The organism is Brevundimonas sp. LF-1, from assembly GCF_037055305.1.
GTDB lineage: Bacteria > Pseudomonadota > Alphaproteobacteria > Caulobacterales > Caulobacteraceae > Brevundimonas > Brevundimonas sanguinis.
In genome coordinates this window covers 2,791,696-2,900,532 of the sequence record NZ_CP146349.1, presented here as the reverse complement: position 1 = coordinate 2,900,532, position 108,837 = coordinate 2,791,696, and the positions used below count along the sequence as shown (strand labels likewise).

Sequence of the window (108,837 nt, the reverse complement as noted above, 5' to 3'; positions counted from 1 at the left end):
GCGCGGTCGTCGTGGGTGAAGTATTCGTCGCCCAGCGTCGAGACCGGCACCAGGCCGTCGGCGCCCGTCTCGTCCAGCCGGATGAACAGGCCGAAGCGGGTGACGCCGGTGATCCGGCCGCTGAAGGTCGCGCCGACGTGCTCTTCCAGGAAGGCGGCGATGTAGCGGTCCATCGCGTCGCGCTCGGCCGCCATCGAGCGGCGTTCGGTCTCGGTGACGTGCTCGGCGATGCCGCCCAGTTCGGCGATGTCGCGGTCCGTCAGGCCGTCCGACCCCAGCTTCAGCCCCCGGATCAGCCCGCGATGGACGATCAGGTCGGAATAGCGCCGGATCGGCGAGGTGAAGTGGGCGTAGCGGTCCAGGTGCAGGCCAAAGTGGCCGACGTTCTCAGGGCTGTAGATGGCCTGCATCTGGGTGCGCAGGACGACTTCGTTGACCACCTCGGCGTGCGGGGTGTCGCGGGTTTCCTCCAGCAGCTTGTTGAAGCGCTTGGTGTTCGGCGCCTCGCCCTTGTTCCAGGGCTTTCCAATGGTGTGCAGGAAGTCGGCCAGGTTGAAGATCTTTTCCTGACTGGGCGTGTCGTGGACGCGATAGATCAGCGGCGTGTGCGTTTTCTCCAGCGTCTCGGCGGCGCAGACGTTGGCCTGGATCATCATCTCTTCGATCAGGCGGTGGGCTTCCAGCGACTTGCGCGGCTCGATGCCGGCGATGCCGCCGTCGGGTGACATGATGATGCGGCGCTCGGGGCTTTCGATGGCCAGGGGGCTGCGGCGCTCGCGGCCCTTCAACATGGTGCGATAGGCGTTCCACAGCGGGTAGAGGATGGCCTCCATGATCGGCCCGGTGGCGTCATCCAGCAGGCCGTCGATGGCGGATTGCGCCTGTTCGTAGGACAGCTTGGCGTGGCTGCGCATCAGCCCGCGCGTGAACTTGTGCCCGGTTTTCCTGCCGTCCTTGTCGAAGACCATGCGCACGGCCATGCAGGCGCGGTTCTCACCCTGCTTCAAGCTGCACAGGCCGTTGGACAGGACCTCGGGCAGCATCGGCTCGACCCGGTCAGGGAAGTAGGTCGAGTTGCCCTTGGCCCGCGCCTCGCGGTCCAAGGCCGTGTTCGGGCGCACATAGGCGGCGACGTCGGCGATCGCGACCCAGACGATCCAGCCGCCCGCATTGGCCGGGTCTTCGTCGCGCTCGGCATAGACGGCGTCGTCATGGTCGCGCGCGTCGGCAGGGTCGATGGTGATGAAGGGGACGTGACGCAGGTCCTCGCGACCCTTCAGCGTGGGCACGTCCTGATCCTCGGCCTCGCGCTCCACGGCCTCAGAGAAGCCGGTCGGTACGCCGTGGGCGTGGATGGCGATGATGGAGGCGGCGCGCGGGTCGTCCTCGCGCCCGATGTTCTCAAGGATCTTGCCGCGTTTGGGACCGTAGCGATGCTCGCCCTTTTCGATGGCGGCCAGCACCAGATCGCCGTCGCGCAGATCGGCGGCCTGTGCCTGCGGAACGATCAGCACGTCCTTGGAGCGTTTGTCGACCGGCTCGACCCGCGTCTCGCGCCCGCCCTTGCGGATGACGCCCAGAACCCGGTTTCCGCCGGTGTCCAGCCGTTTGACCAGACGCGCCTCCCAGCCGTCGACGCCCTGGCTGAACTTGACCAGCAGGCGGTCGCCCATGCCGGGCGCCGGGCCGCGCCCTTCGCGGTCGGGCATCAGGATCGCGCGCGGCGCGTCCTCGCCGCCCTTGACCAGTTGAACGTAAAGCTCGCCGTCGGCGTCACGATCCACCACGTCGGCGACGCCGACCGGGGCAGGGCGCCGACCTCGGAAAAGCCCTTGCGGCCGCGTTTGCTGAGCCGGCCCTCGGCCTCCAACTCCTTCAGCATTTCGCGCATCTGGCGCCGCTCGGCGCCTTTCAGGCCGAAGGCGCGCGCGATGTCGGCCTTTTCGGCTTCTCCGGCCTCACGCAGGAAGGCGATCAGGGATTCTTTGTCGGGCAGGCCCGCAGCGGGGCGTTTCGGGTCTTGACCATTGCGCCCTTTCTAACGCGCTTCGCGCCGAAAGGGTGAAAACTTGCAGGAGTTGACCGCAGAGGGGCGGACGCCCAGCTTCACAAGTCACCCGTGCAACGGAGCCTGCTCTCATGTCGATGACCGACGCCCCTGTTCTCAGCCGTCCGGCCAAGTCCCTGCTGGACCTGATCGGCAAGACGCCGATGGTGGAGGTGACGCGGATCGACACCGGGCCATGCCGCCTGTTCCTGAAGCTGGAGAGCCAGAACCCCGGCGGCTCCATCAAGGACCGCATCGCGCTGTCGATGATCGAGGCGGCTGAGAAGGCGGGCTGGCTGAAGCCCGGCGGCACCATTGTCGAGGCCACGGCGGGCAATACCGGCCTGGCCCTGACCCTGGTCGGCAAGCAGAAGGGCTATAAGGTCCTGCTGGTCATCCCCGACAAGATGTCGAAGGAGAAGATCCAGCACCTGCGAGCCATGGGCGCCGACGTGCGCCTGACCCGCTCGGACGTGCCGCATGGCCACCCCGAATACTACACCGACATGGCCGAGCGCCTGGCCCAGCAGATTCCGGGCGGCTATTTCGTCAACCAGTTCGCCAACGACGCCAACTCCGAGGCCCACTTCAAGACGACCGGCCCCGAGATCTTCGAGCAGATGGAGGGTCAGGTCGACGCCTTCGTCGCCGGTATCGGCTCGGGCGGCACCATCACGGGCATCGCCCGCTATCTGAAGGCGCAGGGCTCGGACGCCAAGATCATCCTGGCTGACCCGGTCGGCTCGGCGCTGGCGGGCCTGATCAACGAAGGCGTGCCGGGGCCGGACGGCAGCTATACCGTCGAAGGCATCGGTCAGAATTTCATGCCCGAGACGACCGATCCCCACCTGATCGACGTCGCCTATTCCATCCCCGACGCCGAGGCGATCGCCACGGTGCGCGAGCTGTTGTTGAAGGAAGGTATTCTGGCGGGGTCTTCGTCCGGCACCCTGATCGCCACGGCCCTGCGCTGGTGCCGCGAGCAGACCGAGCCGAAGCGCGTCGTGACCTTCGTCTGCGACACCGGCGCCAAATATCTGTCCAAGGTCTACAACGACGCCTGGCTGGCTGATCAGGGTCTGGCCGAACGCGAACTGCACGGCGACCTGTCGGACCTCATCAACCGCAAATACGCCGCCGGCGACGTGGTGGTGATCGGGCCTGACGACACCTTGGACACGGCCTTCAAGCGGATGCGCGGCGACGGCCTGTCGCAACTGCCGGTCATTCAGGATGGTCGTCTAGTCGGCATTCTGGACGAGAGCGACATCGTCCACATCATGAACACCGACGACATCACCCGTCAGGAGCGCTTCGCCAAGCCGGTCGCTTCGGCCATGACGCGCGATCTGGACACGCTTCAGGTGACGGAATCGCTGGACGCCTTGATCCCGGTCTTTGACCGAGACCGCGTGGCCATTGTGCTGGACGGCGAGGCCTTCGTCGGCCTGATCACCCGCACCGACCTGATCAACCACCTCAGCCTGAACCGGTAAGCCCATGTCTGAACTGAAGAACCGCCAGGGCTTCTCGACCCGCGCCATCCATGCGGGTCAACGGCCGGACCCGACGACGGGCGCGGTGATGACGCCGATCTACGCCACCTCGACCTATGCGCAGGAAAGCCCAGGCGTGAACAAGGGCTATGAATACGCCCGCGGCAAGAACCCGACGCGTGAGGCCTTTGAGGCCTGCATCGCCGATCTGGAAGGCGGGGTTCAGGCCTTCGGGTTCGGCTCGGGCATGGCGGCGACCTCGACGGCGCTGGAGTTGCTGGACGCCGGGTCGCACATCATTACCGGCGACGACCTTTATGGCGGATCGTGGCGGCTGTTCGAGCGGGTGCGGCGCCGGTCGATGGGGCTGGACTTCAGCTACATCGACCTGACCGATCTGGCGGCGGTCGAGGCGGCGATCACCGACAAGACCCGGATGCTGTGGGTCGAGACGCCGACCAACCCGCTGATGAAGCTGGCCGACATCGAGGCCCTGTCGCGGATCGCCAAGGCGCACAAGCTGATCCTGGTGGTCGACAACACCTTCGCCACGCCGTGGAGCCAGCAGCCGCTGGCGCTGGGCGCCGATGTGGTCATGCACTCGGCGACCAAATATCTGAACGGCCACTCTGACATCGTCGGCGGGGTGCTGGTGGCCAAGGACGCGGAGATGGCGGCCCAGTTGAAGTTCCTGCAGAACTCCATCGGCGGCGTCATGGGGCCGTTCGACGCCTTCCTGGCCAATCGGGGGCTGAAGACGCTGGGCCTGCGCATGAAGGCGCACAATGAGAACGCCCTGGCCGTGGCCCGCTGGCTGGAAGACCGGGCCGATCAGAAGAATGGCGGCGTCGCCAAGGTGCTCTACCCAGGCCTGATCAGCCACCCGCAGCACGAACTGGCCGCGCGCCAGATGAACGGCCGCTTCGGGGGCATGGTCACCCTGCTGATCGACGGCGACCTGGAGCGCACGAAGCGGGTGCTGGAGCGGGTGCAGGTCTTCACCCTGGCGGAGTCGCTGGGCGGCGTCGAAAGCCTGGTGAACCACCCGGCCATCATGACCCACGCCAGCGTACCGAAAGAGGTGCGCGAGGCCGGCGGCGTCACTGACAACCTGATCCGCCTGTCGGTCGGGGTCGAGGACATCGACGACCTGATCGCCGATCTGGATCAGGCCATCGGCTGAGACTGATTGAGGCGCCGGGGTTCAAATCTCCGGCCAGCCTGCCTAGGCTGGGGACATGTTTAATTTTGACGCCATGCGCGAGCGCCTGGCGGAGTTCCCGACGGCGGAGATGCTGATCGGGCTCTGTCTTCTTGTCCTTGTCGCCCTTATTGCGGACTTTGTCGTCCGCCGAGTCCTGACCCGACTGATCCTGAAGGTCGTCGGGCGGGCGGCGCAGGATCTCGATGTCCTGCTGCAGCCGGTGGTGCGCAGCTTCACCCGCGTCGTTCCAGCCATCATCATCTACCGGGGCATCGGCGGCGTGCCCCATCTCTCGCCCGGCGTCGTCACCCTGGTCCAGAATGTGGCTGGGGCCTTTATGATCGTGGCGGTGGCTGTCGGCATCGGCGCCGCGCTGGACATGGCCAACGCCATCTACGCCCGCTCGCCACGCGCGCATCGACGCAGCATCAAGGGCTATCTTCAGGTCCTGAAGATCGTCATCTACGCCGTCGCCACCATCCTGGTGATCGCGGCGCTGATCGACCGCTCGCCGTTGCTGCTTCTGTCGGGTCTGGGGGCGCTGGCGGCGGTGCTGATGCTGGTGTTCAAGGACACGATCCTGTCGCTGGTGGCGTCGGTTCAGTTGAACTCCAACGACATGCTGCGCGTCGGCGACTGGATCGAGATGCCTCAGGTCAACGCCGACGGGGACGTCATCGACATCGCCCTGCATACGGTGAAGGTTCAGAACTGGGACAAGACCGTCACCACCATCCCCACATGGCGGATGATCAATGAGTCCTACAAGAACTGGCGCGGGATGCAGGAAAGCGGCGGGCGCCGGATCAAGCGCGCCCTGCTGATCGACCAGACCAGCGCGCGCTTCCTGACCGAGGCCGAGCGCGATCGGATGCGGCGCTTCCTCCTGATCGACGACTACTTGGCCGACAAGGCCGTCGAGATGGCCGACTGGAACGCCAAGCTGGTCGCGGCGGGGCGGGATCCCGTCAATATGCGCCGCTCGACCAACATCGGCGCGTTCCGGGCCTATGTGCAGAACTATCTGGAGAACCATCCCCGCATCCGCCAGGACATGACCCTGCTGGTGCGCCAGCTGCAGCCGACGGAGACGGGCCTGCCGCTGGAGATCTACGCCTTCACCGCCACGGTCGCCTGGGCAGAGTATGAGGCGATCCAGGGCGATATCTTCGATCACCTGCTGGCGATCCTGCCCGAATTCGGTCTGCGCCTGTTCCAGTCGCCCAGCGGCGCCGACTTCAGCCAGTTGAAACCCGCATAAGAAAAGCGCGCAGAGGGCGACCTCTGCGCGCTTCAATCCTTGTCGCCTACGCCCGTCGTTGCCGACGGGGAGGGGACGGCTGGATCAGCCTTCGGTCTTCAGTTGACCGGCCGATTCCTTGCCCGAGCGACGGTCGCGCTCGATTTCGTACGAAACCTTTTGGTTTTCGTCCAGGCCGCGCAGGCCGGCTTGCTCGACGGCCGAGATGTGGACGAAAACGTCCTTGCCGCCGTCATCCGGCTGGATGAAGCCGTAGCCCTTGGTGGAGTTGAACCATTTAACAGTGCCGGTAGCCATTTTCAGGACCTCCGCTAGAAGTTGGCCTCAGAGAACGTCCCTGATGGCCTGTCGGGTCTGTATGGATCGGCTTAGACCTCGGTGCGCGGGGCAGAAGGCAGAGCGTTACGCAGTGAGATCGACCCCGATAAAGTGGACCGTTCCTCGTCCTAATGCAAGGGGCGCGGTTCAGGGCTCGGCGGTTTCGGGGGCGAAACCCAGTTCTCCTGACATAATTTACGCAGGGCCGAGGTGATGGTCGAGCCATACAGGGCATCCTGGATCCGCTCATACCCCTCGGTCTTCAGGGCCTGTTTCACATCGCCTACCGTCCGGCAGGCGCCGCTTTGGGCCAGTTGGTACGCACGTTCCAAAGTCGTCGGTCGAAAAGTCATGGCGTCAGCCTAAGCCTTTTCGCGGCAAAGATGAAACCGGCGCCTGAAACTCGGCGCGGCCGGTCAGAAATAGACGCTGATTCCGGCCACCACGGCGTCGGCGTATTGCTCGCCCGGAACCTTGGCGTTCGTGCCGTGCCAGCGCAGTTCGGCCTCCAGGTTGGACGTCAGGGCGTAGGTCGCGCCGATGTTGTAGCCGGTGTAGTCGACGCTCTCGTCCTGCTCGCGGCGGCCGATCTCGGCCGAGACGTTCAGCTTGTCGGTGAAGTCCCAGCCGCCGCGCAGGGCGACCCAGGTCCACGCCTTCACCGAACCGGCGCCGTCGGGCGAGTGCTGCAGCCGCAGGCGGGCGCTGGCGGGGCCGATCGAGCGCTTCATGTCGGCCGTGAATTCCCAGGCGTTGGCGTCATAGCCGGGGGCGGCGTCCACCCGCCACTTGTGCGCGGCGTTCAGGTCGAAGTCGAAGCCGGCCCATTGCGGACGCACCCCGCCGGTCAGCTCCAGCTCCAGCTCCGAGCCGCCGCTCTTGATCGTTTCGGCGGCGGGGCTGACGTAGAAGAGGCCGCTGTCGCTTTCCCATTCCGCGGCGCCCCAGACGAAGGGATCGCCGTCGGACTTGGAGGCGTCCTTGGAGCGGTTGTCGCTGGCGGCGCCCGCGCTGAAGCTCCAGCGGCCGGGCATGTCCTGGGCCTGGGCCGCCGAGGCCAGGATCAGGAGCGGGGCGGTCGCCAAAAGGGCGGTCGTCAGGATGCGCATGGTCGGCCTCGTCAGGGGAGTGTCGAGGCCGCTTCCTAGAGACGCTTCTTGTCGAATTTATCACAGGCTTGCGAAAACTCGTCCGTCAGCCGAGCGACAAGCTGGGCCGTGGTCGGCACGTCGTGGATGGCGCCCGAACCCTGGCCCGCCGACCAGACGGTCTTCCACGCCTTGGCCTCCTCGCCCATGTCCAGCTTGTGCTCGGGCAGGGACTTGGGGTCGATGTTGTTCTCGACCAGCGACGGGGTCAGGAAGTTGGCCGGGATGCCCGAAACGGCGGGAGTGTAGGTGATGTCGGCCGAGCCCGCCTGGACGATCATCTCCTTGTAGTGGGGCTGGGCCGCGCTCTCGGTCGTGGCGATGAAGCGAGTGCCCATATAGGCGAAGTCGGCGCCCATCATCAGCGCCGCCGCCACGTCCTGACCGGTCGAGATGGCGCCTGCCAGGATGATGGTCCCATCGTAGAAGCTGCGCACCTCGTTGATCAGGGCGAAGGGGTTGACCACGCCGGCGTGCCCGCCTGCGCCATTGGCGATCAGGATCAGGCCGTCGACGCCCGCCTCGGCGGCTTTGCGCGCATGACGCACATTGGCGATGTCGTGGAAGACCACGCCGCCATAGCCGTGCACCGCATCCACTACGTCGCGCACGGCCCAGCGAGGTGATGATCAGCGGCACCTTCTCCTCGACCGAGACCATCATGTCGGCCATCAGGCGCGGATTGGTCGGGTGGACGATGTGGTTGACGCCGAAGGCGGCGGCGCCGGGCTTCAGGCGCGCCTTGATCTCGTGCAGCCACTCCCGATAGCCCTCGGTCGTGCGCTGGTTCAGCGAGGGGAAGGTGCCGATCACGCCCGCATTACAGGCCTCCACCACCAGATCGGGCCCCGACACCAGGAACATGGGCGAGGCGATCACCGGCAGCTTCAGGCCGGACTGCAGGGAAGCGGGAATGGCCACGGGTCGTCTCTCCTGAGTTGCTTTTGGCTACGCTAACCGGCTGTCGTCAGGGAAGGCAATCAATGATCCTTCTCCCCTTGTGGGAGAAGGTGGCAGGCGGAGCCTGACGGATGAGGGGTGTGAGCGCCCCGGCGTCCGGCTATCGCACTGTTGAGGCGCAGAACAGCGAACCTTGCGCCGACACCCCTCATCCCAGCGCCTCCGGCGCCCACCTTCTCCCACAAGGGGAGAAGGAGAAAAAGAGAGTCCAATTCGTCTGAATCGTCTGAAATCGCCTCGTCCCCGCGCGGCCCGTCTCCCTCGGCCGGGGCGCAGTCTAGCACAGGTGAAGCGGGGGATGGCCGATTGCGGCGGGGGCGGCGTTTTCTTTGGCGGGGCGAAGGCCTAAATGGCGGGCATGACCCACTATACCGACAGCCTCAGCCAGCTCGGCGTCCAGACCGCCGCCCCGACGAACCCGCAAGAGGCGGTGCTGGAGCGCGTGCCCAATCCGCACGCCGACACGCTCTATGTGGCGCGCTTCACCGCGCCGGAGTTCACCAGCCTGTGCCCGGTGACGAACCAGCCCGACTTCGCCCACCTCGTCATCGACTATGTGCCGGGTGACTGGCTGGTCGAGAGCAAGAGCCTGAAGCTGTACCTGACCAGCTTCCGCAACCACGGCGCCTTCCACGAGGACTGCACCGTCGCCATCGGCAAGCGCCTGGCCGAGCTGCTGCAACCGAAATGGCTGCGCATCGGCGGCTATTGGTACCCGCGCGGCGGCATCCCCATCGACGTCTTCTGGCAGACCGGCGCGCCGCTGGAGGGCGTGTGGCTGCCGGATCAGGGCGTGGCGGCGTATCGCGGGCGGGGGTGAGAGAAAACAAGCCTCGCGGACAAAATTTGTATTCAAACAATACGATCGTGCTTCCTTGTTTCGTCGTAAACTCCCGTCTAGCTTCGATTTGAACTAGGGGGTGACATGACTAAACTGACTGAGGTTTTCGGGATCACTACGTCGGTTCCCACGTACACATATGTGGACCGTGCTGGATTGGACGGGCAGTTTGAGCATCTGCTCCATGCAGATCGCCACGTGGTGATCTACGGCGCATCGAAGCAGGGCAAGACGAGTCTCCGGCGGAAGCAACTCCCTGAGAAGGACTCCTTGTCGTCCCATGCAAGCCCGAGCACAGACTCGAAGATCTCTACAAGGAAATTCGCAGACAGCTTGGCGTTAAGGATCTCACCGCCACCAAGGCAAGCTCTGGTCTGTCGGGTAAGGTGGGGGCCGAGCTCAAGGGTGGCTTAAGTATTCCGCTCATAGCTAAGGCTGACGTCCAAGGCGCGGTTGAGGCTGAGCTTTCGGGTGCCGAGGAGAAGTCGTTTAATCACGTACCCGACGAAGGGTCTCTGGTCGCGCTGGCGGCGGAGATTAAGAAATCGAAGAAGCGGGTAATCGTTGAAGATTTTCACTATTTGTCAGACGAGGAGCGTAATAGGCTCGCGTTCGATCTGAAGGCCCTGTGGGATCTATCAGTTTTTGTCATTATTATTGGAGTATGGGCTGAGCAAAACTTGCTTACAGTATATAATAATGACCTGAATGGGCGTGTTGAAGAGATTGACGTTCGGTGGGAGGATGATGATCTTCATGAAGTTGTGAGCAAGGGTGAAGATGCGCTTAACGTTATCTTTGATGGGCCGATAAAGCAGGCGCTTGTCGTAGATGCGGCGGGAAATGTTGGCCTACTTCAGCGGCTCGCCGAAAAGCTATGCATGAACTCGGGCGTCACTTCTGGCGCAAAGGATGTTCGGATCGTCGATGATTTATCTATCGTCGAAAAGAGCCGCGACCAAGTGTGTGTTAGCCAACAGAATCGCTACCATACTTTTATTGATCTAGTGGGCGCAGGTTTCAAAGACCCGGAACGAACCAAGCTTCGCATGTATCATCATCTCGTCCGGGTTTGCTATGAGGCCGATGAAGCTGAGTTGCTGTCGGGCATCAGCCGTCAAGTTATTCTCGCTCGCATTCAGAAGTTTGAACCCGATGCGAACATGAGTGTGCTCTCTGCGGCGTTGAGCCGCCTCAACCGACTGCAGTCGGATCGCAAGATTTTTCCACCCGTACTGGCCTACAACAACATCGCGAAAACCGTCGCGCTCGTGGACCGAGAGTTCCTCTTCTTTCGTAAGCACACCAAGAAGCCTTGGCCGTGGCTGATAGAAGGATACGAGGAGGAATTAGCTGGCGCGGACTTGTTTGACCCGGAACCAGAGGTTCAAACGGCGCGTCTGTAGAGAGTTCGCTTACCGAACAAATCTCCAAGCGTCCTTGTGGGAAGGTGCCTTGTGTCTGCCGTTGATCCAGCTTCGTCTTTCTGTCCCGGTATTACGTTGGGTGAGCCTCATTTCCACCTAACTCCTAGCCTCCGCCCATGACCCCATCCTCCCGCCTCCCGCTCGAAGCCTGGGGCCGTCGCTTGATGACCCACGCTGAGGCGTGGGCCGACCGGTCGCGGCTGCGCCGTTACGCCTATGAATTCCTATGGTTCGGGCTGAAGCAGGGGTGGGCGTGTCTGTTCGGCGGGGCGATGCTGGCGCTGATCCTGGGGACGTTTCTGTTCTGGCCCGATCAGGCGCCGCTGGCGCGCTATGACTTTCTGGTGCTGGGGGCGCTGGGGATACAGGCGCTGATGCTGGCCTTCCGGCTGGAGAGCTGGGAGGAGGCGCGGGTCATCTTCCTGTTCCATGTCGCCGGGACGATCATGGAGCTGTTCAAGACCTATCACGGGTCGTGGATCTATCCGGAAGAGTCGGTGCTGAGGATCGGCGCCGTGCCGCTGTTCTCGGGCTTCATGTATGCGGCGGTGGGCAGCTACATCGCGCGGGTGCAGCGCATCTTCCATATCCGGGTGCGGAACTATCCGCCGCTGTGGACGACGTGGGCGCTGGCGGCGGCGATCTACGTCAACTTCTTTGCGCACCACTGGCTGCCGGACGTGCGGCTGGCGCTGTTCGCGGCGACGGGGCTGCTGTTCATGCGCGGGTGGTTCTACTTCACCGCCGACCGGACGCGGCGGTCGATGCCGCTGCTGCTGGGCTATGGGCTGGTGGCGCTGTTCATCTGGTTCGCGGAGAACCTGGGGACGTTCGCGCGGGCCTGGGTCTATCCGGGGCAGAGCGACGGGTGGGAGATGGTCAGCCTGAACAAGCTGGGGGCGTGGTTCCTGCTGATGATCATCTCGGTGGTGCTGGTGTCGATCGTGCACCGGCTGGAGGAGGAGCCGAGATAGGAAGGCCTTCTCCCCTTGTGGGAGAAGGTGGGCGCCGGAGGGGCTCGGATGAGGGGTGTCGGCGGGGCGTTTGCCGCCTGTGCTCGCCAGATGACGTAATCGGATGCCGGGGCGCTGACACCCCTCATCCGTCTCGCTGCGCGAGCCACCTTCTCCCACAGGGGGAGAAGGAGAGGATCACGGCCGCCGCGTCACCTTGTGCGCCAGGTTCGGGCGGGGGCGCTCCAGCGGGGGCTCGGTCAGGGAGCCGACGTGGATGAAGCCGGCGATGCTCTCGCCGTCCTCGACGCCGAACAGGGCGACGGCGGCGGGGTCGTAGGCATACCAGTCGGTGATCCAGCTGGCGCAATAGCCCAGGGCGTTGGCGGCGTGCTCAAGGTTCATGCAGACGGCGCCGGCGGACAGCTGCTGCTCCCACACCGGAACCTTGTGGCCTTCGATGGGGGTCGAGACGACCAGGATGGTCAGCGGCGGGTTGGCCAGCTTGGCCAGGGAGGCGATCTCCTTGCCGGTGCGGTTCTGGGTTTCGCCCAGCACGGCGAGGGCCTCGGACAGTTCGGCGCGGCTCTGGGGGCCCAGCACGACGAAGCGCCAGGGGAAAAGCTTGCCGTGGTCGGGCGTGCGGGCGCCCAGGAGCAGGATCTGCTCGACCTCGGCGTCCGAGGGGCCGGGCAGGGTCAGCAGCTGGGCCGAGGCCGAGCGGCGCACGGCCAGACGCGACAGCAGCTCTTGCGAACGGACGGGCAGGGGCAGGGGGCGGACAGGTCTGACGGGCTCATGGCCGCTTAGCTAGGATTTCCCGGCCTCCGGCGCCATAGCAGGGGCATGAGCAAGATCCGCGACATCAAGCCTCGCTGGGCCGAGGGCCTGCCTGACACGCCGCCGTGGCGCAGTCTGGGGACGAGCGTGATCGTCGATACGCCCTGGATGCAGATGACGCGCCATCCCGCCGTGGCGCCGACGGGGGCGGATGCGGACTATATGGTCATGCGGCCGAAGAATGTGGGGACGGGGGTGCTGCCGTTGCATGACGACGGGACGGTCAGCCTGGTCGGGCAGCACCGCTTCGCCCTGATGCGCTACTCCTGGGAGATGCCCGAGGGCGGGGCGCCGCAGGGGAGGACCCGTTCGAGGCCGTGAAGCGCGAACTGGCCGAGGAGGCGGGGCTGACGGCGCAGCACTGGCGCGCGGCGCTGGACGTGGACCTGTCCAACTCCATCACCGACGAGCGGGCGATGACCTGGGTGGCCTGGGGGCTTGAGACGACCGAGACGGCGCCGGACGCGACGGAGGTCTTTCTGTCGGCGCGCGTGCCCTTCGGCGAACTGATGGCCGAGATCGCGCGCGGCGCGGTGCGCGACAGCCTGACGGTGGCGACGGCCTATCGCGCCTACCATATGGCGCGGGAGGGCGAACTGCCCGCCGCGCTGGCGCGTTCCATGCTGGGCGCGTAAGATCGCCGCCGAACGCGAAGGATGCCGGATGGCCAAGCTGGAAGTCGTGCCGCAACAGCCGGACCTGTGGGCGCAGTTGCGCGCCGCAGCCCAGGACGCTGCGCGCGAGGAGCCTCGCCTGGCGTCGCAGCTGAACGCCGTGGTGCTGGCGCACGATGATTTCGCGGGGGCGCTGAGCTTCCAGATCGCGCGCAAGCTGGGCGATGCGGAACTGGGCGCCATGACGGTGCGCGAGGTGGCGCTGTCCGCCTTCGCCGCCGATCCGGGCATCGTGGCCGCCGCCGAGGCCGACCTGAAGGCGGTGCAGGAGCGCGATCCGGCGATCCGGTCGCTGTTGCAGCCCTTCATGTATTTCAAGGGGTTCCAGGCGTTGCAGGCCTGGCGCGTGGCGCACTGGCTGTGGACCCAGGACCGCGACACCCTGGCGTTTCACTTCCAGAGCCGGATCTCGGAGCTGTTCCAACTGGACATCCACCCGGCGGCGCGGATCGGCTCGGGCGTCTTCCTGGACCACGGCACGGGCATCGTCATCGGCGAGACGGCGGTGATCGGCGACGAAGTGTCGATGCTGCACGCCGTGACCCTGGGCGGGACCGGGGCCGAGCGCGGCGATCGCCATCCGAAGATCGGGCGCGGCGTCCTGCTGGGCGCCGGGGCCAAGGTGCTGGGCAACATCACGGTCGGCGACTACGCCAAGGTGGCGTCCGGCTCGGTGGTGCTCAAACCCGTCCCGGCGGGCTGCACCGTGGCGGGGGTGCCTGCGCGGCTGGTCAACTGCCCCACCGACGCCACGCCGGCGCGGACCATGGACCATACGCTGTCCGACATCGTCTATGACTTCGTGATCTGAGACTCTGCTGTGGGCTGATCCTGTCCGGGCTTCCAATCGGCAGACGGCTTCTCTACCCTTCGCGGCCAACGAGTTGAACGAGGCTACCCCGTGACCGAGAACGATCTGAAGCGCGTCGAGACGCACCTGAAGCGCACCTTCAACCACGGCGGCATCAAGGTGAAGGGCCGCAAGGTGGCCGATTCCGCCGAAGTCTATGTCGACGACGAGTTCATCGGCGTGGTGTTCGAGGATGAAGACGAAGCCGGTTCCTACATGTTCGAAATGGCGATCCTGGCGGAAGACCTGCCGCCGGCCTGAGGCCCGCCTGACGACGTGAATGAAAAAGGCCGGAGAGGGCGTCCTCTCCGGCCTTTTTCTTGGCGCTCAGCGCCGGATCACAAACCGAACAGACGGGCGAAGAAGCCCTTCTTCTTTTCGGGGGCGGGCGTGTCGACTGGCTTCACCGGCTCGACCGCCGCAGCGGCGGCGGCGGGCGCCGTGGCCTGAACGGGGGCTCGACCGGGGCGGCGAGGGCCGCGACGGCCGGCTCGGCCCTGGCCTCTGAAGCGGACGGCGCGGCTTTCACGGCGGGCTTGGCTGCGGGGGCCTTCTTCGGCGCTGCAGCCTTCTTGGGCGCGGCGTCCTTGGCGGCGGCCGTCTTCGCGGTCTTGGCGGCCGCCGGCTTCTTGGCGGTCGCGGCCTTGGCGGTCGTCGTCTTGGCTGCGGCGGGCTTGGCCTTGGGCTCAGCCTTGGGCGCGGCCGCCTTGGCGGGAGCCTTGGCCGCCGCGGCGGCCTTTACGGTCTTGGGCTTGGCGTCAGCTTTTGTCGCTGCGGCGCTCGACTTTGCCGCTGGTTTCGGCTTGGAAGCGACAGAAGCCGCTTTCGCGGCAGGTTTCGTCTCAGACGGTGCTTTGGCCATAAACTCCCCGACCCCTCGTTGGACGCGGGCGTGTGATCCAAGCCCGCACTGGCGATTCGTTATTATAACGGTGTTTGAAAAATGTCCGAATCCGCAGTTCAGGTGATCGCCCGCGGCGACCGCGCCCCGGCCGAAGCCGCCGCCGCCGCCATCGACGCCAACCCCCTGCTGGAAGGCGCCACCTACTCGATCCTGGAAGAGGATGAGGACAAGGAAATCTGGCGCATCGACGCCTTCCCGACCAGCGACGAGGAGGCCGAGGGCATCGCCGAGATCCTGCGCGCCACGCCGGGGCTGGAGGTGGTGGTCGAGAAGCTGGCCGACGCCGACTGGCTGGCCATGAGCCTGTCGGGCCTGCCGCCGGTCGAGGCGGGGCGCTTCTTCGTCTATGGCGCGCACGATCAGGGCAAGATTCCCGAGGGCCGGGTCAATCTGAAGATCGACGCCGGCGCCGCCTTCGGCACCGGCCACCACGGCACGACGGTCGGCTGTCTGGAGGCCTTCGACAACCTGCTGAAGAGCGAGACTTTCGAGAAGGTGCTGGACGTCGGCTGCGGCACGGGCGTGCTGGCCATCGCGGCGGCCAAGACCGGCTCGCCCATCGCCGTGGGCACCGACATCGACGAGCCCTCGGCCCGCATCGCCAATGAGAATGCGGCTATCAACGACGCCAAATGCGAGTTCTATTTCGCCGACGGCCTGAGCGACGCGCGCATCGCCCAGCACGCGCCCTATGATCTGGTGTTCGCCAACATTCTGGCCGCGCCGCTGGTGTTCCTGGCGCCCGAGATCGCCGGGGCGCTGAAGTCGGGCGGGGTGGCGATCCTGTCGGGCCTGCTGCGGACGCAGGAAGAGCGGATTCTGGAGGCCTATCTGCCGCTGGGCTTCGTGGTGGAGCAGACGATCCATCATGACGCGTGGAGCGCGCTGCAGCTGCGTAAGAATTAGAGGGAGATTCTCCTCCCCGTCCCGGGGAGGGTGGCAGCCGAAGGCTGACGGATGAGGGGTGAAACACCGTCGTTCGGTGTTAGGCTTCAGCTATGTTGAAGCCCTCGTTTCGCACTCAGGCCAACGCCCGTCGGTCTCGCCAAGACTTGACCATGGCCGAAGCCGCCCTGTGGAAGCTTCTGCGGGATCGTCGGCTGGCGGGCGTGAAGTTTCGCCGACAGGCGCCTATCGGGCGATACATTGCCGACTTCTGCTGCCCGGCGTTGCGGCGGATCATTGAGTTGGATGGCGGCGTTCATGTGCTGCGGGCTGAGTCTGATGCTGAGCGGGACGCGTGGCTGACGGCGCAGGGTTTCACGGTGTTGCGCTTCGGAAACGAGGCCGTCTTGAGCAATCCGTCCGTGGTGTTCGATGCTGTTCGGCAGGCGGTGGCGTAGCAGGCGAGGTGACGGTGTTTCACCCCTCATCCGGCCCTGACGGGCCACCTTCTCCCGCAAGGGGAGAAGGAGTAAGAGGCCCTCATGCGCCAGACATTCGACGAAACCACCGATCCGTCCTTCGGGGCCAAGCACCTGCCTCTGCTCCGCGCGGAGATGGCCAAGCAGGGCCTCGACGGCCTGTTGGTCCCGCACGAGGACGAGCATCAGAACGAATATCTGCCCGACGCCAATGAGCGGCTGGCCTGGGTCAGCGGCTTTACCGGCTCGGCCGGGGCGGGCGTGGTGCTGATGGACAAGGCGGCGGTCTTCGTCGACGGCCGCTATACGGTGCAGGCCAAGGCCCAAACGGACGAGGCCCTGTTCGAGCGGCAGCCGCTGAATGCGCTGGCCGACTGGCTGGCGGCTGTGCCGGCGGGGTCGGTAATCGGCTATGATCCGCGGCTGCACAGCCCCGATGCGCTGGCGACCCTGAAACGCGCGGTCGAGAAGGCCGGGGCGACGCTGAAGGCGGTCGAGGCCAACCCGATCGATCTGGCTTGGAGCGACGCTCGCCCGGCCCAGCCGCAGGCGCCGGTGGTCCCGCATGAGGAACGCTATTCCGGCGAAGACGCCGCGTCCAAGCGCGCCCGCATCGGCAAGGCCATCCGTGATGCCGGAGCCGACGTCGCCGTGCTGACGTCGCCATCGTCGCTGGCCTGGCTGTTCAACATTCGCGGCGGCGACGTGATCCGCACGCCCCTTCCGCTGGGGCAGGCGGTGGTGAAGGCGGACGGGACCGCCAGCGTCTTCCTCGATCCCGCCAAGGTGACCAACGAACTGCCCGGCTGGCTGGGCGACGCCGTGACGCTGGAGGCGCCCGAGGCGCTGCCGGGCGCGCTGGACGCCCTTTCGGGGCGCAAGGTGCTGATCGACCCGGCCGTGTCCTCGGCCTGGTATTTCGACCGGCTGGAAGCGGCGGGCGCGGACATCGTGCGCGGTATGGATCCCTGCGCCCTGCCGCGCGCCTGCAAGAACGCCGTCGAGATCGAGGGCGCCCGACAGGCGCACATCCGCGACGGCGCGGCCCTGACCCGCTTCCTGCATTGGGTCGATACGGTCGCGCAGAAGGAGCTGCCGGACGAGCGGGCGGTGGTCGAGGCGCTGGAAGGCTTCCGCGAGGCGACCGGCATGCTGAAGGACCTGTCGTTCGACACCATCGCCGGGGTCGGGCCGAACGGCGCCCTGCCGCACTACAAGCCGGTCGGGGCCAAGATCGGCCGATGGAGAAGGGCTCGCTGCTGCTGGTGGACGGCGGCGGCCAGTATCTGGACGGGACCACGGACGTGACCCGCACCATGGCCATCGGCGAGGGCGCGGCCGATCAGCGCCGGATGTTCACCCTGGTGCTGAAGGGCCATATCGCCATGGCGGTGATCCGCTTCCCCGCCGGGACCAGCGGGCGTCAGCTGGACGCCATCGCGCGCCAGCCGCTGTGGAATGCGGGCTTCGACTTCGATCACGGCACAGGGCACGGGGTGGGGTCGTATCTGGGCGTCCACGAAGGGCCGCAGCGCATCGCCGGCTGGGGCACCGACCAGCCGCTGCTGACCGGGATGATCCTGTCGAACGAGCCGGGCTATTACCGTGAGGGCAAGTGGGGCATCCGCATCGAGACGCTGCAGGTCGTCACGGAGCCGACGCAGGTTCCGGGCGGCGAGCGGCCGATGCACGGCTTCGAGCAGCTGACGCTGGCTCCGCTGGATCGCAAGCTGATCGACACAGCGCTGCTGACGGCGGACGAGCGGGCCTATGTCGACGCCTATCATGCCGAGGTTCTGGCCAAGGTCGGGCCTCTGCTGGCTGAGGGCGTGCAGAAGGACGAGGCGGCGCTGGAGTGGCTGAAGGCGCAGACGGCGCCGCTGTAAGGCGAGCGCGCAAGCGTGGATATGAAGTCGCCTCCCTCGCGATCGCGGGGGAGACGTTTTTCGTTGGCCTGTGCGCCTCGATTACTGGACGCGGGTCCAGGTCTGGGTCTTGCACAGCGGGGCGACGATGCAGCCGCGCAGGCGCAGCGTATTGTCGTTGGTCAGGGTGATGGTCCCGCGATAGGTCCCGCCGTCCTCGGGATTGTAGACGCTGCCGCCGCGCCATTCGGTCGGGCCGCCGGTGAAGCCCGACAGCATCCGCAGGCCGCGTAAGGTACGGTCGCGCAGGGAGGCGTCCTTGTTGCGAGCGTCGCGGGCGTTCGGATCGGCGCGGATGTGGCTGGAGGTGACGAGCGTGCCGCACAGGGCCTGGCCGCAGCGTTCGATGCGGACCTGGCCGCCGTTGGTCGGGGTCTGCCACAGGCCGGTCGGGTCGCTGGCGAGCGCGGGAGAAGCGAGGGCGGCGGCGGCGACGGCGAGCGCCGTCAGGACGGAGGTCTTCATCGGCGTTTTCCTTCTGACGGATCGTTGAGCCGATCCCTTAGGACGGAGGGTGATCCGGGTTTCGGACAGAAACAAGGCCGAAATCTTGAAGTTCGCCAAAGGATTACATGACCTCAGGTCAAGATTTCTTCGCGCGCGTTCTCCTCCCCATTTCATGGGGAGGTGGATCGGCGGCGTAGCCGTCGAGACGGAGGGGCTGCTTGGTTCCGCTGTCGCAAAGCCCCTCCACCGCTAGGCGGTCCCCCTCCCCATTCCATGGGGAGGAAAGCGTCAGCCGCCGATCAGCGCCAGCCACTCGTCCTCGGTCAGGACGGCGACGCCGTGTTTTTCGGCGTCCTTCAGCTTGGACCCGGCGCCGGGGCCGGCGACGACGTAGTCGGTTTTCTTGGACACCGAGCCCGAAACCTTCGCCCCGAGGCTTTCGGCGCGGGCCTTGGCCTCGTCGCGGGTGAAGCGTTCCAGCGAGCCGGTGAACACCACGGTCTTGCCCGCCACCGGGCTGTCGGTCGTGGGGGCGGCCACGTCCTCGACGCGCTCGAGCTCGGCCAGCAGGGCGTCGACGACCTGGAGGTTGTGCGGCTCGTGGAAGAAGTGGGCCAGGGCCTCGGCGGCGACCGGGCCGACGCCGGAGACGCCTGCGATCTGGTTCAGAATTTCGGACGGGCCTTCGTTGCGCGCGACGGCGGCCCAGCGTGTCAGGTCGCTCCAGCCGTCCGAGATTTCCGCCAGCGAGCGGCGGGCGGGGGCGGCCATGCCGGGGAAGGCGAGGGCGATCTTCTGATCCATCGGCGCTTCGGGCCAGGGATCGTCGGCGGCGGGGCGGGCGTCAGCCATCAGGCCCAGGACGCGGGGCGAAATGGCGTGGGTCGCGGCCAGCGTCTTCCAGTCGTCGCTGGCCAGGCCATCGGCGGCGGCCATGCAGGCGCCCTGGAAGGCGGTCCAGCTGCCGAAGGCGCGGGCCAGGACGAGCGAGGTCTGTTCGCCGATCTCTCGCACGCCCAGGCCGAAGATCAGGCGGTCCAGGCTGATGACGCGGCGCGCGTCGATGCCGGTGATCAGGTTGCCGACGCTGGTCTCGCCATAGCCGTCTTCGGCGCGCAGCAGGGCCAGCTTCTGCTCGTCGCGGGCGAGGCGGAAGATGTCGGCGGGCTCCTTGATCCAGCCGCGCGCGTGGAAGGCGATCAGCTGCTTTTCGCCGAGGCCCTCGATGTCGAAGGCGCGGCGGCTGACGAAGTGCTTGAGGCGCTCGACGATCTGGGCGTCGCAGATCAGGCCGCCGGTGCAGCGGCGCTTGACCTCGTCCCCTCGCGCACGGCTTCGGAGCCGCAGACGGGGCAGACGGTGGGGAAGACGTAAGGGACGGCGCCGTCGGGGCGCAGGGTTTCGACCACGCCGACGATCTGGGGGATGACGTCGCCGGCGCGTTGCAGGACGACGGTGTCGCCGATGCGCACGTCCTTGCGGGCGATCTCGTCCTCGTTGTGCAGGGTGGCGTTGCGGACCACGACGCCGCCGACAGTGACGGGATGCAGGCGGGCGACGGGGGTCAGGGAGCCGGTGCGGCCGACCTGAATGTCGATGCCTTCCAGAACGGTCGTCGCCTGTTGCGCCGGGAATTTGTGAGCGATGGCCCAGCGGGGACTGCGGGCGATGAAGCCGAGGCGCTGCTGCCAGTCCAGCCGGTCGACCTTATAGACCACGCCGTCGATGTCGTAACCGAGGCGGCTGCGGTCGGCCTCCAGCGCCTGATAGACGCCGATCAGGCCTTCGGCGCCCTCGACGCGGGCCGAGCGGTCGTTGACCTGAAAGCCCCAGCTGCGGAAGGCCTCCAGCGCGCCGTGTTGCGTCTCGGCGAAGGGTGCGGAGGTCTCGCCCCAGGCGTAGGCGAAGAAGGTCAGGGGGCGCAGGGCCGTGATCTTGGGGTCTTTCTGGCGCAGGGAGCCAGCGGCGAAGTTGCGCGGGTTGGCGTAGGTGCGCCTGCCTTCGGCCTCGGCCGCCGCGTTGAAGGCGTCGAAGGCGGCGTTGGGGGCGTAGACCTCGCCGCGGATCTCGATCACGTCGGGCCAGCCGGAGCCGGTCAGGGTTTGGGGAATGGCGGCGATGGTGCGCAGGTTGGCGGTCACGTCCTCGCCCGTCTTGCCGTCGCCGCGCGTGGCGCCCTGGACCAGAACGCCCTTTTCGTAGCGCAGGCTGGCCGAGAGGCCGTCGATCTTGGGCTCGGCGACGAAGGCGATCGGCTCGTCGCCCGGCAGCTTCAGGAAGCGGGCGATGCGGGCGACGAAGTCGCGCACCTCGCCGTCGTCGAAGGCGTTGTCCAGCGACAGCATGGGCACGCCGTGGCGGACCTCGGCGAACTGGGTCGAGACAGGGGCGCCGACGCGCTGGGACGGGGAGACGGGGCTGGAGAGGGACGGGAAGGCGGCCTCGATGGCCAGGGCGCGGCGCTTCAGGTCGTCATAGTCGGCGTCGGAAATCTCGGGCGCGGCGTCGGCGTAATAGAGGGCGTCATGGCGCGCCAGTTCTGCCGACAGGCGATCCAGCTCTTCGCGCGCCTGGGCTTCGGTCAGGGTTTCGACAGGCGGGAAGAGATCGGACATGAGAATCGCAGGAAGTCGGCAAAGGCGGAAGGGGTTCCTTATCACCCTGCCGCCGCCATGACAGAAACGTAATCTGACGCAGCGGCCGGGGGCCGCTAGCGTCGCGCTTCAAAGATTCCTGCCGGAGCCCTCCATGCGTCCTGTCCTAGTCAGCCTGTCCGTGATCGCCGCCGCCCTGACGCTGGCCGCCTGTGAGACGACGACCGCGCCTGTGGTCGAGACGCCTGCGGTCGCGGCGTCGCCCTCGGTCGATTACGCCCAGTTGATGGAGGACCTGCGCATCCTGTCGGCCGACGACATGCAGGGGCGCGACACCGGTTCGGAGGGCGGGGCCAAGGCGCGCGCCTACATCGTCGGGCGGTTGGAGGCGCTGGGCGTCCAGCCCTCGCCGATGGGGCGGCTGCAGCCGTGGGAGATGCAGGGGCGGACGCGCGAAGGGACCAAGACCTTCAGCGGGACCAACATCATCGGCGTCATCCCCGGCACGCGGGTGGGCGACAAATACATCGTGGTGACGGCGCACTACGACCATGTGGGCGTCAACGACGGCCAGATCTTCAACGGCGCCGACGACAACGCCTCGGGCGTGGCGACCATGCTGGAGCTGGCCAGACGGCTGAAGGCCAACCCGCCCGAGCACAGCGTGCTGATCGTGGCGCTGGACGGCGAGGAGCGAGGCCTGCTGGGCGCCAAGCATTTCGTCGAGGCGCCGCCGGTGCCGCTGCACGCCATCGCGATGAACCTGAACTTCGACATGACGGCGCGGGCCGACAGCGACGGCAAGCTGTGGGTGACGGGGACGTATCAGCATCCCTATTTCCGCCCGGTGCTGGATCAGGTGGCGGCGCGTCCGAACGTAGCGTTGGCCTTCGGCAAGGACACGCCTCAGGATGAGGGCGCCGACAACTGGGTCGAGGCGTCGGATCACGCCGCCTTCCACCGCGCGGGGCTGCCGTTCCTCTATTTTGGGGTGAACTATCACCCGGACTATCACCGCCCCAGCGACGACTTCGAGAAGATCAACCCGGCGGTGTTCCAGGACTCGACGGAGCTGGCCATCGCCGGCTTCCGGGCGCTGGACCGGTGGCTGGATCAGTGACGGCTGTCGCAATACACTTGCAAAGATAGGCCTTGAATCCGCCCTCAGAGCGGCGTTCTGTCGCAGCCTCAGCAGTCGAGGAATACAGTGATGTCGGCGACGCAAGGGTTTGACCTTCAACGGGTGCAGAAGCTGCGCAAGGCGGCGCTGCTGGTCGGGTTGATCGGCGTGGTCGGGCTGGCCTTCGTCAGCCGGTCCATCGGCGGCGAGACCATGCTGCACGAGGGGCTGGAGGCGTTCGGCCTGGGCCTGATCGTCGTCTGCATCGTCGGGCGCGCGTGGTGCTCCTCTATATCGGCGGACGCAAGAAGGCCGAGATCGTGGATCGCGGACCCTATTCGATCAGCCGCAACCCGCTGTATGTCTTCAGCTTCATGGGGGCGTTCGGCGTGGGCGCGCAGACGGGCAGCGTGGCGCTGGCGACCGTCTTCCTGCTGCTGACGGTGGCGGTCTTCTACGCCACGGTGAAGCGCGAGGAGGCCTGGCTGGCGGGCGCCTTCGGCCAGACCTATGCCGACTATTGCGCCCGGACCCCGCGGTTCGGGCCGGACTTCTCCAAATGGCGCGACGCCGACAGACTGGAGGTGCGGCCGCAGTTCTTCCTGACGACCTTGCGTGACGGTCTGGTCTTCCTGCTGGCCGTGCCGCTGTTCGAGTCGGTCGAGCATCTTCAGGACATGGGCTGGCTGTCGACCCTGCTGCGTCTGCCATGAGGGCGTTGTCGATTCTGGTGGCGGGGGCCCTGGCCCTGACGGTCGCGGCCTGTGATCGGGGCGCCGTGCCTGACACGGCTCCCTCGGCGACGCCGTTCAAGCACGACCTGCCCGAGGACGTGTCCGGCTACTACATCCCGACGACGGTGGTGCAGGTCGGCGACTGGCGGCTGCATCACCTGTTCATGGGGCAGGTTCCCGACTTCATGGCCTGGCGCGACGGTCAGCGCACGGCGGGGTTCGCGCCGATCATGATGGAGTTCGAGACGGGCGATAAGGCGCGGCGCACGCGGCTGATTCCGACGGCCTATGACGTGACCGAGGACCGGGTGCGCTTCGAGGCGTCGTCGCGCGAGCTGGGCGCGGTGTCGTTCGAGGGAGCGCTGGACCAGGGCGCGCTGGCGACGGCGCGGCGCAACCTGGGCGATCAGGGCGTGGTCCTGAAAGGACGGCTGAAGGTCGGGAACCGGACCTTCGACGGGGTGTCGATGCGATGGTGGGCGGGGGACTGATCTTCTCCTCCCCATTTCATGGGGAGGTGGCGCGGCGCGTAGCGCCGTGACGGAGGGGCTGCCCGGTTCCGCTGTCGCAAGCCCCTCCACCACTTTGTGGTCCCCCTCCCCACGCCGTGGGGAGGAGATTTATGATCAGGCGACGGTCGCCTTGACGATCTTGCCCGGCGCGCGCGGGGGCTCGCCCTTGGGCAGGGCGTCGACGTGTTCCATGCCTTCGATCACTTCGCCCCAGACGGTGTACTGGCCGTCCAGGAAGCGGGCGTCGTCGAAGCAGATGAAGAACTGCGAGTTGGCGCTGTCCGGATTGGCGGTGCGGGCCATCGAGCAGACGCCGCGAACGTGGGGCTCTTTCGAGAATTCCTGCTTCAGGTTCGGCTTGGACGAACCCGAGGTGCCGGTGCCCGTCGGGTCGCCGCCCTGGGCCATGAAGCCCGGAATCACGCGGTGGAAGACCACGCCGTCGTAGAAGCCTTCCTTGGCCAGGTCGGTGATCTGCTTGACGTGGTTCGGCGCCAGATCGTCGCGCAGCTTGATGACGACGTTGCGGTCTTCGCCGTCGCCGGTGTCCAGGGTGAAGGTCAGGGTTTGGTCGGCCATCGGGCGCTCCTTGAGGTTATGCGAGCCGGAATTGTGCGCGGGTCATAGCGGCTGAACGCCGTCAGGGCTATGTGGGAAGCATGAGTGAAGACGAAAAGCCCGCCGACAAGCCGCAGGAACGCCGCCGCATGGTGCGCCTGCCCACGGGCGGCACGGCCTCGGGCCGCAAGGTCGGCCAGAAGATCAAGACAGCCGACAAGAAGACGCTGTCCAGCCAGGCCTGGATCAAGCGTCAACTGTCGGACCAGTGGTCCGAGCGCGCGCGCGCAGAGGGCTGGCGCAGCCGCGCGGCCTTCAAGCTGATGGAGATCGACGACAGGTATCGGCTGATCAAGCGCGGCTCGCGGGTCATCGACCTGGGCGCGGCGCCTGGCGGCTGGGTGCAGGTGGCGCTGGATCGCGGCGCGGCGGCGGTGGCTGGCGTGGACCTGCTGATGATCGAGCCGATTCCGGGCGCGACGCTGATTCAGGCCGACTTCACCGATCCGGGCGTGGATCAGCAGATGCTGGACGCCATCGGCGGGCCGCCGGACCTGGTGCTGTCTGACATGGCCCACAACACCATCGGCCACCGCCAGACGGACCACCTGAAGATCATCGCCCTGATCGAGATCGCGGCCGATTTCGCCATCCGCACCCTGCGGCCGGGCGGGAATTTCGTGTCGAAGAACTTCCAGGGCGGCGACGCCGGCGGGGTGCTGACGCGCCTGCGCGAAGAGTTCGAGACGGTGAAATACGTGAAGCCGGAGTCGAGCCGAAAGGGCAGCGCCGAGGTCTTCCTGGTGGCGCTGAACAAGCGCTAGGCCGACGCGCCTTCCGCCTCGGCCGCAGCGCGCCGGGCGGCCTTTTTCGCTTCCGCGCGTGTCCACAGGCGGTCGTGCAGGGTGAAGAAGACCGTCTGCACCAGAGGCTCGATCGTGCCGATCGCCAGGGCGATGCGGATGTCGCGCGTCAGGGCGAAGGCCACCAGCACCGCGACGGCGAAGTGCATGACGCCGTAGGTGACGGTTTTCAACGCCACCTGCTTCAGGTTACGGGGCAGGGCGTGGCTATGTCCGTGGCCGTGGTGGTTGTGGGCGCGGTTCTGCTCGTGCGCGTCCATCAGCTCCAGACGGGCGGTGAAGGCCTCGGCCGTCTCTTCCACCCCGGACAGCATCTTGCGGCGCTCGACGCGGTGCCAGACGCGGTCGTGGATCGAATAGGCGATGGTCTGGAAGATCGGCTCGACCACCCCGACCGCCAGCGCCAGGCGCCAGTCGCGCGTCAGGGCGAAGGCCACCAGGATCGCCACGATCAGGTGCATGGCGCCGTAGCTCGCAATCTTGAGAGCCAGCTCCCGCGCCGTGTTGATCAAGATGCGAACCATTATCGCGCAATGCGTCCCTTCGCCGCCCGTTTCAAGGCAATTCCTCTTATATGGACGATAGCGCGGGCTTGGGGTTGCGGTTCCCCGCCAACGGGGGCTATACGCGGCCCGCAAAATGGAGGCTCCAAATGGAGATACGCGAAGGCCTAACCTTCGATGACGTTTTGCTCGAACCCGGTCCGTCCGAGGTCATGCCCGCTGATGTCGATGTCTCGACCCAGCTGACGCGCGAAATCAGATTGAACATCCCGCTGCTGTCGTCCGCCATGGACACGGTGACGGAAAGCCGCCTGGCGATCGCCATGGCGCAGGCGGGCGGCCTGGGCGTGCTGCACCGGAACATGACCATCGACGAGCAGGCCGAAGAGGTCCGCGCCGTCAAACGCTACGAAAGCGGCATGGTGGTGAACCCGGTCACGGTCGCCCCCGACACGACGCTGGGCGAAGTGCTGCAGATCGTCGAGCGCAAGAAGATCACCGGCTTCCCCGTGGTCGATCCCAAGAGCGGCAAGCTGGTCGGGATGCTGACCAACCGCGACATGCGCTTTGAGACGGACCTGAACCTCAAGGCCGCCGATCTGATGACGACGGGCGAGCTGATCACCCTGCGCGAAGGCTCGGCCGGGCGCGAGGCGGCGCGCGAACTGCTGCGCACGCGCAAGATCGAGCGGGTCATCGTGGTGGACGACGCCTATCGCGCCGTCGGCTTGATCACCATGAAGGACATCCAGAAGGCCCAGGCCTTCCCCAACGCCTGCAAGGACGAGCAGGGCCGCCTGCGCGTCGGCGCCGCCTCGACCGTCGGCGACGCCGGGTTCGAGCGGGCGATGGCGCTGGCCGAGGCGGGCGCCGACGTGGTGGTGATCGACACCGCCCACGGCCACTCGGCCTCGGTCGCCCAGGTGGTCGAGCGCATCAAGCGCGAGAACAACCGCGTCCAGATCATCGCCGGCAACGTCGCCACCTATGACGCCACGCGCGCCCTGATCGACGCGGGCGCCGATGCGGTGAAGGTCGGCATCGGGCCGGGCAGCATCTGCACCACCCGCATCGTCGCGGGCGTTGGCGTGCCGCAGCTGACGGCCATCGTCGACGCCGCCCGCGCGGCGCAAGGCACGGGCGCCTCGGTCATCGCCGACGGCGGCATCAAGTTCTCGGGCGATCTGGCCAAGGCCATCGCGGCGGGCGCCAATGTCGCCATGATGGGCTCGATGTTCGCAGGCACCGACGAAAGCCCCGGCGAGGTCTTCCTGTACCAGGGCCGGTCCTACAAGTCGTATCGCGGCATGGGCTCGGTGGGCGCCATGGCGCGCGGCTCGGCCGACCGCTACTTCCAGAAGGAAGTCTCGTCCGAGAAGCTGGTCCCCGAGGGCATCGAGGGCCAGACCCCTTACAAGGGGCCGATCGCCCCGGTGGTGCACCAACTGGTCGGGGGCTGCGCGCCTCGATGGGCTATGTCGGCGGCGCCACCATCGCGGACTTCCAGGAGCGCGCGCGCTTCGTCCGCATCACCAATGCGGGCCTTCGTGAAAGCCACGTCCACGACGTGATGATCACGCGCGAGGCGCCGAACTATCGTCAGGGCTGACCTGATCCGCTCCCGGCCCCGGTCGGGAGCGGTTTTGTTTTGGGCTAGTGAAACAGGAGAAGAGCGTGACCACTGAACTCACCTATCTGGCGGCGACGCTGGTGCTGGCCCTGGTGCAGATCTTCCTGCCCGCCTTTGCCCGAACGCGCGAGTTCGGCCTGTCGTGGAACGCCGGGGCGCGGGACGAAACGCCCGAAGCCAAGAGCCCTGTCGTCGGACGTCTGGAACGGGCCCAGGCCAATCTGTTCGAGACATTGCCGCTGTTCATCGGCGCCGTACTGATCGCCCAGGTCGCCGACCGGACCGGCGCGCTGACGGCGTGGGGCGCAGGCCTCTACTTCTGGGCGCGCGTCGCCTATATCCCGCTGTACGCCCTGGGCGTTCCCTATATCCGGTCGCTGGTTTGGCTGGTCTCGCTTGCGGGACTGGCGATGTGCCTTCTGGCCCTTTTCATCCGAGTCTGATTTGACCCCAGCCGCCCGTCTGGCCGCCGCCGCCGCCATCATCGACAGCATTTCGCAGGGCCGCCAGCCCGCCGACGCCGTGCTCAAGGCCTGGAGCCAGCAGAATCGCTACGCCGGTTCGGGCGACCGCCGCGCCATCGCCGAACGCGTCTATCAGGTGCTGCGCGCGCGCGGCCGCCTGTCGGCCTTCATGGGCGGGCGTCAGGACGGACGCGCCCTGATCGTGGGCGCCCTGTCGCTGCTGGACGGCGCGACGCTGGAGGAGATCGAAGGCCTCTACAACGGCGAGGGCTATGGCCCACGCCCGCTGTCCAAGCACGAGCGCGGCCGCATCATGGCGCACGAGGACGCGGCCGATCTGGCCGAGGTCGCGCTGCCGGACTTCGTGACGGCGGACCTGAAGGCGGTGCATGGCGACCGCTGGCGTGAAGAGGTCGAGGCCCTGAGCGGTCGCGCGCCGGTGGACCTGCGGGTCAATGCCTTGCGCGCCACGACGGAAGAGGTCGAGGCTGAGCTGCGCGGCGCGGGCCTGTCGCCGCAGCGCACCGAACTGTCGGGCTGGGGCCTGCGGCTGGACGCTGAGCCGGCGCTGAACGTGCAGCCGCTGGACGGCTTCCAGAACGGCCATTTCGAGATTCAGGACGAGGCCAGTCAGGTGGTGGGCTGGCTGTCCGGCGCCTTCCCCGGCGCGACGGTGGTGGACTATTGCGCGGGCGGCGGCGGCAAGACGCTGGGTCTGGTGCAGGCCATGCAGGGGCAGGGGTCGCTGATCGCCTGCGACGTCTCGGCCAAGCGTCTGGACAATGTGAAGCCGCGTCTGGCCCGCGCGGGCGTCGAGGCCGATCTGCGCCTGCTGGGCACGAACGGCGGCGGGGTCGAGGATCTGAACGGTCAGGCCCACGTGGTGTTCGTCGACGCGCCCTGCTCGGGCTCGGGCGCCTGGCGGCGTCGGCCGGAGGACAGCTGGCGCCTGACGGCCGAGGAAGTCGCGCGTTTGCACGCGCTGCAACTTCGTATTCTGGGGCAGGCGACCAAGCTGGTGCGGCCGGGCGGGCGTCTGGCCTATGTCACCTGCTCGGTGCTGGGCGCGGAGAACGAGGCCACCGCCGCCGCCTTCGAGGCCGCGCACGCGGACTTCAAGCCCGTCCCCATCGCCGATGCGGCGCATAGCGCGGATTTGACCGAGGCGGGGCGCCAACGCCTGACCGCGCTGGCGCAAGGCAACCGCCTGCGCCTGTCGCCCGCCGCCACCGGCACGGACGGCTTCTTCATCGCCCTTTATGAGCGCGCTTCATGAGGCTGGAACGCTACGGCGCCGTCACGGTCCTGCCCGTGATGGCGGCGCCTGCGGAATATGGCGAGCACCTGCGCGCCCGCGTCGACCCGCTGATGACCGGCATCGGGCCGGTCGAGGGGGCGGTGGCGCTGACGGCGGCGCTGGCGCGGCTGGAGGCGAGGGGAGAGACGCCGGATCTGATCCTGTCGCTGGGCTCGTGCGGGTCGCGCGTGCTGGATCATGCGGCCGTCTATCAGGCGTCGTCGGTGGCCTATCGCGACATGGACGCCAGTCCGTTGGGGTTTGAGAAGGGCGTAACGCCGCTGCTCGATCTGCCCGCCGTTCTGCCGCTGCCGTGCCCCATTCCGGGCGTGCCGAGCGCGCGCCTGTCAACGGGCGCCAACGTCGTCTCGGGCGCCGCCTATGACGCCATCGACGCCGAGATGGTGGACATGGAGACCTGGGCGCTGGTGCGCGCGGCCCAAAGCTTCGGCCTGCCGCTGGTCGCGCTGCGCGGGGTGTCGGACGGCAAGGCCGAACTGACGGGCCTGGACGACTGGACCTCGACCCTGCATCTGGTGGATGAGAACCTGGCCCGGGCGTTGGAGGGCCTGATCGCGGTGCTCGCGGATCAGGGCCTCTCGGCCCTTGAAATTCCGGCCCTGCAAGGCCAAACCCTCGCCCAATCGCTCGCCCCGGATTCGACCTCATGACCCAGCCGACCCAACACCAGAAGGTGCTCATCGTCGATTTCGGCAGCCAGGTGACGCAGCTGATCGCGCGTCGCCTGCGCGAGGCCGGCGTCTATTGCGAAATCCATCCGTTCAACAAGGCGGGCGAGGCCCTGGCGGCGATGCAGCCTCAGGCCATCATCCTGTCGGGCGGCCCCAACTCCACGACCGACGCCGACAGTCCGCGCGTCGACCGCGCGGTCTTCAACTATGGCGCGCCGATCCTGGGCATCTGCTACGGCGAGCAACTGATCTGCGCCGAGCTGGGCGGCAAGGTCGAGAGCGGCCACCACGCCGAGTTCGGCCGCGCTGAGATCGTCATCACCAAGGACAGCCCCTGTTCGCCGGCATCGGCGCCGTCGACCATCGCGAGCCGGTGTGGATGAGCCACGGCGACCGCGTGACGGCCCTGCCGGAAGGCTTCCACGTCATCGCCACCTCGGAAGGCGCGCCCTTCGCCGCCATCGCCGATGAGACGCGCAAGATCTACGGCGTGCAATTCCACCCCGAGGTGGTGCACACCCCGCGCGGCGCCCAGCTGCTGAAGAACTTCACCCACGGCGTCGCGGGCCTGACCGGCGACTGGACCATGGCCGCCTATCGCGACGAGCAGATCGCCAAGATCCGCGAACAGGTCGGCGACGCCAAGGTCATCTGCGGCCTGTCGGGCGGGGTCGATTCATCGGTCGCCGCCGTGCTGATCCACGAGGCCATCGGCGACCAGCTGACCTGCGTCTTCGTCGACACCGGCCTGATGCGCAAGGGCGAGGCCGATCAGGTCACGACCCTGTTCCGCGAGCATTACAACATCCCGCTGGTGCACGTTGATGCGTCGAAGGAATTTCTCGGCGAGCTGGCCGGAATCTCCGACCCTGAGACCAAGCGCAAGACCATCGGCCGCGTCTTCATCGAGGTGTTCGACCGCGAGGCGCACAAGATCGAAGGCGCCGCCTTCCTGGCCCAGGGCACCCTCTATCCCGACGTGATCGAGAGCGTGTCCCCGACCGGCGGCCCGTCGCACGTCATCAAGAGCCACCACAACGTCGGCGGCCTGCCGGACTTCATGAAGCTGAAGCTGGTCGAACCCTTGCGCGAACTGTTCAAGGACGAGGTGAGGGCGCTCGGCCGCGAACTGGGCCTGACGGACGCCTTCGTCGGCCGCCATCCCTTCCCCGGCCCGGGCCTGGCCATCCGCATCCCCGGCGAGATCACGCCGGAGGCCGTCGCCACGCTCCAGGACGCGGACGCCATCTATCTGGACGAGATCCGCAAGGCGGGCCTGTACGACGACATCTGGCAGGCGTTCGCCGTGCTGCTGCCGGTCAAGACCGTCGGCGTCCAGGGCGACGCCCGCACCTATGAAAAGGTGCTGGCCCTGCGCGCCGTCACCTCGACCGACGGCATGACGGCCGACTTCTACCAGTTCCCCTGGGACGTCCTGGCCAAGACCGCCACGCGCATCATCAACGAAGTCCGCGGCGTCAACCGCGTTGTCTACGACGTGACGTCCAAGCCCCCGGCACGATCGAGTGGGAATGATTCAGGCCTTTCGACACCTTTCGAGATCGCTTGAGAAAATGCCGATAAGTCGCTGACGCAAAAGTGAATTTTTACGAGACCCTTCGAAGCCTTTCGGAGGGTCTCTTTTTTGTGATGACGGCTTTCCTGACGGTCTCGCGTCCGTTGCCTCAGCCGCCCCTGATTCATACCGTCACCCCATTAAGGGCGTTCTGACGGTCTTTTTTCGAAACAAGCTTCTGAATTGTTTACGAAAAACGACCTTTGAGGACCCTGAAACCGCCTGACGGTCTTTTGGAAGGGGAAATGGCATGCTTACCGATGCAGAACTGAGGAATACGCGAGGAAAATCAAAGGCGTATAAGAAGACCGACAGAGACGGTCTTTACGTGCTCGTAACACCGTCAGGAGGCATCGCGTTCAAGTACGACTACCGCTTCAACGGGCGGCGCGAGACGGTCACTTTCGGGTCCTACGGGCTGACCGGCCTGTCGCTCGCCAGGGCCCGGGAGAAGCTCATCGAAGCCAAGCGTATGATCGCCGACGGCGTGTCGCCAGCTCTGGAAAAGCAGCGCGCCAAAAGACGGCTCCGCGAGGCTCGCGACTTCGCCCATGTGGCGCAGAAGTGGATGGATGAGGCGCCCATGGCGGACAGTACGCGCAACATGCGGCGGTCCATCTTCAACAGGGAGGTTCTGCCGCAATGGCGCAACCGGCTGCTCACCGAGATCACGCCGGACGACTTGCGCGCCCATTGCAAGTCCATAGTGGAGCGGGGCGCGCCCGCCACGGCCATCCACGTCCGGGACATCGTCAAGCAGATCTATGCCTGGGCCATTCTCCATGGCGAGAAGATCGATAATCCCGCCGACGGGGTGGCGCCGGCAGCGATCGCGCGCTTTCGTCCCCGTGACCGGTCGCTGTCGCCGTCCGAAATCCGGATCATGCTCGGGCTGCTCGGGGAGGTCGCGACCCTTCCGACGATCCGTCTGGGTCTGAAGTTCATCCTGCTGAGCATGGTCCGCAAGAGCGAGCTGCAGGATGGGACCTGGGACGAGGTGGACTTCGACAACGCGGTCTGGTCCATCCCCAAGGAACGGATGAAGCGGTCGCGCCCCCACAACGTCTATCTGTCGACCCAGATGCTCGACATCCTGATCGCTCTGAAGACCTGTTCTGGAAACTCCCGCTACATCCTGCCGTCGCGCTACGACGCCGACGCGCCGATGTCCCGGGCTACCTTCAACCGGGTGACCATGGCTATCGCGGAGCGCGCCCGGGAGCAGGACCTGCCGCTCGAGCCCTTCACGGTCCACGACCTGCGCAGGACGGCCTCGACCCTGCTGCACGAGATGGGCTTCAACTCGGACTGGATCGAGAAGTGTCTCGCTCATGAGGAGCGCTCGTCGCGGGGCGTCTACAACAAGGCGGAATTCGAGGCGCAGCGGCGCCACATGGCGCAGGAATGGTCGAACGCAGTCGACGCCTGGGAGGCAGGCAGGTCATGGACCCCCGCGCTCTCTATCCCTGAAACGGAAGGACCCCGTTTCGATCCGCGTCCCTGACGGGGCGGGAGATGCGTTTGCGGACGTCCGGCGGCGTCGCCGGGCGGATCGGTCGACGTCGGCGCGACGCCAGCCAGGTTTCGACCTCCGCCAGATCCCAGACGACGCATCGCGGGGTCAGGAGGAAGCGTTTCGGAAACTCGCCCCGTTGTTCCATCTCCCAGATGGTGCTGTCCGCCAGGGGGACCATCTGAAGCAGCTGCGCCTTTCTGATCGACCGCGTCAGCGGAGGGTCGGACCGGTTCATCGTCGCTCTCCTTAAAAGCCTTCGGGAATCGAAGGCGAAAGCTGATGGAGCGACCAGCCGTCAGCTTTGCGTCCGCCAGTCTACGGGTCGCCGCATACGCGCGGTGCTGCAAAGTAGACGGCGTCGGGCTGACCTGTTGGAGCTTCACGATCAGCGATGCAGTAGCCGTCCGATCCAAGCTTTGCGTCAGGCGCGGCCGGGCTTAGGAGTGCGGGCATGAAGATTTCCATCTCCCTCGCCCTGACCGCCGCCGTTCTTCTATCCGCCTGCGCTGGTGTGAATCCGTCGAAGCCGGCGGGCGCGCTCAAGGTGGCGACCTGGAATATCGAACATCTGGCGGAGAGGGACGGGGAGGGATGCCGGCCTCGCTCGGAGGCGGACTATGCGCTTCTGCGCCGACATGCGAATGCACTGAACGCCGATGTGATCGCCTTCCAGGAGGTTCAGAGCGAGGCCGCCGCGCGTAGGGTTTTCGAGCCGGCCAAGTACGACATCGTCTTTTCGTCTCGCCCTGCGAGCGGGCGCGGCGGCGGATGTCGTGGCAAGCCGGGCCTCAATATCCAGAACCAATCGGTCGGCTTCGCCGTCCGCAAGGGCGTGGCCTGGCTCCGGAACGAAGACCTCTCGGCGCTTGCGCTCGGCAATCCCAATCTGCGCTGGGGCGTGGACATCACGGTCGGCCGCGACCGTCCGCTTCGTCTCCTGGCGGTCCACCTCAAGTCTGGTTGCAACTCCGGGCGCGCGGTCTCTGATCCCGATTGCCCTGTCCTGTTCGATCAGGCCCCTGTCCTGGAAGGCTGGATCGACAGCCGTGCGCGGGCCGGAGAGGCGTTTGTCGTGCTGGGCGACTGGAACCGACGGCTTGCCAGCCGCAACGACGCCTTCTTCGCCGACATCAATGACGGCGACCCTGCCGAGGCGGCGCTTGTCCAGGCGGCCGGCGGCCGGCCGGCCGGATGCAAGGCCCGCTATCGCGAGTTCATCGACCATATCGTCGCCGGGCGAAAAGCGGCCGCCCGGATCGAGCCGGATTCCTTTGAGGAGTACACCTACGACGCGCCTGAAGCCGACCACCCGTCGGACCATTGCCCCGTCGCGGTCCGTATCCGGACCTGATCCGCCGACGCCGCCTGTAGCGTCGCCGGGGGTGCCGCTGGTCTAAGGGCTCTGCCCTCGCGCGGGCCAGGATGCGCGGCTGCGCCGCCGGACCGGCCGGTCCCCGGCCTTCCGCGCCGGCACGGATTCACGGCCTTCATGGTCCGAGGCTTGTGCAGGCCGGGTGATCCCCCTCCGGCCGTTCCGTCCTGGCCCTTGCTACCCCGGTCTCGCCGACGGGCAGGGTTAGCGCAAGTAGCCGTTCGCTTGGGCTGGGAAGGCTGCTTAGGGTGGTGATATGGCTGCTTGGGCTTCTGGGGGCGCCGATCCGTTCCTATGGTGCTCATCGGCTTGCCCGACGCGGTCGTGACCTTCCAAGAGGGGCGCGCGGCCCGGGCAGAGGTTGAGGCCGCGGAGGAGCAAACGGAAGCCGAAGGTTGCATCCGACCGGGGGAGGGGATGGCTAAGTTTAAGGACTTGAAGAGCCGGCGAGCGGTCATGGCCGCATTCGCTGAATTTGATCGCCTGGGGCCAGAGGCCTTCCATGCTCGCTACGGCTACCGGGCTGCTGACAACTATACCGCACGGTATGAGCGACGCGAGTATCCCAGCAAGGCGATCGTCGGCGTCGCCTATGGCTTTCAATATCCCGACCAAGGGCCGCTGACTTCTGACCAATTCAGAGGCGGCAAGGCGGCTGCGGCGGGGCATTTAGCTCGGCTAGGTTTCGTGGTGGATGGCGTTGTCATCCCTGACGACCATTGGACATTGGAAGAGGTCGAACGCATCGTTGAGCGCTATTTCCTGATGATGCGAGATCAAGAGTTGGGCGCATACAATCGCAAGGCGCATCTCGCCGCCGCCGACGCAGAACTGCCGCGTCGCGCCGGAGGCGGGTCGATCGGCCGTAAGCTGAGCAACATTAGCGCCGTTCTGGAGTCCCTGGGGTTGCCGACGGCCACCGGATATGGGGCGTTGCCGAACATTCAGACGCTGCTGAGCGCCGTGATCTATGACCGGCTGAACGCACAGGAAGTCGCTACGCTAGACGACGTATCCGTGGTTGCAGCAGCCCCAAGCGCCGACCTCACGGCGGAAGTCGATCCGCCGACGGGGCGGGAACTTTCCGAGGTCCAAGCGGCCAGGGCTGCGTGCAAGGTGGACTTTGCCGAGCGGGACGAGCGCAATCGTAACCTCGGACGCGCAGGCGAGGCCTGGGCGATGAAGGTCGTTCAAGAGGAACTGGCACAAGGCGGGCGGGTGGATTTGGCTGAGCGAACGATCTGGGTCAGCGACGTTGTTGGCGATGGCCTCGGCTACGATATCGCGAGCTTCGATTTGGCCGGCAATCCAATCAGGATCGAGGTCAAGACGACCAAGGGCGGTCGAGCGGCGCCTTTTTCGTGAGCGCGAACGAGGTGAGAGCCTCGGCGAATGAAGAAGAAGGCTACGTGCTGTTTCGCGTGTTCAACTTCCCAAAGTCGCCGAGCTTTTACCGCTTGTTAGGTCCGCTTGAGACGTCCTGTCATCTGCGCCCGGCATCGTTCTTAGGGCTGCCAAGGTAGAGCTGAGCTTGTTCCGAGTCCGAACGCAAGGCGCGTACGTCCCGTGCCGCTCTGCCTCAGTTATCGTTGGCGGCGCTCGGTCGAAGCATGATGGCCGCGACGGCGAAGGCTCCGAATACGATGCCCCCCATAATGAGCGAGGCGGCGAACGCTGAAGAGGCGAGGTTCGACAAGCCTAGCGCAATGCCGAGCAGGGCTGTCGCAGCCCCCAGGCAGAAGAGGGCGAAGAGCCGCAGATTGGAGCGCGAACGGAAGGAGCGGCTCAGGCGGGCGACGGTCCTGTCGAGCGAGGCCAGCCTCATCTACTCGGCCAGACGCCGGAGTTCTGCGATCCGGACCTCGCAGGCCTCGCGCACCACGTCGCGCAGGAGGGCGATGCGCTCGGTGAGGAAGGCCAGCTCTTCGTCGGTGATGCGGTAGTGGCGTGAGTAGCGGGCCTTCACATAGGCGGCGCGGAGGAGTTCGAAGCAGCGCTTCTGGAACTTGGTGTCGTGAGGCCAGACATCGCGGAGGCGGGGTTCCAGGGGCTCCGTCATGTTGCGGAGGCGGATGAGGTTGTGGCTCTTGGGCGAGTAGAAGGTCAGGACCTGTAGGAGGCCTTGGTATATCGTCTCGGCCGCTTGATGCAGATTGAAGGCGGCCTTCTTCGTGAAGCCCCGAGACCGACAGAACTCGACCGTCGCCAAAAACTCGTCGGCGTCCTGCTTCCATTCTTCGTAATACTCTTTCGCCACTTCCAGCGCCGTGGACGGGGGCAGGGGCTGCGGCTCGGAGAATTCGACGCCGGGTGTGTCCTGTAGGACCACGCCGTCGCGGGCGATGTCGATGAAGAAGCCGCGTCCGTGCTCTAGCTTCCAGTTTACGTCGTCCAGGCTATGGACGATCAGGCTGACGGGGGTGCGCATGACGCCCGCCGACAGTTCGGCCAACAGGCGCTTCTCCACGTCCTCCCAGAATTCGAAATCGGTCAGGTCTTCGTGGTCCACGACGACCAGCAGGTCGAAGTCCGAGAAGTAGCGCCCGACCGGATCGTGAACCCAGTCGCCGCGCGCATAGCTGCCGAACAGGACGATCTTGAGGATGCGGCCATTTTTGAGCCGGTCGGCCCGGCGCGTGGAGACGGCGTTGGCGAAGCCCTCCTGAATGATCTCGACGGCGGCGTCGAGTTCACGCTGTTTCGCGAGCGGCAATTTCCTCAGCGGGCGTTTCATGCCCCGAGTCTCCGAAATGCGGAGCCGACAAGCAAGAGTCGAAAGGCCCCGATCCCGCGCAACTAGGCTAATGCGCGCATAATCGCTACGCTAGCACCTGCGGGCGCCGGTTCCATAGGGCGTCGTCTGTTCGGCGTAGGGCCGGTTCGCCGGAAATCGTCGAGGCGCCGCCTGAAAGTTCCGGGCCTCCACGCAGAGGTTCCAACGCCCGCACCTTTCGCTTCTGAAAGTCTGAAACTGACTCAAAGGCGAACTTGGGAAGCTCTGCTTTCGGGCGGCTTCTGGCGGATGCGGGCCCGCGACACCCCCGGCACGATTGCCATCAGATATAAAATCGGAATGGCAATGGAGCGGTGACGTCTGTCGGCCCGGCTGTGAGGATTTCACCCGTCAGGTCGGCAAAGCGCAGCGTGACTGGCAAGCCATCCGCAAAACTCGCGTTATTGAAGTTCAGCTTGGTCAGCGCCATCAAGTCGGTGAGCACCTGGCGGATGTCCGTCTCGCCCTGGACGATGTCCACGGTGATAGGGTTCGGCACCTCCCGGCCTGGATAGGTGTTAAGCCGAGGCGTGAAGCCGGTCGTCCAGAGATAGGCGCGACGATCCGAGACGAGAATGGCGGTCCCTCGCAACACCGGCCGACTGCCGTAGCGAAACAGCTTCAGCTCGTTCTGGCGCCGGATGCGAATGCCGACCAGTTTGGTCTCCGGCGGCACGGTCGATTGGAAACCCTCCCATTCCGCCGTCTCGAACCAGGTCTTGCCGTGGATGAACAGTTCGGACGGCGGGCGGCCGTGCATCTCGGTGTAGGAGGCGATCACCATCCCCATCAGTTCCGCGGCCTTTTCGCGGCTCAGGTGAAAGCTGTGATCGGTGGACGAGAACCAGGGACCGACGGCGCCCTTGAAAACCACGCCTTCGCCAGAATCCAGAAACATCTGGGCGCCGCAACAGGCGTTGTCGCGGCCCTTGGCGTTTTCGATGTGTTTGAACACCAGCCCGACATAGCAGACGCCCTCGCGGACCTCCGCGACCCGCCACGGTCGGCCGCCCGCCTTGTAGAAGCTGGTCGTGGCGAGGTTCCACGCCACTGAGGCCGGATCCTGCAGCGACCTGCGGGTGCCCTCCTCGAACTCGGAGGGCGTCAGGGTCGTCTCCCGAACCACCTGTAAGACCTGGCCCGTGTCGAGCAGGCGAGCCTTCAGCTGATTGTGGAAGTTGAGCTCATACTCATAGAGCGCGGCGGCCTCCATCTCCTCTACGAAGAGCGAGCCTGCCGACAGGATGGATTTCGCGGCTCGACGCCCAATCGTCCCTGACGTCTTCTCCCGCTGATCCCGAGGCACGATGGATTTCGGCCGACCGAAGCGATGCACCTCTTCGGGGATAACCACGAACCAGAACTGCGGTCGGCCTTCTTGCTCGCGCAGGTATTTCCGCAAGGCGTCGCCATAGACATCGACCGCCCGAAAAATTCCGTCGTGCCGATCCTCGCTGCGGATGCGGCGGCTCAGAAGGTCGCCGTCGATCGTGATCTTGGCGAAGGGCGTCGCGGGCCAGGGCACGCCGAACGCGGCCTGAAATCCCGGCCACATCGTCTTGTTTTCTTCGCGGCCACCGTCCGGAGCCGCGATCGTCGTGGCCAAGGCGTTCACCCAGGTCTCGTACCGCCTGATCCCCTCAGCCGTTCCGATCACGCCCACATCCATGCGCGCGGGATTCTGATTGGAGGCTGGCGGGCCGAACAGGAACAGGCCGTCCTTCGGGTGCTCGGTCTTCTGATTGAAGCCGAAGCTGAGCAGGGGTTCGTCGATGTGGATCAGCGTCCAGTCGCTCATGCCTCGCCCTCCGCATCGGCGTCGAAGGCGCCGTCGTCGTCATCGTCCTCCGGTTCGTCCGGATCGTCGGCGTCGTCCTGGAACTGCAGATCTCCAACAATGTGTCTCTGAGCGGTCAGCTGAAGCAGTCGGCCGGCGAGGGTAAGTCTCTGATCGCCATCGAGCGGGATGACGCAGTCCGCCTGTCCGTCCGCCAGCCAAGCCGCGAAGGCCTCCTGGAGCTGGCGCCAATGCTGGTTCCACCAGTTCTTGCAGAAGCGCCTGCGTATCGGCGTGGTCCGCTTCGGATCTGTGATCGCGACCTGTCCGTCGTCAGAGAAAGCGACGTAGGGTTTGAATCTGACGAACGCTGGCGGTCCGAGGACGACGGTGACTTTCATCGCCAGATGCCAATAGACACGGTTCCGCTCGCTACGGCCCACCACCTTCTTGTAGGTCCGCTTTCCGGACGCTGCCGTATAGATCACCTTGTTGCTCGCCAGGAGATCGGCGGGAAAATAGAAGGCCGACCCCGAGCGTTGCTCAATAGGTTTGAGGCCCCGGTTCAGGAGATGCCGCTCCACATGCTGCCGGAGCAGGGCCGTGGCGATATTGTGGGCGTCGCCGCGCTTGGGGCTCGTAACTTCGGCGGAGGGGCCTTTCAAAAAATCCTGCAACGGACGTTTGGCGCGGAGGTCCGCGACAAACGGCGTCGGCAGGGCCGCGTTCACCTCATCGAGGTCGGCGAAGGTCAGAAGCAGCTGATAGAAAACTGAAAACGGGATCCCGCTCGTGCGCAGCGACTGCGCGACGACAGCGGCGTCCGCGTTGACCTTCAGGTAGCGCAGGGTCGATGGCAGGGCGTTGACAGGAGACAGGCTGGTAAGCACGGGCTCCGGCTCGGCGTTGACTAAGGCTGCAGTCTTGGCCGCGTCCAGGCGCCAGCGTTCGAACTCGGCGGTCTGGTCGTGCTCGAGGCGCGGCACGTTGGCGGCTTCGAGTGTGTCGAGCAGCTCAATGAGTTTGGGCCCCCAGCCCTTGCTGAAGTCGATGGCGTTGAGCTGGTGCACGAGGATCGGAAAGTCGGCGAAGCCGACGTCATCGATCCTGACTGGGATGATGAAGGCGGGATCCGCCAGCGCTTTTCGCACGGCGTCGGCCACCGAGAGTTCGTTTCTCACCCCTTGGCGCTGAGGATCGACGCTCGCATTGGAGGCGACGAAGATGACCTTACAGGCATGCTCTCGAAGTGCATCCTCGATCGTACTCCAGAAGGGCGTGCCACCTTTTAAGCCGAACATATCGGCCCATACCTTATAGCCGTGGCCTGTGAGCCTCGCGCCGAGCCACCGAACGAAATCGTTGTCGTCCGGAGTAGCGTGGCAGATGAAGATTGTGTCGCGAGACATGTCTCATCCGAATTAGCTCAACCCAGTCTAGTCCAGTCTAGTCCAGTCTAGTCCAGTCTATTCTATTCTAGACCAGCGAACCGCCAGTTGAGTTCACAGCCTCCGCAGACCTCGCGCCTGCCTGGTCGCCTCAATGTTCGCCCTCCGGCATCCCCTCAAGGTCGGCAACTGGCGCACAGCTGTCTACCGGATGCTGCTATCATCTGCTTCGACACTAACGCTTGGGCGGCCTTGCTTGAGTACGCCGATTGCGGCGGGTGTTTCGTCCTGGGTTGGCACCGTTCCACTCGCCATTAGCGAGATACTTAAAGAGGCGATCTTTAGCGACGGTAAGCGCTGGTTCGGAGTTTCGTCGCTCGAGTAATTGAAGCCTGTCGAAGTAGCGTTGTGCATAGTTTGCAGCCTGTTTGGCTTGGCCGTGCGCGACCAGTGCGCCGATATGGTTGTGGGCAAGCGTGACGATCGCATACTCGTCCGTCTGCAGGTTGGGGCTCTCATCCTGCTCCATCAGGGTTTTCACGGCATCGCCGATGAGTTCGACCGTGGTGGCATCGTACGCGGGACGCCGGGCCGCAACCTTCAACTGAACATCGGCGAGAGAATGCCAAGCGTAGCTGTTCTCGGGGTAGGCCTCGATGGATTTTTGCAGGACCGCAAGCGCGCGATCGAGGTCGCCCCATTCGACGAGATATTGTCCGAATTGAAGCCAGAAATGCCCGTCCAGGACGAAATCGACCTCAAACTCGCTGTAGATGCTGATCGCCTCTGCCACCATTCCGCGACGATTGGCTAACTCGTATATGAAGTTGTGATTCAGTAAAAACTTGAATAGCAGTGCATCGTACCTGCCGACAGATTTGACTATTGGGGGAGAGAACTTAGTGTATGTACGAAGTGTCTCCTTGATCGCCTGGATGACGTCCGAGAAATCAGACACGTTTTCTATGATGTGCCGCACATAGAGTTCATGCCGCACCATTAGTCTTTCGTTGGGGGCAGGGGTGATAATGCCTTCGAGCGGTATCATCGCCTCCTCGAACGTCAGTTCCGGTTCGGAGGCTTCATAAACCTCTCGAGCCATCGCGCGACTGATACCGGTGCGTGCGAGGGTGGGCATACCAGCGATCAAAACAAGGTAGCGAGAATCTCGGTGGGGCAAGCCCATAAATTCATCTGCGATGGCGGCGCTGAACTTCTTCGAACGGGTAGCATCGCGAAGCGCGATCAGAAGCTGATGCTTCGATCTGGAAAGACGCTCGAGCTGCTCTTCAGTGCGCAGCTTCCTGAAGCGCGGAGCTGGAACGTATTGCGTCAGCTTCTCGATCAACCCTCGATGGTCATCCTCCTGGAAGCGCTCGTAGGGGAAGGTGGAGGCGTATTCGCCGACGCGGCGAGCCCAGTGCTGTTTCCACTCGCCGGAGCGAGCACTCGAGAAGATAGTTATCCCGCCGGGGCGCGTGCTCATGGCGTCTTCAGCGAGAGAGTCTCCGTAAACGAAGATGTCGCCGATGTAGACATTGACGTGCTCATCGGGGTGGAGCCGCTGAATGAGATTCAAGGCGGCTCGTAGCGATTTAACCTCGCCGCGCAAGTCGTACAGAATGAACTTCGGATCCTCGCGCGAGAGGCGCAGAAGCGCCTGCATCAGCGCCATGGTTTTTCCGCTGCCCGATTGGCCTGTGACGACGAACAGCCGCTGCGCGTCTAGGCTGGCAAGCCTCGCTGCGTTGAGCAGGTCGTCCGTGCGTTTAAGCCAGACGGGAACGTCTGAGGCCGCGAGGGTCCAGGATGGCGGTGACCCCTCGAGAAATTCACGAGCGAGTTTGTCTTTTACGACCACGTCAAGCGCCGACGCGTCGCTGCTCGCGCTCGTCCACGATACTTGGAAGATGGGGCGGGCAGTGTCGAGATCCTGTTGGCCGATGGTCTGATCATTTGCGAGCACGCTTGCAAACGACAGGCCCTTCTTCATCGACTGGCGCGGGGTATATTTTCCCGGCTGCCCCTTGCTGACCCACTGGACGAAATCAGACAATGTCCCCTTCAGGTGCACGATATTGCGGGATGCTAGGCTCGCTGTTTGAATCGCGCTCAGTTCGTCCGGGATGATAACGTAAGCCTTGCCCAGACCGTTGTCCCGATCTTTTCGGCTCTTTCGAGCTCCAGCGAAAGAATTGGTTCGTTGAGCTTGCTGCCAATGAACACAGGCGTCCATTTGACGTAGTCGACGGCCAGCTGCCGATACCAGTTGTGCTTCTCTCCGGCGATCACTTTATTGTACTCGGTCTCGGTTAGGATGAGACCATGCTCAATCTTCGTGATCTGACCGTGCAGGTAGATGGTTTGAAGGTGAGTAATGTCGTCGTCGATGCTAGCCGAGTCGATCATCCCGTTGAAAATCCGGCGCCTCTGTACGCCTGAGTTCCTCAGGTTCTCCAAGCCGTCATCGTAGTTCCAAGTGTAAATGCGGCGCCATGTGAAATCGAACAGCCGTTCGAGGTCAGCGCAGCCAGTTACCTTCGCATACTCATGAACCAGAAGTTCATCGATGCGCTGTCGGCTGACCAGGCTGCCCTCGACCGCGCCAAGGACCTCGGTCAGCGTTTCGTTGGCGTAGGGCATTGAGGCCAGATCAGCGACCGCCTCCGCTAAAGCGCGGGCGAGTTTGACGGGGTCACCATCGCGGTTCTCACTGGATGCCGAGGCTCCAGCGCCCAGTACGAGGACAACTTCTCCCCGTTCAAGAGCGCCTCGAAGAAAGTTCTCGTCGATATTTGAAGTGAACATCGGTGACTCGGAGCCAAGGAAATCGTCGCGCTTTGAATGCCATGTTGAGCGATGCGCCTCAACTCGAGCTTGCTGTCGTCCCGATCGGCGATAACCCGTCGCTGACCGCGCTTGGGGTGGGTTACCGCTTGGATGCCTGAAGGTCTGATTTCCGGGGCGGCGTTAGAGTCCGCAATTGGCGCGCAGGCGACTTCGACCGCTTGACCGGCGTAAAGGTCGGCTAGGGGGAGCGGACATCGACACCAGCCACGCAAGCCACCCCGCCAACGACGCCGTGTACGAATCATCGCAGGCGGGGCAGACGAGCTGACGATGACAGTGGGTCCACGCCCGCCGATACGGCTGCTTGGCAATCGAGATTGCCAGATTTCTTCCGATATACCATTGGCATATGAAAAAGCGTCACCATATCCCTTTGCAATCCAGAGAGGATGTAACGCCATGGCACAATGCACTGCCACATCGAAGGTCACCGCTCATCCGCCCCCGCCTCAATGACCGCTGCTGGCGCTCTTGGAAGCAGCGCCCGTCCGCGCGTGACGAGTTGTGCTCGCCTGTCGGTAAGCCTCCGGACAGGGGCGCCTGATCGGGGATTCGGTTGGCCACCGGCCGATTCGCCCATAGGTTAGAGGTGATAAGGAGCGAAACGTGTTTCAGATCCTGAGTTTGTCCGGTGGCGGCTATATGGGCCTCTACACGGCATGCGTTCTTGCCGCGCTCGAGGAAGATATCGGCGGCTCCATCATGGATCGCTTCGATTTGGTGGCCGGCACCTCGGTTGGCGGTATCATCGCCCTCGGGCTAGCCAAAGGCATACCGGCCGCGGAAATTCGGGACGCCTTCCTTGCTAGAGGCGCCGATATCTTCACGGACCGACCGCCGCCTCAATCCAAGGTCAGCAAGACGGTTGCTCTACTTCCAAACGCCAAGCGGGCACGTTACGGCCCAGATGCGCTGCGCCAGACCGTTGTCGACTTGGTCGGCGGAGAGACTCGACTGGGCGACCTCGATCATCGTGTGATGATCCCCGCGGTCAACCTGACCAAAGGTCTGCCCCAAGTGTTCAAGACCTCTCACCACCCGACCTTCGTGAGAGACTGGCGGCTCAAGGTGGTCGACGTCGCGCTTGCGACCTCGGCCGCACCGACATTCTTTCCGCTGCATCGGATCGCCGGAGAACTGTTCGCCGACGGTGGTCTTTACGCCAATGCGCCCGATCATCTGGCACTGCACGAAGCCGAACATTTCCTGCGACAACCATTGGAGTCGATCCGGATGCTGAGCATCGGCACAACAACGTCCCGGTTCTCGGTCTCGAACGCGATCGGCGTAAATCTTGGCTGGATGGGCTGGATGGAAGACCAGCGCCTGCCGAACGTCATGATCGCCGCCCAGCAGGAGAACACCAACTACATGATGGGCCATAGGCTGGGCGAGCGGTATCTTCGCATCGATCAGGTCCAGTCCAAGGAGCAGGAACGAAGCCTCGCCCTGGACGTGGCGTCTCCCGCGGCGAAGGCTGACCTCCAGGCGTTGGCGGAAGCCTCAGTCCGCCAACATCTGGGCAAGGGCGTGCTCCCGACCTTGCTTGGCCATCGCGCCGAAGCTCCGACCTTCTACAATCGTGGAGCCTGACCCATGGGTGTCGCCGCCAGCCTGTTCTATTCGACGACTGAAGCCGGTTCAGAAAAATGCCTCGACTGGCGGATCCGGCCTTCCGACGAACAGTTCGACGCGCAGAAGGAACGCTGGAACGACCTCGCTGACGTGCTGAAGGTCAGTCTCGAGGAAAGCTCCGGCTACAAGATCTCTTCATGGCTGCAGGGATCCTACAAATTCGGCACCCAGATCCGTCCGGCGGCGTCCGGTCACGAGTTCGATATCGACCTCGGTGTCTACTATCGCTGGAGCGGTGCCCCCGAGGAGGGCGACTGGTCGCCGCTCGCGTTGAAGGAATTCGTGCAGGACGCACTGATCGACTACGCTGGGGATTCCAGCAATGACGCCGAGGGGTGAGTGATCCAAAGCCGCGCTGCTCTCGCATCCACTTCAACGACGACTTTCATGTCGATGTGCCGTGTTACCACCTTGACGCCGGACGCGATGCGAGAGCCTTGGCCGTGTCGGATGACAGCTGGGAAGACAGCGACCCAAAGGCCATCTACGGATGGTGGAAGGACATGCTTGGCGACGATGTGAGGCCGCGCGCCCGTCGGATCGTCCGCTATTTGAAGATGTGGGCAGCGTTGCATTTCGGGAAAGATGAAGCGCCCCCATCATCCATTCTCCTAACCGTGCTCGTCGCCGATCCTGGAACGGGTTGAACGCGGGGGATATTTCGGGAGACGACGACCTTCTCCTGGCCGTGCTGCGGGCGATAACGGGACGGCTGGACCGCAGCACCCGTGTCGAGAACCCCGTCAATCTCGCTGAAAATCTCAATCGACTCAACCCGGAGGAGACCGATCTTCTTCGGGATCGGCTGGCGATCTTTATGGACGTGGCCGAGAGGGCGACGTCGACCCAGAGCAAGGCGGCCGCGGCCGAGATCTGGTCCGAAATTTTCCTGCACTTTTTCGAGATCCCCGCCGAAGCCGACGAGGGGATTTTGCTGGAAAAGAAGTTTCACGCGCCGACCGTCGCCTTCGTGCCGAACGTCGTGGTCACGGCCGTCAACTCTGACAGGTCTCGTCGTTGGCAGGGGAGAACCAGATTGGACCGATCCCTCGCAACTGCGCGATTGAATTCGCCCTTTCTAACGCGCTTGAACTCCCTGCCGGCGCGGTGGTGTCGTGGACAGTCAGAAACATGGGCCGCGCCGCCGAACGCGAGAATGACATGGGGCATGTGTCGGGGACAGGGCTTTCGACCACCGAAAACTCGGCCTACCCGGGAACGCACTTCGTCGATGTTGCGGTGAAGGTGAATGGCCAGCTCGTCGGGCGGCGCCGCGTGCCGGTCACGATCTCATCATTGGGCGAAGTGAGGCGGAACCCGAGGTCACGGCCCAACTATGTGCAGCACAGATCCCGGAGACGCTGACCACCTATGACGGTGTGTCCACATCCGGCGAATGTGTTCGCAACCAGCGCCTCGGTGCAGCCGCTCCAGCGAGGCTGCATGATGTCTTGATTTCAGACGCCTCAAAAAGGAGACGGACGGCGACTCTTCGCTATGTGCGTCCATCACCCACCTTAAGCGGCGCCAGCGGTCAGGCGCAACCAAGTCTCGACGGCGTTCGGCGAGGCCTCAACCGTGATGAGGCGGTCGCGGATGAAGCCGATCGCCGCCAGAGCGGCTTCGGGTTTGGCGGCTGCGCTCCAGTACAGGGCTTGCTCGACAAGAACGGGCCAGCCGCAAAAGAGCGTCAAGCCCAGCCCGCGTTCGTCCGCCCAGGCCTCAGCGGCGTCTTTGTCCAGCGTCGTTTGCCGGTTGGAGGCCATCAGGACAGCGGCGTCGAGCACGCCCATCGCCAGGCATTTGGCGCCGAAGACATGGATGTCCGAAAGGGAAACCGGCTTGTCGCGGACCTCGACCGCTTTTTCCCAGACATCGGGATCCTCAGCTGAACGGACACAGACGTCGCCCGGGTATTTGCGGCTCGGGTCGTTGATACGTCCGCTTTCGACGCGGTCGGCTCCAAACACGACATCGAAAAGGCCTGCGGCGACGGCCTGGGCTCGCCGTCCGCCTTCAGCGTCCTCTCCGACAAGGGCTTCGATGGCGCCCAGGAGCTGCGCGGGCGTCAGCGCACCCTGATCGCCTGCGTCTCCGTAGCGGACGATATAGCGGCGTCTGACAGCGATGAAGGCGGCCAGCGCCGTTGCCGCCTCGGCTTCGTCTACCGACTGCAGCATGCCGATAAGATTGAGCATGTAGTCGAAAGCAGGACGGCCTCCCGCGTGCACGGGCGTGCCGTCGTCCAGGCGGGTCATCCGGAAGTAGGGCTGGTTGTTCAGCGGCTCACGTCCGGTGACGCCGATGCTGAAACCCAGCTCCGCCGCCAGCGGCACCAGAACCCCGTGGGCCAGGGATCGGGCGGAGAAGGCGTTTGGGTTATCGCCCGCATGCGCCGGCTTGATCGCATAGAGGTCGGCGCGCGGATCGACTGCCTTGGCGATAAGCGCGGTGCCGAGGAAGGCGATGTGGGTCTTTGAGGTTCCGTCTTCGCAGAGTTTGGAGAAGGTCTCCATACGCTCCAGCCAGGCGTCATCGACCAGCCCCTGGGCTGCCTTTGCAGCGGCTGCGCGCAAGATTTCAACGGCGCGGTTGCGGTCGATGTTCATCGCTGCGTCTCGTGCAACTCAAGCAGATCCGCAGGCGAGCATTCCAAAGCGGTGCAGAGCCGCGCGATGGTGCTGAGGCGGGTGTTGTAGCTACGTCGCGCCGCGAGCGACTGCAGGGTGGCCTGCGAAATGCCGGTTTGACGCGAAAGAGAGGCGTAGGTCAGGCGCACGCCCGTCCGTCGGCGATAGCTCTCCATCGCCTCCCTCAACTTCACGATCAGATGAGAATCTTGTATTGACAATACAGTTTCCTGCGGCCTTTATGACAGACTAACCCAGAGCTTCCGATCGCGTCGAGGAGGCTGTAAACGGCGGCGGCATGCTCAAGACCATCAGTTTGTTTTCCGGTATCGGCGGTCTGGATTTCGGATTCGAAGAAGCCGGGTTCGAGACCCGCGTAGCGCTGGAAATCGATCGCTACTGCTGCCGCACGATGCGACTGAATCGGAACTGGTCGGTAATCGAGGACGACGTCAACGCCGTGTCCTCGTCGGACCTGATGCAGCAGGCGGGGGTCGCGGTCGGCGAGACGGACATGTTGATCGGCGGCCCGCCGTGCCAGCCGTTTTCCAAGTCCGGCTATTGGGCGCGCGGCGACGCCTTGCGGCTGGACGACCCGCGTGCGGACACGCTGACAGGCTATCTACGGGTTCTCCGGGACACCCAGCCTCGGGCCTTCCTGCTCGAGAATGTCTATGGCCTCGCCTACCAAAATAAGGATGAGGGGCTTCGCTACATCCTGGACGGCATCGCCCAGATCAACCGCGAGACCGGATCGAACTACAGCGTCACCTGGAAGATGCTGAATACGGCCCATTTCGGGGTGCCCCAGGCCCGCGAACGCGTCTTCATGGTTGGGTCGCGCGAGGGCCGCCCCTTCCAGTTTCCTGAACCGACACACCAACCGGGAGGCAGCGAAGGCGAGGATCTGTTCGCCGGGGCGGAGCCCTATCGGACGGCTTGGGACGCGCTCGGCGATCTGCCGCCTCCCGATCCTGAAGAGCCCGGCCTGAAGGTGGGCGGCAAGTGGGGCGATCTCCTTCCCAGCATCCCGGAGGGCGAAAACTATCTCTGGCATACGGCGCGGGGCGGCGGACAACCGCTGTTCGGCTGGCGTACGCGTTACTGGAGCTTCCTCCTGAAGCTTTCCAAGCGCCTGCCGTCATGGACCGTGCAGGCCCAACCCGGCGCAGCCATCGGGCCGTTCCACTGGGACAACCGGCGGCTGACCTTCGCAGAACTCTCTCGCATCCAGACCTTTCCGGATGGGCTGAAGCTCGACGTGGGTCGGACCGAAATGCAACGCATGCTCGGCAACGCGGTCCCGTCCCTGATCGCCGAGGTGTTGGCGCGAGAAATTCGACGTCAGTTGCTTGATGCGCCCGTTCAGGGGGCATTGGGTCTGTTGCGTCCCCGTATGGCGCATACTCCGCCGCCTGCGGGCGTCGCGCCGGTGCCCAAGCAGTACCATTCGCTCATCGGAGATCATGCCGCGCACCCCGGCACGGGCAAGGGACGCCAGGCCGTCGCGCGAGCCGCGATCGCAGCGGAGTAGGTCGTACCGGCCTGACCGCCCTAATGGGTGGTCGCTGTCCGAAGGGGCCTACCTTGAAACGCGGTTCGGAGCTTTCTCACTATCCGGCCCGCTCCATTCCTGGACCTGCTGGTCCTGCCGCAGCCTCAACCTGCGCCATTCCAGGCCGGTGAAGACGTCATCCAGGTCGCCGGCGGAGCCCAGCGGTAGCGCCGCTTCCGCCTCCAGCCAGAAGCGCTGGGCCAGGGCCTCGTCCGCTTCCCAAGCCTGTCGCCACCACTTCTCCATGCCATTCCGGGCCGCCAGGAGAGCAGATGCGGACGGCAAACGATCACGCTTCGCGTTGCGATTTATGCTCGCGCGCGCCGGAAACAGATTCCACAGATCGCTGCAGGGCCATGCCGTCCAAGGCAGGCAGTGATCGATGTCAAAACCCTGAGCGGTCAGGCGCCCGCCGGTCCATATGCATTCCACCGGTTGGTTTCCGTCGATCAAGCGCCGGCCGACCTTGCGCGCGAGCGCCGTGTCGCGAACCGGATCGAGCCATTGTAGAGCAGCTTCGCATTCTCCCAGCGCGATCGGCCGTCCCATTCTGAGGGCGAAGCCCTCGATTAGACGTGCCCATTCCCTGACCAAAACTGGCTCGACCCACGCGCCTAGCCGCAGCAGGGTGCGCCAAGCAGGGCCTGGAACACCAATAGAGCCGAACCCACGCAGGGTTTCGGCGTCCATGATGATTTCGCCCTGGTGTTTGGTGGAACGCGCCGGCGCTGCCTCGAAAACCGGAGCGTCGGAGTTCGGATACCGCGTGTAGCGTGCAGGCATGCGACAGATGGTGGAGCGAGCATCCCCCAGCGCCTGGGCGATGGCAGTCGCTCGATCGCCAGTGAACCGGGCGCCTATGCGCAGGTCTTGGCCAACCACTTGATCGACAAGCAGTTGGCGGAATGCTGGGCCGGCGAAGCCCAGCCTCTCCGCGCCGCGATTGCCCGGCAATTGCGGCAGTTCGGCTCGAGCGAGCGGCAGGTACATACGCAGCCAGTTCAGAGCTACGGCGCCCAGTGGAACCTCGACAATGTCCGCATCCAGCCGTTCGACTGCTAGGGCCGGCGCGGTGTCGGCGATCCTCGCAAGGGAGCGCAGAAGGCCCAATTTATAGGTCGACGACTTTTCATCGTTGAGGATGATCCCCCGTATCAGGGGCAGCGCGCCTGCACCGTCGTCAGGCATTTGCAGCGCATAGGATGTCCATTGAACACCGGTGCGCCCCTGAAGGTCGGCGCTCTCGCTGATCCGCAGCATCGTCAGGCCGTGCGCGCGGCGTGGGCCTCCATCTCGCCGCGGGGAATCGGCCACATTGGCCGGTCTGGCGCGCCCGCTCCGTCGCGCACAGTTATGAGAAGACGCCCGCCTGGTTTCAGGAGGGCGACAATCTTTCGGAAGGCGCGGCGGCGCTCGTCCGGCGGCAAGTGCATCAAGACGCCGCTGAGGAGGATGACGTCGAACGACAATCCGAGGCGGTGGGTGACGGTCAGGGCCGGCAAGTGGTCTTCGAGCCAACGGATGTCTTTGCCGGCGTGATAGGCGGCGGCAGCGCTTCTCATCGCCCGCGAGGGCTCGACCGCGACAACGTCAAAGCCGCGGCTCTTTAGCCAAGCTGCGTCACGGCCCGAGCCTGCACCGATGTCCAAAGCGAGGCGATCCAAGCCGGGCGGCAGCAAATCTAGAAAGGCGCCATGCACCTCGTCCGATTGCAGGCCCTCATATTGAGCGGCTAGCTCCGCTCCTTGGGCGTCGTATCCCGCCACCGCCCTCATTGCACCTCATCTCCGTCCCTGCACCCAACCTAGGGGAGCAGCCTTCAGTGTTCCAGCGCTTCAGATCGGAGCTGTTCAAGCTCCCACGGCCGTACGGTTTCGCCACGCATTGGCGCGAGATCCCCGCTTAATCTGAGAAGGCGAACCGAGCAGATGGGCTGTCGATCAGCACCTCCAAATCGCGACTGCGCCTTTCCATGAACGAGCAGCGGCTCGTGGGCTGCTGCGCTCCCCTGGACGGAGAAGGCCTGACGGGGCTGTGTATTCTGCCCTGGCCTCTTTCAGTCACGCTTGTGCGGCCTCTCGAAAGGCGGATCTGACCGGAATCCGGTCGGCAGGGCGCAACCGCGCGCTCGAGTTTCTTCCCCGGCCGAAGGCCTCCTCGCGGCACAAGAAACCCTGGCTTCCGGTCCTCCGCGTTGCTGCGGGGCGTCGCTTCGCTCCGCCTGCGCGCCGACCGGCCCCCGGTCTCCCGATCGCCATCGAGGCCGCGACAGGCGTGGCCCGAAGCAAAGGAGAGACTGAGATGGCCGCTATTGGAACCTTCACCGCCCAGGGCGACGGCTACGCTGGGTCGATCACGACCCTGACCCTCGACGTCAAGGCGGCGACCTTCCGGCCGAATAAGAAGGCCGACGACAAGGCTCCAGACTACCGCATCTTCGTTGGCCAGACCGAGTTCGGCGCCGCCTGGAGGAGGACGTCCCGGGAGGAGCGGCAGTACCTCTCGGTCAAGCTGGACGACCCCAGCTTCCCGGCGCCGATCTACGCCTCCCTGGTCGAGGTCGAGGGCGGGCACAGCTTGATCTGGTCCCGCTGAACCGGAGCGGCGGCGCGTGATGCGTGCCGCCGCCCCTTCATCCGAACAACTCATCTCCGAGGAGGCCGCCATGACGCGCCCCGCCGATCCCGCTCGTCCGGATATCTACACCCGGATCACCAACCAGATCATCGACCAGCTGGAGGCCGGCGTCCGGCCTTGGACGCAGCCCTGGACCGGAGGTCATCCGGTCACCCGTCCGCTTCGCCACGACGGCACGCCCTACACCGGCGTCAACATCCTGCTGCTTTGGTCGGAAGCCTTCAGCCGAGGCTTCGCCTCGCCGACCTGGATGACCTTCCGTCAGGCGCTTGCGCTGGGCGCCCACGTTCGCAAAGGCGAGAAGGGCTCCACGGTCGTCTACGCTAACCGGATCGTGCGCACCGAAACCGACGAGGCGGGCGATGAGGTCGAACAGCGCATCCCGTTCCTGAAAGCCTACACTGTCTTTAACGTCGAACAGATCGACGATCTGCCGGACGCTTGCCGGCCGACGCCGCCGGAGCCGATCAATCCCGACAAACGGCTGGAAAGGATCGAACGCTTTTTCGCAGGGCTGGAGGCCGACATCCGTCATGGCGGATCGGCGGCCTATTACGTCCCGGCGTCGGACCGGGTGCAGATGCCGCCGTTCGAGACCTTCCGCGACGCGGGCGCCTACTACGCCACTCTTGGCCATGAGTGCGTCCACTGGACGGGCCATGAAACACGGCTGGCCCGAGACTTCAGCCGCTCGGCTCAGGCCTACGCCCGCGAGGAGCTTGTCGCCGAACTGGGCGCCGCCTTCCTCTGCGCCGACCTGGAACTGGAACTGGAGCCGCGTGAGGACCACGCCGCCTATCTCAGCCACTGGCTCGACGTGCTGAAGGCCGACAAACGGTTCCTGTTCTCGGCGGCGGCCCATGCGCAACGGGCGGTGGCCTGGCTGCATGAAGCGCATCCCTGACGTGCCGGTTTCCTCGCTTTGAGGTTTGAGCCGCGTCCTGATCGGGCGCGGCTTTTCCTTTGTCTGGGGCCGCTGCCGTTGGGGCGGTAGGTTCCGCCTCGGGCCGGCGGGCAAGCGGCCGGGGTGGAACGTCGAGGCGACGGCTGGGCCCTCCCGTAGGCCTACGGGGCGAAGCGGTTGGAGGTCTAGGGCAGGATAGGCTTTGCGCCGGCAATGTCTGACAGAGCCCTTTGCCCATGGACCGCTTCACTGTTCGCCTTCCGCCCGACCTGGCTCGCCGCTTCGATGCGGCGGCGAGCGCGTGCGGCGGGCGGTCGAGGCTGTTGAGGCGGCTGATCGAGGCTTCGGCCGGAGATGGGGATCCGCGTTCCGGACCGGCGTCGGCGGAACCGCTGACCGGAAAACTGACCCTTAGGCTTGGCGCTGCCGATCTCGCCGCCGTAGAGGCTGAGGCGGCGAAGTCCGGCCTGTCGCGCACCCAGTGGGTGGTCGCCCTTGTGCGTCGGCGGCTGTATGCGCAGCCGCAGCTTTCGCCGTCGGAGGCCGTCGCCTTTATCGAGATCCAGCGCGACCTGCGCCGTATCGGCGTGAACCTGAACCAGATCGCCCGGACCGTGAATGCGACGGTCCCGGGTGGGCGGGCGCCTGCTGTCGAGCTGGTTCGCGTCCTCGCCTTTGCAGAGGAGGTCAGAGGCGGCCTGTCGGGCCTGCGGCGGGCGTTCGAGGGCAACCTCGACTACTGGTCGGCCGGCTCATGACGGACTTCCGGCCGCCTTCGGGTTTCGAGGAGGCGCTGCGGCCGCCGGTCCAGCCGGCGCGGGCGCGGATCACGCGGTCGGTGCTTGGGCGGGCGGGAGGGGGACGCGGCGAGGGCGCGCGGGCGACGCTCGCCCGCGTGGCGCGGCGGGCGCCGGAGGCCATGGTCAAGATCACCGGCAAGACGCATGACGCCGGTCATCTCGCCCGGCACCTCGACTATATCTCCCGCAATGGACGCCTGTTCCTGGAAGGTCCGGACGGCGAGCGGCTGAAGGGGCGCGCCGAGGTGCGGACGCTTGCGGACGATTGGGCGGGAGAGCTGTCCGCCGAGCCTCTAGGGCGGCGAGGCGCGGTCTCCATGTCGATCGTCCTGAGCATGCCGGCGGGCACGGAGCCGTTTCGTGTGGAGGACGCGTCGCGGGCCTTTGCGGAGCATGTGTTCGGCGAGCGCTTCTCTTACGTCTTCGTCCTGCACGACGAGGACCGGCATCCGCACGTCCACCTGACGGTGAGGATGTCAGGCCGTAACGGCGCGCGGCTGAATCCCAGGAAGGCGGATCTCCAGAGGTGGCGGGAGGTCTTCGCTGAAGCCCTGCGAGAGCGCGGCGTCGAAGCGGAGGCGACGCCGCGACGGACGCGGGGCGTGGTGCGCAAGGCGGAGCGCACCTCTGTTCGCAAGGCGCGAGAGCGGTTTGAAGCGGGAGCAGGGCCCCTGCCCAAGGTGCTGGCGGGCGCCTTTCGCGAGGCAGCGCGCGGGGAGGGCGAAGGGGCGGTCTGGGAGCGTCAGGCGATCGAGCGTCAGCGCCTCATCCGGCGGGCCTATGTGGCGGAAGCTCTGGCGCTCGCCCGTTCCGATGATCCGCAGGACCGTGAACTCGGACGTTCGGTCGAAGCCTTCGTCCGCAGTCTGCCGAAGCCTGAGACCCGGCGGATGCGGCTGCGCGACCAGATCGTGGCGGTCCGGGACCGCGCCAGCGGCGGAGCGACAAGGTCGCCTGATCCCGGTCCTCGGGGCCGGTCGCGTTGAGGCGATGTCAGGCGGGACGGGCCGCCTTCAGTTCAAGGCGGAGGGCGCGCTGGATGCGCACGGCGTCGGCCTCATAGACGCCGGCGTCGTCGGCGTAGGCGCGCCAGGCCGAGACCGGAGCGCTGACTTCCTCGACCAGGGCGAGGGCTCTTCTGCGGCTGAAGCCGCAGTAGCCACCGAAGGCGACGAGGTCCTCCAGGTCGAAGTCGTCGCGTGCGCCGTTCAGGCTCATCTGATGCTGCCGGGTCCAGGGGCCCGAGGGGTTGTAGGCGTAGGCCACGTCATAGGCGGGGGAGAGCCGCCAGGCGCCGGTGCGGTCCATCAGGAAGGCGATGTTCTTGACGTGGTCGTCCTGGTTGCGGATCAGGATGTTGAAGACCGCGCGGCGGAACTGCTGTTCGATGTCGACCGCCGGCAGGCCGAGCCTGCGGATCGTCTCGACGGCCTGTTCGTAGGCATAGGCGCCGGCGGCGTTGAAATCGAAATGACGGATGGCCGCCAGGGACTGCATGTGCAGCTTGTCGCCCGTGGCCCTTCGGTCGAAACGGCGGGTCATGAAATGGCTGCGGCCGCCCTCCTGGTGGAGGCGGCATTCGGACATGTCGATGCCGGCGTCGGCCGCCATGCGCGAGAAGGCGTATTCGATCAGGCCGAAGCCCTGCGGATCGGCCAGTTCCTTGTCGCGGTTGTTGCTCACCCCGTCGAACTTGATCAGCCAGTAGGTGAAGCCCGCATCCGCCGGGAGTTGGCCGGAACGGAATTCGCCTGTGGCCTCATTCCAGGCGAGCACCGCCTTGGCGCGGGCTCCGCCGGCCGAGGTGCCGACGCGCAGGATCTCTTCCAGCGTATCGCGGTCGTCCTCGCCGGACAGGACGCCGTGCAGGTCGGCGCGGGCGTCGAGGACCTGGTTGGCGAGGTCGACGAGGGCGTCGATCTGGATCGGGCGCGAGCGGCGCTCGGTCTTGAGGATGGTCGGGTGGAACTCAAGCGCGCCCATGCCGCGCGTGCCGATGTAGCAGAGGCGTTCCACCGGATTGAAGCTGGCGGCGTCGCGGCCTTCGCGTGCGAGCCAGGCGTCGATCAGGGCGTTGCCGTACTTGTCGGGAAGGAGTCCGCCAGGAGGCCGGGCAGGCCCTTGAAGGCGTCTCGCGGCAGTTCTGGAAAGGCGTAGGGCGCCGCGTTCAGCGGCATGACGAGGGCGCCAGCTCCACGCCGCTGCCGAGGAAGTCGGGCATGTACTGGAAGACGGCGTGGCCGCGCGCCTCGACCCAGCTGACGGCGCCGATGTCGGTGCCCCACAGGCGGATGACGGCGTCGGTCATGACTGGTCGCCCCAGGCCCAGCGGGAGGCGGGCGGGGGCGAGGCGGCGGGCGCCGCCCGTTTACGCTCCCGGCCGGCCGGGCGCACCCGTTCGACCGGGCGGATGTCCAGGGCGGGCGTCAGGGCGTCGAGGCGGCCGGCGATCTGCAGGGCGTCCATCACGCGGATGAGGTTGTCGAGGGAGATGTTCTTTCCGTCTTCCAGGCGGCGCAGGGTGCTGAGCGACAGCCCCGCCTCCGTCGCGAGTTGCGCTTGGGTGAGGTTCCGGCTGAGGCGTTCAGCCGCCAGTCCACGACCCAGACGCTCGGCCTGGCGATCGATTTCCGCCTCAGCGATCGGCATGCAATCCTCCATATATGAACGATTGTCGCTCATCAGTTATGATGTCGTCTATATATGAATGATTGTGAGGAGTCCAGGTAGGGTGGGCTGTTATCGCTCATATATGATCATTAATGCCATTCAAGTCGCATAATGGTTCATATGTAGATGTTTATGGCTCAGCGATCCCTATCCCGTATCCGCGCCTGACCAGCCTCGCGGTCGAACCGTCGGCCGGCGTCGAGGTGACGGATGACGCGGGCGACGGCGCGCCGCATCAGGCGGTCCCGGGCGGCGGGGTCCTTGATGAGGGCGCTGACGGCGATGGCGACCTGGGCCATGCGCGTCGGCGCCTGGGTTTCAGCCCGGATCCGGTCTTCGTCCTTCCGGGCTGTCTTGCGGGGCGGGGTCTTTCGTTCCGACGCCTGGCGGTCGATCTCCCGGGGACGATAGCCCCGCACCTGGAGGTCGAGAGCCTGGGCCTGGACCCAGACCTCTCTGCGGAAGGCCTGATCGCCGCTGACGACGATCTCGCGCCAGCCGCGGTGGTCGGCGATCCGGAGCATGTCCCTGACCACGTCGGGATAGGGCTCGCGCGCGGTGAGGCGCCGGCCATGATCCCGAAAAAGCGCCTCGCCGCTCCGGTTGTCCCGGTGGAAGCGTTCGACCCTGCCTCTCCGGTCGTGCTCGACGAGGTATTTCGCCTCCAGCCCCTCGGGCAGGTCGCCCTTGCGGCGCGAGATCGGGGCCTGCTTCGGGGCGCGGCCGGGAACGGGGCTGAGCGCGTTCTCCGTGTCGCGAACGGGGGCGCTGCGGCTTTGTTTCCAACCATCAGCCTCTCCCCTCGGCGCGGTCTCGCGGCGCGGCCGCATGGTCGATGAGGGCGTCCACCCAGGCCGCGACCTGGACCTCGTCGGCCCCATGGCCCGGAGGCAGGGGCGCGCCCTCCTGCTTAAGCGAACGGACCAGGCCCTCGAAGCTCCAGTCGTCGTTTTCTGGGGCCGGTCCCGGGGAGGGCGGCGCTGGAGAAAGCCGGGGCGCCGGCGACGCAGGAATGGGGGGCACGTCCGGAGGCGCGACGGGCCGGCCTTTCAGCTCGGGGTGGGAGAAGAAGCGAAGCTTGCGGCCGAGAATGGGCGGCAGGCCGGCCTTCAGGACGATGAGGGCGTCGGCGTTCATCTGCATGAGGCTCCTGGGGCAGCATTAAAGAGCGCCTCTGGTCGGACTGGGTGATGGAGCGCCTTCCGGCGCCCAGCATGGCGGGCCGGCTGCGAGACAGGGCGGCGTAGGTATAGGCGCCGAGCCTTTCGCTGAGATCCCGGGCCGTCTTGAGGCTCCTTGGGCGCGAAGGCGACCTCGACGGCGCAGTTGGACATGATCTCCTCGGCGACGTCCGGCCCGTAGATGGCCCGGAGCTGGGCGGGGCTTTGCAGGACGGGCAGGAGGCGCAGCCCATAGCCGGCCACATAGGCGAAGGCCCGAGCGAGGACGCCGGCGTGGCCGAGGCGGGCGAACTCGTCGAGCAGGACCAGGACGTCCAGAGGCTCGGCCCGGCGATCCGGCAGGCGGCGGGTGTTCAGGTCTACGAGCTGCTGGAAGAAGAGGCTGTAGAGCGGGGCGCAGCGCGCGACATTGTCGGGGGAGACGCCGAGGTAGATAGAGGTCGGGCGGGTTCTCAGGCTTCTCAGGTCCATATCCGAGGACGCGGTCGCGGCGTCGACCAGGGGTTCAGCCAGAGCGCCATGCGCGCCGTGATGGTCTGTTTGATGGAGGCGAAGGTGTTCTCGCCGGCCGTGGCGAAGTCGAGGAGAGCGGCGACGCAGTAGGACGACAGGGGGCGTTCGGAGCCAGCGCGGGCCTCGATCAGGGCGGGAAGGCGTCGGCGGGGATCGCCGCCGGTGAGCTGGCGGAAGATCTCGCCCAGGGTGAAGGGCAGGTCGGGCGTTTCGGCCACATAGGCGCCGACGCCGATGAAGCCGGTCCGCGCCGCCTCGTTCCAGAAAGGATCGGCGTGCTCTGGCGCCGGGAAGAGCATGGTCGCGATCTTCTGGAGCTCGTCGAGGGTCTCGACCGGATTGCGCCGGTTGATGTGGCCGAGCGGATTATAGCGCGCGGTGCGCCCCTGCGGATCCAGCGGATCAAAGCGCCAGACCGTCTGGCCGCAGCCGGCGCGGTAGCCGGCGGTCGCTGCCCAGTTCTCCTGTTTGACGTCGAGCACCACGACCGAACCGGGCCAGGTGAGGAGATTGGGAATGACCACGCCGACGCCCTTGCCGGTCCGGGTCGGGGCGTGGAGGAGGACGTGCTCGGGACCGTCGAAGACCAGGGGGCGGCCCTTCGCCTGGCCGACGACGATGCCGGATCGCGCCCGAAGCCCGGCCCGGGCGATCTCCGCGCCGTTCGCCCAGCGCGCGGCGCCGTGAAGAGGGCGGCGGCGTGAAAGGATGCTTGCCGCGGCCATGACGATGAGCAGAAGGGCGCTCGAGCCGGCGCCGACGCCGAGCCATCGCGACAGCTCCGGGTCATGCCGCGATCGCCAGACCCAGGCGGGAAGCCTGACCCAGTCGAGATCCGGCGCGAGTTGTCCCGTGCCGGCCATGGCGATGATCAGGGTCAGCGCCGCGCCGATCCCGGTTAGGGCGAGGCCGGCGACGGCCCAGGCCGCCGCCCTAGCCGCGGGCGAGGCGTTTGCGAGCGGGGTCATGCCAGACCTCCGTCATCCGGAAGCGGCCATCGACCTTCTTCATTTGCACCACCACATCCACCATCAGGTGCAGCAGGTTGCGAATGTCCTCGCGCGGCAGGTCGCGGCCGCCCTCGGACTCGCGCACCAGCAGGGTGAGTTGCTCGAAGGCCAGGGCCGCTGAGTCCGCGTGTACGGTGGTGATCGAGCCGGGGTGCCCGGAGTTGACGGTGCGAAGGAAGAAGAAGGCGGCGGCGCCGTCGCGCAGTTCCTGCAGCAGGATCCGGTCGGGACGCATGCGCAGGGCACTTTCCAGCAGGGCCCTGGGACCAGTCCTGGCCAGACCCTGGCCGTCCTTGGCATAGAGGAGATGGACGGCGTTGCGATGCGGGACCGTCAGTTCGCGCGTATCCTCGATCGTCAGCAGCCGCTCATGGAGCGGAATGAGCTCGACCAACCCCTTGGCGAAGGTGGTCTTGCCCGAACCGGTGGCTCCGGAGATGAGGATGTTGCGGCGGCTCTCCACCGCCAGCCGGAAGAAGCCGGGCCAGTCCCCGCCCTGCCTCAAGGCGATCAGGGCGGAGTCTGTTTCGTCGATCTCGTGGCCGCTCACGGCCGTCGCCGTCGCGAACAGGCCTGCGGCTTCGAAGTCCTCAAGCCCCATGCGGCGGCTGGAAGGCTTGCGGATCGTCAGGGAGATCATGTCGGCCGGGACGGCGGGGAAGAACGATCTGGCATCGCTCGTTTCCGGGCAGGACGGTGGAGCAGATCGGATGTACGGCATCGACGTCCTGGCGGGTGAAGGCCGCCGCCGCGACCGCAAGCGTATGCAGCCAGGCTTCGGTCAGGGCTGGAACCTTGTGCCAGCGCCATCGGCCGGAAGCTTCCACCCCCACCTCGCCCGGGCGGTTGACCACCACTTCGGTGACCGCCTCCGGTTCAAGGATGGGGCTGAGCGGAGCGAGGTAATGGTCCAGGACGGCGGTGTCTCCCATCAGCGCGGCCGGAGGCGATAGACGTTCGCGAAATTGAGATCCTGGGCCACGAAGATGGAGACCTCGGACCCCTGGCCCTTGCGCAGGGTGGGCGGGATGGCGATCGAGTTCTGCAAGGCGATGGCGGCGGCGTCGGACGGGACCCGTGCGGAGGACTGGAGGTCCTGCCCCCGGTCAGCCGCCGCATAGACGCCGTCATCGACGATCGACAACAGAAGGGCGCCGCCGAAGCGGTCCCAGAAACGGGTGTCGATCTCGCCGTCGAAGCCGGAGCGGCCAAGAGCGTCGGCCGCGGGCGAGGCGAGGGCCACCGCCACACCTGTCGGCGTGACAGCCCGGGTCCACAGGACGAAGAGCCGGCGACGACCGGTCTCGAGCCCGCCGCGGTATTCGCCCACAACCCGCGTTCCGCGCTCCATCAGGACCACGGTCCCATTGTCCGAATAGACGTCGCGGGACACCAGACAGCTGACATAGCCCGGCGTGGCGCTGTCCATGGCGGTCTGCAGCACGCAGGGCAGGCTGGTCCCGGCGGTGATCAGGAGGTTGCGATCGGGAAGGACACCCGCCCTGGCCTCGCCGATCGGGCTGAGGCGGCGAAGCTCGTCGAGCGAGGTAAGGCTCCGTGGGTCGGTCAGCGGCAGGGGGAGGCGGGGCCGGGGGCGGGGGAGGCCCGGCCGGAGCGGCTATAGGCCAGAAGGGGCGCCCGCCGGGCGCTCTCGGCCAAGGCGCGCCTTTCATCCGCCGGCGAGGTCGAGGGGCTGGTCCGGTCGTGGGAAGGCTCGATCGCCGGCAGGACTTCAGCCTCGCCAGTCAGCGGCGCCGCATGGGGATCCCCCGCGTCGCCGATGGGCGGCGGGGGCTCGCGGCGACGGGCGGGTTCAAACGGCGCGCCCTGGCGGGCCGGCTGGTCGGCGGCGGGTGGTTTCCGATCCCGGGCGTCGCCCCGGTCCCAGGTCGCGAAGAGGAAGACGCCGCAGCCGGCGGCGAGGGCGGCGAGCGTGATCATCCGCCCCTGGCGTCCGCCGAGCCGGCCGGCAATGGGAGAGACGCCCCGGTCCTGACCGGTCGGCGGGACGTCGGGGCGGTCGACGGCGTGGGGCGGCGGCGCGGGGTCGGCGGTCATGATCGGCCTCCCGTGAGATCGCGTGCGACCGTCGCAGTGGCGGTGCCGCTCGCGGTCGCGGCGCTGCGCGGATCCCAGGCCTCGTTGAAGATGCACAGGACCGAGGCGCCGCGGCGCAATCGCAGGCCGCGCGCGGTGCCATGGATGACCACGAACTCTCCACGGACGTCATAGGGGATGAGCCGCTCGCCTCCGTCCTCGGCCACTTCGAATATGGCCGGAAAGGCCTGGGCGCCAGGGAAGCGAAGGACGGTGAAGCGGCCGTTGTCGCTGACCTCGCTGGGCTGAATCCGGCTGTCGCCCTGGACCGAATAGGCGAGATTGCGCGGCCCCTGGATCGCGCCCTGCTGAAGTTCGAGGCTGACGAGGCGTTCCTCCGCGAGATCGGCGGCCCTCGCCAGGCTGGCGGCCGCGCGGGCCTGATCGTCGTCGGGGTAGAGGAAGCGGATCTGATAGGCGACCGAGGTGCGCGCGCCCGGGTCGCGCGCGACCAGTTCGAAGGCGTAGTAACGGGCGTGTCCAGCGCGGTCGGTGACCACCAGGAGATTGGTGGTCTGGTGGCGTTCGCGCGGTTTGAGGAAAAGGACCGAGCCTTCGGCGGCGACCTCCCAGGCCACGCTGTCGCCTATGGCGGCGTGCCGGATCGTCTCCTCGGGCGAAAAGACGATCTGGGTCGCGGTGCGAAAGGCCCCCGCCACGCGATAGACCTCGCCGGGGGCGTAGACGACCTCGCGCATGCGGGCGTCCGGCGTTTCTTGAGCGAGGACGGGGGCGGCGAGCGTCAGGGCGCCCAGGCTGATGGATAGGGCGAGAGCTTTCATCGGATGACCTCCGGGTCGGCGCGATAGGAGACGACCTGGAATCCGAGGGGATTGCGCAGCCGGTCGGCCTCCGTCATCGGCGCGCGGGTCCAGGTGAAGGCTATGGTGGCGATCCAGTCGCTCTCCACGACCTGCCGGGCGTGTCGGACCGTGCGGCGGAAACGGACATTGGCGACGTCGTCATTGATGAAGCCGATGGCGCGGATGGCGACGACGGCCTCGCCGTCAGGCCCGTAAAGGTTCTGCGGGCTCTGAGGATTGGAGCCGCGGTAAAGCTCGGACCATCGGGTCTGTTCGCCGGGCGCCGAGAGGACGGACACCATGCGGAAGGCGTCCTCGGCGGCCGGGTCGAGATAGCCCTCCCGGGCGCGCACATATTGGGCGAGGAAGTATTTGCTGACGGCCTCGTCGTAGCGGGCCGGGCCCTGGTCCGATGAGAGCCCCTGACTACGTCCAGCGCACCGGTCGACTGATCGACGCGGATGACGAAGGGTTCGGTCGTCTTCAGCGGCGTCAGAGCGATGACGGCCAGGCTTGAGGCGGCGGCGAGAAGCGTGGTCGCGCCCGCCGCGGTCCAGGCGAAGCGTCGCGAGCGAAGGGCGGAGGACAGACGGTCCTGATCCCAGCGTCGCGCCTCGGCGAAGTAGCGCTTCAGGTCGTCGGAGGGGACGCCGGTCATGTGCAGCCTCCGGGCGGCGGTGTTTGGGCGCTGACAGCGGCGGCCGCTGTCGGGGCCGGTTCAGGCGAGAGAATGGAGCCATGCGCATTGGCCGGGCGTCGGGCGGTTCCGTCGCAGGTCGGCAAGTCCGGGCCGGTCAGGGAGGCGCAGCCGCTGAGGACGCAGGCCTCTAGAAGGCAGAGGAAGGGAAGCGGGATGCGAAATGACATGTCAGGCTCCATTCGGTCGGATGGTCCCGCCGCTCCGGGGCGGCTGGCGGCTGGCCTCCTGAGGCCCGCGGGCGGCGCCGGAGCGTCCGGATCCCAGGGCGGCGGCGTTGGCGAAATCAGCCAGACCCGCGCTGGCGCCGCCGGCGACGCCTGCGGCGATGGCCGGGGTCTGCAGGAAGAAGATCGCGCCGAGCAGGCACAGGGCGATGAAGATGAGACCGCCGATCATCGGGTCGGCGCCCTGGATCGATCCCCACTGGTCCCGCACAAGGGAGAGAACGAGCTGGAAGATGACGATCATCAGGGCGAAGAGGACGAGATAGTTCACCGCCTGGCTCAGCCAGCCGAAGAAGAAGCGGCGAGTGGCGTCGAACAGGGCGCAGGCGATGAAGATCGGACCAAGGGTCACCAGCAGGGCCAGGGCCAGCTTGGCGACCAGGACCACCCCGAAGCCCAGGGCTGCGGCCAGAGCGCCGATGATGAAGACCGCCGCCGAGATGACGTAGGGGCCCGGATTGAAGGCCGAGGCGTCGCGGGCGATGTCCTCGCCCAGCCAGGCCGCATGGGCGAAGAACTGGTCGAAGGCGGCGCCGACGCTCGGCGCCTCTGCTCCGCTGACCGCGCGGGTCAGGACATTGGGCAGGCCGGTGAAGAGCGGTTCGGTGACAAAGCTGGAATAGGCTGTCGTGGTCGCCAGGGCGTAGATCAGGGCGAGCTTGATCGAACGGACGGCGAAATCCATCACGGGCTCGCTAATGGCGCCGCGCAGGATGGCGAAGCCGTAGAGGACCACATAGAGGACGAGGGCGATCCTCAGAGGGCCCTCGACTTCGGCGATCACCGCGGACAGGCGGCTGCTGAGGAATTCGTTCAGGCGGCCGTCGATGAAGTCATAGCTTGGCTCGAAGACCCGGAATTCCATGATCAGGGCTCCCGGAAGGTTTGGGCGTAGGCGGCCATACGTTCGCGACGCCGGGCCTCGGCCAGACCCTGGCGGGCGACGACGCAATCGCGGGTCCTCCGGCCTGCGTCGCAGTCCGCCACAACCTTAGCGGCGCTCCCCGGCGCCTGTGCGAAGCCTTCGGCGTCTCGTGGCGGTGGCGAGCAGGCCGGGAGAAGGACGCAGGCGAGAAGGACGACAGGGCGGGTCATCGGAAGGCGCGCTCATAGACCGCCTGTCGCGCCGTCCTTGCGGCTTCGGCCTGTTCGCGGGCGCGTTGTTCCTCGAGCCGGGCTTCCGCGGCCTGGGTCAGGGCGAGACCCTGAAGGCGGAGCTGTTCGTTCTGGATCAGGGCCTGTTCAGCCGCGAGGCGGGCCTCGAGATCCATCACGGCGCGGGCGTTGGGGGCGGCGTCCAGGGCGCGGCGCAGGCTTTCCAGGCCCTCGAGTCTCTGATCGGACGCCTGGCTGACGGCCTCGCCGATGGCCAGATCCCGGGCCGTCCGAGCCCCGACCGTTCGAGGCTGTCGCGATAATAGGTATCCGCGTCCCCTGAGGGCGGGGTGTAGAGGCGGGTCTCGCGGCGGATGGCGGCGGCGCGGTCCGCCAGATCGCCGAGCGCCGTCAGGTCTCCGTCAGCCGCCGCCCGCAGAGCCCTCAGGTCCGGCAGCGGATTGCGGACTTCGGGAAGACCGAGGACGCTCGCCAGGGCGTTGACGTCGGAGATGGCGTTCAGGCTGTCGAACAGGGCCTGACCCTGTTCGACCTGGGCCTGAAGCGCGCGAAGCTGCTGCAAGGCGGTGCGGGCGTCCTCGACCAGCCGGGCGTAGGCGGTCGGGTCGTGAACGATGTGCTGGGCCTGGACGGCCGGGGCTGAGGACAGGAGGACGGCGCCGATCAGGGCCGCGAGCGACCGGGCGTTCATGAGACTCTCCTTCGGGCATGGAAGAGGTCGCGCCATTGGGCGTAGTCGTCGCCCGTCTCGGCGCGGATCTGGTCGAGCAGGGCGACGGTTTCGGTCCGGCCCGACAGGACCGACAGGGCGTCGTCCATGCCGCTGAGGTCGAGCTCGACCACCAGGCTGTCGTGACCCTGCTTGACCAGGAAACAATGGGACGCGGGCGTCAGCTCGTCGCGGACCAGCCGGAACTCGGCCTCGCTCAGGCCGAAGCCGTCGACGTAGTCGCGGGCCTGGGCGTGGGCGTTGGGCAGGAAGATCTTGGTCGCGCACTGTTCCAGGACGGCGTGAGCGATGGGCGAGCGCAGGACGTCGGCGGGCGACTGGGTGCCGAACACCATCAGTGCGTTCTGCTTGCGCCAGGTCTTCAGGCCGTCCTGGGCCAGGTCGGTGAAGGCGGGATCGCCGAGGACCTTCCAGAACTCGTCGATGTCCAGGACCAGCCGGCGACCGTCCACCCGTTCGGCGATTCGGTGGAAGAGGTAGAGCATGGCCGGGGTCCGAACCTCGTCATGGTCCAGCACCCGGGTCATGTCGAAGCCGGCCAGGGGAGCCTCCAGGCTGAGGGCGTCCTCCTCATTGTCGAGAACCCAGCCGAGCGGGCCCCCGCGCTGCCAGCGCTCGAGACGGGCGCCGACGCCCCCGGCGTCGCCTTGGCCCAGCAGGCTCCTCAGGGCGATGATGGACCTCTGTTGGCGGGGAGGGCCTCCAGCGCCGCGACGCCATGATCGATCGCCCGGGTCTCGGCGACGGTCAGGCTTTCATTCGGACGGCTGACCAGGGCCCGGACCAGGCGGACCAGGAAGGCGCGGTTATGAGACGACGGGGGCAGGGCCTTGAACGGGGCGAAGCCGGTCGGCTCGCCGTTCGTTAGCGTCAGATAGGTGCCGCCGCAGGCGCGCACGAAGATCTCTGCGCCCCGATCCTTGTCGATGAAGATTTGCTGGGCGCCGAACCGCTCCAGCTGGGCCAGCATGAAGTTCTGGACGACCGTTTTCCCAGAACCGGAAGGCCCGCAGATGAAAGTGTGGCCGAGGTCGCCGACGTGGAAGTTGAAATAGAAGGGCGATCCTGCGGTCGTCCTCAGGGCGGCCACGGCCGGCCCCCAGTGGTTTCCGGCCGCCCTGCCGACCGGATGGGAATGGAAGGGGGCGAGCGCCGCGAATTGCGCGAGGTGATGGCCGCCGGGCGGGTGCGCCGCGCGAAGCGCCGGGAAACTGGGACCAGAAGGCGGCTTCGAGACCGAGGTCTTCGCGCGCCACGACCAGGCCGGAATCCGCCAGTATGGCGCGCGTCTTGGACAGATGCTCCGCCAGGGCCGCGGGCGTATCGCCGTAGACCAGGACCGAAGCCTGGTGTTCGCCCATGACGAAGCGGTTGCTCGTCAGTTCGTCCAGGGCCTCCGACAGTCCGGCGATCTGGGAGCCGGCCCGGTCGCGGGCCGAGACCATCTGGTTCTGTTTGCGCTCCATCACAGCCCGGGCAGAGGCCTTGGAGAGGAAGGCGAAGGACTGGGTGACGACAAAGCTGAAGCGGGCGCTGAGCAGGGCGTTCCACAGGCCGGGCCGGGTCGTGGCCGGATACTCCTTGATGGCCAGGACGCCGGCGTAACGGGCCGAAGCCACCTCCCGCAGTTCCAGGGTCTCCCGGCCAAAGATGGCGCGGTTGGCGTAGAGGGCGCCGCCGAGGTGGCCGTAGACGATAGGGGCGGGCGATCGGCGTCCGGTTAGAACCAGCCCCATGAGCTCCATGGGTTCGGAGAACCACAGGCCGTTCTTCTCATAGAGCCCGAGGCGGCGGGGGCGTAGCGGTCCAGATACTGGGCGAGGTCGCGTCCGGCTTCCTCGATCCGGCGCAAATGGACGGTGGCGGGTTCGAGGTCTTCGCCTCGCGCCTTGCCCAGACGCCGTATCAGGGCGGCTGTCTTGTTTGACGGCGCGCGGCCCGGATGCAGGACCAGGGTGACGAAGAGTTCGTTGACCCAAAGAGGCTTGTCCGCCGTCCGGGCGTTCCAGGCGGCGCCCAAGTCGGCCGCGAAGGCGGAGCGATAGCCCGTGGAGGGTTCAGGCTCGATCCTGCGACGGATGAGGTGGTGCCAGACCGCGAACTGCTCGTCAGCGAGGTTTCGCCAGGCCTGGTTCAGCTTGAGGTGCCAGTCGTTGAGGTCGCGGGCGTCGGCCGTCTCGAAGCTTGCGCCCTGGATCTGGAACACCAGCATGAGGGCGCCGCTGTCGAGGGCCACGACATGATCGCTGACGTGGCGTGCATATGGCAGGTGCGATCGGGCGTCGTTCTCGCGCTTGAGCCGGCTCTTGCTGATCCCGCCTTCAGCCACGGGTCAGCTCCGAGGCGCGGTAGCGACGGACCAGGGGCAGGGGGAGGGCGAGCTTCCACCCCACAGGGCGCTGTTTCTGGCCCGCCCCTTGGTGTCGACATAGACGAAGAGCAGCCGGAAGGCGTTGTGGTCGGCGCGGCAGACGGCGCGAAACACCATGTGCAGGGCGGGGGCGACCAGCAGGTAGAGGAGGCTGCCCCCGATAAGGAAGACCAGTCCGGAGAGGATGACATTGACCCCCATGGCCTCCATGGGAACGCCCATGACCATGGCCGGCCGGGTGCAGGCCAGGAAGAGCGGGTCCTCGGCCAGGCCTTCCTCAGCCATGATCGCCTCCGGCAAGAAGACGGACCGCGGCCAGAACAATGACCAGACCGCTCCCCAGACCGCCGACGATCTGGGCGCAACGCAGGGGAGAGATCAGCCGGCGTCCGAGCGCCAGGCCGAGGGCGAAGGCGGTCCCGACCGCCCCGAGGAGAGAAGGGCGGGGCTCATCAGGCGCCGCCCGTGATGAGGTTGACGATCTCGGCCGCGCCGAAGACCACGATGATCCCGAGCACGACGATGGCCGCCCGCCGGAGATCAAACAGGCCGAACATCCAGAGGATGCCGACCACCACCACGGCCAGGACCGCCAACAGCCGGGCGGTGTTGCCGGTGAGCATGTCGACGACGTTCTGGAGCAGGCCTTCAATATTGGCCGAGGCGAAGGCGGGCTGGACCAGCAGAAGGCTGGAGGCGCCGGCGATCAGGGCAGCGGCGAAGAGGCGCTGCGTCCTGGAAGACTGTCGGATCATTTCTGACCTCCCGAGGCGTTTCCGGTGGAAGCGAAGACCAAGCGCGCGCTCGCCTGCGCCCGTCCGAAGACGTCCCAGCCGGCGAGGGGACTCTGTTCGACAGGGCTCTCCGATGCGGCGACGGGCGCCTGAGGGTGAGAGGCGCGCGGGACTGGAGCCAGGCCGAGCGTTCCGGCGGCGGCCTCGACCCGGGCGACATAGCCGTTGCGAAAGCCGCGCTCCGGATGACCCGTATTGTATCGCGACAGGGCGACCCTCAGGCTCTGCTGCGGCGTCTCGTCCGCTCGCGGCCGATAGCCGGCGCGCAGGACGTGGTCCGCGGCGGCGAGGTTGCGGCAGGGATCGAAGACGGCTTCGGGGCTCAGGCCGAGCCACTCTAGATTGTCGCTGTTGATCTGGGCCAGGCCGAGATCGAGGTTGGCGCCGCGGTCGAGCAGGCCGCGCGCGATCCGGGCGGCGTCGGCGGCGTCCCTGGCGCGTCGCGCTGGGCGCGGACCGCGATTGACGCCGATGGCCAGGGGATCGAACCGGCTTTCGGCCCAGGCCACGGCGGCCAGGGTCTCCGGCGCGCTCTGTGGAGCGCAGGTCTGGGCCAGGATGAGGATGGCGGCGAGATCCAGCAAGGCGGGGCTCCGGGTTGTGGAGCCTCATTCAGCCTTGCCGCGGGCCGGGCATCGACCCGGCGCCTCCCTGTCGCAGGTCTACGGTGGGGCGATGACGGGGGCCGGCGAGGCGGCGGCGAGCCGCGCCACCGCCTGGATGCGGGTTCTCACTCCGAACAGGCGGCAGGCGTCCGCCAGATGTTCGTCGACCGTGCGAGGCGAGAGGCCCAGGGTCGCGGCGATCCGGCTCGATGTCAGACCCTCGGAGGCCAGGGTCAGGCACTGGCGCTGACGATCCGTCAGGGCGTCGACCGGAGCAGGGAGAGACGACGTCGGGCGCATGAGGCCAGCACAGCCCGCCTTTCGCCCTGCGGCCAGCCCGCAACTTCCCGGCGTTGGATTTACGGAGCCTGGTCGGCGGGAGGTTCGTCCTCGTCGCTCATGTCCGGCGGAACCAGCTTCTCAAGCCTCTGCTGCAGCCATATCCGCGCAGCCTCGTCGCGACGGACAGCCTGCATGGCCAGTTCGCGGAAGGCGCGGGTCACCGTATTGATGATGGTGCGGCCGTCCAGTTCGGCGATCCCGTCCCCCATGTCGTCGTCGAGGGCGTGCAGGGCGACCACCAGGATCTCGACGAGCTTGTTGTCGGCCGCCCTCAGGGCGAACTCCGGCGAGCCGAGCGCCATGGCGGTGAAGATGGCGTAGGGATCGGAATCCGTGACCCGGGCGAAGCGATGGATGCGTTCGTGATGGACCTTGCCCTTGCCGGCCTCGAACAATTCATAGGTCCGCAGACGCATCCCCATGGCGTCCGCCACGTCGATGGTGCGCATCCGGCGGTGCGTACGGATGAGGCGGAGCGACGCCGAAAGCGTCGCGCTCTGGGATTGGCGTTTCTCCGGGCCCATCGTCCGCATTTCTCCCTGCTGACGAGGTGTGCGGACTGAACCCCAGCACCCCTGCAGGTTGAAAAATGGGCCAGTGCTGACTCAAATGAAAGTCAGGAAATAAACGGGTGCCGGAAACTTGCGCGATGACGAAAATAACCTGCGGTTATTGGCCGTGTCGTCTCGCATGTCTTGGGTGCGACGGGAGAGTGGGAGATGAGACTGCATGATCCCTATCACATGGCCCTTTCGGCCCTCTCGGGATTCGTGGGGAGGGCCGTTTCGGGGCGGGCATGCCCATGGTGGTCACGACCCTGGCCCGCGAACTCGGCCTGAGCCCAACGCCCGTCCGGGAAGCGCTGGCCAGGCTGGCCGGGGAAGGGGTGATCGAGCACTGGCCCGGACGGGGCTATTTCGCACCGCGACTGGCTGCGAGCGATATCGTCGAGGCTCTACGACTATCATCAACGCCTTATTCTCTGGGCGATTGATGCGCCAGTCGCTGCGGGCGGGCTGGCTGTAGAGCAGAAGGAAGCCTCGCTCCTTGATCGTCTCGAACGGGTGTTCGCCGGAGCGGCGGGGCGATCCGGCAACAGGGTCCTGATCCGCGCCCAGCGCCTGGCGTCAGTCCGCCTTCGTCCGGTTCGTGCGGTCGAGATGACGGTGGCTCCGGTGACACTGGGCGAGGTCGAGCGCCTCGAGGCCCTTTCCGGGAACGAGGAACTGACCGGCTTCAGGGAGGAGGTCATCCGGTATCATGAAGGACGGATGGAGACGGTCGCCAGCATCTCCGCAGCCGTCCGCCGGTCAGGCGAAAGTATAGTTTAAATATAGCTGTCAAATAGGCAGGGGCGGGTGCTTTCTCGAGATACCGGCGCATTCCGCGTCGGTCCCAGGAGGTACTGTCATGTTGAAGACCCTGTCCGGCCTGATCCGCCTCGGATCGGCCTCCGTCCATACCCGCGCCGAGGTCGGCATCCAGAAAGCTGAACTCACCCCCATCTACCGCTACGACGACCTCGGCGCCCGCGCTGACATCGTACGGCTTGGTGGAGCCGAGCAACAAACCCGGGCGGATTCTCCCCGCGGTCAGTTCGAACTGATCCCGGTCCAGCGCTGGGAGATGAACGGCGCGACCCGCTAAAACGGCTGAGGGCGTCGCTTTTCTAGCGGCGTCCTCACGGCCGAAGGGAGATGAGAGATGACGGCTGTGTTCAGACCTGATGTCCATGCTGTGGCGGTCGACGACGCCCTGATCATTCTGGATTTGATGCGGGATGAATACCTCTGCTTGCCGGGGGCGGTGGCGGACGGAGATGGTGGGATCCAGAGCGCCGAGTTGATCGCCACTCTTGACGAGGCTGGCCTCGTGACGACCGGACCGGCCCCCGAGCGGCGGCCTCTTCCCCAGCGCCCATCGGAGACGGTCATCTATCAGCGGCCTGAACAACCGCCCGCCATCGCCACGTGGCTGGCGGCGCTGCGGGCGGCGCTGGCGGTCCGCGCGATCCGGAAAGGGGCGGGGGTGGCCAGCTATCTCGCGCTCGCAGACGGGCCGGCCGGCGACCGGACGCCTGCCCGTGTCGCAGAGGCGGCGCGGGCCTTCTGGCAGATGGCGCCCTGGCTACCGATTGAGGGCGAATGCCTGGTGCGATCGGCCCTCCTGATGCGATTTCTGAACCAACGGGGGCTGGAGGCCGACTGGGTCTTTGGTGTGCGACTCTGGCCCTTCATGGCTCACTGCTGGGTCCAACTGGACGACCTCTGTCTGAACGACGATGTCGAACGCCTGACCGCCTACACGCCGATCTACAGCAGATGACGCCCTCCGAGCACGGCTATATGGTCATTCAGCGCGATGGCCTGGACCCGGCGGGTCTTGCTGTCCTGGAGGCCGGGCGTCGCGGCCTGGAGCGCGCTGGATGGCGCTCTGTGCTGGTGGTTGACGATCTGGAAGTCTTCGTCGGGCCCCGGCGTCCGCCCAGGATCCGGCTTGTTCATCGTCGCTGCATCCTGATCGGAACCTATCGTCCGCACGGCCAAGCCCTTTCGGCCCTGATCGGCAGGAGCCGCAGCCCGGACGAACTCGCCCGAGCGACCGTGGCCGGCGGCTGGGGGAGATATGTGCTGGCCTGGCGGACCGACGCCGGTGACCTCGCGGTGTTGCGGGATCCGAGCGGAGCCGTCGACTGCCTGACTTGGAAGTGTGGCGGATTGTGGCTGGCGTCTGATCAGCCTCCGCCAGAGGCGGATGTCATGATGCCAGCGGTCTTGGCGATCGATTGGGACCGCCTGGAAGAGATCGCCGAGCAGCCGGGTCTGGCGAGTGATCAGCCGCCCTTGAAAGGCCTGACCGGGGTTGCGCCGGGAGAATATGCACTCATGGGCCGCACGGTCGCCCGCTATCCCGTCTGGCGACCGGCCGACATCTGGCGAACGCGTGACGTCGATCCTTCACCCACCGCGCTTCGAAGTGTGGTGGATGAAGCCGTTGCGGCGGAAACGGATGACCATGCAAGGCTGGTCGGCGAAATTTCCGGCGGATTGGATTCTGCGATTGTATCGAGCAGCCTCGCCGCCTCCGGCCGGTCCGACCGTGCCCGCTTCGTCAACTATTATGGAGATTGGGCCGAGGGCGACGAGCGCCCCTATGCTCTGGCCAGCGCGCGAATGAGCAGACTCTCCTCGAGGTGGTTCGAAAGCCGGTGGCGCCGATCACGCCTGGGCTGCTCGCGCCTCTGGGTTGGGGCGTGCGTCCTGCGCTGCACGGGGTTGATGCGGCCTATGACGAGGAGATGGCGAACCGGTTGGCGGTGGCGAACGCGACGGGATTGTTGACCGGTCAGGGCGGCGACGCGGTTTTCTTTCAGGCTCCGGACCCTCAGGTGGTCGTCGACCGACGCAGGCGGAGGGGATGGCAGGGGTTCGAGCCTAGCTACTGGGCCGAGGTTGGTCGCTGGACGCGTCATTCCGCTTGGACCGTCGCGGCATTGGCTCTGGGCGGTGGGCGCGTCCGTCCCTCGGGCGCACGGCGTCATCCCTGGCTGGAAGACTGCGAAGACCTGCCGCCCGCTAAGCGGGGGCAGGTGCTTCGTCTGGCCAACTGCCAGCTGTTCTGGGGGGACTGCCGGCGCGCGAGGACAGCCAACCTCGTCCATCCCCTGCTTAGCCAGCCGGTCATGGAGCATGCTCTGGCCGTGCCCGCCGACCAACTCCTGGCGGGCGTGCGAGATCGCGGGCTGGCGCGTCTCGCCTTCGCAGATCGCTTGCCCGCCCTGATCACCGAACGGCGGGACAAGGGCGACCTGAGCGTCTTTTACGGCCACGTCGTGTTGGCGAGCCTGCCGGCGCTCCGTCCCTTCCTGATGGAGGGGCGCATGACAGAGCACCGGCTGCTCGATCCGGTTAGACTTGAACGCGACCTGTCACCTCATCGGCTGATGTGGAGCGCTGACGGCAATCGTCCGCTTGTGCTCGGAGTGCTCGAGTCCTGGGCCCGACATTGGAGTGATCGGATCGAGCGGCGTCGGCGGACCGAGATAGCGCGCCAGCCAGTCGATGATGCGGGCGTGCAGGTCCCTTAGGTTGCCTGGACTGGCGTAGGTATGTCCCTCGCCGAAATAGGTCAAAAGCCCCGCTTCCCGATTGCGACGGTAGAGGGCGCTGAAGAGGGTGCTCATGCGCTGAGTGTCGAGGTCGGACTCGATCAGCAGGGCCGGAGTGCGAATGGCCTCGGCCTGATAAAGAGGGCTGGTTTCGACGTAAGCCGCCGGCGCAGCTGCGAAATCGCCGATCGATGCTTGTCCCGTCTCGCCCCATCCAACCATGCGCCCAATGGGCACGCCTTCCTCGGGCGCGACCCGGTAGAACGGCGGCAGTTGCATGGACAAGCTCAGATCCGGATAGCCATTTGAGGCGATGACCGCGCTGAACCGATCGCTCTGGGCCACAGCGCTGAGAACGCCGTAGCCGCCGAAGCTGTGACCGATCAGGGCGACCCTCCCAGGATCGACCAGCCCGAGATCGCCGGCGGCGTCGACCGCAACGAGTATTCGCTCTGCGATCCCCGCGGCCGGGCGGCTTTCGCCCGGCGCGAGCGGGAGGCTAACGACGAGGACGGCGTAGCCCGCAGCCGCGATCACGGCTGGATTGTTCTGCAACCGGGTTCCTCCGGGAAGGAGCGCCGACGGCGCGGAACGGGGGCCGTCCCAGGATAGACCTCGACCACGACGGGCAGACGGGCGTCGGGGGCTGCGCCGGGAGGAAGGAGAAGCCAGCTTGTCAAAGGTTCGCCCGCCGGACCCGGGTGAGGCACGGGCACGATGCGCCCCCAGTCGATGTCGGACCATCCCTTATTGAGCGCGATAAGAGTCTTAATCCCCTCTGCCGATCTAAGGCGAACCTCGCTTTCGCCCTGTTTCGTCTGGCGGGTGACAAGGAAGTCAGCGTCCGGACTGGCCGCGAGAACAACCTCGTCGGGCTCCATAGGCGAGAGACAGGCTGGCGTCCCGTTAAGGCGTGACAGACAGGCCTGATCGACCAGGGTGCGCGCTCCCATATCCCGGGGCGAAGGGTTCCACCGCACTGGATTGCCCATATCGGCGATCTGCCCCTGGTCGCGAAGCTGCCCGCGCGCGAGCAGCGGGCTGTCCGGCGTGAATCCATAGACGCCGTCAGCGCGCTGGATGGCGGCGCGTCTATTAAGCTCAACAATCCGTTCCGAGGGCTCCCGGACAGGAATAAGGTCAGAAGAGGCTGAACCGGGACTGGCCCAGACCCGGGCGCCGTCAGCGGTCCGGGCCTGAACAATCGGCCGGCGGCCGTCCCAACTTGCAAGAGGAATGGCGACGCCGTCCCAGGTGCGCTGAACCCAGGTGGTTAGAGGCCCCAGATCAAGCGCCCTGGCGCGTCCATTCGACGATACAGTCCAGAACCGCCCGTCCTTGTCGAAGTCGCCGCCAAGGGGACGGCCGAAGACGATGAAGGCGTCGGACGCGGGCGACCAGGTCATGAGGTACATGGCCAGATCCTGGTCGGGCAGTGGAGCGCGCACGACGCCGCTGTCGAGCGCTACGAGGCTCAGACGTCCCCGGCGGATAGGGTCGCCGACCCGGACCGGGCGATCCGGTCGGGGTTGAAGATCTTCGGCGTCTTCCAGAAGTGCAGCGTGGCGGCCGTCAGGTGAGAGCCTGAGATCAAACCACTCCCCGCGGGCCAGCATTCGCGGCGTCCTGGCGAGGATGTCCAGGACGACAAGGGTGGAGGGCTCGGCCTGGGTTCGGGACTGCCGGGTCTCGCCGCTCGGGATGTAGACGGCGCTGGCGCCATGACCGCTGGCGGCCGTGCGCCACAACTGCTCCACGCGTTTCTGGACCTTGAACCCGACCCGCATGGCGACAGGCGGATCGTGACGCGGTCGGGCGATGAAGACTAGTTCAGTGGGAGATCGCCAGGCGACAGTTTGGCCGAACTGGATCATCTCCGGAGTGAACGGCGTCCAGAGGATTTCGCCGGTGGCGAGTGTAAGCACGCCGAGCTGAAGATCGTCGGCTGTCACGCGAAACACGACCATGCGGGCGCCGTCGGGCGAGAAGGGGCCCGACAGGTGGCCGGCCTCGTGGCTGGGCGAGGCGAGGCGGATCGGCGCCTGATCCTGTGCGACGCGATGAATCTCCAGATCGGTCAACATGGCGCTGACCATGGTTGACAGATCATAGGACCCGGCTTGGTCATAGGGGCGCCGATGCTCGATCGCGACCCATTCCCCATCGGGACTGATGCGGGTCGTTCCGATGTCCTCGTGACCAAGCAGATCATCGATCGAGAAGGGGCGGGGCGTCTGGGCCGCGACCGGCCATGCCGTCGTGGTCGCCAAGGCTAGCGCGAGAAGGGAGCGCCGCATCACCAGGCCTTCGTCAGTTGCAAAGAGACGAAGCGCCCCATCACATTGGCGTTGGCGGCGTCATAGGCCACGCCCTCCGGTGCGTCATAGAAGGGCGGATCGCGGTCGAACAGGTTCTGCACCGTAAAGGTGAGACCCGTTCCGGCTAGCGGACCATGGTCGGGCGTGAAGCGGACCGCGAGGTCGGCGGTCGTCCACGAGCCGATCCGCTTCCCGATCAGGTCCCGATAGAATTGACGAAATTAACCGAGGACGAGACGGACCAGGGGCCGCGCGACCATGAGGTTGAGCCGCGTCCGCGCAGACCGACTGGAAAGTTGGGCCGGTCTAGCTGGGAGACTGCGGCGGAGGTCGGGGTCGGCTGCGCGTCGAACCGTTCGAGCCACGTCAGGTTCAGGCCGAGATCGAAAGCATCCGCTCCCCGGCTGAAGCCGTAGTCGATATTAAGGTCGGCGCCTTGAATCTGGACGCTGGCCGTATTGACGTAGCGGGCGTCGACGATGGTCCCATAGGATGAGGCCGGAAATTGGTCGCGCAACCCGGTCGTGGGCAGATCGAGGATGGCCTGGATAGCAGCGAGATCCTCGCTGTCGGCGGGGTTCAGGGTTCTGACGAAAGGTGCGAGAGAAGGATCGCTCAACACCGTCATGATACTTTCTAGGGCAGGCTGGCCGATCCGGTTTTCGAAATCGGTCCTGAAGCCGTTCACGCCGAGACGCAGTCCGGGAACAAGGTGCGGACGGATTTCGAAGCCGAGGGTCCAGGTGTCGGCCTCTTCCGGCTGAAGGTCAGGGTTGCCGCCGTAGAGGATCATGGACAGGATCTGCTGCGAGCCGCGCGGAAGGATCGAGGGACTGGCGCTTGGTGCGTCATTGACCTCGCGCAGCGCCGGAGCCCTGAACGAGCGGCCGTAGTTGGCCTTGAGGCGCAGAGCATCGACAGGATCCCAGACGATCCCGATCTTGGGGCTGGTGGTCTGGCCGACGTCGGCATAGTCCTCTAACCGGGCTGCGAGCGAGAGGCTCTAGCCGTTCAAAGCCAGCACGACGGTTGTTGGCGCCGAAGACAGGGAGGCGAACCTCGCCGAAGGCCGCCGCCACCTGTCTTTCCGTCCTGACAGCGGCGCCGACGGTAGGGGCGAGACCGCTGCTGAAGCCGGTCGACTGCCGTTTGAAGGTCTCCTCGCGGAAGGAAAGGCCCGTCGCCAGCCGGAGCGGCCCGCCCGGAAGCTCCAGGAGAGCGCCGGAAACCTGGAAAGTGGCCGATGCGACGCCTGTCCGGCTGTAGGCGCGCGAGTAGCCCGAACTGATGAAGTCGAGGACGGCGGCCGTATTCACCGCCTCGTCGCCGAAGGGGTTCAGGTATCCGTCCCGCAAAGGACTGAAAGACGTGGCGGGATTGTCGGCGATCGCCCCGAGCGCTTCGCGCAGATAGGTGGACTGAAGCGCTCCGGAAGAGCCGGTCCGGCTCTCCTCCGAGGCGTAGGCGACATAGGCGTCGATCCGCCAGTCGTGGGACAGGTCGAAGGCGCCGCCCAGGCTGGCGCCCAGGCTCTCGACCTCGCCGAAGACGCGCGGCGGAGCAATCTGACCCTGGAAGGAATAGGCTATGGTATGGGAGCGGGCTCCCGTCGGCGAGACGAAAAAGGGGTTTGCGTCGGTCACCGTCAGCAGGGCGCTGATCGGAAAGGAGTGGGTTTCATAGTTGCGCTTGCCGTACCGGGCGTCGGCTGTGACCTCGAGCCGATCGCCGAGGCCCTGGCGCCAGAGGGCGTAGCCGCTGTGCCGGGTCTGCCGCGGCAGGACGTTGATGCCGGCGCGCAGGTTTTCGAGATTGACCTGCCCGGGCAGGAAGTCGTCGGGCTGAAGGCCGACGCCTGATTGACCCGGTGGTATGGCCCAGGCCGGAATATAGCCGCCTGACGCCGGATCGAAGACGACGATGTTTCCCGGATTGCTGTAGAATTGACGGCGATCAGTCCCGCCGCGCCATCGGAGATCGGAGTCGCTCGCCAGCCGCCTCTCCGTTCCGGAGAGGGCCTCGCGATCATTGTATTCATAGGTGAGCAGGGCGTTGCCGCTGCTCCAGCGACGGCCGAAGGTCTGGCCGAACTGGTATTCCCCACTGACCCCGTCGCTGGTGTTCCCGACCCGGATCCGCGTTTCCGCGCCGTCGTAGTCGTCCCGCAGGATGATGTTGACCACGCCGCCCACGGCGTCGGCGCCATAGAGGGCCGAGGCGCCGTCGAGAAGGACGTCGACCCGCCTGATCGCGGCCGTCGGAATGGAGGAGACGTCGGCGAAATCGCCCTTGGAGCCCGTGCCCGCCATGCGGCGGCCGTTGATGAGTACAAGCGTGGCGTCGCTGCCCAGACCGCGAAGATTGACGCCGTTGGCGTAGGTCGAGTTGGTCCCCGAGCGATCGGCGCCGTTGTTAAGGGCGCCCTCATTGGCGGTTCCGCCGAAGTTCTGCGGCAGCGCGGCGAGCAGCTGGGCCACGGTGGCCCGGCCCTCGCGGTCCATCTGGCCCCGGTCGATGCTGACCACGGGCGAGGGGCCGTCGCCGACACCCCGGATCAGACTGCCCGTAACGACGACGTCGTCCACCACGGTCAGTTCGTCGTCGGTCAGCCCGGCGCGCGCGTTCGGATCGTAAAGCACGTAGACGTTGGGGCGGGTCCGGCGGAACGCCAGCCCGGTGTCGCGCAGCAGCGCAGCCAGCCCCGCTTCTGCGCTATAGTCGCCCTGCAGGCCGGGAGAGGTGCGGCCCTCCACAAGGGCGGCAGGATAGAGAATCTGGAGGCGGCTCTGCTCGACGAAGACGCTCAGGGTCCGGGCGAGAGGGCCGGCGGGCGCATCATACCGCCTCACGGCGTCCGCGCCCTGGGCCCAGGCCGGCGCGACGCAGGCTAAAAGGGCGGTTGATAGTGCTGTCGTCGTCCCCAATCCGATACGCATGATCTTCCCCGTTTGCTCCCCCGCGTGGTGCGGGACGGGCAGAGACGCCGGGAAGGCGCGGGCCCCCTAACTCCGCCTAAAGATTATTTTCCTCAGGTTATCGGCGCCTCAAGAATGATGGCGCCGTCGGCGCCCGTGGATGCTGTGACGCCGTAGAGGTCAGAAAGCGCCGCGATGAAGGCGTCGGTGTCGCCTGTGTCGAAGGCGCCGCTGACGGGAATCTGCGCGATGCCCGCGTCTTTCAGTTCGATCCGACGGTCGCTGTACCGGCTGACCTCAGCGATCGCCTCCTGGATCGGCGTCGCGGCGAAGATCAGCCGTCCCGTGGTCCAGCTTGTTTCACGGGCCGCGTCGACCGACTGGACCTGCGGACTTCTTCGGGCGGTGACGACCTGCTGGCCCGGCGTCAAGGACCAGGCGGGCTTGGACATGCCGGAGGTCCCTACGTCGACGCGGCCCTCGATCAGGGTGACCTTCGCGCCCTGGCCCAGCTTCCGGACATCGAACCTCGTGCCGACGGCGGTGACGGTGGTGTCGCCGGCGGCGACGATGAAGGGGCGGGCCGGGTCGCCCTCAACGTCGAAGAAGGCCTGGCCGGAGATCAGTATCACGGATCGGCGGTCTGAGCGCAGGCGGACCTCCACCCGGCTGTTGGTATCGAGGACGACCTGGGATCCGTCGGCCAGACGCAGGGTACGCTGCTCGCCGACGCCGGTGGCGTAGGCCTGCGGCCGGTTCAGGGTCCAGACCGAGACCAGCCCTAGGGCGGCGAGCGCCATGGCGCTCGCCGCGATCGGCTTCCACAGGCGCGACACCATTTGGCGGGCCCGCACCCTCGGCGGGGCCTGGCCCAGGGCTTCCGCCGTCAGGGCGGCGATGTCGGGATCCTCGGCAAGCGTCCGACTCGTGTCCCAGGCCTTCTCGACGCGCTCGTAGGCGCGGGCATTGTCCGGGTCTTTCCGCCATTCGAAGAAGTCGTGGATATCGGTCGTCGACACCCGCTTCTGACCGAGACGGGCGAACCATGTCGCGGCTTCGTGCCGCCGGGCGTCCCGGTCCTTATCGATCGTCATCCCGCCTATCCGTCCAGTTGCTCGACGCAGTGCTGCAACGCCTTAGACATACGCCACTCCACCGCCTTGACGCTCAACCCGCGGGCGGCGGCGATCTCAGGATAGCTCATACCGGCAAAACGGCTCAGGACGAAAACTTCACGGTAGAGGGCGGGCATGGTCAGAACCGCCTGCTTCATCATCAGCGCTTCGACTTGGTCGGCCGCCTCGCCCGGGTCGGCGGCTTCCGTAAAGGTCTCTGTCGTTCCCCGTCGTTTGCGTCGGCGGCTCTCGTCCCGGACCACGTTCATGGCGATCCGCAGAAGGAAGGCCCGGGGATGCCGGATGAGGCCTGCCGAATAGGGGGCGGCGCGGATGTAGGTTTCCTGAACCACGTCTGCGGCCTGATCCGGGTCGACGTGGGCCCGCAGCCTGCCGTCAAGCCAACGTGCATACTGGCGATAGAGGGCGTTCAGGCCCTCCAGCGCATCCGCTTTCAATTCCTTGACGTCGCTCACGTCGATCTCCCGCCTCCAGGGCGGGCCGGGAATCCCGTGGGTCTTGGTCAGCCATGATCATCCGGACGCAGGACACAGCCTGCGCCAGGTACGACGACAGCTCACGCAGCAATTGCGCTTTCCAAATTCGAGTCCGCAAAGGGGATTCCAAGCCCCTGTCGGCGCCAGGGCCGACGCCCGAGCATGAATCAAACCGAATCCGGACGCAAGGCGAGGGGGTCGGGCGTTGGAATCCTCGCGGAACGAGGCCCGCTATCTGCCAACGGAGCGCCGCCCTGCCCGAAGGGCCCCCGGCTCCAGCTCCGCGCCTGTTTCGCGGCGCCCGACGCCCAATCCTTAGGCGGGGGCCGCTCCGGGTTCAACCATGTGATGGAGGCCTATTCCGCAGAGAAGTTGCGGTCTGACCGCAACTCTTAGGCGTAGAGAATCGCCGTTATCGCCGTGTACGGACGGAGCAGCAGCCGGTGGGGGAAGGAATGGACGTCAACCTGAACAGCCAGACCGCATGGACGGTCACGCCCGGATTGAGCCCGCGCGAGGCTCGAATGTCTCGCTTGGGTCAGCCAGGGCAAGAGTTCGACCGACATCGGAGCCATATTGGGCCTGTCAGCTCGCACGGTGGATAGCTATCTCGAGAAGGCAGCGTCCAAACTGGGCGTGCGTACGAGGATAGAGGCGGTGGCTGTGGGAGTGAGGCGAGGTCTCATCGAGGTGGACTAAGCGGAGGGTAGGCCTTGAGCCGCCGTTCTTCAGTCTGTTGAGGTTGACCTAGACGTGGAACTGGCCTGCAGCTGGGGCATCCGTCGAGATGGAATGCTTATGAGTTGTACGTGTAATTTGTTCCGCCTTAGAACCTTGCTGGTTCCTCTACAAATCGCGAGATGGAGTAGGGTGGGGCTCGGGAGCCCGTCCAAATGCGGCTTTTGACTCAAAGCGGCGCTTGACGGCCCGCGCTTTCAGGTAGGTGGTCATCATTCGCCAGTCGGCAGTCGCCTGTGTCATCGGATGGGCGTTAGTCTGGTAGCCCTTTCTTGGCCCTGAGTCGGATATTTGTGTCTGGAGAAATGCTCTACTGCTTGGAGGGTAAACTCGACTCGCAAGCCTCCGCGCGACTCAGGGCGTGAACTGGATGGTTCTTGCGAATTGAAAATCTTTAGGGCCCGGACTGACGGTCGCCTCCCGCATCAGTGCGACGGCGGCCTCCGCGAAGCCCATGCCGGGATGGGTCTCCCCCAGCACCTGACAGTTTTCGACCTTGCCGCTCGGCCGGGCGGTGCATTCCAAAGTGACGGCGACGCTGAGAAGCGGGGCGGCTTCTAACTGCGGCGCTACGATCAGTCGCTGCGGCGGAGGTGCAGGCGGCGAGGCCTGCTTCTCTAGTTTGGGCGACACCGAAAACAAGGCAGCGACGGATAAGATGGCCATGATCATTGGGCGTTCCCCTTCTCCTTGTTAACATTTGTCGAAGCGCGCCAGTTCCGCCAGGCGATGACTTGAGGCGCGCGACGCGCCAGCCGAAATGGGGACATCCCCTAAGGATGACGCCTATATCGCTCTCGGATATCGTCGGGACATGTCGCGCACGAACATCCAGAGTGAAACGGAGCCCCCTGAGTTTCTGAGGCCTAGCAAGGAGCGCCGCAGATCGCCTCAAGGGCTTTTGGGAGCCGCCGCAATGAAACCGGTTCGTCAGCCGCCGGTTTCTGGAAGCTGGTTCTCAGCGTCGATCATGGTCGTGACCTTCGCCGCCAGATCCGTCATCAGGAACGGCTTGGTCATCACCTCCATGCCGGGCTCCAGCAGTCCGTTGCCGACTGCGGCGTTTTCGGCATAGCCGGTGATGAAAAGGACCTTGAGGTCCGGACGCCTCATGCGGGCGGCGTCCGCGACCTGGCGTCCGTTGAGGCCCCCGGGGAGACCGACATCGGTGACCAAGAGGTCGATGCGCCGCTCGCTATCCAGAATGCGCAGGCCCGAAGGCCCGTCCCCGCTTCCACGGTGGCGTATCCCTGCTCGCGCAGGACCTCGGCGACAAGAGCGCGGACAGAGGCTTCGTCGTCGATGACCAGCACGGTTTCGCCATGACCGGATGCCGGACTCGAGCTCAAGACCACTCGTTCCGATTCGACAGCGCCGCCATGATAACGCGGCAGGTAGAGGCACATGGTGGTGCCCATTCCCGGTTCGGAATAGACGCGGATCTGTCCGCCCGACTGCCTCACGAAGCCATGTATCATGGACAGGCCCAGGCCGGTGCCCTGTCCGATAGGCTTGGTGGTGAAAAAGGGTTCGAAGATCCTCTCGATCACCTCGGGGGCCATCCCAGACCCCGTGTCGGTGACGCAGATGGAGATGTATTGGCCGGGGGCAAGTCGCGCTCCCCGGCATGGCGATCGTCGAGCCACTTGTTCGCTGTTTCGATCGTTAACCGTCCTCCGCCGGGGGCCATGGCGTCCCGGGCGTTGATGCACAGATTGAGCAGGGCGTTCTCAAGCTGCGACTGATCAATCTCCGTCAACCAGAGGCCGCCTGCGCCGACGACCTCGACATCGATGTCGGGCCCTACTGTACGACGTACTAAATCCTCCAGGCCCCCGATCAGACGGTTGGCGTCTGTCGGGCGCGGGGCGAGGGTCTGGCGGCGGGAAAAGGCCAGAAGACGCTGGGTGAGCGTGGCCGCCCGTTGCGCGGCGCCCTGGGCCGCTTCGACATAGCGTCCGATTTCAGCTCCGCGGCCTTGCGAGATCTGTTTGGCGATCAATCCAGGCTGCCGGAAATCCCAGCCAGAAGATTGTTGAAGTCGTGGGCTATGCCGCCCGTCAACTGACCGACAGCCTCCATCTTCTGGCTTTGACGCAGGGCGGCGTGAGCGGTCCGAAGTTCCTCGGTCCGCGCCTCGACGCGGGCCTCGAGCGAGGCGTTGAGCCTCCGCCAGCGCCTTTTCCGCCCGTTTCTTTGAGGTCAGGTCCTTGAATAGAACGGCGACCTGACGCCCGGCGGCCGGTCCGACCTTAAAGGCGGCGAGCTCCAGCCATCGGCCGGTGGCTTCCAGCTCCTTTTCAAAGCGGATCGACCGGCCTGTCTCAAGCACGTTCCGATAGAGCGAAACCCAGCCGTCGGCCTCGGCTGGAACCACCTCGCGAACTGTTCGGCCCACCACGGCGGCGATCCCCGCGTGTTCAGCGTAGGCGGCGTTGGCTTCGACATGGACGTAGTCGCTGAGCGGGCCATCGGGCCCGTCGATGAATTCGATGACGCAGAACCCCTCGTCCATGGTGTCGAACAGGGTCTGGTAGCGCTGTTGACTCTCGTAGCGCTCGGCTTCCGCGCGAAGACGTTCCAGGATGTTCCGGGTCCGGGCCGCCACATCCTGAAGGAAATCCAGATCGATCTGGCTCCAGGCTTGAGGACGGCCGCTCGTGACGAACAGCATAGCGACCAGCTGGTCGCGCTCCAGAAGGGGCACGGCCGCGAAGGCATGGATGTCCGCTGCGGTCAGGGCGTCGGCTTGGTCTTGCGTCAAAGCGTCCTGAACGACATCGGCGACCGTGACGGCGCGTCCTTGCGCCAAGGTGGCGAAAACCTCAGCGTGATCGCGCGGCGACCAGGCCCGGGCTGGTATCGCCCCGGTGGCCGCGGGCGCATCCGACCCTGGCCTGAACGCCCTGGGTGTGTCGTCTAGCGAGACGTAGGAGGCCGCCAAGTTCAGGGTGTCAGCGACGACGCGGGCGGCCGCGGCCGGCATTTGCGCCGGATCTTCCAGAGCCGTGATCTCGTCATGCAGCCGGAGCAGAGCGGCCTGTCTAATTTCGACCTGCTTGCGTTCGCTGATGTCGAAGCTGACGCCAGGGAGGCGGCGCAGCCGTCCAGCGGCGTCCAGGACGCACCGACCTTCTGCAACGACCCAAACCGTTGATCCATCCGGCTGGACGAGCCGATACTCCGCGCTGAAGGCGGAGCATGTTTCAACGGCCCGGGCAATCGCCGCCTGGACCCCGGGAAGGTCCTGGGGATGAATGGCGCTGAAGAAGACTTCGAGGGCGCGCCCTCTCGGGCGACGACGGGATCTACGCCGTAGAGGCGAGCGAAGCGTTCATCGGCGCGAACGATGTCATCGGCGATGTCCCAGTCCCACGCCCCTACGCCGCGCCCGGCCGACAGCGCCAGCTCGAGCCGTTCGTCCGCCTCGGCCTTGTGGGCGGCGAGACGAACCTGCTCGGTGATTTCGGAGACGAAAACCATGACGCCGGCGGGGTCGCTGTTTTCGTCACGAACCGGGACGTAGTGGAGATCGAGCCAGGCGCATTCGGGACCTGATCCCCGATCCAGCACCAGTTCCTGATGCTCGAGCGACCAGGACTGACCGGCAAGGCCGCGTCGAATGTTGGCGTCGTTGAAGTCGGCGATTTCAGGCCAGCCCTCGCGGGCGCCCATGCCGAGGAGCCTCGGGATGCCGCTTGCCGGCGAAACGCGCATATCCGTCGTTGTAGAGGAGGACGCCCGCCGAACCCCAGAGCAGAACCATGGGGTTCGGCGCGGCGATCATCATGCCGACGATGGCGGCCAGACCTTGCGGCCAGGCGGCGCGCGGGCCGAGCGGCGTCTTCGACCAGTCGTGATTGCTTATGAGCCGCGCCATTTCGCCCGGACTGTTCAGCAAGCTTTTGTCTGCGGCCGTCTGAATCACAAATCCCCCTGATCGCGATGCGATCGGCCGCCTGTTTAAGTCTTTGCGCCGATGAGGCTGTCGAAGGCCCTCGCCACATTCTCCAGCGTGTAGGGCTTTTGCACGATCAGACGCCCCCTGTGCTCGATCGGCGGGTTGGCCTGTTCGCCGTAGCCGGTCGCGAAGATGAAGGGAACGCCGATTTCGGCAAGCCGGTCAGCAATGGGATAGCTGTGGCGGTCGCCGAGGTTGATGTCGAGCATGGCCACCGTGGGGCGCGCCGCATCGATGAACTCGAGCGCGCCCTCCACCGTGGCGGCTGTGGTCACCGACGCTGCGCCCAGGCGATGGGCGATGTCCTCGGCGTCCAGCGCGATGATCAGGCTGTCCTCGACCAGCAGGATGTCCTGGTCGGCCAGGACAGCTTCGGGAAGGTTCTGAGGGTGACCGACGGCGGGCCGCGGGTATTTGATGGTCTTGCCGAGGTCGGTCGATCGCGGCTCCGACAGGTGGCGGGCCGGGATGCGGAAAACCGCGTACACCCCGCCCGGCTGATAGGCGATGTCGGCCGATCCGCCGAGGTCATAAGGCACCGACCGGCTGATGATGGTGGTGCCGAAGCCCTGGCGCTTCGGCGGCGCGACCGGGGGCCGTCGACTTCCCGCCACTCCATCACCAGGTCTCCGGCGGGGTTCCGGCTCCAGCCGATCACCACCCGCCCGTCCTGCGTGGAAAGACTCCCGTACTTGTTGGAGTTTGTGACGAGCTCGTGCAGCACCAGGGCCATGGTCGAGTAGGCGTTCGGGTTCAGGAGAACAGGTTCTCCTTGAAGGGTGATCCGCTCCCGCTCATCGACAAAGGCGGCGGCCTCTGCGTCGATCAGGGCCTGGAGCGGCGCGGGGCCCCAGTGATCGTCCGTGATCTGGTTATGGGCGCGCGCCAGTGCGTGGATGCGTCCGTCCACGACCTTGACGAAGTCGGCGATGCTGTCGCTCGTCGGTTCCGACTGGCGGATCAGTCCCCGGATCAGGCCAAGGATGTTGCGCACCCTGTGATTGAGCCTCGGCGATCAGGAGCTCCTGGCGCGCGCTGGACTGCTGGCGCTCCGCAGAGGCTTCGTCGGCGAGACGCAGGACCACCTCGATGAGGGTCGCCCGCAGGGTCTCCGCCACCCGGATTTCGGAGGCCGTGAACGGCTGAGACCGTCCTTCGACCAGCTCTTTCCATTCTGCAAAGCTCTCGCGCGGCGTCAGACGAGGGCCGTTTGGACCGAAGCTCACCGGCTTGTGCGGGTCGCCCCCATCGCACCGAATGGACCAGTTCCCTGCGGAACAGGATAACGTAATCCCGCGGGGAGCGAGAGATAGGAATGGCCAGGAGGCCCGCTGCGCCCGACGCGAAGGCGCTCGCGTCGGGAACCAGCGACCCGATGTGATCCGTCGCAAACACGCGGCCAGCAGCCGTGCCGTTCAAGGCGCGCACGATGCGGCGGAAATCCTCGAGCGGGGGCGTCTCGCCGGAAAAAGCGTGGTTGCCGCCAAGCCATACGCCGACGCCGTCGGCCGGGATGGCGTGCGTCAGGATGTCCGCGAGCCAGTCGGGATCCTTGAGCAGGGTTTCGTCCGACGCCACGGCTCCCAGAAGTTGGTCGGAAATGTCACGGGCGCGACGTTCGTACTCGACGGTCTGCTTACGCTCGCGGCTCTCCAGCCTCATGGAGAACATCTGAGCGAATATTCGCTGACCGAGCGGCGCTCGAAGGTGGGGCGTCGCGCGGCGTAGTGATGGCAGGCGAACAGACCCCAGAGTTTGCCGTCGACGATGATGGAAATCGACAGCGAGGCGCCGACGCCCATGTTCTTGAGATATTCGATGTGGATCGGCGAAACCGAACGCAGGGTCGAAAGGGAAAGATCGAGAGGGCGGCCGTCCTGGTTGCGCTCCGGCACGATCGGGACAGGCACGGCGTTGACATCCGTGATCAACCTCAGAAAATTGCGTCTGTACAGCTCCCGCGCCTGGGCGGGGATGTCGGTCGCCGGATAGCGGAGCCCCATGAACCGGCCGATGCCGGACCGCGCGGCTTCGGCCACGACCTCGCCGGATCCGTCCTCGGCGAACCGATAGACCATCACACGATCATAGCCGAGCAGGGCGCGAACCTGTCGGGCGCCCTCTCTATAGAAGGTTGGGAAATCCGGCGCCTGGTCCAGCCGGGACATCATCGCTCGGACGGCTCCGCTGGCGTCGCCGTGTTCGCCGGACGCGGGTTCGGCTTCAATCACGATCTCGCCGGTTGAGACATGAACCGCGACGTCGAACGGGGGCCGCCGTCCACGAGCACGCAGCCGAACAAGCGTTCGACCGCATCCCGTCCTCCCAGCATGGCGGCGCGGTTACGGAGGTCATGCACCGCCTTGGCCGTGAAGACCTCCTGGATCAGGGCCCCGATCACGCTCTCCGGCGACTGATTGAGGAAATCCTGGATATTGGCGGAGACCCGCGCCACCTGCCAGTCCGCGGTCAAGGCCAACAGAAACCCGATCGGTTGGATGGCTCCGGGGATATGAATGGGCTCGCGATCAATTGGTCAGGTCGACCGAGGCGGCGGGGGTCGTCACTATCGGTCGGCTCCAGGAAAGGCGCGTGCGGCGTTCTCGAACACGGCGAACACTGAACAGGCCCCTTCCACTGCCGTATCGAGCAGCTCCGGCGAACTGAGACGTTCATCGAGAACGGACGTTAATGCGCGCCAGGCGGCAGGGTTCCCGCTCGAAAGGAAGGACTTCGGCATTTCATCGGCAACCGAACAGACGAGGACGGCGGCGCCCAGGCGAGAGCCTTCAAGGACATAGATCGCGCCCAGCACCTCCGCCTCTTCGCGAAAGGTCGGGACCAAGGCAGGTTCTGGCACGTCGAGGCCCAACAGCCCCAGGTCCGCTCGAAGCGCATCGGAGCGACGCCTTTCGCGCCAGTCGGGCAGATAAGTATCTGCGCAGGCTGCGTCCAGGGCGGCCTCAACACCTATAAAGGCGCGAGCCTGCGCCTGGAGAAAGGCGCCATAGTCGACACGACATCCCAGATCATAGCGGGACATACAGGCGTCAAGGCGCTCATGGGCGGCTGCGGTCGCCGCCTTAAGCCTGAAGCGGGCGGTCATCGCGACGGTCGATCCGGAGAGATGGAGCAGGACGGCTTCCTTTGCGCTTCCGCGAAGGCCGCCCCATAAACGAGAAGACCCGAGCTTGAGCGTCTTATCATTTATCAACTGCTTCAGCGGAACAAGGCCGACGTCGAGGGGACCTCCTACGCCTGCGGATTATTTGGGGCGGCGCTATCCGGCCGATTTGTTCCCTGTGGGCGGACCCGGTGCGGCTGCGAAAGGGAAGAGGATGGGGCGGGGCTCAAAACCCAAAGCGAGCCGTCCTGAAGCCCGCCATGGCGCTGACGGCTTCAGCCGTTTTTCCGTCCGCATGGCGCCCGAGTGTCACAAGGTTTCTGCCGTGCGCGCGCAGGCCATTATAGGAAACAGCCGGTCAGGCGGTCATACAGCCCGGGCGCCAACATGCCGACGATGACCAAGGCTACCATCGTCGCGAATATCGACAGGGCGCTGTGCGCTTCTGAACGAGCACGCGCTCTAGGTCGTCATCTGCCGCTTCACGGCCTTGACCAGGCTCCAGCGGTGGACTTCGGTGGGCCCGTCATAGATGCGGAAGGCGCGGACCTCGCGGAAGATCTGTTCGACCACAGTGTCGCCCGAGACGCCGGTCCCGCCCATGATCTGGACGCAGCGGTCGGCGACGCCGAACAGGGCCTCTGACACGGCGACCTTGGTCATGGAGCTTTCGGTGGTGCCCAGGACGCCCGTGTCCAACACGCCGGCGCACCAGTCGATCATCAGCTCGACTTGCTTCAGCGCGATCATGTTGTCGGCCAGCATGAAGCCGACGCCCTCATGGTCGATCAGCGGCTTGCCGAAGGCGTGGCGTTTGACGGCGTAGGCGGCGGCGACCTCATGGGAGCGGCGGCAGGCGCCGAGCCAGCGCATGCAGTGGCTGAGGCGGGCCGGGCTGAGACGGACCTGGGCGTGATTGAAACCCTGATTTGCGCCATGTCTATGGCGGCTCACGCCATATGGCGCCGCGGAAGGCCGTCAAATCCGACGCGCGCGCTTCGAAATCACTAGAGCCTCAAAAGAAGCGTTCGTTGCCGGTCAGACGTTTAAAAAAGCTGTCAAGCGCAGCAAGCAGATAGCCGCCAAATCCAATCATAGCTTATCAACCGGGCGCGCCGGATTTTGACTGCGGAGGAAATCAGCCCGCCGCTATCCAATAGAGCACGCCGAATACCGCAAGGCAAAGCGCGATCAGCACCGATTCCATTACCCAGCCAGTCCGTTTGCGACGTTTGCCCGGCATTGCCGTCTCCTTGAACGAACATGGATATATACGCGGGCTTTGGCGGCTTTGTCTATCCGAGCGCAAGCGCCGCAGGAGGCTCGATCGGTTAGAAAAGTCTCGAGACCAGCGCGACGGCGAGCACACGTCCTCGCGACAGTGGCGGAAACGGCGCCTGCAGCCTTTTCGCGCTTGGAGCGGCCGGCCCTTGGAAACGGCTGTGCGCGCTAAAGAACGCCCGTGGAGATTAAGCTGGCAGTCGATGCATGCGTGAGCGGGATGACGATCTCCGTCCGCCGGAAGGGGGTCTTCGTCCATGAAGATGACGCTCCGCCAAGTTCATCGTCGGGGCCTCCGCTTAAGGGGCGCGCTTAAGCGCCGTCCGCAGCTTTTCGGTGTAACGCCCGCAAGAAAGCGGCGGGCAGGCCGCTGATATTTGCGGGATCCGTCCAAAAAGAGTTACAAAGCCGCAGTCATGCCCAAGCACTCGCTCGTCTGCTGACGGGGAGCTCGAAATGACGGCGCGCCTTGATCCATTTGGAACTGCGCTTTCCCGCTTGAGAGCCTCTGCATACAAGATCTCGCGGCCGAGATCGGCCTCAGCATCACGCCCGTTCGCGAAGCGCTCGCCTGTTTGGCGGGGGAGGGCGTCGTGCAGAGGCGTCCAGGCAAGGGGTATGTATTTCCCGATCTTCCGCCGGCGGAGATCCTGGATCTCTACGAAGCCCAGATCGGATTTGCGCGTGTCGCCTTGAGCCTCGTCGCTGGCAAGGGGCATGCGTTGCAGAAGGCCGCCACCCGAATGGAAAGAGCCGGCATGGCGGAAGTGATCGACTTCGTAGTCGATCAAACCGCCAATGACGCGTTGGACGCCGCCTATGGTCGCCTGAAAGGCCGCTTGAAGCGCCTGCATGAAGCGGAAGAAAATCTGTTTGGCGCGGACCTGGCGCAAGGCGCCGCCTGCCTGGCCGCTTTGGCGCGCGGGGCGACGGCGGAGGCGGCGGTCTTGATAGACGAACACCATAGCAGACGAGTCGCGCGAGCTGTGGATCTGGCCGATGCCTGTCGAGCTTAGACTTTTGCGTGACTGCTCTTTTGTATCTAGCGCCAGCCCGTTGCGGCCCTTGCCTTGCCTGGACGAGATGGCTAGGCCTGCGGCAGCGGGCGCTGGACCCATAGGCCGCCGTCGGATCGCCGGGGGCGGTCCGCCTTGAGCGGACATCGGCGCGGCGTCGGCTGAAAGGCCAGGCCTGGCGAGCACAGGTTCCAACGCCCGCGCCCCGCCGCCAGGACCGGGCGGCGCCGGGTCCGCGTCGCAGGTCCTTATCGCGCCATGAAGCGGATTCGATGACCCTGCGATCGCTGGAACGCCGCTGGTGAACCCGATCGCGACTTCACGTGACGAGCGCCGGGCTTCAAGACGGCAGCCGCCCGCTTCATCTACGCGGATATCTCACAGCTCATCGCCACTACGGCAGATCGGCTGCCGCCGGTAGAATCGCTCCCACAGCAGCGTCGTCCCGCCTTTGACCATGGCGCAGTTGATCTCTACGCCGTCGTCATCATCGCAGATGGCGGTGACGCGGTTGTAGCTGCGGCCTGTCCGGCGGCAGGCGAGCGTTCGATTGGCCGCCAGTCTGGTCAGTTCGATCCTCGCCGCCGCCCCTGAAGCGTCTGGGCAGGGGTGGCCGGGAGAACAGGTCTCGTCCATCTCTCGCGCCGCTACTGCATGGAGGCGCACCCGAACACCGTCTTCACATCGAAGGGTGTCGCCGTCGTGGACGTTGATCACCCGGCAGGAAAACAGGGCCTGCGTCGACGGCGCTCCCGACGGAGTTTGCGGCGTCTGGGGAACCTGCCGCGCAAGGACCGAGGTCGATTGCGGCCACCATAGCGTCCCCAAAAAGCAGGCGACGCAAACGCCCGCCGCCGTTGCGGCGAAACTCCAGTCCATTCTGCCGGCGCTTCTCTGGCGGATCCGCCTCCAGGTCGCCCGTCGCGCCAGCAAGGAGGCGACGACAGCCGCCAAGGGGGCGAGGAAAAATGCGGCGGTCGCCCACTGGGTTGGAAGTCCGAACTTGGCAAGTCCCAGCGTCACGGCTAACCAGCTCGCCAGCAGCATGCTCCTGGCTGCGAGCCTAAACCGGCGGGGGCGAGAAGGTCGGCGTAGCTTGAGACCCATGGCCCATGCCAGCGCGGGGAACGAAAAGGCGCAGTTAACGCGGCAGCGGATCCAGCGGCCCCGAACCTTCCTGAACATTCCCACTGTCCTTCCCGGCCCCAAAACGGTGCGGACCAAGGGCCCCCTCCCATGGGGCGACCCTATCCTGGTCTCGCAAAAGCCGGGTAGACGACCGTCCCCTCCAGGTCGACGCGGGCCCCGGTCGTAAGTCGAGCCGGTTCCAGACGGCCGCGGCCCATGATGTGCAGGACCGTCGCGCCGCGCGCGAGCAGGTTGTCGGCGATGAGCCTGCGATGGCACCGCCACCAGACCGCCTCGGCGCACATGACGGCGCAGCGTTCACGGCGACCTGTCTCGATCAGGCTTTCCAGTCCCTCTACAAAGGCCTGTGAGAGGGCGTAGTCGGCGTAGTTATGAAAGCTCCTGTTGCGCCAGAGGCCGTTAACATCGTCCGCCAGGCCACCGACTCTTGCGCGCCTGATCTGCGACTCCTGCAACAGCCCGACGAACTCCTCAAAGCTCCGGTTGGAATGTCCGATCGTGTAGAAGGTCTGCGTCATTCATCGTGTCGCGCGTGTTGCAGAACGCCGCCCGTGCCGCCGTCGACATCGTTCGTTCCGCCGGTCGTGTTCTTACAGCAAGGTTTCGCGGCCGCAGGGGAGTACGCAGGGCTCGGGAAAACATGATCTCCAGTGTGCAGTCTTCGGATCCGGCCAGTCACTCGGCCGTCCGGATTCCAGCTGACGTGATCGCCGCCGTTGAAAGTTTTGGTCATTCCCTGATCTCCTTAAGGACAATCAGACCTTGCCGACTGCGTTCCCGCCGCTCCCCCAATCGCTCTAGAGATAGACCTCGGTGAAATCCCGCAGGCAACGCCTTGATCAACCCGCACCAGGGGCTCCTGGCCTTGGCGCCGAAATCCGGGGGCTGAGAGGGGAGGGGCGATTTGGACGGTTTTTTAGCCTTTAACCTGCGGCGCAGCAGCGCCTAGCCGGCCTTGCGGCGCGGCGTCGTCCGACGCGCTTTCGTCGGCGCCACGGAGCTCTTGGCGCCGGCCCGACGGCGAGGTGCAGCGCCGCCTTCCAGGCTGGCGCGCAATGCGGCCATGAGGTCCGCCACGTCCGTGTCTTCAGGCTCAGATGCGCGGATCGGCTTGTGGCCCTTCTGCTTCGCAGCGATGAGCGCCTTGAGCGCTTCCTCGTAGCGATCGACGAACTGGTCTGGGTCGAAGGGGCCGGCTTTCTGTTCGATGATCCGACGAGCGATATCGACCATGGCTGGATCGGGCGCCTGATCTGCAATGGCGCCGAAAACGTACCGCGACGGCCTGACCTCATCGTGCGTGCGCAGGGAATAGGCCAAGATTCCCTGGTCGCGCGGCTCCAGCGCCAGCAGGCGTTCCCGGGTGGAAAGAACCACGCGTCCGAGGGCGATCTTGCCTTCCGACCTCATGGCTTCCCGGATGACGCCGAACGCCTCTTCGGCCAAGGCCCCCGCCGGCGCCAGATAGTAGGGGTTGTCCCAATAGAGGCGGTCGATCTCCTCCTCGGGGACGAAGCGCTCGATGTCGATCGTCTTGGTGCTCTCCAGCTTGACCGACTTGATCTCCTCGTCGGTCAGCAGAATGTACTCGTCCTTGGCGACAGCGTAGCCCTTGACCAGCGAAGCGCGTTCAACAGGGCCCGTGTCTGGGTCAGTCGTCACCATGCGAATCCGGTTGTTGGTCGCCGGGTTGATCAAGTTGAACCGCACATCCCCGCCTGAGCTGGTCGCTGTGTAGAGAGCGACCGGGCACGTCACGAGGGAGAGGCGCAGGTGTCCCTGCCAGGTGGGGCGATAAGCCATGTCGGACCTCCGGGCGGCGCCGCATGCGCCGCCGACTCAACACCGGGCCCGTTGATCGCTCCCTGAGTTCAGTTGCAGGGTTCGGCCTGGCCGTCTCCAAGATCGATGATGAAGCAGTGCTCCTGGCCGCCATCAAGGTCGGCCACGAAGACGCGGATCTCGTCATCTGCGTCGACCGGCGGCGAGTAGAGCTCGGTGTAGCCGACGGCCGCGGCTTCGAAGCTGGCGGCCTTCAGGACGTGGCCGTGCGCGCGGCCGAGGCCTTCGGCATAGGCGAAATAGCGATGCTGTTCGGGTTCGATCATTTCCAGCTCCTGACTGTTTAAATGCAGGGGGACGGAAAAGGATTCCATGATTCGGCCTCCGTGGCGGACGGCGGCCTAGCGCTTGCGCTGTCTCAGCAGCTTGGCCGCCTCCGCCTTCCACAGCGCCTGGAAACGCGGCAGGATCGATGCCGGCAGGGTTGCCGCCGCACGGGAACGGCGATCGAGGTCCTGGGCTTCGGCTTCAAAGCGGCCGGCCCTGTCGAGATCGGCTTCTGTCATGTGGTTTGTGGCCAGACCTGCTCTACGGCCAGAGTGCGGGCGGGGCAGGGCTGCAGGATAAGATCTTCCGGAGCGCTCAGGTTCAGCCAATGGACGCCGGCGCCTGGCGGCAGCAGGACGATCTGGCGGTCATGGTAAGGCGCGACGTCCGGACCTGGCTCGGTCGTCAACATGGCGAACGCGCCGTCCTTGATGACCCCGGCGATCCAGAACCACGAATAGCCGGTCATGGTGAAGAGCCATTTCGTTTTCCTGCCCTGCGCTTTCGGCTCGGTGAACTCGTAAAAACCGTCGGCAGGGATCAGACAGCGGATCGAGTCGCTGAAAGACCGGCCGTCGGACCGGAAGTTGAACACCGGTCTGCCCGCCGGGCTCTTCCAACCCCAGGGCGTCATAAGCAGTTGCGCGGCGTCCGCGCCCTGGACGACAACAGGGGCGGCGTCGCCGATGCGGTAATCCGCAGGCGCCAGGTTGGGCAGACCGCCCGGAAAGACGAGCGTCCGCCCCGCGTCGCGGAACGGCGCAGCCAGTTGATTGACGGAAACGTGCAGGCGGTAGTTGTTGCACATGGGCGATCCTCTCACGGCCTCAGCCAGTTGTGGAGTCCGGCGTCCTTAGAACGCATTTCGACCTCGCAACTGCGCGAGCCATCCCTTCGTAGGGATAGCTCCAGCTGGAGCCTGTACCGCTAAGATCGGTCCAGGCCGCTTTCACGGTGGCGGCGGCGGCCATCAGCGGGAAGCGCTGGGAAGACACCGGATTCAGCTGGCCGTGCAGCCTCTGAAGCCGGCGGTAGATGTCATCCAGCTCCGCCAGATCATTCGCGTCCAAAACCTGCTTGCTGGACATGCCCTTGTATCGCTTCATGGACGATCGTCGGCAGCGGCGCTTAGCGAAACGCCGCGCGCGCGCATGTCCTCAAAGGCGGTCTGCACCTTCTCGGCTGCGCCCGTGGCGATGCGGTTCAAGGTCGCGGCTTCGCGCGCCAGCATGTTGATCAAGACCGGGTCGTGTTTGGCGGCCTCCCCGAGGCGCCAGACGGCGACCACTTGGGCGAGTTGCAGCTCGGCGGGGGTTGCGGAGAATTCGCTCACTGAGAACGCCCCACTAGCCGCAGGCCCGCCACCAGGCCGGCGATCAGATCGACCGTCGGCGCCGGGATCTCAGCGAGCTCGCGCTGTCCCAGATCGCGGTCCAACTTCTGCACCTCGCGAGCGAAGGGCTCATAGGGGCCAAGGGGTTTCGTTTCCATGTTCGTTCTCCTTAAGCGCCGACCCGAGCCGGATTCTTACACTAGAACAAAAAAGGAACAATGGAGCCCCGGGTGGCGGGGTTCACGAGCGGTGGATAGATGAGGCGTCATGCGCGGTCTCCGACGCCCGCGGAACGCGCCGGCTTTTCGACCGCAAAACAAGCGCCTTGGATGCGCCAGTTTGGTCCAGCGTCGAGCTGCGGCTCTTGGTTGCGGCCCGCTCTCCCCGGAGGGCGGGCCTTCTTTCACTTAGGCTGGCATGTCCGCGCTACGTCTTAGCGCAGGTCGCGCCAGCAAGCTGCCGCCAACCAATAGCGGGCCGTCCTCGTCGGAAATGGGCGGCAGACACACGAAGCGCGCGGCCAGCTGGCCGTTGCGCAGACTCAAATGAAGCTCGACCTGATCCCCCGCCGCAGCCAGTCTCTCCGCGATCCTTTTTGCGGCGTTCTCAGCCTCCCGCCCTCGCGCGAACAGTTGGGGCTGGGTGTCCTCCACCCGGACGGACCAGACATCTCCAAAGGGTTCCACAAAGACAGTTCGCATCGAAACTTCTCCAGTGAAGGTTGAAGGCGAGCGCTATTTGGGAGGCGTAGGAAGAGGGTCAAGGGGACCGCATCTGCTGCCGCCTGTAGCCCCGATCGCAGTCTGTCCATCGCCGCCGGCTGCGCTCTGCCGCTCTTCGACCCCACAGGGATCGCCCTGGCGATCGGTTGACCGGTTTCCAGTCGAAAAACGACTGCTTCCTGCCTATCTACCGAAGGGTGTAGCGCAAAGCGCGTCGTCTGACCGTTCCGATGTGGGCGGACCGACGCGAGCGGGCCGGGACCAACCTCAACCCCAAGGCTTCTGATAGATGTCGCCCGAAATAGCGTCGCTGGCGAGGGCGGCGATCCGCGACAGAGCCCGACTCTCGGTGATTTCGCCGACGCGGGCGCGTTCAAGAAGGGTTTCGATCTCGGACAGGGGGTGTTCAGGCCGCTTGCCGGGCATGTTCCTGCTTGCGTGTTTTCATCTATCATCGTCCTCTCCTTTCAGGCCAAAACGCCGGGCCGACCGAAAAGCTCCGCCGATGGACCCGACCAGGCTTCGCGGCGCGGCGGCCGGAGGGAGGCGCGATGACGGGCTGTTAGCTGACTTCAAAGGTCGCGAAGGTCAATTAGCCACGGCGTTCTTCAGCCTCGCGTCTTCGGTGAAGGTGTGGCCAGGCGCCGCCAGATATTCGAACAGGGACAAGGCCACGCAGCGTCCCCCACCGGTTCGTGGAGCACGACCGAGGGCGGATCCGTCTTCGCGGCGAAGCGCTTATAAGCCATCGCAACTCAGCGTCGGCGTCTAAGCAGCCGACGCCCCAAGACGGGGAGTCGCTCTTTGAGCAGAAGCGCCATTGATTGACCTGCAAATCATCTGGCCCGTAGCGGGCGCGATTGTCGCCGGCGCCTTGATCGGGCTGGAGCGTGAGCATCGCGCAAGCGCGGCGGGGTTCCGTACGCATATTCTGGTTTCTCTCTCCTCCTCGCTCCTCATGCTGGCGGCGGTGCACCAGATCCACTGGCTGACCGACACCCCGGCCGACGTCATCCGCATCGACCCCGTACGGATGGCCCATGGCATCCTCACAGGCATCGGCTTCCTCTGCGGCGGAGTGATCTTCCGCGAAGGCCTCACCGTGAGAGGACTTACGACCGCTGCGTCGTTATGGTTCACGTCCGCGATAGGCATCTTGTTCGGCGTGGGCTTTTTCGGCTTAGGAGCGCTCGGGACCTTCGCTACCTTGCTCGTGCTTGCAGCCGTCAGCCTGACCGGCGCGCTCCTCCCGCAACGGAGGTACGCGGAGATCAAGGTGCGCTATCGGCCTGATGCTGCGATCACTATGGCGGGCTTTCGTCTGGCGCTTTGTGCGCACGCCTTGAACCCTCGTAAGATTGACTTGGAAGCTGACGTTCAGGCCCTGACATTCACGACGATGGTGAGCGGCTATAGGGAGACGCGATCGATGCGCTCGCGGCGACGCTGCGGAAAGACGAATCCGTCCTCGCTTTCGAGTGCCGCGCTAGATCGCCGTGAGGCCGCTGACCGCCAAGCGACTCGAATCGCCGAGGCAACCGAATACGGCAGCGGAGCGGCGCTCAACCACTCGGCGAAAGGTCGTGATAGGGGCGCCGCGTGAGACCGCCTCGGCCCTGGTTATCACGCAGGGCCCTTGCGGTGTTTTGAATAAATCACCGGGGAAGTGCAATGACGGCCCCGCGCATCGCCGCATGCGATCCGCGACCCAAGCTGTCCCGGACATCGCCTTTGACGAGAGGCGCGAACTGCACCGCCTGCGCGTGGCCGTTCCTAAGATTCAGCGGAGGCCGGGCCGCGACTATCGCTGCCGCTCATAGACCAGAGTTGCGCCCTGCCAGACTTCGACCCTCCGCCGTCCGGGCATGCATAGGAGCCGGAAGCGCCGCGGCATCGCGCGGCGCTGAGCGATGGCAGGCTCAGAAACTCGGAAACAGGCTGGCCGCCCCAGGTGAAATATCGGAACTCATATATGTCGCCCATCCTGGCGGAAGCCGTGCTCATGCAGACCGTTGCGTATGTCTAGAGCAGGACCTCGGCCTGCCAAGCGCGCGGCTTGCGCATCCGGCCCGAGCCTGAGTGAACCGACGACGTGCCGGCGACCCTGGCCGCGAGGAGGGTGCGAAATACGCACGGGAAACCGGGCGAGCGCCTTGGTCGGCATGGCGCTTCAGCGATCATCGCTGAACACGCGAGGCGCCTTAATTAGGGCGCGCCGATCGGCCGCCTTCAGCGGCGAACCAAACAACTGTCTCGATCATTGCGGACACATGGACACAGCCTTCTTCGACCGCCCCGCAGAGACCGTCGCCCCAGACCTCATAGGCGCGCTCTTCCTGGTGAACGGCGTCGGCGGCCGTATCGTAGAGACGGAGGCCTACGATGCCGAGGATCCAGCGTCACACAGCTTCCGTGGCCCATCGGTTCGGAACGCCCCGATGTTCGGGCCGCCGGGGCGAGCCTATGTTTATCGCGTCTACGGCCGCCACTGGTGTTTCAATGTGGTGTGCGACGTCCGGCGACGGGGCAGCGCTGTCCTCGTGCGCGCTCTCGAGCCGACCGCTGGCCTCGGGCTGATGAGCGAGCGGCGGGGCGTCGGAGACGTCAGGCAGTTGTGCGCCGGTCCTGGTCGCCTGTGCCGGGCGCTCGCGATCGACGATCGGCTGAACGGAGCCTCGGTCTTCGCCTCGCCCTTCACCCTGCTCGACAAGACGATAGTCCGCCGGGTGTCTCACAGTCCTCGTATCGGCGTTTCAAAGGGCGTTGAGACGCCGTGGCGCTTTTTCGAAGACGGTTCGCGCTATCTTAGCCGGCGTGAGCCTGCGACCGCATGACCACGCTCGCCAACGCAGCGCCGATGGTGGCAGATCCAGCAAAGGGTCGCCGGAAGGCGACAGCTGGTGGCTCGAGCCCAAGTGGGTTTTCGCTGCCTCGCTGTCCGTCAGGCGGCCAGGCGGAGCTGGCGATCTTCGTCGCGAGCCGCTGAAGCTTGCCGCGACAACCGAACCGCGCAGCCGCGTCGAGGTGAACGGCGCGCCGAGAATTACACAAGTCTGACCATGCACGTCATCGTCGGCCGCAAAGACACGCCCCCCCGGAATCTTCCGCAGGATCTGGTTCAGAGACGGGTCGCGCCGGAGGCGCACGCCCGCGGAGGCGCGGCCTTAAGGAGAGCGGTTCGTAGTTCCGTCGGGATGGGCGCCGAAGGCGGGACGTTTGCGCGCGAAGGAAATCGACTGGCGGTGGCGGCGGGCGTGCGCGTGCAGCTGGTTTCGGGCGATCGCAGTATGATGGAGGCGGTGAAGTTCATGTCGCACAACGATCTAGGCATCTATCTCCATGACACGCCGTGGCCCAGTCTCCGCGCCGCCCAGCGCGCTCTCAGCGCGGGCGCCGAGCGGTGGGAAGACGCGCCTTCGGACAATGGATTGCAGGTCGAAACCGTGCAGAAACGGGCCGACAGTTCGGCGGAGCAGCCCGTGGACCTGTCTGAGCCGGTTCTGCCCTATCTGCTCTATCTGACGGCGGCGTCTCCTCTCTGCGGCGGGCTGATCCTGGGGCCGGATCCCTATGGGTGGGATGGGCTGTGAGCGTGTCGGGAAGCGGACCTTCGCCACCCACCGCCCCTGAACGCGTATCCTTGGGGAGCACCCAGGGAGAAGATCATGGCGGGACCGCAGGAACGATATGGAGACGAGGACGAAACAACGTCGGAGATCGCCCCCGACGACGTTGGCGCAAGCGCGACGGCGGAACGTTTAAACAAGGCCGTGGATCAGGGCGACGCGGCGTTATCCGACGGCGACCGGGCTATGGCCGCGATGGCCAGCCGGCATGAGCGTTTCGCAGGCTCGGCCGTCGGTGTGGGAAGCACCGGCTTCGGTGAACAAGGAGTGTACACCAGCGCAGACGGCGCCGTAGGCGACGACGAAGAGCTCTTGATCGACGGTCAAGAAGAGGTCTTCTCACGCACCGAAGTCGAGCAAGGCCGGATCGAGCATCATGCCGGGGAAGACGGGTCGCCCGCTCGAAGCGGTTCCCATGGAAGAGGTTAGATCCCCCGCCTCGGGCCGGCGGCTCGATCATGAGCGAGACAATGCTTCTGAAGAGGCCCGCCGAAGAGTCCATGGCATCGGGGAACTGAAAACCGCGCTGGTGCCGGGATTGCTGCGGGGCACCATCACCGACCCGCATTGCGCCGAGTGTGGGCGTTATGGCGATCGTCTCGCCACCCTTCGGCGGGAGAGCCATTACAAACGAGCTTCAGGAGACGATAGGCCGCTGAGCCCTGACGATTTGTCCGCCAGCGCAGTTCAGGAGCAGCGTCCTGTCAAAGCGCAACACGCTCGCCAAGGTTCATAACGACGGCGCCGAGCGTCGGCCGCAGGAAGCGGGCGCATCGGACGGGAAATGACCGTCCGCGGGGCTGGGCTCTACAAGGGCGGCGGTCCACAGCGGGGCGACATTGCCCGAGGCCGCTAAAAGTCCGACGCCGCCCGCTACCGCCGGCGAAGCCGCGGACGCCAGGGGGCGACCGCCGCGTTATAACGCTGAAACGTCGGCTCGGCCGCAGTTGCGTATAGCCGTCCTTCCGGGCGGTTATGAATCGAGGGGGATCCAGCGAGGTGGTTTCACCGGCTGAGACTCCAGGACGCGCTGGGGCCGAAGGCTCATCTCTGCGAGCTCGACCTCGGGATCCCTAGGGCGGGACTAGAAGACCAAGACGGTTCAGCCTCACCATGACCTCGTTTCGCATAACCGCGCATCCGGATCGGTGGCGAAGGAGCGCCGTATGGGCGCTAGGATCGCGCCGCGCGGGGCCCATTGTTTCTGAAGCGCCACTTCATGACCAGCACGCCCGACGCCATGGCGAGGGCGCAGGCGTTCGCGATCGTCACGGGCCAGGCCTCTGTCATGACGCCGTAGATCACCCATAGGATGAAGCAGGTGACGGTCAGAGCATAGGTCTTCAGGCTTACCGACGAGGCGTCCTTCTCTTTCCAGATCTTCACGCCCTGGGGCGCGAAGCTGGTGACGGAGCAGATGGCGGCGGCTGAGCCGACGATATTGGCGACGAGTTCACTCATAGAGCCCCAACGTCAGGCATCATCTGCTGTTCCTGGGGTCGACGCACCTGCGGCGGCCTGGCGGCTAGGTCCGGCTCTGGAGCGTGGCCTGCTCCTGCTCGCGCAACCAGTTGTGGGCCCTGGTGCCCGCTAGGGCACCGTGCCCCATGGCCACGCTGATCTGATCCAGGCCTTCGACAAGATCTCCTGCGGCGAAGACGCCCGCCACACCGCTTTCGAAGACAGCATCGGGCGTCACGCAGCCGGCCTCGGTGAGATCGAGCCCGAGCTGCTCCGCCAGGATTGAGCGCGGTCGACGCCCCAGAGCCGGGTAAATGACGTCGAACGCCAGCGAGGCGCCTGTGTCGAGACGCACGGTGATGTCATCGGCGCCGGGCTCGAGGGCGCGCAGGGCGCCGGCTTCCAGCCGGATCCCCGCATCGGCCAGAGCCCGCGCCTCGGCGGAGGAGAGTTCAGGACGGGTCAGCGGCATGAGAGTGACGGTCCGGGAATACCGGCGCAGAAAGAGGGCTTCAGCGGCGCCATTAGTGTCGCAGCCGATCACGCCTATGCGTTTGCCGATATGTTCATAGCCGTCGCACACCGGGCAGTAGCGCAGCACTCCCGCGCGGATGGCCGCCTCATGGACGGCTTCCGGCAGAGCAACCTGGTTAAGATCAACGCCGGTCGCCAGGATCACAGCGCGGCCCACCAGCGCGGTACCGTCTGCGAGATGAAGGTTGAACCCGCCCGCTACGGCCGTGATCGCTGAAACCTCCGCCTCCTGGATGTCCGCGCCGTACTGAACAGCGTGTCGGGTCATGCGGGCGATCAGATCCGGGCCGCGAACGCCTTCCGGGAACCCGGGAGCGTTATGGGTGAGAGGAATGCGCAGGGCCCGGCTCTTCCCGTCATGCAGCACGAGAACCCTCCGGCGATATCGCGCCAGATAGAGGGCCGCGGTTAGGCCTGCAGGCCCCGCGCCGATGACGACGACATCGGGTTCAGAGTTCGGTTCTGGATCTGCGGCCATGAGTTCATTTCGCGGCTTGGTCTCATGCCAACAGATGAGGAAGCGCGGCGTTCCGTTTCCGTCGCGCCGAAGGAAGCGCGCCGCCGCTCGGGGCTGAGCTGACTAAGGATTTGATGGAGCGCTCACCCTCCAGACTGACGCGCTGCAGGACCTTAACGCCGGCGGCCGAGGAGGATCCAGCGGGTTCTGGCGATCAGGGCGCGGCAGTCGGCGCCCTCGGCCAGGCAGGATCGATGAAGCCCAGAAGGGCCTCGACCGTATTGACGAGCGGGCCAGGGCGCCGGTCAGACCGCCCTGCGTGGCAACTGCCGAGGCGTCCACGCCCAGGCGCGGGGGCGGCGAGGAGGATCGTGCTTGGCGCCCAGACGCTCAGGAGGCGGGGCTTTTGGGTTCGCCATCGATCCTGAGCTTCATGGCTCGGCGCCGAGGTCGATGGTCCCTGAGCCTTGCGCCGAACCCCATCCGTGTCGATCACCAGGGTGCGTGACGAGACGACGCCGTCGGCGACCTTGAAAATCGCATGTGTCCTTGGGGCTGCGCAACCTGCCCCTGGTTTCGCCTCACGACGTGCGTCGGGTCAGGCGCAACGACCCTGACCAGCCGGGCGGGTGCGCGCTTCATCGCAGGCCATCCCCTTGGGCGCCCTGTGCAGAACGGGGCGACCGTCACGCGAGCGGGGCCCTCCAGATTGGGTCCAGCCGCCTCGCCAAACTGAAACACTCCGGACAGGGCGGTGAACCTTGCCGGCCAAGCTGGGATTAGGCGCGTACTGCCCATATCGCATCCTCAATCATCAAAAGGGAGGCGACATTCATGGCAGGCGGTTGGACTCGAGACGGCGCTGTGCTCGATCAGATTCACGACACCGTCGTCGACGGCGTCCTCAACGCTCGCGCGCGAATGCCCACGGGACCCGGCCGCGAATTCTGTCTTGAGTGCGGCGACGCCATCCCCGAAGCGCGCCGACGCGCCATGTCGGGGGCGGTGACCTGCGTATCCTGCCAATCCGGTCGGGATGGACGGATCGTGACCGGGGGCATCAACCGGCGTGGAAGCAAGGACAGTCAGTTGCGCTAGGCTCGCTCACGCCATCATGGCTTGGCGCACGATTAGGGCTGTGTCCGGTATCGGCCATTTGCGCCCCGGGCGGCCGCCCGGACGTAGATGTCGTCATGGCGACCTATGATTTCATTGTTAGCGGCGTTGATCCTGAGATGGCCCTCCAGAGCGCAGCGCCGTCGGATGCTGACGCCTGGCGCGAAGCGGTGCTCTTTCTTTCCGAAATCCTGCGCGAAAGGCCTGTCCGGGAGGGCGGCGCCTTCTCGTTTGAGATTATCGTTCGCAACGAGGGTCGCGAAGTCTGCAGGGTCGGGGCGTCTTCCAGCTGGATCAGATAGGCGAAGGCTGGCGCAAGACCGGCGGTCACGCCAAAAGGGGCGACCGCGAGCAGGGCGACCTGCACGGCGTTGCTTCGAAAGTGCAAGGAGCAGAACCATGAGCACGCGCGAGCAGACTACCAGGACGCAGGAACTCCCGGCGCTGCCGGGAAAGCTGGGCGAAATCGAGGCCCTTCTTCAGGCGGCGAGATCGCTTGGCGGGACGAGCGGCGAACGAGCCGTCCTGGATGAAATCTCTCGGATCATCGCCCGGTCATCCCGCGACATTTACCAGAAGCCGCTAGGCTGAAGCTGATTTACGCCTGCTCGGGATGATGCGTGCGAGCGCCGGTCCGGTTGCGGCGACGTCTGCGGTCGGGCTGCGCGGCGCCAGTCGGACGCGCCGACCCCGGTGCATGTCCAGAGCGGGTCTGCCGCCTCCTCTTCGGGAAGGCGTCGCGCGCCTCCTCGCGGCCTTCCTTCGCCCGCCATCCCCAGTGTCGTCAAGACGACATTCTCGTCCAGAACGCCGCTCCTCGCGTTATGGCGCCGAAAGGTTGGAGACATGGGCGTCGTCGTTTCTTTTCCCACCAAAGCCCGCGCATCTCGCAAGCGCCGCGCCTGGCCCCTGCTGGCGGCTGGGGCAGGCGCCGTGGTTCTGGTGCGGTCGGCATTTTGCTTGCTGGCCAGGATCTTTTTCGCGGAGCCCAGGGGGACTCATCGACCCAGGCGGCGGGACTCCTGCCGCATTCCCTCGCCGGCGTCCCCTGATCAGGCCGTGTTGCGCACGCGGACGTCGCGGGAGACCCAGCTGGCGGCTTCCGGCGGACGGAGCGACGCCGTTGTCGCGGCCGCTGCGGAAACCCTGGGATCGCCGCAACCGCAAGAAACGGCCCGTAGGCCGGCCAGATTCAGGATTTGGACCTTCCCACGACTGAAACGCACGAGTCCTTGGGCCTGGAGGCGTCCAGCGGCCGCGTTGACGCTGGTTCTCTGCACGCCGAGCATGGCGCCGAAATCGGACTGAGTCAGGCGCAGGGGAGCGCCATTGGCCCCGCAATGCAGCCGGACCAGCCATTTGGCCAGCCGCTCCTGAACGAGGTGGGAGGCGTTGCAGACCGCTTCGGCGGCCAGACCGGTCAGGCGACCCGATGACTGGCGGGCTACCAGACGAGTCAACCAGTCACGGCCGAGGTGCTCGACGACGCAGTCCGCGGGCACGCGGCAAAGAGTGGTGTCGATCAGCGCCCGAGCCGGAGGGCGGTCGCCGTCGGGCTCCAGGGCTTGATCCCAACCGTGGACAGATCCCGCGACGATGGTCGCAACGCAGACGCCGTCGCTTTTAGGGAAGAGGCCCAGGACGCCCGTCAGAACAAAGGAGAGGAAACCGTCTTCCTCCAAAGCCTGGCCGGCAGGCAAAGACGTCAGTCGGCGCCGAGCCAGAGCGGTCGATTGAAAGCGGTCGGGAAGCGCCTGGAAGACAGGGTGGTCGCCCAGGTCCAGGTGCGGCTGATGAAAGCCGCAGCCTGTATTGGTGAGGCTGATCATAGGTTGCATGTCGGACTCCTGAGCCCAGAGTGACGCCCTGGGCGCGAACCGCACTTACATAGGTTAGGAAAAAGCGAGACGGCCGCGAGGCGCTTGTCGCGCGCCGCGTGTTTCATCAGAGTCCGCCTTCGTACAGAAGGAACGAGGGCCCAGATGCCGGATTCAGCTTCCAGAGCAGGAGGCGATATGGCTCTCTACACTATCCGCTACAGCGCACGCGGGACCGGCGTGCTGAGAACCGAGCTCGTCGTCGCCGACGAGCCGCAGGGGACGATCGCCCAGGTGAAGCGTCGTCTGAGCGGCAGCCGGACCTTCCGGGAGGCCAGTGTCTTCGAGGACGGCGAGTTGCGCTTCACCATCTCGTCCGACGCCAAGGGCGTGGCGACGGCGGGGGAGAGATCAACCCGAAATTATGAGCGAGAGTGGAGCGCGACGGAACGCGTCCCACACCGGGGGATTATCCAAGGCGCACCCTGGCTCGAGGAGACCGTCCTGATCAGCACCCTGATCCAGAAGCTGTCGCGTCGTGACGAACTTACCGCAGCCGAGACGCGGGTTCTGGAAGAACTGCTGCAACCCCCGATCGTCATACCGGCGGGGACGGATATCGTCAGTCAGCATTCGACGCCCGGGTTCAGCACCTTGGTCCTCGATGGGTTCGCCGCACGTTATGTCATGCTGACGAACGGCTCTAGGCAAATCACGCAACTGAACGTGCCAGGCGACTTCGTCGATCTTCACAGTCTGATGATGAGCCCGATGGATCATGGGGTGGTCGCCCTGACCCGCTGCACAGTCGCGCGGTCTCCTCATGAGGGCCTGCGCCGGCTGACGGAGTCTGAACCCCATCTCACCCGTCTGCTCTGGCTGGATACCCTGATCGACGCCGCCGTGCATCGGCAATGGATCGCGGGTCTTGGACGGCGGACAGCGGTGGCGCGGCTCGCCCATCTCCTGTGCGAACTCTATCTCCGGCTGGAGATCGTCCATCGCGTGGGAAGCTGCAAGATGGAACTTCCTGTCAGCCAGGCCGTGCTTGCAGACGTCCTTGGACTGTCGGAAGTCCACGTTAATCGTTCCATAGCCCAGCTCCGGACCGCGGAACTGGTCAAATGGAAAGGACGCGCCATTAAGATTTGCGATTGGGACGGTTTGGTCAGGCAGGCGGAGTTCGACGCAACCTATCTGAGGCTGACAAGAGCGCCGGTCTAGGTTGGGTTCAGCTCGAGGCCGCGATCGCGAGCGCCGGGCGAGCATGTTCAGAACGTCCTTCTTTCTGAAAATAGGGTCGGAATGAACAAACTGCTGGCCGCCGACGCTCCGCCGGCCGAAGTCTGGTCACTGGCGGTTGAGAGGGGCCGGGCGAAAACCCGTTGGATGCGGGCCGGCGGGCGAGGCGCCGGACTTTTCGCGACCCCTGCAGGAAGCGGGGATTGTTTCAGGACGAGGAACCAGATCGTAATCGTGGGCGGCGAGGCTGGCGGACTTGATCCCGCCGCCCGTCTCGGGCGCCGGCTGGGGCCCCGCGACGGGCCTCGCCAGGTGCTTCTCATAGATCGCGCGGTCTTCCATTTGTGGAAGCCCTCCCTTCACGAGGTCGCGGCCGGCTCGCTGCATTCGAGACAGGAAGGTCTCGACGATCTGACGCTCGGGCGCCGCAATCATTTCAGGTTTGTGCTGGCGAGGTCGAAGGGCTCGACCTCGACGCACGCCGCCTTCGCCTGGCCAAAACCTATGGCGCGGCGGAGCACGCCTGCCTGCTGGAGGATGTCGCGGATGCAGAGGCCTTTCACCGACAGCTCGCCGCGCTCTTCCTGTCATCCGCCTATGACGGTCGCCATCTGCTGAGGATCGCCATCGTCGGCGCCGGGGCGACCGGGATCGAACTGGCCACAGAGCGTCTCGAAGGACATGCGGTCCTGTCGGCCGCGCTCGACCCGACCGAGCGGTTCATGCTTGAGGTGACGGTGGAGGCCGCGCCTCGCATATTCGGCGGTCTTCCCCAAACGGTCGCCGACAGGGCGGCACAGGCGCTGCAGGCGCGCGGCGTACGACTTGTCGTCGGGGCGCGCGTGACGCGAGTGCGCGCAGACGGGCTCGAGACCAGCGTCGGCGACATTGCGGCCGACCTGATCGTCTGGGCGGCCGGGGTGAAGGCGGCCGAGATCAACCTGGGCTTCGGCCTGGCCACGGGCCGCCTCAACCAGTTCGTCGTGGACGACCGCCTGCGCGCCTCCGCGCCGGGAGTCTACGCCATGGGCGACTGCGCCGAGGCGCCCGGCCCCGGTGGGCGTCCGGCGCCCGCCAGGGCCCAGGCCGCATCCCAGGAGGCGGCCTATCTGGCCAGAGCCTTGACGCAGGCGGGCGATCCCGGTCCCTATCGCTACCGCGACAGGGGGTCCCTCATCTCCCTCGGGCCGGGCCCTGGGCTGGGCTGCCTCATGGGCGGACTCGCGGGGCGGACTTCCTGATTGAGGGGCTTATAGCGCGCTAGGCCTATATGGCCCTCCACCTCCAGCACCATCGCGTTGTCGTGGGCTTGCCCAGGACGGTCCTGCTGGCCTTAGGCCGGTTGCTCCACCGTCGGGTCTCAGGAAGGCTCAAGCTTCACTGACGACAGGACGCCCAGACCACTGGACGCCCGCGCTCAGGCGCGCCGCGTCGGCGCGGGCGGCGGGGGCGCGCCCCGGCTTCGCAGGCCGCCAGAGCGGCGCATCAGCGGCGGTCGGCCGAAGAGGAAGGCCAGCAACCGGCCAAGAAGGCCGTCCCGTCTTGTCGATCTGGATCCCGCTGTGGACATCACGCCATCCTGACCCTGCTCGCAGGGGCGCCCAATAACATGGGTTAGGAAGGCGGATCTCCGTCAGGGCAGACGATGGGCTCGGCGGCGCCCGGCGTCAGGCCCGGACGCCCGGACTTGCGGCCAGGCCCGAGACGGCGGATGTCCTCGTCAAACGACGGAAGGCCGCCAGGGACTGTCCGGTCACCTGGTCCATGTTGTAGTAGCGATATGTGGCGAGGCGACCCACGAAGCTGACATCGCGACGCGCCAGGGCGAGCGCCTCATACTGCTTGAAAAGCGCCTGGTTCTCCGGTCGGGGAACCGGATAATAGGGATCGCCCTGGTCGCAGGGATACTCATAGCTGATGCTCGTGCAGGGATGCTGTTGCCCCGTCAGCCGCTTGTACTCCGTCACCCGCGTATAGGGCACGGTCTCGTCCGGATAGTTTACGACCGCGGCAGGCTGGAAGCTTTCCTGCTGGAGCGTTTCATGGCGGAACTGCAGCGACCGGTAGGGCAGGCGCCCGTAGCAATGGTCGAAGAACTCGTCGATCGGGCCCGTGAAAACCAGGTGGTCGTAGACCAACTCGGCCTCGACATCCCTGAAGTCCACGTCCGTCTCTACCCGGATGCCGGGATGATCGAGCATGTTCTCGAACATGCGCGTGTAGCCGTTCAGCGGCATGGCCTGGAAGGCGTCGGTGAAATAGCGGTCGTCGGTGCTGGCTCGCGTCGGAACGCGCGCCGTCACGGAACGGTCCAGCTGCGACGGGTCCAAGCCCCACTGCTTGCGGGTATAGCCTCGGAAGAAGGTCTCGTAGAGCTCGCGGCCGACGGCTGAGATCACGACATCCTCGGATGTGACCACCTTGTCGACCGGCTCCGCCCGCGACGCCAAGTAGGCTTCTGCCTGCTCGTCGGACCTGAGATCCAGTCCGTAGAGAAGATTGAGCGTCGTGCGGTTGATGGGCATGGGGACGAGCCGGTCCCCCACGCGGGCCAGAACCCGATGTTCATAGGGGCGCCAGGGGGTGAAGCGCGAAAGATAGTCGAACACTTCCGCCGAGTTGGTGTGGAAGATGTGGGGACCGTACCTGTGAACCAGGACTCCCGCGGCGTCGGGCTCGTCGTAGGCGTTGCCTCCGATGTGGGACCGGCGATCAATCAGGAGCACCCGGCGTCCGCTCGACGCCAGACGCTCGGCCATGACCGAACCCGCGAACCCCGCGCCGACGACGAGAGCGTCGTAATGCGAAGCCCGCCCCGACGGCCGGATGCAGGGAGCCTCAGGCGCCGCAGCGAGGGCGGAGGCGCTTTGGCTCTCGCACCGGCCTCCGTCTTCCGGGACAGGGTCTCTTTGTGAAGCGGCTCTGTCGACCATGACCGCCATCCGGGCCTGGGTCTGGTCCCATGACAGGTTGGCCAGCGCGGCGTCCGCCTCGTCCAGCCAGGCCCGGTTCTCTCTCTGAACGAGGGCTGCATCACAGCCGGCCACGAAGGCGTTGGCGCCTGCCGCGATGTGGACGCCCTGCAGCGTCCCGTAATGCCGCATCACGTCGGCGATCGGGGTCGAGATCACCGGCCGGCCCCCGCCAGGTATTCGGGGGTCTTGGTGGGGCTGATGAAACGGGTGGACTCATTGATCACGAAGGGCATGAGAGCCGCGTCCCAGCCGCCCAGGAGGTCCGGGAGCTCTTCGTAGCGCCTTAATCCCAGGTAGTGGATGTTGGGACGGCGGGGCAGGTCCGCTTCGTCAATCTTGACTACGGGGCCCACGAAGATGAGCGACCAGTGGGGTCGGGCGTCGGCGACCGCCGCTATGAGATCCAGGTCCATCCGTTCGTCGATGACGCCGTAGAAGCCGAGTCGCGGGCCCGGCAGGTTGGCCTGGGCCGGATGATCGGCCCCGCGGCGCGCCCGCGCAAAATGCGGGACGTCGACGCTGGAGGGGAAGGGGTGGATGTTGGCGTGCCGGGTCCGCCTGGCTTCGTAGAGGCTGAAACCTCCGGTGAACACCACGTCCGCCGCGCTCATCAATTCGGCCTCGAGGATTCGGAGCTCCGGCGGTGCGAACCGGAAGGCGGAGAGCCTCGTCCATGCAGTCGAACACCACGGCCGCGGCCTCCACGTGTCGGGCGATCGGCAGCATCATGGGGGTGTAGTACCAGAGCACCGGGCGGACCACCGCGCGTTCCGCGAGAAGATCCTCCAGCAGCTGTCTCACGACGGCGTCCCGGCAGGGCCCATCGACGCCGTGCGGCAGTCGCGGCGTCGCGACCCGCACGCCCGTGTCCGGGCAGACCCGGACATCGAGGCCCACAGGGGCGCCCGGGTCGGCGGGGAGGGGTTCCTCAAGGAAGATCACCGGCCGGGTCCGTGCGAAACGGGCCATCAGGTGCTGGGGCCGCTGGAAGACGAAATCCCACCGCAGATGAGAGAGGCAGACGATCG

The 108,837-nt window shown here is 65.9% G+C and carries 118 protein-coding genes and 10 pseudogenes (1 of these 128 only partly in view); 47 read left to right on the top strand and 81 right to left on the bottom strand.

What is annotated here, in order from left to right:
* On the bottom strand, nt 1-1,787 hold the 5' portion of the coding sequence (gene rnr / locus V8F63_RS16020) for a ribonuclease R (RefSeq protein ID WP_392354074.1). Its footprint begins 256 nt before the window's first position; 1,787 of the gene's 2,043 nt are visible here — the first part of the coding sequence; it begins with the start codon at nt 1,785-1,787; the stop codon falls past the left edge of the window.
* Between the two features lie 352 nt (nt 1,788-2,139).
* Between rnr and V8F63_RS16015 the strand changes: the two genes are divergently transcribed.
* From V8F63_RS16015 to V8F63_RS16005, 3 genes are read left to right on the top strand one after another with little or no spacing between them, the layout of a single operon-like run.
* Entirely contained in the window at nt 2,140-3,543 is a 1,404-nt protein-coding gene (locus V8F63_RS16015; RefSeq protein ID WP_392354073.1) for a pyridoxal-phosphate dependent enzyme, read from the top strand.
* A gap of 4 nt (nt 3,544-3,547) precedes the next feature.
* Nucleotides 3,548-4,726 (top strand): cystathionine gamma-synthase, encoded by a 1,179-nt coding sequence (locus V8F63_RS16010; protein WP_253122369.1) that lies wholly within the window; start codon nt 3,548-3,550, stop codon nt 4,724-4,726.
* 55 nt (nt 4,727-4,781) lie between these two features.
* A complete protein-coding gene (locus tag V8F63_RS16005; RefSeq protein ID WP_392354072.1) occupies nt 4,782-6,008 on the top strand; it encodes a mechanosensitive ion channel family protein in 1,227 nt (408 codons plus the stop codon).
* Nucleotides 6,009-6,092: 84 nt separating this feature from the next.
* On the opposite strand, the gene V8F63_RS16000 is transcribed toward V8F63_RS16005, so the two are convergent.
* The 3 genes and pseudogenes from V8F63_RS16000 to V8F63_RS15990 form a co-directional block, all read right to left on the bottom strand.
* Entirely contained in the window at nt 6,093-6,305 is a 213-nt protein-coding gene (locus V8F63_RS16000) for a cold-shock protein (protein ID WP_003164457.1), read from the bottom strand.
* 437 nt (nt 6,306-6,742) lie between these two features.
* On the bottom strand, nt 6,743-7,435 hold the full coding sequence (locus V8F63_RS15995) for a TorF family putative porin (RefSeq protein ID WP_134581319.1): 693 nt from the start codon (nt 7,433-7,435) through the stop codon (nt 6,743-6,745).
* Nucleotides 7,436-7,470: 35 nt separating this feature from the next.
* A pseudogene (locus tag V8F63_RS15990) lies at nt 7,471-8,395 on the bottom strand (nitronate monooxygenase family protein).
* A 397-nt stretch (nt 8,396-8,792) separates the two neighbouring features.
* Between V8F63_RS15990 and queF the strand changes: the two are divergent.
* The 3 genes from queF (at nt 8,793) to V8F63_RS15975 (ending at nt 11,676) form a co-directional block, all read left to right on the top strand.
* A complete protein-coding gene (queF, locus tag V8F63_RS15985; protein WP_392354071.1) occupies nt 8,793-9,254 on the top strand; it encodes a preQ(1) synthase in 462 nt (153 codons plus the stop codon).
* A 407-nt stretch (nt 9,255-9,661) separates the two neighbouring features.
* A complete protein-coding gene (locus tag V8F63_RS15980; protein ID WP_392354070.1) occupies nt 9,662-10,681 on the top strand; it encodes a hypothetical protein in 1,020 nt (339 codons plus the stop codon).
* Nucleotides 10,682-10,866: 185 nt separating this feature from the next.
* Nucleotides 10,867-11,676, top strand: a complete 810-nt coding sequence (locus tag V8F63_RS15975; protein ID WP_392354069.1) for a DUF817 domain-containing protein — start codon at nt 10,867-10,869, stop codon at nt 11,674-11,676.
* Between the two features lie 177 nt (nt 11,677-11,853).
* Here the strand turns inward: V8F63_RS15975 and V8F63_RS15970 are convergent, their stop codons facing one another.
* Complete coding sequence (locus V8F63_RS15970) at nt 11,854-12,384, bottom strand: nitroreductase (RefSeq protein WP_392354068.1); 531 nt, start codon at nt 12,382-12,384, stop codon at nt 11,854-11,856.
* Nucleotides 12,385-12,501: 117 nt separating this feature from the next.
* On the opposite strand from V8F63_RS15970, the gene V8F63_RS15965 reads away from it, so the two are divergent.
* The 4 genes from V8F63_RS15965 (at nt 12,502) to V8F63_RS15950 (ending at nt 14,280) form a co-directional block, all read left to right on the top strand.
* Entirely contained in the window at nt 12,502-12,816 is a 315-nt protein-coding gene (locus V8F63_RS15965; RefSeq protein WP_392354066.1) for a hypothetical protein, read from the top strand.
* Nucleotides 12,813-13,130 carry a hypothetical protein gene (locus V8F63_RS15960; protein WP_392354064.1) on the top strand — a complete coding sequence of 106 codons (318 nt, stop codon included), beginning with the start codon at nt 12,813-12,815 and terminating at the stop codon, nt 13,128-13,130. The genes V8F63_RS15965 and V8F63_RS15960 overlap by 4 nt, the downstream gene beginning before the upstream one ends.
* 28 nt (nt 13,131-13,158) lie before the next feature.
* Nucleotides 13,159-13,980 (top strand): serine O-acetyltransferase, encoded by an 822-nt coding sequence (gene cysE, locus V8F63_RS15955; protein WP_227157709.1) that lies wholly within the window; start codon nt 13,159-13,161, stop codon nt 13,978-13,980.
* Between the two features lie 90 nt (nt 13,981-14,070).
* Nucleotides 14,071-14,280 carry a DUF3126 family protein gene (locus V8F63_RS15950; protein ID WP_003167318.1) on the top strand — a complete coding sequence of 70 codons (210 nt, stop codon included), beginning with the start codon at nt 14,071-14,073 and terminating at the stop codon, nt 14,278-14,280.
* A gap of 142 nt (nt 14,281-14,422) precedes the next feature.
* Here V8F63_RS15950 and V8F63_RS15945 read toward each other — a convergent pair whose 3' ends face one another.
* Nucleotides 14,423-14,881, bottom strand: coding sequence for a hypothetical protein (locus V8F63_RS15945; RefSeq protein ID WP_392354063.1), 459 nt, complete (start codon nt 14,879-14,881; stop codon nt 14,423-14,425).
* Between the two features lie 81 nt (nt 14,882-14,962).
* Between V8F63_RS15945 and V8F63_RS15940 the strand changes: the two genes are divergently transcribed.
* The 3 genes and pseudogenes from V8F63_RS15940 (at nt 14,963) to V8F63_RS15930 (ending at nt 18,173) form a co-directional block, all read left to right on the top strand.
* Nucleotides 14,963-15,829, top strand: a complete 867-nt coding sequence (locus V8F63_RS15940; protein ID WP_392354061.1) for a 50S ribosomal protein L11 methyltransferase — start codon at nt 14,963-14,965, stop codon at nt 15,827-15,829.
* Nucleotides 15,830-15,981: 152 nt separating this feature from the next.
* Nucleotides 15,982-16,266: a DUF559 domain-containing protein gene (locus V8F63_RS15935; RefSeq protein WP_392354060.1), complete on the top strand. Its 285-nt coding sequence runs from the start codon at nt 15,982-15,984 to the stop codon at nt 16,264-16,266.
* 84 nt (nt 16,267-16,350) lie between these two features.
* Nucleotides 16,351-18,173: pseudogene (locus V8F63_RS15930) on the top strand (aminopeptidase P family protein).
* 81 nt (nt 18,174-18,254) lie between these two features.
* Here the strand turns inward: V8F63_RS15930 and V8F63_RS15925 are convergent.
* Complete coding sequence (locus V8F63_RS15925; RefSeq protein ID WP_392354059.1) at nt 18,255-18,677, bottom strand: DUF2147 domain-containing protein; 423 nt, start codon at nt 18,675-18,677, stop codon at nt 18,255-18,257.
* Between the two features lie 270 nt (nt 18,678-18,947).
* Nucleotides 18,948-21,274 (bottom strand): annotated as a pseudogene (ligA, locus tag V8F63_RS15920) (NAD-dependent DNA ligase LigA).
* Nucleotides 21,275-21,407: 133 nt separating this feature from the next.
* On the opposite strand from ligA, the gene V8F63_RS15915 reads away from it, so the two are divergent.
* Entirely contained in the window at nt 21,408-22,373 is a 966-nt protein-coding gene (locus V8F63_RS15915; RefSeq protein ID WP_392354058.1) for a M20/M25/M40 family metallo-hydrolase, read from the top strand.
* Between the two features lie 116 nt (nt 22,374-22,489).
* On the opposite strand, the gene V8F63_RS15910 is transcribed toward V8F63_RS15915, so the two are convergent.
* Complete coding sequence (locus V8F63_RS15910; protein WP_392354057.1) at nt 22,490-22,639, bottom strand: hypothetical protein; 150 nt, start codon at nt 22,637-22,639, stop codon at nt 22,490-22,492.
* 12 nt (nt 22,640-22,651) lie between these two features.
* Here V8F63_RS15910 and V8F63_RS15905 point away from each other — a divergent pair, with 12 nt between their 5' ends.
* Together V8F63_RS15905 and V8F63_RS15900 are read left to right on the top strand one after the other, a co-directional pair.
* Nucleotides 22,652-23,086 carry an isoprenylcysteine carboxylmethyltransferase family protein gene (locus V8F63_RS15905; RefSeq protein WP_392354056.1) on the top strand — a complete coding sequence of 145 codons (435 nt, stop codon included), beginning with the start codon at nt 22,652-22,654 and terminating at the stop codon, nt 23,084-23,086.
* A gap of 17 nt (nt 23,087-23,103) precedes the next feature.
* The gene (locus V8F63_RS15900) at nt 23,104-23,598 is read left to right on the top strand and encodes a hypothetical protein (protein ID WP_392354055.1); all 495 of its coding nucleotides are present in this window, start codon (nt 23,104-23,106) and stop codon (nt 23,596-23,598) included.
* Nucleotides 23,599-23,733: 135 nt separating this feature from the next.
* Here V8F63_RS15900 and V8F63_RS15895 read toward each other — a convergent pair whose 3' ends face one another.
* A complete protein-coding gene (locus V8F63_RS15895; RefSeq protein ID WP_003167307.1) occupies nt 23,734-24,198 on the bottom strand; it encodes a peptidylprolyl isomerase in 465 nt (154 codons plus the stop codon).
* 80 nt (nt 24,199-24,278) lie between these two features.
* Here V8F63_RS15895 and V8F63_RS15890 point away from each other — a divergent pair, with 80 nt between their 5' ends.
* Nucleotides 24,279-25,001 carry an RlmE family RNA methyltransferase gene (locus tag V8F63_RS15890; RefSeq protein WP_025977560.1) on the top strand — a complete coding sequence of 241 codons (723 nt, stop codon included), beginning with the start codon at nt 24,279-24,281 and terminating at the stop codon, nt 24,999-25,001.
* Here the strand turns inward: V8F63_RS15890 and V8F63_RS15885 are convergent.
* A complete protein-coding gene (locus tag V8F63_RS15885; RefSeq protein ID WP_025977559.1) occupies nt 24,998-25,564 on the bottom strand; it encodes a DUF2061 domain-containing protein in 567 nt (188 codons plus the stop codon). The genes V8F63_RS15890 and V8F63_RS15885 overlap by 4 nt on opposite strands.
* A gap of 128 nt (nt 25,565-25,692) precedes the next feature.
* Here V8F63_RS15885 and guaB point away from each other — a divergent pair.
* From guaB to V8F63_RS15855, 6 genes and pseudogenes are all read left to right on the top strand, one after another.
* A pseudogene (gene guaB, locus V8F63_RS15880) lies at nt 25,693-27,152 on the top strand (IMP dehydrogenase).
* Nucleotides 27,153-27,217: 65 nt separating this feature from the next.
* Complete coding sequence (locus V8F63_RS15875; protein WP_253122415.1) at nt 27,218-27,616, top strand: MAPEG family protein; 399 nt, start codon at nt 27,218-27,220, stop codon at nt 27,614-27,616.
* A gap of 1 nt (nt 27,617) precedes the next feature.
* Nucleotides 27,618-28,913, top strand: coding sequence for an RsmB/NOP family class I SAM-dependent RNA methyltransferase (locus V8F63_RS15870; RefSeq protein WP_392354054.1), 1,296 nt, complete (start codon nt 27,618-27,620; stop codon nt 28,911-28,913).
* Nucleotides 28,910-29,605: a 5'-methylthioadenosine/S-adenosylhomocysteine nucleosidase gene (locus V8F63_RS15865; RefSeq protein ID WP_392354053.1), complete on the top strand. Its 696-nt coding sequence runs from the start codon at nt 28,910-28,912 to the stop codon at nt 29,603-29,605. Before V8F63_RS15870 ends, V8F63_RS15865 begins: the two co-directional genes overlap by 4 nt.
* Nucleotides 29,602-31,162: pseudogene (gene guaA, locus V8F63_RS15860) on the top strand (glutamine-hydrolyzing GMP synthase). The gene V8F63_RS15865 and the pseudogene guaA overlap by 4 nt, the downstream one beginning before the upstream one ends.
* 290 nt (nt 31,163-31,452) lie before the next feature.
* Nucleotides 31,453-32,706 (top strand): tyrosine-type recombinase/integrase, encoded by a 1,254-nt coding sequence (locus V8F63_RS15855; RefSeq protein WP_392354052.1) that lies wholly within the window; start codon nt 31,453-31,455, stop codon nt 32,704-32,706.
* Here the strand turns inward: V8F63_RS15855 and V8F63_RS15850 are convergent.
* A complete protein-coding gene (locus tag V8F63_RS15850) occupies nt 32,663-32,953 on the bottom strand; it encodes an AlpA family phage regulatory protein (protein ID WP_392354051.1) in 291 nt (96 codons plus the stop codon). The genes V8F63_RS15855 and V8F63_RS15850 overlap by 44 nt on opposite strands.
* A gap of 216 nt (nt 32,954-33,169) precedes the next feature.
* On the opposite strand from V8F63_RS15850, the gene V8F63_RS15845 reads away from it, so the two are divergent.
* Together V8F63_RS15845 and V8F63_RS15840 are read left to right on the top strand one after the other, a co-directional pair.
* Entirely contained in the window at nt 33,170-34,069 is a 900-nt protein-coding gene (locus tag V8F63_RS15845; protein ID WP_392354050.1) for an endonuclease/exonuclease/phosphatase family protein, read from the top strand.
* A 315-nt stretch (nt 34,070-34,384) separates the two neighbouring features.
* Nucleotides 34,385-35,455, top strand: coding sequence for a DUF3883 domain-containing protein (locus V8F63_RS15840; protein ID WP_392354049.1), 1,071 nt, complete (start codon nt 34,385-34,387; stop codon nt 35,453-35,455).
* A 214-nt stretch (nt 35,456-35,669) separates the two neighbouring features.
* Here the strand turns inward: V8F63_RS15840 and V8F63_RS15835 are convergent, their stop codons facing one another.
* The 6 genes from V8F63_RS15835 to V8F63_RS15810 form a co-directional block, all read right to left on the bottom strand.
* Nucleotides 35,670-35,915, bottom strand: coding sequence for a hypothetical protein (locus tag V8F63_RS15835; protein WP_392354048.1), 246 nt, complete (start codon nt 35,913-35,915; stop codon nt 35,670-35,672).
* A complete protein-coding gene (locus tag V8F63_RS15830; RefSeq protein WP_392354047.1) occupies nt 35,916-36,824 on the bottom strand; it encodes a HEPN domain-containing protein in 909 nt (302 codons plus the stop codon).
* A gap of 322 nt (nt 36,825-37,146) precedes the next feature.
* Nucleotides 37,147-38,661, bottom strand: a complete 1,515-nt coding sequence (locus V8F63_RS15825; RefSeq protein WP_392354046.1) for a hypothetical protein — start codon at nt 38,659-38,661, stop codon at nt 37,147-37,149.
* Complete coding sequence (locus tag V8F63_RS15820) at nt 38,658-40,049, bottom strand: toll/interleukin-1 receptor domain-containing protein (protein WP_392354045.1); 1,392 nt, start codon at nt 40,047-40,049, stop codon at nt 38,658-38,660. Before V8F63_RS15820 ends, V8F63_RS15825 begins: the two co-directional genes overlap by 4 nt.
* A gap of 214 nt (nt 40,050-40,263) precedes the next feature.
* Complete coding sequence (locus V8F63_RS15815; RefSeq protein ID WP_392354044.1) at nt 40,264-42,084, bottom strand: hypothetical protein; 1,821 nt, start codon at nt 42,082-42,084, stop codon at nt 40,264-40,266.
* A gap of 56 nt (nt 42,085-42,140) precedes the next feature.
* Complete coding sequence (locus V8F63_RS15810; protein ID WP_392354043.1) at nt 42,141-42,836, bottom strand: SIR2 family protein; 696 nt, start codon at nt 42,834-42,836, stop codon at nt 42,141-42,143.
* 648 nt (nt 42,837-43,484) lie between these two features.
* On the opposite strand from V8F63_RS15810, the gene V8F63_RS15805 reads away from it, so the two are divergent.
* From V8F63_RS15805 to V8F63_RS15790, 4 genes are read left to right on the top strand one after another with little or no spacing between them, the layout of a single operon-like run.
* The gene (locus V8F63_RS15805; RefSeq protein ID WP_392354042.1) at nt 43,485-44,471 is read left to right on the top strand and encodes a CBASS cGAMP-activated phospholipase; all 987 of its coding nucleotides are present in this window, start codon (nt 43,485-43,487) and stop codon (nt 44,469-44,471) included.
* Nucleotides 44,472-44,474: 3 nt separating this feature from the next.
* Nucleotides 44,475-44,852: a cyclic GMP-AMP synthase DncV-like nucleotidyltransferase gene (locus V8F63_RS15800; RefSeq protein WP_392354041.1), complete on the top strand. Its 378-nt coding sequence runs from the start codon at nt 44,475-44,477 to the stop codon at nt 44,850-44,852.
* Nucleotides 44,849-45,160 (top strand): hypothetical protein, encoded by a 312-nt coding sequence (locus V8F63_RS15795; protein WP_392354040.1) that lies wholly within the window; start codon nt 44,849-44,851, stop codon nt 45,158-45,160. The genes V8F63_RS15800 and V8F63_RS15795 overlap by 4 nt, the downstream gene beginning before the upstream one ends.
* Entirely contained in the window at nt 45,157-45,756 is a 600-nt protein-coding gene (locus V8F63_RS15790) for a hypothetical protein (protein ID WP_392354039.1), read from the top strand. Before V8F63_RS15795 ends, V8F63_RS15790 begins: the two co-directional genes overlap by 4 nt.
* A gap of 274 nt (nt 45,757-46,030) precedes the next feature.
* On the opposite strand, the gene V8F63_RS15785 is transcribed toward V8F63_RS15790, so the two are convergent.
* Both V8F63_RS15785 and V8F63_RS15780 read right to left on the bottom strand, forming a co-directional pair.
* Nucleotides 46,031-47,122 carry a restriction endonuclease, SacI family gene (locus V8F63_RS15785; protein ID WP_392354038.1) on the bottom strand — a complete coding sequence of 364 codons (1,092 nt, stop codon included), beginning with the start codon at nt 47,120-47,122 and terminating at the stop codon, nt 46,031-46,033.
* Nucleotides 47,119-47,337 (bottom strand): helix-turn-helix transcriptional regulator, encoded by a 219-nt coding sequence (locus V8F63_RS15780; RefSeq protein ID WP_392354037.1) that lies wholly within the window; start codon nt 47,335-47,337, stop codon nt 47,119-47,121. The genes V8F63_RS15785 and V8F63_RS15780 overlap by 4 nt, the downstream gene beginning before the upstream one ends.
* Before the next feature lie 104 nt (nt 47,338-47,441).
* Between V8F63_RS15780 and dcm the strand changes: the two genes are divergently transcribed.
* Entirely contained in the window at nt 47,442-48,677 is a 1,236-nt protein-coding gene (gene dcm / locus V8F63_RS15775; RefSeq protein ID WP_392354036.1) for a DNA (cytosine-5-)-methyltransferase, read from the top strand.
* 48 nt (nt 48,678-48,725) lie between these two features.
* On the opposite strand, the gene V8F63_RS15770 is transcribed toward dcm, so the two are convergent.
* Nucleotides 48,726-49,958, bottom strand: coding sequence for a hypothetical protein (locus V8F63_RS15770; protein ID WP_392354035.1), 1,233 nt, complete (start codon nt 49,956-49,958; stop codon nt 48,726-48,728).
* A gap of 2 nt (nt 49,959-49,960) precedes the next feature.
* Nucleotides 49,961-50,464: a methyltransferase gene (locus tag V8F63_RS15765; protein ID WP_392354034.1), complete on the bottom strand. Its 504-nt coding sequence runs from the start codon at nt 50,462-50,464 to the stop codon at nt 49,961-49,963.
* A 535-nt stretch (nt 50,465-50,999) separates the two neighbouring features.
* Here V8F63_RS15765 and V8F63_RS15760 point away from each other — a divergent pair.
* The 4 genes from V8F63_RS15760 (at nt 51,000) to V8F63_RS15745 (ending at nt 54,025) form a co-directional block, all read left to right on the top strand.
* Complete coding sequence (locus V8F63_RS15760) at nt 51,000-51,293, top strand: DUF736 domain-containing protein (RefSeq protein ID WP_392354033.1); 294 nt, start codon at nt 51,000-51,002, stop codon at nt 51,291-51,293.
* A gap of 19 nt (nt 51,294-51,312) precedes the next feature.
* Nucleotides 51,313-52,239 (top strand): zincin-like metallopeptidase domain-containing protein, encoded by a 927-nt coding sequence (locus V8F63_RS15755; RefSeq protein ID WP_392354032.1) that lies wholly within the window; start codon nt 51,313-51,315, stop codon nt 52,237-52,239.
* 236 nt (nt 52,240-52,475) lie between these two features.
* Complete coding sequence (gene mobC / locus V8F63_RS15750) at nt 52,476-52,997, top strand: plasmid mobilization relaxosome protein MobC (protein ID WP_392354031.1); 522 nt, start codon at nt 52,476-52,478, stop codon at nt 52,995-52,997.
* Nucleotides 52,994-54,025, top strand: coding sequence for a hypothetical protein (locus tag V8F63_RS15745; RefSeq protein WP_392354030.1), 1,032 nt, complete (start codon nt 52,994-52,996; stop codon nt 54,023-54,025). The genes mobC and V8F63_RS15745 overlap by 4 nt, the downstream gene beginning before the upstream one ends.
* Before the next feature lie 7 nt (nt 54,026-54,032).
* Here the strand turns inward: V8F63_RS15745 and V8F63_RS15740 are convergent, their stop codons facing one another.
* The 26 genes and pseudogenes from V8F63_RS15740 to V8F63_RS15615 form a co-directional block, all read right to left on the bottom strand.
* Nucleotides 54,033-55,055, bottom strand: a complete 1,023-nt coding sequence (locus tag V8F63_RS15740) for a HipA domain-containing protein (RefSeq protein ID WP_392354029.1) — start codon at nt 55,053-55,055, stop codon at nt 54,033-54,035.
* Nucleotides 55,056-55,061: 6 nt separating this feature from the next.
* Nucleotides 55,062-55,106 (bottom strand): annotated as a pseudogene (locus tag V8F63_RS15735) (hypothetical protein); the annotation flags it as partial.
* A 100-nt stretch (nt 55,107-55,206) separates the two neighbouring features.
* Nucleotides 55,207-55,347: a hypothetical protein gene (locus V8F63_RS15730; RefSeq protein ID WP_392354028.1), complete on the bottom strand. Its 141-nt coding sequence runs from the start codon at nt 55,345-55,347 to the stop codon at nt 55,207-55,209.
* The gene (locus V8F63_RS15725) at nt 55,344-55,688 is read right to left on the bottom strand and encodes a helix-turn-helix domain-containing protein (protein ID WP_278069516.1); all 345 of its coding nucleotides are present in this window, start codon (nt 55,686-55,688) and stop codon (nt 55,344-55,346) included. The genes V8F63_RS15730 and V8F63_RS15725 overlap by 4 nt, the downstream gene beginning before the upstream one ends.
* A 158-nt stretch (nt 55,689-55,846) precedes the next feature.
* Complete coding sequence (locus V8F63_RS15720) at nt 55,847-56,539, bottom strand: LPD7 domain-containing protein (protein ID WP_392354027.1); 693 nt, start codon at nt 56,537-56,539, stop codon at nt 55,847-55,849.
* A complete protein-coding gene (locus V8F63_RS15715; protein ID WP_392354026.1) occupies nt 56,499-56,852 on the bottom strand; it encodes a hypothetical protein in 354 nt (117 codons plus the stop codon). Before V8F63_RS15715 ends, V8F63_RS15720 begins: the two co-directional genes overlap by 41 nt.
* Nucleotides 56,843-58,128 (bottom strand): annotated as a pseudogene (locus V8F63_RS15710) (type IV secretory system conjugative DNA transfer family protein). The gene V8F63_RS15715 and the pseudogene V8F63_RS15710 overlap by 10 nt, the downstream one beginning before the upstream one ends.
* Before the next feature lie 208 nt (nt 58,129-58,336).
* On the bottom strand, nt 58,337-59,053 hold the full coding sequence (gene virB11, locus V8F63_RS15705; protein WP_392354025.1) for a P-type DNA transfer ATPase VirB11: 717 nt from the start codon (nt 59,051-59,053) through the stop codon (nt 58,337-58,339).
* Nucleotides 59,004-59,345: a hypothetical protein gene (locus V8F63_RS15700; protein ID WP_392354024.1), complete on the bottom strand. Its 342-nt coding sequence runs from the start codon at nt 59,343-59,345 to the stop codon at nt 59,004-59,006. Before V8F63_RS15700 ends, virB11 begins: the two co-directional genes overlap by 50 nt.
* Nucleotides 59,345-59,857 carry a TrbI/VirB10 family protein gene (locus V8F63_RS15695; protein ID WP_392354023.1) on the bottom strand — a complete coding sequence of 171 codons (513 nt, stop codon included), beginning with the start codon at nt 59,855-59,857 and terminating at the stop codon, nt 59,345-59,347. Before V8F63_RS15695 ends, V8F63_RS15700 begins: the two co-directional genes overlap by 1 nt.
* A 122-nt stretch (nt 59,858-59,979) precedes the next feature.
* Nucleotides 59,980-60,471, bottom strand: a complete 492-nt coding sequence (locus V8F63_RS15690) for a hypothetical protein (RefSeq protein ID WP_392354022.1) — start codon at nt 60,469-60,471, stop codon at nt 59,980-59,982.
* On the bottom strand, nt 60,468-61,292 hold the full coding sequence (locus V8F63_RS15685) for a TrbG/VirB9 family P-type conjugative transfer protein (protein WP_392354021.1): 825 nt from the start codon (nt 61,290-61,292) through the stop codon (nt 60,468-60,470). Before V8F63_RS15685 ends, V8F63_RS15690 begins: the two co-directional genes overlap by 4 nt.
* Complete coding sequence (locus V8F63_RS15680) at nt 61,289-61,666, bottom strand: type IV secretion system protein (RefSeq protein WP_392354020.1); 378 nt, start codon at nt 61,664-61,666, stop codon at nt 61,289-61,291. The genes V8F63_RS15685 and V8F63_RS15680 overlap by 4 nt, the downstream gene beginning before the upstream one ends.
* Nucleotides 61,667-61,791: 125 nt before the next feature.
* Nucleotides 61,792-61,971: pseudogene (locus V8F63_RS15675) on the bottom strand (VirB8/TrbF family protein); the annotation flags it as partial.
* 210 nt (nt 61,972-62,181) lie between these two features.
* On the bottom strand, nt 62,182-63,102 hold the full coding sequence (locus tag V8F63_RS15670; RefSeq protein ID WP_392354019.1) for a type IV secretion system protein: 921 nt from the start codon (nt 63,100-63,102) through the stop codon (nt 62,182-62,184).
* A gap of 226 nt (nt 63,103-63,328) precedes the next feature.
* Entirely contained in the window at nt 63,329-63,604 is a 276-nt protein-coding gene (locus V8F63_RS15665) for a type IV secretion system protein (protein ID WP_392355117.1), read from the bottom strand.
* Nucleotides 63,508-64,044 (bottom strand): type IV secretion system protein, encoded by a 537-nt coding sequence (locus V8F63_RS15660; protein ID WP_392354018.1) that lies wholly within the window; start codon nt 64,042-64,044, stop codon nt 63,508-63,510. Before V8F63_RS15660 ends, V8F63_RS15665 begins: the two co-directional genes overlap by 97 nt.
* Nucleotides 64,041-64,739, bottom strand: coding sequence for a hypothetical protein (locus V8F63_RS15655; protein WP_392355116.1), 699 nt, complete (start codon nt 64,737-64,739; stop codon nt 64,041-64,043). The genes V8F63_RS15660 and V8F63_RS15655 overlap by 4 nt, the downstream gene beginning before the upstream one ends.
* Before the next feature lie 8 nt (nt 64,740-64,747).
* Entirely contained in the window at nt 64,748-65,173 is a 426-nt protein-coding gene (locus V8F63_RS15650) for a hypothetical protein (protein ID WP_392354017.1), read from the bottom strand.
* Between the two features lie 166 nt (nt 65,174-65,339).
* Nucleotides 65,340-65,819 (bottom strand): annotated as a pseudogene (locus tag V8F63_RS15645) (transporter); the annotation flags it as partial.
* Entirely contained in the window at nt 65,804-66,412 is a 609-nt protein-coding gene (locus tag V8F63_RS15640; RefSeq protein WP_392354016.1) for a hypothetical protein, read from the bottom strand. The gene V8F63_RS15640 and the pseudogene V8F63_RS15645, both read right to left, overlap by 16 nt.
* Nucleotides 66,413-66,415: 3 nt before the next feature.
* Complete coding sequence (locus tag V8F63_RS15635; RefSeq protein ID WP_392354015.1) at nt 66,416-66,739, bottom strand: type IV secretion system protein VirB3; 324 nt, start codon at nt 66,737-66,739, stop codon at nt 66,416-66,418.
* 167 nt (nt 66,740-66,906) lie between these two features.
* Nucleotides 66,907-67,209 carry a TrbC/VirB2 family protein gene (locus V8F63_RS15630; protein WP_076223328.1) on the bottom strand — a complete coding sequence of 101 codons (303 nt, stop codon included), beginning with the start codon at nt 67,207-67,209 and terminating at the stop codon, nt 66,907-66,909.
* The gene (locus V8F63_RS15625) at nt 67,206-67,832 is read right to left on the bottom strand and encodes a lytic transglycosylase domain-containing protein (RefSeq protein ID WP_392354014.1); all 627 of its coding nucleotides are present in this window, start codon (nt 67,830-67,832) and stop codon (nt 67,206-67,208) included. The genes V8F63_RS15630 and V8F63_RS15625 overlap by 4 nt, the downstream gene beginning before the upstream one ends.
* A gap of 78 nt (nt 67,833-67,910) precedes the next feature.
* The gene (locus tag V8F63_RS15620; RefSeq protein WP_303705212.1) at nt 67,911-68,153 is read right to left on the bottom strand and encodes a helix-turn-helix transcriptional regulator; all 243 of its coding nucleotides are present in this window, start codon (nt 68,151-68,153) and stop codon (nt 67,911-67,913) included.
* A 59-nt stretch (nt 68,154-68,212) separates the two neighbouring features.
* Nucleotides 68,213-68,644, bottom strand: a complete 432-nt coding sequence (locus tag V8F63_RS15615; protein WP_303705213.1) for an XRE family transcriptional regulator — start codon at nt 68,642-68,644, stop codon at nt 68,213-68,215.
* A gap of 353 nt (nt 68,645-68,997) precedes the next feature.
* On the opposite strand from V8F63_RS15615, the gene V8F63_RS15610 reads away from it, so the two are divergent.
* The 4 genes from V8F63_RS15610 (at nt 68,998) to V8F63_RS15595 (ending at nt 71,536) form a co-directional block, all read left to right on the top strand.
* The gene (locus V8F63_RS15610) at nt 68,998-69,189 is read left to right on the top strand and encodes a GntR family transcriptional regulator (RefSeq protein ID WP_392354013.1); all 192 of its coding nucleotides are present in this window, start codon (nt 68,998-69,000) and stop codon (nt 69,187-69,189) included.
* Between the two features lie 416 nt (nt 69,190-69,605).
* Nucleotides 69,606-69,842 carry a hypothetical protein gene (locus V8F63_RS15605; protein WP_076223319.1) on the top strand — a complete coding sequence of 79 codons (237 nt, stop codon included), beginning with the start codon at nt 69,606-69,608 and terminating at the stop codon, nt 69,840-69,842.
* Nucleotides 69,843-69,899: 57 nt separating this feature from the next.
* Nucleotides 69,900-70,520: a lasso peptide biosynthesis B2 protein gene (locus V8F63_RS15600; protein ID WP_303705215.1), complete on the top strand. Its 621-nt coding sequence runs from the start codon at nt 69,900-69,902 to the stop codon at nt 70,518-70,520.
* A gap of 20 nt (nt 70,521-70,540) precedes the next feature.
* Complete coding sequence (locus V8F63_RS15595; RefSeq protein ID WP_392354011.1) at nt 70,541-71,536, top strand: asparagine synthase-related protein; 996 nt, start codon at nt 70,541-70,543, stop codon at nt 71,534-71,536.
* 587 nt (nt 71,537-72,123) lie between these two features.
* On the opposite strand, the gene V8F63_RS15590 is transcribed toward V8F63_RS15595, so the two are convergent.
* The 7 genes and pseudogenes from V8F63_RS15590 to V8F63_RS15560 all read right to left on the bottom strand — a co-directional run bounded on the left by V8F63_RS15590 (nt 72,124) and on the right by V8F63_RS15560 (nt 79,127).
* A complete protein-coding gene (locus tag V8F63_RS15590; protein WP_392354010.1) occupies nt 72,124-72,858 on the bottom strand; it encodes an alpha/beta fold hydrolase in 735 nt (244 codons plus the stop codon).
* Complete coding sequence (locus tag V8F63_RS15585) at nt 72,837-74,270, bottom strand: hypothetical protein (RefSeq protein WP_392354009.1); 1,434 nt, start codon at nt 74,268-74,270, stop codon at nt 72,837-72,839. Before V8F63_RS15585 ends, V8F63_RS15590 begins: the two co-directional genes overlap by 22 nt.
* A 329-nt stretch (nt 74,271-74,599) precedes the next feature.
* Entirely contained in the window at nt 74,600-74,722 is a 123-nt protein-coding gene (locus V8F63_RS15580) for a hypothetical protein (RefSeq protein WP_392354007.1), read from the bottom strand.
* Between the two features lie 95 nt (nt 74,723-74,817).
* Nucleotides 74,818-75,564, bottom strand: a pseudogene (locus V8F63_RS15575) (TonB-dependent receptor); the annotation flags it as partial.
* The gene (locus V8F63_RS15570; protein ID WP_392354005.1) at nt 75,470-77,557 is read right to left on the bottom strand and encodes a TonB-dependent receptor; all 2,088 of its coding nucleotides are present in this window, start codon (nt 77,555-77,557) and stop codon (nt 75,470-75,472) included. The pseudogene V8F63_RS15575 and the gene V8F63_RS15570, both read right to left, overlap by 95 nt.
* Nucleotides 77,558-77,649: 92 nt before the next feature.
* A complete protein-coding gene (locus V8F63_RS15565; RefSeq protein ID WP_303705218.1) occupies nt 77,650-78,630 on the bottom strand; it encodes a FecR domain-containing protein in 981 nt (326 codons plus the stop codon).
* A 5-nt stretch (nt 78,631-78,635) separates the two neighbouring features.
* Nucleotides 78,636-79,127 carry an RNA polymerase sigma factor gene (locus V8F63_RS15560; protein WP_191742433.1) on the bottom strand — a complete coding sequence of 164 codons (492 nt, stop codon included), beginning with the start codon at nt 79,125-79,127 and terminating at the stop codon, nt 78,636-78,638.
* A gap of 597 nt (nt 79,128-79,724) precedes the next feature.
* On the opposite strand from V8F63_RS15560, the gene V8F63_RS15555 reads away from it, so the two are divergent.
* Nucleotides 79,725-79,847: a hypothetical protein gene (locus tag V8F63_RS15555; RefSeq protein ID WP_392354003.1), complete on the top strand. Its 123-nt coding sequence runs from the start codon at nt 79,725-79,727 to the stop codon at nt 79,845-79,847.
* Between the two features lie 393 nt (nt 79,848-80,240).
* On the opposite strand, the gene V8F63_RS15550 is transcribed toward V8F63_RS15555, so the two are convergent.
* The 11 genes from V8F63_RS15550 to V8F63_RS15500 form a co-directional block, all read right to left on the bottom strand.
* Nucleotides 80,241-80,558 (bottom strand): TonB family protein, encoded by a 318-nt coding sequence (locus V8F63_RS15550; protein WP_303683181.1) that lies wholly within the window; start codon nt 80,556-80,558, stop codon nt 80,241-80,243.
* A gap of 258 nt (nt 80,559-80,816) precedes the next feature.
* The gene (locus tag V8F63_RS15545; protein WP_392354001.1) at nt 80,817-81,062 is read right to left on the bottom strand and encodes a hypothetical protein; all 246 of its coding nucleotides are present in this window, start codon (nt 81,060-81,062) and stop codon (nt 80,817-80,819) included.
* The gene (locus V8F63_RS15540) at nt 80,996-81,448 is read right to left on the bottom strand and encodes an ATP-binding protein (protein WP_392353999.1); all 453 of its coding nucleotides are present in this window, start codon (nt 81,446-81,448) and stop codon (nt 80,996-80,998) included. The genes V8F63_RS15545 and V8F63_RS15540 overlap by 67 nt, the downstream gene beginning before the upstream one ends.
* Entirely contained in the window at nt 81,433-82,872 is a 1,440-nt protein-coding gene (locus V8F63_RS15535; RefSeq protein ID WP_392353997.1) for a GAF domain-containing protein, read from the bottom strand. Before V8F63_RS15535 ends, V8F63_RS15540 begins: the two co-directional genes overlap by 16 nt.
* A complete protein-coding gene (locus tag V8F63_RS15530; protein WP_392353996.1) occupies nt 82,833-83,561 on the bottom strand; it encodes a hypothetical protein in 729 nt (242 codons plus the stop codon). The genes V8F63_RS15535 and V8F63_RS15530 overlap by 40 nt, the downstream gene beginning before the upstream one ends.
* Nucleotides 83,536-83,766, bottom strand: a complete 231-nt coding sequence (locus V8F63_RS15525; RefSeq protein ID WP_392353994.1) for a hypothetical protein — start codon at nt 83,764-83,766, stop codon at nt 83,536-83,538. The genes V8F63_RS15530 and V8F63_RS15525 overlap by 26 nt, the downstream gene beginning before the upstream one ends.
* Nucleotides 83,767-83,849: 83 nt before the next feature.
* Entirely contained in the window at nt 83,850-84,461 is a 612-nt protein-coding gene (locus tag V8F63_RS15520; RefSeq protein WP_392353992.1) for a hypothetical protein, read from the bottom strand.
* Nucleotides 84,462-85,505: 1,044 nt separating this feature from the next.
* Complete coding sequence (locus tag V8F63_RS15515) at nt 85,506-85,925, bottom strand: GAF domain-containing protein (protein ID WP_392355115.1); 420 nt, start codon at nt 85,923-85,925, stop codon at nt 85,506-85,508.
* Nucleotides 85,926-86,074: 149 nt separating this feature from the next.
* Entirely contained in the window at nt 86,075-86,326 is a 252-nt protein-coding gene (locus V8F63_RS15510) for a hypothetical protein (protein WP_392353991.1), read from the bottom strand.
* 87 nt (nt 86,327-86,413) lie between these two features.
* Nucleotides 86,414-86,953 (bottom strand): biliverdin-producing heme oxygenase, encoded by a 540-nt coding sequence (locus V8F63_RS15505; protein WP_392353990.1) that lies wholly within the window; start codon nt 86,951-86,953, stop codon nt 86,414-86,416.
* Between the two features lie 480 nt (nt 86,954-87,433).
* Nucleotides 87,434-87,844 (bottom strand): acyl-CoA dehydrogenase family protein, encoded by a 411-nt coding sequence (locus tag V8F63_RS15500; protein ID WP_392353989.1) that lies wholly within the window; start codon nt 87,842-87,844, stop codon nt 87,434-87,436.
* Nucleotides 87,845-88,827: 983 nt separating this feature from the next.
* Between V8F63_RS15500 and V8F63_RS15495 the strand changes: the two genes are divergently transcribed.
* Nucleotides 88,828-89,268, top strand: coding sequence for a hypothetical protein (locus tag V8F63_RS15495; RefSeq protein WP_392353988.1), 441 nt, complete (start codon nt 88,828-88,830; stop codon nt 89,266-89,268).
* Nucleotides 89,269-89,646: 378 nt separating this feature from the next.
* Here the strand turns inward: V8F63_RS15495 and V8F63_RS15490 are convergent, their stop codons facing one another.
* The 10 genes from V8F63_RS15490 to V8F63_RS15445 all read right to left on the bottom strand — a co-directional run bounded on the left by V8F63_RS15490 (nt 89,647) and on the right by V8F63_RS15445 (nt 95,007).
* Nucleotides 89,647-90,315, bottom strand: coding sequence for a hypothetical protein (locus tag V8F63_RS15490; RefSeq protein WP_392353987.1), 669 nt, complete (start codon nt 90,313-90,315; stop codon nt 89,647-89,649).
* A gap of 200 nt (nt 90,316-90,515) precedes the next feature.
* Nucleotides 90,516-90,935, bottom strand: coding sequence for a DUF488 family protein (locus tag V8F63_RS15485; protein WP_392353986.1), 420 nt, complete (start codon nt 90,933-90,935; stop codon nt 90,516-90,518).
* Between the two features lie 427 nt (nt 90,936-91,362).
* Nucleotides 91,363-92,220 (bottom strand): Ku protein, encoded by an 858-nt coding sequence (locus V8F63_RS15480; protein WP_392353985.1) that lies wholly within the window; start codon nt 92,218-92,220, stop codon nt 91,363-91,365.
* 68 nt (nt 92,221-92,288) lie between these two features.
* Complete coding sequence (locus V8F63_RS15475; protein ID WP_392353984.1) at nt 92,289-92,573, bottom strand: DUF5961 family protein; 285 nt, start codon at nt 92,571-92,573, stop codon at nt 92,289-92,291.
* Between the two features lie 27 nt (nt 92,574-92,600).
* Nucleotides 92,601-92,765, bottom strand: a complete 165-nt coding sequence (locus V8F63_RS15470) for a hypothetical protein (RefSeq protein ID WP_392353983.1) — start codon at nt 92,763-92,765, stop codon at nt 92,601-92,603.
* On the bottom strand, nt 92,762-93,334 hold the full coding sequence (locus V8F63_RS15465) for an SOS response-associated peptidase family protein (RefSeq protein WP_392353982.1): 573 nt from the start codon (nt 93,332-93,334) through the stop codon (nt 92,762-92,764). The genes V8F63_RS15470 and V8F63_RS15465 overlap by 4 nt, the downstream gene beginning before the upstream one ends.
* 19 nt (nt 93,335-93,353) lie before the next feature.
* Nucleotides 93,354-93,632 carry a hypothetical protein gene (locus tag V8F63_RS15460; RefSeq protein ID WP_392353981.1) on the bottom strand — a complete coding sequence of 93 codons (279 nt, stop codon included), beginning with the start codon at nt 93,630-93,632 and terminating at the stop codon, nt 93,354-93,356.
* Nucleotides 93,629-93,859 (bottom strand): hypothetical protein, encoded by a 231-nt coding sequence (locus V8F63_RS15455; RefSeq protein ID WP_392353980.1) that lies wholly within the window; start codon nt 93,857-93,859, stop codon nt 93,629-93,631. Before V8F63_RS15455 ends, V8F63_RS15460 begins: the two co-directional genes overlap by 4 nt.
* Nucleotides 93,856-94,017, bottom strand: a complete 162-nt coding sequence (locus V8F63_RS15450) for a hypothetical protein (RefSeq protein WP_392353979.1) — start codon at nt 94,015-94,017, stop codon at nt 93,856-93,858. The genes V8F63_RS15455 and V8F63_RS15450 overlap by 4 nt, the downstream gene beginning before the upstream one ends.
* Nucleotides 94,018-94,848: 831 nt before the next feature.
* On the bottom strand, nt 94,849-95,007 hold the full coding sequence (locus tag V8F63_RS15445; protein WP_392353978.1) for a hypothetical protein: 159 nt from the start codon (nt 95,005-95,007) through the stop codon (nt 94,849-94,851).
* A 394-nt stretch (nt 95,008-95,401) separates the two neighbouring features.
* Between V8F63_RS15445 and V8F63_RS15440 the strand changes: the two genes are divergently transcribed.
* The 4 genes from V8F63_RS15440 to V8F63_RS15425 all read left to right on the top strand — a co-directional run bounded on the left by V8F63_RS15440 (nt 95,402) and on the right by V8F63_RS15425 (nt 98,636).
* Nucleotides 95,402-96,184 (top strand): MgtC/SapB family protein, encoded by a 783-nt coding sequence (locus V8F63_RS15440; protein ID WP_392353977.1) that lies wholly within the window; start codon nt 95,402-95,404, stop codon nt 96,182-96,184.
* A 667-nt stretch (nt 96,185-96,851) separates the two neighbouring features.
* The gene (locus V8F63_RS15435) at nt 96,852-97,415 is read left to right on the top strand and encodes a DNA-3-methyladenine glycosylase (protein ID WP_134579734.1); all 564 of its coding nucleotides are present in this window, start codon (nt 96,852-96,854) and stop codon (nt 97,413-97,415) included.
* A gap of 360 nt (nt 97,416-97,775) precedes the next feature.
* A complete protein-coding gene (locus V8F63_RS15430; RefSeq protein WP_392353976.1) occupies nt 97,776-98,171 on the top strand; it encodes a hypothetical protein in 396 nt (131 codons plus the stop codon).
* 75 nt (nt 98,172-98,246) lie between these two features.
* Complete coding sequence (locus tag V8F63_RS15425) at nt 98,247-98,636, top strand: hypothetical protein (protein WP_392353975.1); 390 nt, start codon at nt 98,247-98,249, stop codon at nt 98,634-98,636.
* A 744-nt stretch (nt 98,637-99,380) separates the two neighbouring features.
* Here the strand turns inward: V8F63_RS15425 and V8F63_RS15420 are convergent.
* Nucleotides 99,381-99,668 (bottom strand): SemiSWEET family sugar transporter, encoded by a 288-nt coding sequence (locus V8F63_RS15420; RefSeq protein WP_303683165.1) that lies wholly within the window; start codon nt 99,666-99,668, stop codon nt 99,381-99,383.
* Between the two features lie 64 nt (nt 99,669-99,732).
* Nucleotides 99,733-100,680, bottom strand: a complete 948-nt coding sequence (locus V8F63_RS15415; protein ID WP_392353974.1) for an NAD(P)/FAD-dependent oxidoreductase — start codon at nt 100,678-100,680, stop codon at nt 99,733-99,735.
* Between the two features lie 1,494 nt (nt 100,681-102,174).
* On the opposite strand from V8F63_RS15415, the gene V8F63_RS15410 reads away from it, so the two are divergent.
* Complete coding sequence (locus V8F63_RS15410) at nt 102,175-102,366, top strand: hypothetical protein (RefSeq protein ID WP_303683163.1); 192 nt, start codon at nt 102,175-102,177, stop codon at nt 102,364-102,366.
* A gap of 461 nt (nt 102,367-102,827) precedes the next feature.
* Here V8F63_RS15410 and V8F63_RS15405 read toward each other — a convergent pair whose 3' ends face one another.
* A complete protein-coding gene (locus V8F63_RS15405) occupies nt 102,828-103,604 on the bottom strand; it encodes a Crp/Fnr family transcriptional regulator (RefSeq protein ID WP_392353973.1) in 777 nt (258 codons plus the stop codon).
* 186 nt (nt 103,605-103,790) lie between these two features.
* On the opposite strand from V8F63_RS15405, the gene V8F63_RS15400 reads away from it, so the two are divergent.
* The gene (locus tag V8F63_RS15400; protein WP_392353972.1) at nt 103,791-104,816 is read left to right on the top strand and encodes a Crp/Fnr family transcriptional regulator; all 1,026 of its coding nucleotides are present in this window, start codon (nt 103,791-103,793) and stop codon (nt 104,814-104,816) included.
* Between the two features lie 362 nt (nt 104,817-105,178).
* The gene (locus tag V8F63_RS15395) at nt 105,179-106,075 is read left to right on the top strand and encodes an NAD(P)/FAD-dependent oxidoreductase (RefSeq protein WP_303705246.1); all 897 of its coding nucleotides are present in this window, start codon (nt 105,179-105,181) and stop codon (nt 106,073-106,075) included.
* Between the two features lie 426 nt (nt 106,076-106,501).
* On the opposite strand, the gene glf is transcribed toward V8F63_RS15395, so the two are convergent.
* Together glf and V8F63_RS15385 are read right to left on the bottom strand one after the other, a co-directional pair.
* Nucleotides 106,502-107,965 carry a UDP-galactopyranose mutase gene (gene glf / locus V8F63_RS15390; protein ID WP_392353971.1) on the bottom strand — a complete coding sequence of 488 codons (1,464 nt, stop codon included), beginning with the start codon at nt 107,963-107,965 and terminating at the stop codon, nt 106,502-106,504.
* Nucleotides 107,962-108,420, bottom strand: a complete 459-nt coding sequence (locus tag V8F63_RS15385; RefSeq protein WP_392353970.1) for a hypothetical protein — start codon at nt 108,418-108,420, stop codon at nt 107,962-107,964. The genes glf and V8F63_RS15385 overlap by 4 nt, the downstream gene beginning before the upstream one ends.
* Between the last annotated feature and the right edge of the window lie 417 nt (nt 108,421-108,837).

What these genes read in the sequence shown, in the direction of transcription:
- V8F63_RS15475 (WP_392353984.1), bottom strand. Translation starts at nt 92,573, where the DNA reads ATGGAATCCTTTTCCGTCCCCCTGCATTTAAACAGTCAGGAGCTGGAA.
- V8F63_RS15760 (WP_392354033.1), top strand. Translation starts at nt 51,000, where the DNA reads ATGGCCGCTATTGGAACCTTCACCGCCCAGGGCGACGGCTACGCTGGG.
- V8F63_RS15830 (WP_392354047.1), bottom strand. Translation starts at nt 36,824, where the DNA reads ATGAAACGCCCGCTGAGGAAATTGCCGCTCGCGAAACAGCGTGAACTC.
- V8F63_RS15995 (WP_134581319.1), bottom strand. Translation starts at nt 7,435, where the DNA reads ATGCGCATCCTGACGACCGCCCTTTTGGCGACCGCCCCGCTCCTGATC.
- V8F63_RS16010 (WP_253122369.1), top strand. Translation starts at nt 3,548, where the DNA reads ATGTCTGAACTGAAGAACCGCCAGGGCTTCTCGACCCGCGCCATCCAT.
- V8F63_RS15570 (WP_392354005.1), bottom strand. Translation starts at nt 77,557, where the DNA reads ATGCGTATCGGATTGGGGACGACGACAGCACTATCAACCGCCCTTTTA.
- V8F63_RS15515 (WP_392355115.1), bottom strand. Translation starts at nt 85,925, where the DNA reads ATGGTCTATCGGTTCGCCGAGGACGGATCCGGCGAGGTCGTGGCCGAA.
- V8F63_RS15885 (WP_025977559.1), bottom strand. Translation starts at nt 25,564, where the DNA reads ATGGTTCGCATCTTGATCAACACGGCGCGGGAGCTGGCTCTCAAGATT.
- V8F63_RS15840 (WP_392354049.1), top strand. Translation starts at nt 34,385, where the DNA reads ATGGTGCTCATCGGCTTGCCCGACGCGGTCGTGACCTTCCAAGAGGGG.
- V8F63_RS15620 (WP_303705212.1), bottom strand. Translation starts at nt 68,153, where the DNA reads ATGCGCCCGACGTCGTCTCTCCCTGCTCCGGTCGACGCCCTGACGGAT.
- V8F63_RS15800 (WP_392354041.1), top strand. Translation starts at nt 44,475, where the DNA reads ATGGGTGTCGCCGCCAGCCTGTTCTATTCGACGACTGAAGCCGGTTCA.
- V8F63_RS15550 (WP_303683181.1), bottom strand. Translation starts at nt 80,558, where the DNA reads ATGATCATGGCCATCTTATCCGTCGCTGCCTTGTTTTCGGTGTCGCCC.
- V8F63_RS15910 (WP_392354057.1), bottom strand. Translation starts at nt 22,639, where the DNA reads ATGCAGACGACGATCAGGCCCAGGCCGAACGCCTCCAGCCCCTCGTGC.
- V8F63_RS15975 (WP_392354069.1), top strand. Translation starts at nt 10,867, where the DNA reads ATGACCCACGCTGAGGCGTGGGCCGACCGGTCGCGGCTGCGCCGTTAC.
- V8F63_RS15835 (WP_392354048.1), bottom strand. Translation starts at nt 35,915, where the DNA reads ATGAGGCTGGCCTCGCTCGACAGGACCGTCGCCCGCCTGAGCCGCTCC.
- V8F63_RS15585 (WP_392354009.1), bottom strand. Translation starts at nt 74,270, where the DNA reads ATGGTCGTGTTTCGCGTGACAGCCGACGATCTTCAGCTCGGCGTGCTT.
- V8F63_RS15500 (WP_392353989.1), bottom strand. Translation starts at nt 87,844, where the DNA reads ATGCGCTGGCTCGGCGCCTGCCGCCGCTCCCATGAGGTCGCCGCCGCC.
- cysE (WP_227157709.1), top strand. Translation starts at nt 13,159, where the DNA reads ATGGCCAAGCTGGAAGTCGTGCCGCAACAGCCGGACCTGTGGGCGCAG.
- V8F63_RS15785 (WP_392354038.1), bottom strand. Translation starts at nt 47,122, where the DNA reads ATGAACATCGACCGCAACCGCGCCGTTGAAATCTTGCGCGCAGCCGCT.
- V8F63_RS15405 (WP_392353973.1), bottom strand. Translation starts at nt 103,604, where the DNA reads ATGATCAGCCTCACCAATACAGGCTGCGGCTTTCATCAGCCGCACCTG.
- V8F63_RS15470 (WP_392353983.1), bottom strand. Translation starts at nt 92,765, where the DNA reads ATGACAGAAGCCGATCTCGACAGGGCCGGCCGCTTTGAAGCCGAAGCC.
- V8F63_RS15480 (WP_392353985.1), bottom strand. Translation starts at nt 92,220, where the DNA reads ATGGCTTATCGCCCCACCTGGCAGGGACACCTGCGCCTCTCCCTCGTG.
- V8F63_RS15940 (WP_392354061.1), top strand. Translation starts at nt 14,963, where the DNA reads ATGTCCGAATCCGCAGTTCAGGTGATCGCCCGCGGCGACCGCGCCCCG.
- V8F63_RS15540 (WP_392353999.1), bottom strand. Translation starts at nt 81,448, where the DNA reads ATGGCCCCCGAGGTGATCGAGAGGATCTTCGAACCCTTTTTCACCACC.
- V8F63_RS15690 (WP_392354022.1), bottom strand. Translation starts at nt 60,471, where the DNA reads ATGACCGCCGACCCCGCGCCGCCGCCCCACGCCGTCGACCGCCCCGAC.
- V8F63_RS15595 (WP_392354011.1), top strand. Translation starts at nt 70,541, where the DNA reads ATGGTCATTCAGCGCGATGGCCTGGACCCGGCGGGTCTTGCTGTCCTG.
- V8F63_RS15820 (WP_392354045.1), bottom strand. Translation starts at nt 40,049, where the DNA reads ATGTCTCGCGACACAATCTTCATCTGCCACGCTACTCCGGACGACAAC.
- V8F63_RS15485 (WP_392353986.1), bottom strand. Translation starts at nt 90,935, where the DNA reads ATGACGCAGACCTTCTACACGATCGGACATTCCAACCGGAGCTTTGAG.
- V8F63_RS15635 (WP_392354015.1), bottom strand. Translation starts at nt 66,739, where the DNA reads ATGGCTGAGGAAGGCCTGGCCGAGGACCCGCTCTTCCTGGCCTGCACC.
- V8F63_RS15935 (WP_392354060.1), top strand. Translation starts at nt 15,982, where the DNA reads ATGGCCGAAGCCGCCCTGTGGAAGCTTCTGCGGGATCGTCGGCTGGCG.
- V8F63_RS15770 (WP_392354035.1), bottom strand. Translation starts at nt 49,958, where the DNA reads ATGCTGCGGATCAGCGAGAGCGCCGACCTTCAGGGGCGCACCGGTGTT.
- V8F63_RS15850 (WP_392354051.1), bottom strand. Translation starts at nt 32,953, where the DNA reads ATGAACCGGTCCGACCCTCCGCTGACGCGGTCGATCAGAAAGGCGCAG.
- V8F63_RS15925 (WP_392354059.1), bottom strand. Translation starts at nt 18,677, where the DNA reads ATGAAGACCTCCGTCCTGACGGCGCTCGCCGTCGCCGCCGCCGCCCTC.
- V8F63_RS15415 (WP_392353974.1), bottom strand. Translation starts at nt 100,680, where the DNA reads ATGGCCGCAGATCCAGAACCGAACTCTGAACCCGATGTCGTCGTCATC.
- V8F63_RS15525 (WP_392353994.1), bottom strand. Translation starts at nt 83,766, where the DNA reads ATGGCGCGGCTCATAAGCAATCACGACTGGTCGAAGACGCCGCTCGGC.
- dcm (WP_392354036.1), top strand. Translation starts at nt 47,442, where the DNA reads ATGCTCAAGACCATCAGTTTGTTTTCCGGTATCGGCGGTCTGGATTTC.
- V8F63_RS15845 (WP_392354050.1), top strand. Translation starts at nt 33,170, where the DNA reads ATGAAGATTTCCATCTCCCTCGCCCTGACCGCCGCCGTTCTTCTATCC.
- V8F63_RS15715 (WP_392354026.1), bottom strand. Translation starts at nt 56,852, where the DNA reads ATGCAGATGAACGCCGACGCCCTCATCGTCCTGAAGGCCGGCCTGCCG.
- V8F63_RS15825 (WP_392354046.1), bottom strand. Translation starts at nt 38,661, where the DNA reads ATGAGCGACTGGACGCTGATCCACATCGACGAACCCCTGCTCAGCTTC.
- V8F63_RS15460 (WP_392353981.1), bottom strand. Translation starts at nt 93,632, where the DNA reads ATGAAGCGATACAAGGGCATGTCCAGCAAGCAGGTTTTGGACGCGAAT.
- V8F63_RS15700 (WP_392354024.1), bottom strand. Translation starts at nt 59,345, where the DNA reads ATGGGAGACACCGCCGTCCTGGACCATTACCTCGCTCCGCTCAGCCCC.
- V8F63_RS15915 (WP_392354058.1), top strand. Translation starts at nt 21,408, where the DNA reads ATGCGTCCTGTCCTAGTCAGCCTGTCCGTGATCGCCGCCGCCCTGACG.
- V8F63_RS15600 (WP_303705215.1), top strand. Translation starts at nt 69,900, where the DNA reads ATGACGGCTGTGTTCAGACCTGATGTCCATGCTGTGGCGGTCGACGAC.
- V8F63_RS15610 (WP_392354013.1), top strand. Translation starts at nt 68,998, where the DNA reads ATGGTGGTCACGACCCTGGCCCGCGAACTCGGCCTGAGCCCAACGCCC.
- V8F63_RS15450 (WP_392353979.1), bottom strand. Translation starts at nt 94,017, where the DNA reads ATGGAAACGAAACCCCTTGGCCCCTATGAGCCCTTCGCTCGCGAGGTG.
- V8F63_RS15530 (WP_392353996.1), bottom strand. Translation starts at nt 83,561, where the DNA reads ATGGGCGCCCGCGAGGGCTGGCCTGAAATCGCCGACTTCAACGACGCC.
- queF (WP_392354071.1), top strand. Translation starts at nt 8,793, where the DNA reads ATGACCCACTATACCGACAGCCTCAGCCAGCTCGGCGTCCAGACCGCC.
- V8F63_RS15725 (WP_278069516.1), bottom strand. Translation starts at nt 55,688, where the DNA reads ATGCCGATCGCTGAGGCGGAAATCGATCGCCAGGCCGAGCGTCTGGGT.
- V8F63_RS15945 (WP_392354063.1), bottom strand. Translation starts at nt 14,881, where the DNA reads ATGGCCAAAGCACCGTCTGAGACGAAACCTGCCGCGAAAGCGGCTTCT.
- V8F63_RS15565 (WP_303705218.1), bottom strand. Translation starts at nt 78,630, where the DNA reads ATGACGATCGATAAGGACCGGGACGCCCGGCGGCACGAAGCCGCGACA.
- V8F63_RS15670 (WP_392354019.1), bottom strand. Translation starts at nt 63,102, where the DNA reads ATGGAATTCCGGGTCTTCGAGCCAAGCTATGACTTCATCGACGGCCGC.
- V8F63_RS15435 (WP_134579734.1), top strand. Translation starts at nt 96,852, where the DNA reads ATGGACACAGCCTTCTTCGACCGCCCCGCAGAGACCGTCGCCCCAGAC.
- V8F63_RS15490 (WP_392353987.1), bottom strand. Translation starts at nt 90,315, where the DNA reads ATGCTGCTGGCGAGCTGGTTAGCCGTGACGCTGGGACTTGCCAAGTTC.
- V8F63_RS15400 (WP_392353972.1), top strand. Translation starts at nt 103,791, where the DNA reads ATGGCTCTCTACACTATCCGCTACAGCGCACGCGGGACCGGCGTGCTG.
- V8F63_RS16015 (WP_392354073.1), top strand. Translation starts at nt 2,140, where the DNA reads ATGTCGATGACCGACGCCCCTGTTCTCAGCCGTCCGGCCAAGTCCCTG.
- V8F63_RS15465 (WP_392353982.1), bottom strand. Translation starts at nt 93,334, where the DNA reads ATGTGCAACAACTACCGCCTGCACGTTTCCGTCAATCAACTGGCTGCG.
- V8F63_RS15425 (WP_392353975.1), top strand. Translation starts at nt 98,247, where the DNA reads ATGGCGGGACCGCAGGAACGATATGGAGACGAGGACGAAACAACGTCG.
- V8F63_RS16000 (WP_003164457.1), bottom strand. Translation starts at nt 6,305, where the DNA reads ATGGCTACCGGCACTGTTAAATGGTTCAACTCCACCAAGGGCTACGGC.
- V8F63_RS15430 (WP_392353976.1), top strand. Translation starts at nt 97,776, where the DNA reads ATGGGCGCCGAAGGCGGGACGTTTGCGCGCGAAGGAAATCGACTGGCG.
- V8F63_RS15605 (WP_076223319.1), top strand. Translation starts at nt 69,606, where the DNA reads ATGTTGAAGACCCTGTCCGGCCTGATCCGCCTCGGATCGGCCTCCGTC.
- V8F63_RS15535 (WP_392353997.1), bottom strand. Translation starts at nt 82,872, where the DNA reads ATGCCGGCCGCGGCCGCCCGCGTCGTCGCTGACACCCTGAACTTGGCG.
- V8F63_RS15745 (WP_392354030.1), top strand. Translation starts at nt 52,994, where the DNA reads ATGACGGACTTCCGGCCGCCTTCGGGTTTCGAGGAGGCGCTGCGGCCG.
- V8F63_RS15660 (WP_392354018.1), bottom strand. Translation starts at nt 64,044, where the DNA reads ATGAACGCCCGGTCGCTCGCGGCCCTGATCGGCGCCGTCCTCCTGTCC.
- V8F63_RS15755 (WP_392354032.1), top strand. Translation starts at nt 51,313, where the DNA reads ATGCGTGCCGCCGCCCCTTCATCCGAACAACTCATCTCCGAGGAGGCC.
- V8F63_RS15890 (WP_025977560.1), top strand. Translation starts at nt 24,279, where the DNA reads ATGAGTGAAGACGAAAAGCCCGCCGACAAGCCGCAGGAACGCCGCCGC.
- V8F63_RS15865 (WP_392354053.1), top strand. Translation starts at nt 28,910, where the DNA reads ATGAGGCTGGAACGCTACGGCGCCGTCACGGTCCTGCCCGTGATGGCG.
- mobC (WP_392354031.1), top strand. Translation starts at nt 52,476, where the DNA reads ATGGACCGCTTCACTGTTCGCCTTCCGCCCGACCTGGCTCGCCGCTTC.
- V8F63_RS15855 (WP_392354052.1), top strand. Translation starts at nt 31,453, where the DNA reads ATGCTTACCGATGCAGAACTGAGGAATACGCGAGGAAAATCAAAGGCG.
- V8F63_RS15720 (WP_392354027.1), bottom strand. Translation starts at nt 56,539, where the DNA reads ATGCGGCCGCGCCGCGAGACCGCGCCGAGGGGAGAGGCTGATGGTTGG.
- V8F63_RS15505 (WP_392353990.1), bottom strand. Translation starts at nt 86,953, where the DNA reads ATGACCGCCCGCTTCAGGCTTAAGGCGGCGACCGCAGCCGCCCATGAG.
- V8F63_RS15810 (WP_392354043.1), bottom strand. Translation starts at nt 42,836, where the DNA reads ATGTTCACTTCAAATATCGACGAGAACTTTCTTCGAGGCGCTCTTGAA.
- V8F63_RS15685 (WP_392354021.1), bottom strand. Translation starts at nt 61,292, where the DNA reads ATGAAAGCTCTCGCCCTATCCATCAGCCTGGGCGCCCTGACGCTCGCC.
- V8F63_RS16005 (WP_392354072.1), top strand. Translation starts at nt 4,782, where the DNA reads ATGTTTAATTTTGACGCCATGCGCGAGCGCCTGGCGGAGTTCCCGACG.
- V8F63_RS15420 (WP_303683165.1), bottom strand. Translation starts at nt 99,668, where the DNA reads ATGAGTGAACTCGTCGCCAATATCGTCGGCTCAGCCGCCGCCATCTGC.
- V8F63_RS15730 (WP_392354028.1), bottom strand. Translation starts at nt 55,347, where the DNA reads ATGACCGACGCCGTCATCCGCCTGTGGGGCACCGACATCGGCGCCGTC.
- V8F63_RS15965 (WP_392354066.1), top strand. Translation starts at nt 12,502, where the DNA reads ATGAGCAAGATCCGCGACATCAAGCCTCGCTGGGCCGAGGGCCTGCCT.
- V8F63_RS15615 (WP_303705213.1), bottom strand. Translation starts at nt 68,644, where the DNA reads ATGCGCACCATCGACGTGGCGGACGCCATGGGGATGCGTCTGCGGACC.
- V8F63_RS15410 (WP_303683163.1), top strand. Translation starts at nt 102,175, where the DNA reads ATGAGCACGCGCGAGCAGACTACCAGGACGCAGGAACTCCCGGCGCTG.
- V8F63_RS15445 (WP_392353978.1), bottom strand. Translation starts at nt 95,007, where the DNA reads ATGCCCGGCAAGCGGCCTGAACACCCCCTGTCCGAGATCGAAACCCTT.
- V8F63_RS15630 (WP_076223328.1), bottom strand. Translation starts at nt 67,209, where the DNA reads ATGATCCGACAGTCTTCCAGGACGCAGCGCCTCTTCGCCGCTGCCCTG.
- V8F63_RS15895 (WP_003167307.1), bottom strand. Translation starts at nt 24,198, where the DNA reads ATGGCCGACCAAACCCTGACCTTCACCCTGGACACCGGCGACGGCGAA.
- virB11 (WP_392354025.1), bottom strand. Translation starts at nt 59,053, where the DNA reads ATGATCTCCCTGACGATCCGCAAGCCTTCCAGCCGCCGCATGGGGCTT.
- V8F63_RS15385 (WP_392353970.1), bottom strand. Translation starts at nt 108,420, where the DNA reads ATGAGCGCGGCGGACGTGGTGTTCACCGGAGGTTTCAGCCTCTACGAA.